The organism is Nocardiopsis sp. KDC1DS13DA1 (assembly GCF_055632325.1).
This window is the reverse complement of the sequence record NZ_JBVMUY010000003.1, coordinates 56422-169830: the sequence shown is the minus strand read 5'-3', so window position 1 is coordinate 169830 and position 113409 is coordinate 56422. Positions and strand designations below refer to the sequence as shown.

The window sequence follows — 113409 nt, the reverse complement described above, 5'->3', positions numbered from 1 at the left end:
GGAGGGTGCCGTCGAGATCGGTCGCGATGACCCGGGGAGAGACCATGCCGTGGATTATCCCCGTCTCCTGTGACCGTTTCGAGTCGTTTCGGCGGGGGTGAGGGGCAGCGGCGCGCGGACGGTCGCGGGAACGCGTTCGATCACTCCGCCCCGGAACACGTCGTACAGGTCGAGGGTCTCCAGGTGCACGTACCCGATGTGGCAGTCGCAGGTGCCCTTCGGGCAGGGGGCGGGACCGAGCCGGGCCGCGAACGAGCCGTCGTAGAGGTTGCCCATCGGTGCGTCCACGAAGTGGCACCGGCGCACGTTCCCCTCCCCGTCCACGGACAGCACACTGTCACCGGTACGGCACGGGAGCCCGAGACTGACGTGGGGTGTGCGGCTGTAGTGGAAGTGCGGATCGATCTCCTGCCACGCGGCGGCCTCGGCGTCGGTGTAGCCGCGCCCCTCGGCCGCGTTCACCCACAGGTACACGTGCCCGGGGAGCTCGGCGCGCATCCGCCGGGCCGCCGCCAGGTGCTCGGGCTCACCGACCACGCCCACGCTGAACCGCACGCCGAGTTCGACCAGGCGGTGCGCCTTGGCCGCGAACCGCTCGTGCGTCACCTGCCCCGGGTGGTAGGTGGTCCACAGGGCGGCGGTGCCCAGGTCGCAGTCGGCCAGCCACTCGACCCGGCCGCTCGCGTTGGTCTGGATCGCCACCCGCTCCACGTGCGGCAGGTGGCTCAGCCGTCGGATGGCCGCGCGGTACCAGGACCGCACCAGCCCCTCACCCCACGGCGTGAACAGGACCCGGATCCGTGTTCCCGGATGCGCGGCGTCGTCCGCCACCCAGTCCGCGAACCGTTCGAGGGCGGCCCGGTCCGCGCGCAGCGCCTCCGGAGTGTCGCGCCGCTTGGCGAAGGGGCAGTAGGGACAGTCGTAGTCGCAGCTGGCCAGCGGGCCGCGGTACAGGAGGGTCAGGTGCGGGGGCGGTGCGGCGGTCCCGGAGCCGTGTGCGCTCACCGGGGTCACCGGGCCTCGTAGTCGGCCATCAGGGCCGCGACGGAGGCGGAGAAGAACAGGGGGCCGATCGCGTCGGAGTGGGCGATCCCCTCCTCGGACAGGCGGACGCGGTCCGCCCCCGGCCCCGAGGCCAGCCAGCCCCGGGCGCCGAGCACGGCGAACTCGGCGGGGAAGTCCGCCTCGGGGCGGGAGCCGAACCGGGCGGTGTAGGCGGCGGCGTCCATCCCCTCCACCCGCGGCAGGGACTGGAGCAGGTGGCGGCGGCGCCGCTCGTCCCCGCCCAGACGGAAGCCCACCTCGGCGTGCGCGAACCCGGCGGTGTCGCGCTCGACGTAGTCGGCGATGATCGACCGCACCTGTCCGATCCCCACCGCGTAGTCGAACGAGTAGTGGGTCGAGGAGGTGTAGGACCGGGCACCGCAGCCCAGCCCCACCATGCCGTCGGTCTGGCAGCAGTAGTCCGGCCCCGTGGCCTCGGGGGCGTCCGCGCGGCGGAACATCCGCATGGACACCTGCTCGTAGCCCCGCTCGCGCAGGTGGTCGCGGCCCTGCCGGTAGAGCGCCAGCCGGTGGTCGTCCCACGCGCGGGCGCGGCGGCCCAGCCCGGTCAGCGGCCGGACGTAGAGCGGGTAGAGGTAGACCTCCTCCGGCTCCCACTCCAGGGCGGTGTCCAGCGAGTACTCCCACGTCCGGGAGGTCTGGCGGTCGATGCCGTAGATGAGGTCCACGTTCAGGCCGGCCGTGGTGGCCGCCCGGATCGCGCGCAGCGCCCGGTCCACCTCGGCGCGCCTCTGCGGACGCCCCGCGGCGTGCGCCTCGGAGTCGACGAAGCTCTGCACCCCCATGCTGATCCGGGTCGCGCCACGCTCGGCGAGCACCGCCAGCCGGTCGGGGGTCGCGGTGGCGGGGGACGTCTCCACGGACACCGGGAGGGCGGACAGGTCCACCCCGAGGGCGCGTTCGGTGAGGTCGTAGACGCGGGTGAGCTCCTCCGCGGTCAGGTAGGTGGGGGTGCCGCCGCCCAGCGCCGCCCGGGCGAAGGAGGCGCCCTCCGGCAGCGCGGCGGCGACCGCGTCGGCCTGCCGTTCCAGGGCCTCCAGGTAGGCGGTGACCTGCTCGGCCGGGGGAGTCGAGCGGGTGAACAGGTTGCAGAACCCGCACCGCATCTCGCAGAAGGGGATGTGCGCGTACAGGGACAGGGCGCGCACGTCCTCGCCGCGCCACAGGTCGGCCAGGAGCGGCCGCTTCCGGAAGGGGCGGTACGCGCTCTTGTGCGGGTAGGCGTACACGTACGACTGGTAGGGGGAGTCCGCGCGCACCGGCTCGGGACGCGGGGTGAGGGAGAGGGTCACGGGTGCGCCTCCTCGGCGTCGACGGTGGTGCCCCGGGGCAGGACGGCGTGGGCGTAGGGGACGGTCCAGACGGTCTCGTGGCCGAGCCGGTGGCCGGTGTAGCCGTCCTCGCCGTAGGCCGTGCCGTGGTCGGAGCACACGATGGCGAAGCAGGGGCGGCGGGCGGTCATCGCCGCGACCAGCGGCGGGAGGTGGCGGTCGACGTACTCCAGGGCGGCGGCGTGGCTCTCCCGGGTGTCACCGTCCTCCGGGGTGGCCCCGGGCAGGTGGAACCAGTTGGGCTGGTGCAGCGCGGCCACGTTGAGCAGGAGGAACAGCGGTTGGGCGGCGGGGCGCCCGGCCGCGGTCCGGACCGCCCGGTCCACCTGGTTCTCGAAGGAGCGGGGGTCGGCGACGCCGAACGACTCCTCCCAGTGGCTCTCCGCGAACAGGTCGGGCAGGACCGACCCCAGCGCCGAGCGGCGGTTGAAGAACCCCGTGCCCCCGATGCACGCCGTGTGGTACCCCGCCTCGGCCAGGCCGCTCGCCAGGTCGGGGGTGTCGAAGGTCCAGGTGCGCGGCGCGGTGGTGGCGCTGCCGGGGAAGGCGGCGGCGAACAGGCGCGGGTGCGGTCCCGGGGCGGCCGGGGTGGGCAGGAATCCGGCGAGCATCGCCAGGTGGGAGGCGTAGGTGAAGCTCGCGGGGGCGTGTCGGCGCTCCCACCGCCCGCCCGGCAGCAGACGCGACAGGTGGGGTGTGCGGCCCGCCTCGGCCAGTTCGGCGGCCACGTCGTGGCGCAGGGTGTCGAGGGTGAGCAGGAGGATGTCGTGCGTGCCCACGACGGCGTTCATGTCCGGGATGCCGGACGGTGTGCTGCTGGTGGTGTTCATGGGGCTTTCGGGGATGTCTCGTCTCGGTGGGCGGCGGACACGGGGTCGGGGACGGGGAACCGGCCGGTGTCCAGGGCGTGCAACTGCTCGCCGTAGGTGTCGCGGCCCTCGTGCAGGACCCCGGGGATGAGGTCGCCGAAGGCGTTGACCTCGCAGACCGTGAACGCGCGCCATCCCGGGGAGACGAGCAGGTCCACCCCGGTGTGCAGGGTACGCGGGAAGGCCGCGGCGGCCCGCTCGGCGGTGGCCGTGGCCGCGCCCCACGCGCCCGGACCGACCGCCTCCCGGAGCGCGTCCAGGTCGCCCCGGGCGTTGCCGAGGTGGAGGTTGGTCATCGGCGAGGTGGACGAGCGCACCACGACGTGGGTGGCCCGACCCGCGACCACCACCACGCGCAGGTCGATGGTGCGCCCCGCGAACCCGGCCTTGGGCACCCAGCGCTCCACGTGCAGGCCGTCGGGGGCGAGGGCGTCCACGACCGCGGCCACCTCCGCCTCCGCGGTGTACGTGCGCAGCCGGAGGCTGTTGAACAGCGCGACCGAACCGTTCTCCGCCCGTTCCAGGTGGGCCGAGGTCACCGCGCGGATCCGGCCGCCGGGTGCGGTGGCCAGGGCGATCACACCGGAGGCGGATGAGCCGTGCCGGGGCTTGACGAACACGCGGTGCCAGCCCGCGTCGGCCATGGCCGCGCGCAGCGACGCGTAGCCGGTGACCGCTCCCGGGAGCGCGGGCGCCACCGGGACACCGTGCCGGTCGAGGCGGGCGTGACAGCGCCGCTTGTCGGACATGACCACCAGGTCCTCGGGCTCCTGCACCAGGTGGGCGCCCGGAGTGTCGGCCACGGCCGCCGCCAGGCGGTCGAGCGCGGCGCGGAACCCCGCGTGGTGGTCGGCGGTGCCCTCGGCACGGTGGGGGTCGGGGTCGCGGGTCCAGCCGCGCAGGAGCCGCTCGGTCGCCGCGTCGCCGCCGGGGGAGTCCACCCGGACCAGGGCGTTCCCGGGCAGGGTGACCGGCCCCGAGGCGAGGTCGCGCCAGGGGACGACCACGGGTGCGGGCAGGCCGGCGGCGCGGGCCGCGGTGAGGAACAGGTCGAGGCGGCGGTTGCCGGGGACTCCGACCACGACGAGCGGACGGTCGTGGAGGCTCACTCGGCGACCGCCGTGTAGTAGTAGACCTCGGTGTCCTCGCCGTCCTCGTCGTCGTACACGTCCGGCTGCCGGGGGCCGGAGAGGTCGGTCTCGACGTCCGCGTCGGTGAGGGCGGCGCGCACGCGCTCGGTGTTGTCCTGCGACAGGTAGTGGTGGTGCAGGTCGAGGCGGTTCAGGTTCCGGAACGCGGGGGCGTCCAGGAGGGCGTCGACGTCCTCGTCGCGCAGGGTGCCCAGGGACAGGTCCAGGGTGTCCAGGCGTGCGGTGACGGGTGCGTCGGCGAGAGCGCGTACCCAGTCGCCGGTGCGGTCGGAGTTGCGCAGGCCCAGGTGGCGTAGGCGGGGGAACGCCTCGCCGGACAGGAGCGGGGCCAGATCGTCGGTGGTGGTCCCGCCTCCGTACTCCTCGTCCCCCAGCCACAGTTCGAGGTGTTCCAGTTCGGGGAGGGAGGAGGCGCACACATCCCGGATCACCTCGGGGCGCAGGCCGCCGCTCTGCACGGTGAGTCGGCGCAGGCGTGTGTGTTCACCGATCCGCAGTTCCAGGTCGCCGCTGCCGCCGCGCACGGTGAACTCGGTGAGCTGGGGGAGGGCGGCCAGGAGCGGGGCCAGGTCGCAGTGGTGGATCCAGGAGATCTCGTTCTCCTCCCGCACGATCTCCCCGAAGAACAGGGCGCGCAGGTCGGTCAGCTTCGGTGCGAGCGCGATCAGGCGGTCGCGGACCTCCTCCGAACGGAATCCGAAGTCGTCGCCGGGAATGTTGCCGACGACGAGCGCGCGTACCGCGGACAGGTCCACCTCCTCGGCGAACCGCTCCAGGTAGCCCGACAGGTCTTCGACGGGCTCCGGACGGATGAGGCGGCCGTCCCGGGAGCTGGAGTACGGCAGCTCCGTCCTCAGACGCCACGCCACCGAGCCGGCGTCGGCGAGGGCGGCCGCCAGTGCGGCGTGCGGCGGGTACGGGTCCGGGACGGGGGTTCCGTCGCGGACCATGCGCTGGTACTCGCGGTCCACGGTGTCCCAACCGGGGAACTCCACGACGGGCAGCCCGGAGAATTCGGTGATGTGGTGGATGTTGGGCATGGGACGGCTCCGGTGGCTCCAGGTCGGGACGGATCGTGTCTACCAGGCTGTGGGGACACGACGTGTGGACGTGACGGGGCGCCTACTCGGTGACGGCGGGGTAGAAGTGGAAGGAGTGGCCGAAGTACTCGTCATCCTCGTCGAAGTCGTCGTCCAACCCCACCTCCCGGCGGTCGCCCACGTCGGTCTCCACACCCGCCGCGGTGAACTCGGCGCGGACCCGTTCCTGGATCTCCTCCGACAGGTAGTGGTGGTGCAGGTCCAGACGCTCAAGGCCCCGGAAGACGGGGGAGTCCAGCAGGACCGACGCGCCCTTGTCGCGCAGGGTTCCCATGGACAGGTCCAGGGTGTGGAGCGTGCGGGTGACGGGCGCGTCGGCGAGGGCGCGCACGAGGGCGTTGGTGTCCTCGGCGTTGCGCAGCCCCAGGTGGCGCAGGCGGGGGAACGCCTCGCCGGACAGGAGCGGGGCCAGGTCCTCCAGGGTGGTGCTGCCGCCGTACATCTCCACGCCCAGCCACAGCTCCAGGTGCTCCAGCGCGGGCAGACCGGAGGCCAGCACGCCGCGGACCGACGCGGCGCCGAGCCCACCGGACCGGAGGGTGAGCGAACGCAGGGACGCGTGCTCGGGGACGTGTGTCGTCGGGTCGCCGCCGCACACAGTGAGTTCGGTGAGGCCCGGGAAGGCCGCCAGGAGCGGGGCGATATCGGTCTGTTCGATCCAGGAGATCTCGGTTCCCTCGGGATAGTCGCCGAAGTAGAGGGAGCGCAGGCGGGGGAGACGGTCGGCGACCTCAAGGACCAGATCCCGGTCGGCCTCGGTGTCCGTCCCCACATCGTTCGTGAGGGCGCCGACGACCAGGGCGGTCACCCACTCCCCGCCGACCGTGTCGAGGAACCGTTCGAGGTAGGACCGGCGGTCCTCCACGCGGGATCTCTCCTCCTTGGTGCACGCGCAGTCGTCCCTCCACCAGAAGCAGAAGCAGTCCACGCCGTACTCCCAGAACCCCAGCCGCCAGGCGACCGACGAGGGGTCGGCGAGGGCGGCGGCCAGGTCCGGGTCGTGCACACTGTCGGGAACCGGGGCACCCTCCTGCCGGGCCCGTCGGCGGGCGGCGGCGAGTCTGCTGGCCTGTTCGGCGAACGAGGGGAACTCGACCACCGGCAGCCCGGCGTACTCGGTGACGTCGTCGGGGAAGCCCATGGGTGTCCGTTCTCCGGATCGGTGTTCTCGGGGTGCGTGCGTCCGGCGGGTCGCGGACCCACCGTTCGCCGCTGGACGGACCGCTACTCGGCGACCGCCGTGAAGTAGTGGGTCTCGTCGTCGTACACGTCCGGCTCCTGCGGGTCGGACAGGTCGACCTCCACACCGGACCCGGCGAACGCGGCGTGCACGCGCTCGGTGTTGTCCTGCGACAGGTAGTGGTGGTGCAGGTCGAGGCGGTTCAGGTTCCGGAACGCGGGGGCGTTCAGCAGGGCGTCGACGTCCTCGTCGCGCAGGGTGCCCAGGGACAGGTCCAGGGTGTCGAGTGTGCCGGTGACGGGTGCGTCGGCGAGCGCGCGTACCCAGTCGCCGGTGCGGTCGGAGTTGCGCAGGCCCAGGTGGCGTAGGCGGGGGAACACCTCGCCGGACAGGAGCGGGGCCAGGTCCTCCGGGGTGGTGCTGCCGCCGTACATCTCCACGCCCAGCCACAGCTCCAGGTGTTCCAGTTCGGGGAGGGAGGAGGCGCACACGTCCCGGACCACCTCGGGGCGCAGGCCGCCGCTCTGCACGGTGAGCTTGCGCAGGGACGGGTGCCCCTCGACGCGCAGTCCGAGCGCCTCGCTGCCCCCGCGCACGGTGAACTCGGTGAGCTGGGGGAGGGCGGCCAGAAGCGGTGCGAGGTCGCAGTGGTCGATCCAGGAGATCTCCTGCTCCTCCTGGAGGATCTCCCCGAAGAACAGGGCGCGCAGGTCGGTCAGCTTCGGCGCGAGCGCGACCAGGCGGTCGCGGACCTCCTCCGACCGGAACTCGTAGTCGTCGCTGGGAATGTTGCCGACGACGAGCGCGCGGACGGACTCCGGCGGCACCAGTTCGGTGAACCGGGCCAGGTAGGCGTCCAGGTCCTCCCGTTCGCCGTCCCCGACGTGGGTGTCGGCCTCCGTCCGCAGCCGCCAGGCCACCGGGCCCGGGGCGGCGATCGCCTCGAAGAGCGGCTGGTAGGACCTCGGCAGGGTCGCGTGCGGCTCGTTCCTGTTGCGGGCCCACCGCATGGCGGTCGTGAACTCGTCGCGGATGACGTCCCAGTGGGCGAACTCGACGACGGGCAGGCCCGCGAACTCGGTGACGTGGTGACTGTTGGGCACGGGTGGCCGCCTTCCGTGGAGATCGTGTCGCCCATGGATAGCAGGTGGAGGGGACACGCCGTCCGCGGCAGGGTGGTTCGGCCCTGGTCGGCGCTGCGCCGGGACAGGACACGCCACTCGGTGTGACAGTGTGTGCATGGCTAGGCACAGCGAACTCCGAGACTTCTGGGAACGCCGACTCGAAGGCGACTGGACCGAGAGCGGGGTCGGGTACCGGGCGCTCGGGCGCCCCTTCAACCGGTGGATGTACCGGGTGCGGGAGGAGGTCTTCCTCCGCGAGGTGGGCCGACTCGCCCCGCGCGGACGCAGCGTCCTCGACGCGGGCAGCGGCACCGGTTTCTACGTGCGCCTCTGGGAGCGCCTCGGGGCGGGGGACGTCACCGGGTGCGACATGACCGACGCAGCCGTGGCGCGGCTGCGCGGGCGCTTCCCCGACCACCGGTTCGTCCGCCAGGACGTGTCCGACCTGGACTCCTTCGACCCGGACTCCTTCGACGCCGTGTCGTGCATGGACGTCCTCTTCCACATCACCGAGGACGACCGCTACGCGAACGCCATGACGGAGTTCGCCCGGGTCCTGCGCCCCGGCGGGTACCTGGTCATCTCCGAGAACTGTCTGCAACGCCCCGAGCAGCGCGGGGAACACCAGGTCAATCGGACGCTGGAGTGGATCGCGGGGACGGCCGACAAGGCCGGGTTCGACATCGTCCGCCGCGTCCCCATGCTCGTGCTCATGAACGCCCAGGTGGACGCCGCGCTGCCGTGGCGCAAGCTGTGGGGCGGCGCCCTGCGCGCCGCGACCGTCACCGCGCCCACCGGCTGGCTGGCGGGCGCGGCCCTGTACCCGGTGGAGCGCCGCATGGTCCTCCGGCGGCGTGAGAGCCCCACCACGGAGCTGCTGGTGTGCCGCCTCCGCGACCGGTGCTGACCGGGGGACACGGGCCCGGGTACGAACTGTCGTGACGTGTACCGGGATACGGTTGACGTCCACCTTGTGTCGGAGGAGGCGGTCCGGGGGGCGGCGCCTCCGGGTCGGCCTGTGACCCGTTCGGGAGGCGACAGTGCGACGCTCGACGCTCGTTTCCGCGCTCAAGTGGGGGTTCGGGGGGATACTGGCGACCCAGGTCGCGGTGGCCGCGACGATCGTCGGGGTCAACCAGTGGCGCAGGCGCGTGCGCCAGCACCGGGCCCGTTTCCCGCGGACCGCGCCGGTGGAGCTGCCGGTCGGGGACACCACGGCGACCGTGTACACCTACGGCGAGGACGTCTACGAGGACATGCTCGCCGCCATCCGGGGTGCGCGGCGGCGGATCCTGTTCGAGTCGTTCATCTTCAAGGACGACCAGGTGGGACGGGAGTTCAAACGGGCCCTCATCGAGGCGGCCGACCGTGGTGTCGAGGTGTTCGTCATCTACGACGGGTTCGCCAACCTCGTCGTGCCGCGCGCCTTCTTCGACTTCCCGCCGGAGGTGCGGGTGCTGCGCTACCCGGCGTTCCGCCCGGAGGTCCTGCTGCTGAACGTGCGCAAGTCGGGCCGTGACCACCGCAAGATCCTCACCGTGGACGGGGAGACCGGCTTCGTCGGCGGCTACAACGTGGGCTCGCTGTACGCGACGGAGTGGCGGGACACGCACCTGAGGGTGTCCGGGCCCGCGACGTGGGAGCTGGAGAACGCCTTCGTCGACTTCTGGAACATGAACCGGGGCGACCGGTATCCGAGGCTGGAGCACCTGGGCGACACCGGGTGGGACGCGCGCCTGCGGGTGCACCGGAACGTCCCCGAGCAGCTCATCTACCCGATCCGGGGGATGCTCCTGGAGGCCATCGACCGGGCCAAGGACCGGGTGCTGTTCACGCAGGCCTACTTCATCCCCGACCGTGAGCTGCTGCGGGTCCTGGTGGACGCCGCGGCGCGGGGCGTGGACGTCAACGTGCTGGTGCCGGAGGACTCCAACCACGTGATGGCCGACTGGATGGCCCGCGGGCAGTACACGGCCCTGCTGCGCGGCGGGGTGCGGCTGTGGCTGTACCAGCACGCCATGGTGCACGCCAAGACGGCGACGGTGGACGGCCGTTGGAGCACGGTCGGCACGGCCAACGTGGACCGCCTGAGCATGACCGGCAACTACGAGATCAACGTCGAGATCTTCGACGAGGGCGTGGCCAAGCACCTGGAGGAGGTCTTCGCCAACGACATCACCAACGCGCGGGAGCTGACGCTGGAGGAGTGGCGGGGCCGCCCGTTCGCCGCGAAGTTCGGCGAGCTGGTCCTGGCCCCGTGGCGTCCGTTCCTGTGAGTCCCGTCGGCCGGGTGCGCCGGGAACCGGGGCCGGGGCGCTCAGGCGGTCGGGCGGGGCGTGTCGGGGCGGGGCAGGTTGAAGAAGGGGTCGCGTTCGGCGCGGCGGGGGCGGGGGCCGCCCCAGTGCTGCGGGCCGGGGTGCGGGTCGCGGTGGAGGGCCTGGGCGATCGCGGACTCCGATCCGCCGCGCTGTCGGGTCCTGCCCCGTCCGTCGTCGTGCGACCGGTCCGCGTTCGGCATGGTGCGCGCGCTCCCCACAAGCTCGTCGGCCGGTCCGCGGACCGGCGGCCGTGATCGTCCTGGTGGCCATGATCGGTGAGGAGGGGCGCGGTGTCATGGCGACACGGTGGGGACGGGTGAAGTCCTTGGCGGAGCGAACGGCCCGGAAGGGGGCGGAGCGCCGTGGACCGCGGTCAGACGCACGGCCAAGGCGCTTCCGCCGACGGTGATCCAGGGAGGTCCTCCCAGGTCACCCGTGGCGGCCCCAGCAGGATTCGAACCTGCGACACCCGCTTTAGGAGAGCGGTGCTCTATCCCCTGAGCTATGGAGCCATGGGCGCGGTACGGAGGTATCGCTTCCCCCGCCGCTGGGCCAAGCCTAACCCAGGATGGGAGTGCGTGGGGTGTCGGTCGGCCTTCCGGGGCCGTGACTCGGGGACTCTGGGCGCAGGGTCGCAGTACGCTGCTCTACGATTGGTTGTCCTGGTGGCGGTGTGATGTTGTTCACGGCGCGTGTCGCGTTTTGAGTTCGTATACCCCCTTCCCGCTTCGGTTGACTGGGAGGGGTATCCCCATGCGCCGCTCTGACCAGGAATAACGACGAACGTCCGTGTGGGTGTCCAGTGGAGGTCGGGGAGACCGGACCCGATGGGTGCCGCTCGGCGTTTCGGTCTCGTGTGTCCGCATGTGGACATGTAGTACGTTGCGATGCGGCCACGTTAGGTGTTCGACGACATGCAGGCGGAGGATCATTCGTGCCGTTCACTTCTGATTCGGCGCGGCGGGGCTCCCGCGCACCGGGGAACGGGATGCCGGCCGGCCTCGCGGAGTCGCACCGTGGTCCGGGCTGGCCGCTGAGGTCTCTCACGCTGCTGGTGGTCACGGCGTTTCTGGCGGTGTCCGGGGTCACCGGTGCGTTGGCTCCCGCGAACGCGCAGGAGAACGATCTGGCGCAGTTGCGCGAGCAGAACGAGGCGGCGGCGGACGCCCTGGAGGCGGCCACCGACGAGTACGTCGAACGCCAGGAGGCGGTGGAGGACGCCCAGGACGAGCTGGTCGAGGTCCTCCACGATCTCCAGCAGACCGAGATCGAGCTGCGCGAGATGCGGGTGCCGCTCGCCCGGCTGGCCAGCACCCTGTACCAGCAGCCCGGCGGCGGTATCCTCGCGACCCTGGCCTCGGGGTCGCTGGACGAGGACCTCCAGATGCAGTCCTACGCGGCCAAGATCGCCGAGGACAACGAGGCGCTCATCGAGGACGCCACCAGCCTGCGCGAGGAGCAGGTCGAGCTGGCGGCCCAGGCGCAGGAGCTCCAGACCACCACGCAGTTGGAGCAGGTGGAACTGGCCACCGAGGTCGACGAACTGCGCGACCAGGCGGAGGAGAGCACCAACGCGCTCATGGAGGAGCTGGAGAACCTCGGACTCGACCCCGGCACCTACATGAACCAGGCCGACTGCGACGCGTCCGCGGCCTCCGACGCCTCCGGTTACCCGAACGGGCAGCTGCCCCAGTCCTCCCTGTGCGCGCTCTACGACGACAAGTTCCTGCGCGCCGACGCCGCCTCCGACTTCTTCGAGCTCAACATGCGGTACGTGGAGGCGTACGGCGAGAACATGTGTCTCACCAGTGCCTACCGTGACCTGCCGAACCAGTACCGCGTGTACCGCGAGGTGCCGCCGGGCTACGCCGCCGTCCCGGGTACGAGTAACCACGGGCTGGGTCAGGCGCTCGACCTCGGCTGCGGTATCCAGAACTACCGCTCCGATCGGTGGAACTGGATGAACGCCAACGGTCCGGACTTCGGTTGGGAGCACCCGGCGTGGGCCAAGTCGAACCCGTTCGAACCCTGGCACTGGGAGTACCAGCGCTGATCGGAGGGGCGGCCCGGTGGGGACGGCGCACGGCCGCCCCCACCGGACGGATCAGACCGTCTCCGGGGTGAGTTCGCTGGTGCACTGGCCGCAGCGGCTGGCCTTCTTGGGGACGTCGCCGAGGCAGTAGGGGCACGACCGGGTGGTGGCCTCCTCCGCCTTCTCGAACCGCTCCAGGAGCTTGCCGACCGGCATCACCACGAAGAAGTACAGGATGGCGGCCGTGATGAGGAACGAGATCAGGGCGTCGACGAACGCGCCGTACATGAACCGGCTGTCGTTGATCTCGAAGTAGAGGTCGCCGAACGTGGGGATCCCGCCGAAGATCCCGATCAGCGGGGTGATGAACCCTTCGGTGAACGCGGTGATGAGGTTGGCGAAGACGGCGCCGATCACGACCGCGACCGCCAGCTGCACCAGGTTCCCCTGAAGCAGGAACTTCTTGAAGCCTTCCATGGAACTGCCCTACGTAACTCGTGTTGTCAGGTGTGGCGCCGGATATGGCGCTTGGTCAGCATTCACCACCCGTGGTCATCGGTCAACCGCGCATGGTGATCGACAGGCGTGAGGCGGCCGCGTGCCCGGCCAGCGCCCGGGCCTCGCCCGGGGTGGCGGCGATGACCAGGAGGGCACCGCCCTCTCCGCCACCGGGGCCCTCGTCCGGTACGGCGAGAACGGGCCGGTCCCCGGCCACCTCCTCCGCCGGCCTCGCGCGCGGTCGGTGCGGATCGCCGTGTCCGGTGGCGGCCAGGACGTCCACCCGGTCGCCCGGTGACAGCAGGCCGACCGCCCCGGGGTCGGCGACCCGGACCGGGACCGCGACCAGGCCGGGTCCGTAGGCGCGGGCGGGGGGATCGGCCAGGCGGGCGTCGGTGATCACCTCACCGCGGCGTACGGGGGCGTTGAGGAGGAGTCCGGCGGTGGCGGTACCGGAGGCGAGGGCGCCGTCGGGGGCCGCGGGGCCGGGCAGGGCGCGGCGGACGAGGTCGCGCTCGGTGAGGGGGTGGGAGGGGTCGAGGTCGCGGGCGGCGACGAGTACCTCGGTGGTGGCTCCCGGCGGGGGGCGGAGCAGCAGGGCCGTGCTGAGCAGCGCGACGGCGGCGAGCAGGGTCGCGATGAGGCGCCGGTGCCGGTCGATCAGGCGGGTGAGGGCGTTGCGGTGGCGGTGGGGCCGGGAGGGAGCGGTGGCCATGACTCCACGCTAGGGCGCCAAGACGCGCCGTGGCGGTTGTCCACAGGCCGGATCCCCGCAGGGGCGGACGGTGCGCCGCCGGAGATCGGCGGCGCGCTGACCGTCAGCGGCCGCGGCGGTTCAGTTGGCCGCGGCGGGGGTACTGGACGCGCTGGACGCGCTGTCCGAGCCGCTCTTGCCGGACGATCCGGAGTCGCCGGAGGAGCTCGCCGGGCTCTTGGCGTCGGAGGAGTCGGACGAGGAGGAGGCCGAGTCGCCGCTCTTGCCCTCACCGGACGTCGAACCGGTGATGGCGGAGCTCTTGGAGGACGTGCCGCTGTCGGTGCGGTAGAAGCCCGAGCCCTTGAACACGATGCCCACGGCGGAGTACACCTTGCGCAGGCGCCCCTCGCACTCGGGGCAGACGGTCAGGGAGTCGTCACTGAAGCTCTGCACGACCTCCATCTGGGCGCCGCACTCGGTGCACGCGTACTGGTACGTAGGCACTGTTCGTGTCCTCCTAAACTGGCACTCTCGCCCGTTGACTGCTAAATAGTAGTCGGTCGCCGACCTGGGCCGCGACAGCACCTCGTGCCGAACGGGCCTCGGAGAGGGCGGAACCGGGACGGCGGCGTCACCGGGCGCGACCGTCAGTCACAACGCTGCGGCGGGGTGGGTTAATCCCCGGTCATCCGCTTCGTCCGTTCCCGCGCGTCGGGCCAGACCGAGGCGCCGGGGTCGAAGGCGCGCAGGCCCCCACCCGGTGTGACCACGGCGTCCACCGGCTGGTCGTGCGGTTCGCCGGGCACCGACGCCACGAACTCCTCGTCGTGCACCACCGCGATCGAGGGCGTGTGCGGGCCCTTGCGGGCCAGCGCACGGTCGTAGCAGCCCGCCCCGCGCCCCAGCCGCATCCCCCCGCGGTCCACGGCCAGCGCCGGGCAGATCACCGCGTCGGCCCGGGCCAGCACCCCGGCCCCGTAGCGGTGGCCGGTGGGTTCGACGAGCCCGTGCCCGGCCGGGGCCAGGCTCTCGGGGCCCTCGAAGGCGGCCCAGTCCAGGTCGCCCCCGGGCAGGAAGACCGGCAGCAGCACGTACGCGCCGCGCTTCCACAGCGCCGTCACGAGCCTGCGGGTGTCCGGTTCACCGCCGACCGAGTAGTAACAGGCGACGGTTCCGCCCATGGCCAGCCACGGGAGTCCCATGAGGGCGTCCCGGACCGCCGCCCCCACCCGGTCGCGCTCGTCGCTCCCGCGCTCCCGGCGCGCGGCCAGGATCCGCCGCCGCAGTGCCCGTTTGTCCGACCGGTCCCCCGGTTCGCCCTCGCCGCTCATGGTCCCAGTCTGGCACCGTCCGTCCCCTCCGGACCCGGGGCCTCCCTGCCGCCCACGGTGAACACCGGGTGGCGGTTTCTGGTCATTGGTCCGAAACCGCCGGGACTTCTCCACCGGTGAAGGCACGAGAAGAGCACGGGCGGCCGGGCGTCTGTCCTAGAGTGCCGACATGAGTGCCGACACCGACCAGACGCGGACCCGACCCGCCGCCACCTCCGTCACGAAGGCGGTCGTGCCCGCGGCGGGCCTGGGCACCCGTTTCCTGCCCGCGACCAAGGCCACTCCCAAGGAGATGCTGCCGATCGTGGACAAGCCCGCGATCCAGTACGTCCTGGAGGAGGCGGTCGCCGCCCGGCTGCGCGACGTCCTGATGATCACCGGGCGCAGCAAGCGTTCGATCGAGGACCACTTCGACCGGGCCTACGAGCTGGAGGAGGCGCTGGCGGCCAAGGGCGACCAGGAGCGCCTCCGGTCGGTGCGCGAGTCCAGCGACCTGGCCCAGGTGCACTACGTCCGCCAGGGTGAGCCCCGGGGACTGGGCCACGCCGTGCTGTGCGCGGAGGCGCACGTCGGCGACAACCCGTTCGCGGTGCTGCTCGGCGACGACCTGATCGACAACTCCGGCCTGCTCAGCCGGATGATCGAGGTACGCGAGCGGCACGGGGGCAGCGTCGTCGCGCTCATGGAGGTCGAGCCCGAACAGGTCTCCCTCTACGGCTGCGCGGGCATCGAGCCCACCGACGAGGAGGACGTCGTCACCGTCACCGACCTCGTCGAGAAACCCGCTCCGGAGCAGGCGCCGAGCCGGTGGGCGATCATCGGCCGCTACGTCTGCGACCCGGCCGTCTTCCCGGTCCTGCACGAGACCCCGCCGGGGCGCGGCGGCGAGATCCAGCTGACCGACGCCCTGCGCGAGCTCGCCCGGCGCAAGCCCGAGGACGGCGGGACCGTGCGCGGCGTCCTGTTCCGGGGCCGCCGCTACGACACCGGCAACAAGGCGGACTACATCCGCACGGTGGTCGACTTCGCCTGCCGACGCCCCGACCTGGCCGCCGAACTGCTGCCCTGGCTGCGGGAGTTCGTCGAACGCCAGGAGAGGTCCGCCCACCCGTCACCCGCCACCGCCCCGGAGGCCGCTCCGCGGTAGGGCGGGGCACCCTCAACGGGCGGCCTTCGGCCGGGGTGTTCTTCTTTCCGTCACCCGCCACCGCCCCGGGGGCCGCTTCGCGGTAGGGCGGGGCACCCTCAACGGGCGGCCTTCGGCCGGGGTGTCCTTCTCCCCGTCACCCGCCACCGCCCCGGGGGCCGCCTCCGGTGCGGTCCTCCTGGCCGGTGCCCGGGTCCGTCGTGGTGACAATGGGACGTGGGCCTCCTACCGAGACGGCTGGGTCGCCCACGTGGACCACGAGCCGGAGGGACCCCCTTGAAGACCGTCGAACAGCACGTCAACGACGTCCTCGGACTGATCACGCCGCCCGAACCGACCGAGGCGGACCTGCTCGGGGCGTACGGGACGGTACTCGCCGAGACCGTCACGTCGCCGGTGTCGCTGCCGGGGTTCGACAACTCGTCGATGGACGGATACGCGGTCCACGCCGCCGACCTGGCCTCCGCCAGCGCCGGAGCCCCGGTGAGCCTTCCGGTGACCGCCGACATCGCCGCCGGTGACGGCGGCCCGGTCGAGGTGCGCCCGGGCGTGTGCGCCCGCATCATGACCGGTGCGCCGCTGCCCGCGGGGGCGGACGCGGTTGTACCGGTCGAGTGGACCGACGGCGGCACGACCACGGTGCGCGTCGACCGGCCGGTCCGGGCGGGCAACGCCGTCCGGCGCGCGGGGGACGACGTCCGGGAGGGCGCCGAGGTGGTGCGGGCGGGGGTCCGGATCGGTGCCGGGGAGACGGGTGTCCTGGCCGCGGTCGGCCGCCGCACCGTCCGGGTGATCCCCCGGCCCCGGGTCGTCGTCCTCTCCACCGGGGAGGAGCTGGTCGAGCCCGGCAGTTCGCTGGGTCCCGGGCAGATCTGGGAGTCGAACAGCTACATGCTCGCGGCGGCCGCCCGCGACGCCGGATGCGACGTCCACCGGCACGGCTTCGTCGGTGACGACGCGGAGACGGTGCTCGGCACCCTGGAGGGGCTGCTGACGCGCGCCGACCTCCTCGTCACCAGCGGAGGGGTGAGCATGGGCGCCTACGACGTCGTCAAGGAGGCGCTCACGCGCCGGGGCACCGTCGAGTTCACCCAGGTCGCGATGCAGCCGGGCAAGCCCCAGGGGTTCGGGACGGTCGGCCCGGACAGGACGCCGATCCTCACCCTGCCCGGCAACCCCGTGAGCGCCTTCGTCTCCTTCCAGGTCTTCGTCCGCCCCGTCCTGCGCAAGCTGCGCGGGCTGGACCCGGACCCGCTGCCGACCACCCGCGCGACCCTGACCTCCCCCGTGACGTCCCCTCCCGGCCGCCGCTCCTTCCTGCGCGGTGTCCTGACCGGGGCCGCGCGCGGGTCGGACGACCGGCCGACGGTGGCGCCCGCGGTCCGGCAGGGCTCCCACCAGCTGTCGGCGCTGGCCGACGCCGACGCGCTCGTGGTGGTGCCCGAGGACGTCACCGAGCTGCCCGCCGGGGCGGTCGTGGAGGTCATGCGCCTGCCGGAGGGATGACGCTCCCCGACCCGGACCCCGGCAGCGGGGCCTTGGGGCCGGACCGGGCGGCGTCACCGGGGACCGTCGGCGTGCCGTACGGTCGTGGTGGACGCGCCGACGCGCGTCCCCGCGGTCTGGCCCGGCCGGGCCGCGCTCGACGTTCGAGTGCTGACGAGGCGACCCATGAGCAACACCCCACGGACGGAGGGGGAGCACCCCTCCGGCTTCACCCACCTGGACGCGTCCGGAGCGGCGCGCATGGTCGACGTCTCCGAGAAGCGGGTGAGTGCGCGTACCGCCACCGCGACCGGGCGGGTCCTGCTCAGCCCGGAGACCGTCGCCGCACTGCGCGGGGGAGAGGTGCCCAAGGGCGACGCGCTGGCGGTCGCCCGGATCGCCGGGATCCAGGGGGCCAAGCGCACGCCGGACCTGGTCCCGCTGTGCCACCCCATCGCCGTGCACGGCGCCGACGTCGACCTGACCGTCGCCGACGACGGCGTGGACATCACCGCCACGGTGCGTACCGCCGACCGCACGGGTGTGGAGATGGAGGCGCTCACCTGCGTCATGACCGCCGCGCTCGGACTGGTCGACATGGTCAAGGCGCTCGACCCCGAGGCCGAGGTGACCCGGGTGCGCGTCGAGGAGAAGACCGGCGGCAAGAAGGGGCACTGGAGGCGCGGTGAGTGAGCGTGCCGACGGCGGCCCGAGGGTCGTCGTCGTCACGGCCTCCAACCGGGCGGCGGCCGGGGTGTACCCGGACCGGTCCGGTCCGGTGATCGCCGAGCGGCTGCGCGCCCTCGGGTGCGCGGTGCTCGGGCCCTGGGTGGTTCCGGACGGGGCTCCCGTGGCGGAGGCCGTCGACCGGGCGCTGGAGGAGCGGGCCGACGCCGTGATCACGACCGGCGGCACCGGTCTCACCCCGCAGGACCGGACCCCCGAGGCGACACGCCCGATGCTCGCCTTCGAGATCCCCGGGATCGCGGAGGCCCTGCGCGCGGAGGGGCGGGCCAAGGGCGTGCCCACCGCGATCCTGTCCCGTGGACTGGCGGGGGTCGCCGAACGCGGCGGCCACCGCATGCTCGTGGTCAACCTGCCCGGATCACGGGGCGGGGTGAAGGACGGTATGGACGTGTTGGAACCGATCTTGTTGCACGCGGTCGACCAGCTGCGCGGCGGTGACCACCCCCGCCCTGAATGAGACGGAAGAATGACCGGAATCACATCCCGGGCATTCCGTCCATGGAGAATTCCTTGACCTTGGTCCGGTTTTCGGCGCGCGACTATCGGAGTTAGGTGGAAACCAGAACTCGGATCATGCGGATGACGCCCGACACGTCGGACCTCCGGGGTGGAATACTGGGAGAGGTCGCCGGCGGTGGGCGCACCGCACGTCCCGAAGGGGGCGTGTCCGTGACCGGTGGCGCCGAGAGGCTCGGAGGGACGGTCGTGTATCGCAGACAAGGGTGGCCCGTCACCCTGGAGGAGGGGGCGGTCGCGCTCCGCCCGCTGCGGCTGCGGGACGCCGTCGCGTTACGCGACACCCGCTCGCGCAACGCCGAGTGGCTGCGCCCCTGGGAGCCGACCTATCCCGAGATGCCGCTGCGCACCACCGGGCTGACCCCCTACCTCGCGATGCTCCAGGCCATCCGCAGGGAGGCCCGTCAGGGGCTGTCCATGCCCTGGGCGATCACCTTCGGGGACGAGTTCGTCGGACAGCTGACGGTCGGCGCCATCGTCTGGGGATCGGCCAGATCGGCGCAGGTCGGGTACTGGATCGACAGCGCCCACGCCGGCCGGGGGATCACACCGACGGCCGTCGCGCTCGCGGTCGACCACTCCTTCTTCCGTGTCGGACTCCACCGGATCGAGGCCAACATCAGGCCGGAGAACAGGGCCAGCAGACGGGTCGTCGCCAAACTCGGCTTCCGTGACGAGGGGGTGCGCAGACGTCAGTTGCACATCGACGGCGCCTGGCGCGACCACATCTGCTACGCGCTCACGGCCGAGGAGGTTCCGCACGGTCTGCTGCGGCGCTGGCGCGACCGTGACCCGTCCGATCCGTTCCCCGAGTCCGGTTCCGACCCCGGTTCCGCTTTGGGGCCGGAAGGCCCGAACGGAACCGGGGATCCGCGCGATCCGGCCAGTCCACGTCCGGGAGCGAACTGAACGGGGCGGCGCCGCGGATGCGTTCGGAGTCCAAACCCCCCTTTACCCAGATCAACTCATTACTTTGCGTTGAATTGACACTACTCTCCGAAGTAACGCGCTGACCTGCACTTCCCCACTCCGGGGTGCGTCGACCGAAACTGAAGGTCCACAATCTTGCGACACTCCGGTCAGAATGTGGCGCATTTATGGACACGGGGTCGTACCGTGCGGAACGTAGACGCATTGACGATGCGGCCAACGCGTGGATATGGCTCACCGGAAACGGCCCCGGCAGGACGGGGGTCGTCGGGGGCGGGCCCCGATGAGGGGGCGTCCCGGGCTCGGGGGGTGCCACGCGGCGCGGTGTCGACGAGGTGTCGAACAACGTTCAGTGGCCGTCATCGTGAGGAGGGGTGATGAGCAGCTCTCCTCTGTACCTGGCCATCGTGGTGGTCTGGCTCATCGTCCTCGTGCCGATGCTGTTGCGCAAGGACTCAGTGGACACCGTCCACGAGGACCAGCGTCGGGGGGACGAGTGGGAGCCGGCCGAGGACCCGGAGGCGTTCGCGTCGGCCGGGGGCGACGAGGCCCGCGCCGAGGGGGACGCGTCTCCGGAGGGCGGCGGGGATCCCGACGCGGAGGAGACCCTGGTCCTGCGGCGTCCCGCCGGTCGGGTGGCCGGCCGCGAGGGGGCACCGGGGGAGGTCCGACCCCGCGGGGGCGCCCGTTCCGGGCCCCGGGGCCACGAGGGGCGGCACCGCACCGCGAGTGCGTCGCGGGCGCGTGTCATCGCCCGCAGGCGTCGCCGCACCACCGGTCTGACGCTGGTGAACGCGGCCACGGTCGTGGCGGTGCTGTTCGGGCTGGGGCCGTGGTGGGTCGTGCTCCCGCCGGTCCTGCTCCTGTCCGGCCACCTGGCCCTGCTCAGGGAGGCCGCCAAGGCCGACGCCGAGCTCCGTGAGGCCCGGCTGAGGGCCCGCCGCCGTGCGGCGCTCAGGGCGCGTCAGGAGGCCGAGGAGGACCAGCGGCGCGAGGCGGAGCGGGAGGCCGAGGTGATCGCGCTGCGCGAGCGCCGCAACCAGGTCTACGACCAGTACGCGGACGCCCACCTGCGGGCGGCCGGGGACTGATCCGGGCGGCGGTGGTCCGCTCGTGTTCTGACCACCGCCGAACTCCTGCTAGTCTTTATCTCGTCTTCGGGGCTATGGCGCAGTCCGGTAGCGCACCTCGTTCGCATCGAGGGGGTCTGGGGTTCAAATCCCCATAGCTCCACCGCAGACACAAGGCCCTGCTTCCCACGGGAAGCGGGGCCTTCGTCGTGCCGCGCGCACGCGCGCACGGCATGGCGCGGGGCCCGTCCCCGGTGGGTCGGGCCCCGCGGTGTCTCCTGGTCCGGGTGCTGTTCCCTCGGTGCGGGCGGTCTCCGGACCGGAGCCCCGAGTGTCACCGGCGAAGTTGCTATCCCCTGCGGTGGGGCGACCGGGCACGGTCCCAGAGTACTCCGCACCCGCTCCCGTGCCCGGCGGGCGTTCCCTGCCCTGCTCTCCGGAGTAGATCTTTACAGTGGCAACTTTCCGCCGTATGGTTCACCGCATGGCAGACGGATACCACCACGGAAACCTGCGTGCCGCCGTCCTGGAGAGGGCGGCGGAGGTCATCGGGAGGGAGGGGCCCCACTCCTTCAGCCTGCGCTCGCTCGCGGCCGACCTCGGGGTCAGCCACACCGCGCCGCGCCACCACTTCGGCTCGCGCGAGGGCGTCCTCAACGCGATCGCGGTCGAGGGGTTCCAGGGGCTGGCGGAACGCCTGCGCGCCAGCCGCGCGGCGGGGGGCGGCCTCCTGGAGGCGGGGGTGGAGTACGTGCGCTTCGCCGTCGATCACCCCGCGCACTTCCAGGTGATGTTCGCGCCCAACCTGCTGAACGAGGACGACGCGGAGCTGGCGGCGGCCCGCTCCGCCGCGTTCGCCGAACTCACGACCGGGGTGGACTCCGTCGACGGCGGAGGCATGCCGGAACGGGACAGGCCCTACGCCGTGGTCGCCGGGTGGTCGATCGTGCACGGCATCGCGACCCTGGCACTGACGGGGAACCTCGACGCCTCCGGCGTGCGGGAGCTGTTCGACGACCCCGACCTGCTCGCCGTCACCCGCCGGAGCGCGGGCCTGCTCTTCGGCCGGCGTTCCCCCGAGGGCTGATCCGGGACGGCCGTGGCGCCGCCCAGTTCACGTACTCGGCGCGGACGGCGCGGACGGCGTGGACGGCGGCCTCGGTACGGGAGTGGACCTGGAGCTTCTGCAGGATGTTGCGCATGTGGTTCTTCACGGTGTTCTCCGTGATGAGGAGCCGCTCGCCGATCTCCCGGTCGTTGAGCGAGTGCGCCAGCAGCTTGAGCACCCCGGTCTCCCGCGGGGTCGGCTACGGCAGTGCCGGGGTCCCGTGCGCAGAGCCCTCCTGTTGGGCGGGCTCGGCGAACTCCCCGATGAGCTTTGGCCGTCGCCGCGTTGGCCAAGGACCGGCCGGAGACGATGGTGCGCACCGCCCGGGGCAGGTCCGTCACCCGCCTCACTGACCACGTCGATGTCCTCCTCCTCGTCCAGGACCGACACCAGGCCGCGGCGGAAGAAGGCGTGGTCGTCCACGACGAGGACACGGATGGGACCGGCGGGTGCGTGGGACTCCTGCGCGGTCCGGACCAGGGGTGGGGCTCGGGGGGTGCGGACTCACGACGGCGGCCTTCCTTGCGCGTGACAGGCGAGAGGTTCCACGTCCCCGCCTCCGTCCGGTTGGCACGGCGCTGGGGGAACGCACCGCCTCAGGAGGGGAGTTTCCACTCTCGGCGGGCTTCCCCCGCCCTACGGCGGAATCGCATGAACCTACCCGGCGGTACCCCGGTCATGTCACCAGAAAGCGGGTCCAAAAGCTCTGTTGCCGCACGGCCGGGCCGTGGTCTTCCAGGGTAGGAAAGTAACTCATTTTTATGCGGTTTTGTGTGCGTCCGAAACAGGGCACCAAGGGTGGTCCTCCGCGGCTGCGTCCGGGGCGTGAGCGGCGGGCGCGACCGTGACGGAACGTGGTTCCGGGATCGGCGGCGGCGGAGGGAGGGGCGCCGGGGAGGGGGCGGTGCGAACGCTCCGACGCCCCGTGCGGACGCACTGGCGCAGGTATTCGTGACACTCTTCCCCGGTGGCGCTCCGAACTTCCGGGAATCCGTTTACCCGGGAACGGGTCGGATCCCGCCGCCGGGCTCTTTCAATTTTACTGAATCGAGGTTCCGTCTTGCCTGGTCAATGGGTGTGCCACGTCCTTGGATGCGGAATGGAAAACGCCCTGATCTGGGATGACACGGAGAGTGTCGACCATTTTCCGGCAGGTGCTGCAACCTTTGGTGGTCTCTCTTCCACGAGAATCCTAATGATCGTTCACAGGACTTGTGTCCGGATGGTTTGATACGCCATCTTGGTCGGTGGGATGGGCTGAGGAACCATACGAAAGGTTGTTGCCATGACCACGCACGCACGGACCGCCCACAACAGTGGGTGGAGCTGGCAGTGACCAGCCCGGTGCGCGGGTTCCGATGAACCCAGGTGGAGGGGCCCGGGCGGGTCCCTCCACCCCGGTGGCGGGATACCGGGGGCGCCGAGCCGACGCGGTGGCTTTGGCCCCCGGCGCCGCCGGGTAGGGACATGGCGACGACCCCGGCCCCGGGCGGGGCCGGACCGATCCGACGCCGAAAGGCCGCAACCCCCGTGTCCGACTCCCCGCACCACAGTGGCGGCTACCAGCAGGACGAGCCCGAGCACGTCGGAGGGTACGAGCCCTCACCCCCGGAGCCGCCCGAGGACCCGCCCCGCACGACGGTGGAACCGCTGGAGGAGACCGAGGAGGGTCCCGGCGGGCCGGTCGCCGCCGAACGCTTCCGCCGCACCACCCCGGCCCGCCGTAGGCCGATCCCCGCCCGCAGGAGCGGAGGGTACTGGCGGCTGGCCTCCGGAACGGCCGCGTACGTGATGGTGGTCGGCGGCATGGCCGACTACGTCGACCCGCGCACGCGCGCTCTGGGGCACCTCGTCTTCTGGGCGCTCATCGGGTTGGCCCTGTTCGTCAGCGTCAGCCGGGAACGCCACCACGGATGGGAGCCCGCGCCGCGCTGGCCCTGGCTGGCCGGGGCGCTGGGCGGAGCCGTCGCCGTCGAGGTCCTGATCGTCGCGTTCGGATCGCCCGCCATCATCGTGGGGTCGCTGATCCTGCTGGGGCTGGCCCTGTTCGTCCTGCTGCTCTTCGGCTGATCGCCCGGACACGGTCCGGAGCGGGGCCGCGGCCCGAGACGGACGGGGTCAGGTGGCCTCGTCGTCGAAGGGCGGGCGCTTGCCGTTGAGCCGGGCGGCGGGACGGCGCTCGCTCCCGTTCCCGTCCTCGCCCTCCTCCCAGAAGTGCTTCTGCACGAAGCGCTTCGGGTTGAGGTCCTGGACGTCGAAGTCCTTGAACTCCGGGCCGAGCCCGTCCTTGATGTCGGCCGTGGCCGAGTTGGCCATCGTCCGGAGCTGGCGGAGCAGCCGGCCCGCCTGCTGGGCCATCCTGGGCAGCTGGTCGGGACCGAAGATCAGCACCGCGAGCAGGAGCAGGACGATGAACTCCGCTCCGCTGATGTTGAACATGCGCGATCCTCGCCCTTCGTGATGCGACCGGCTTCAAGCAGGTTAACCGGTATCCGTCCGCTTGGGTAACCATGCCCCGATGACGACGAGGTGTCCGAAGACCGACCGGCCCCCGCTCGCGGGCGAGCGGGGGCCGGGAAGACGGGTGGCGATCAGATCGCGCGGACGTCAGCCGCCTGCGGGCCCTTGGGGCCCTGGATGATGTCGAACTCGACCTTCTGGTCCTCCTCCAGGTTCCGGAAGCCGGTACCCGCGATCGCCGAGTAGTGGACGAACACGTCGGGCTGACCGCCGCCGACGGCGATGAACCCGAAACCCTTCTCAGAGTTGAACCACTTCACGGTGCCCTGAGCCATGTGCTCTCCCTTGGGGACTACTGCGGGGCCGCACCCTGCTGGCCCCGGGTCGCCGGGCGCCGCATCGGCGAGAACGTCCCCGACAAGCGCCCACGTGCAGTTCCGCGAGGCGCCTCGGGCATCCATGGAAACAACAACAGCAACCAGTCGTTGACGTTACCAGGACGCGTGCTCCGTGCCGAGTGCTTTCCCGCAGAAATCCGTGTTCCCGGGGTGTCCTCTTTCGGCTACTCCAAACTGTTGATTTCCCACGCCGGTGGTACTAAAGGAGACGAACTCCGCGGGCGGAAACACCGACGCCGCCCGACGCGCAACCCCCCACGTCGAGCGGCGTCCCCCCGCTGGTCAGGAGCCTCCGCTGCCGTAGATCCACACGTCGAACCACATCCGTTCCCGCCAGCTCGCCTCGTCGATCGGATAGGCCGACAGGACCGGGTACAGATACGCGAAGTGCGCGATGATCAGCAACATCACGACACCGAAGAGGATTCCGCCCGCGGCCCGCGCATAGGGCGCGAAACGGGGGCTGTCCTCCCCCGCACCCATGGCCAGCCCGAGCATGAGCACGATGGCCAGGACCAGGAACGGCAGGATCGGCAGTGCGTAGAACAGGAACATCGGACGGTCCGGGTAGGCGAACCAGGGCAGCCAGCCCGCGGCCACCGCCAGCACCACCGCTCCGGCACGCCAGTCGCGGAAGGTCACCCACCAGCCGACCATCACCAGGAGCGCGACGATCGCGGTCCACCAGATGACGGGGGTGCCGATGGACACGATCGAGGTCACGCAGTCGCCGGTGCCGCAGCCCACGGCCTCACCGTTGTAGTGGAACATCACCGGGGTGCGCATGACCAGCCACTCCCACGGCGCGGAGATGTAGGCGTGGTCGCTGGTGAGGTTGTTGTGGAAGTGCATCATCCGGGCGTGGTAGTCCCACAGGCTCACCAGCGCCTCGAAGGGTCCGCTCAGCGGCGCGGGCACCCACGCCGGCAGCAGTCCGGCGGCGTGGTCGCGGTTGTAGCCGCCGCTGGTGAACAGCCAGCCGGACCAGGAGGCCAGGTAGACCACCGCGGCCACGACGACCGTCTGCACGAAGGCGGGGACGGCGTCGATCCCCAGCCACCGCCAGAACGGGCGCTGCTGCCCCACGTTGCGCCGCGCACCGTAGTCCCACGCCACGGTGAGCAGGCCGAACGCCGCCACGAAGAACAGTGCCGACCACTTCGTGCCGACCGCCAGACCGAAGCACAGCCCGGCGGCCAACCGCCACCAGCGCGCGCCCAGCCACCACACCCGGGTCACGTCCGCTCCGGACTCGGCGATCCGCGCCAGCCGCTCCCGGGTCGCGTCTCGGTCGATCACCAGGCACGCGAACCCCGCCAGCAGCCACAGCGTGAGGAACATGTCCACCATGGCGACGCGGCTCAGCGTGAAGTGCAGCCCGTCCAGGGCCAGGATCAGCCCCGCGGTGCAGCCCAGCAGCAGCGAACGGGTCATCCGCGTCGCCAGGCGCACCAGGATGAGGACCGTGAACACCCCGGCCAGCGCGGAGGCCATCCGCCAGCCCTCGGGCGTCATGGACGACCCGAAGGGCAGGAGCGACCACAGCCAGTCGCCGAGCGCGATCATCCACTTGCCGACCGGCGGGTGCACGATGAAGTCGCCCGCCCCGGTGAAGATGTCCTGCTGTCCCTGGGCCAGCAGGTCGTCGGCGCGTTCGACCGTCTCGTGCTCGTAGCCGAACTCCTGCAGGCCGTAGGCGTCCTTGGCGTAGTACGTCTCGTCGAAGTAGATCCGCGGGGGCTCGCCGAGGTTGAAGAACCTCAGGGCTCCGGCGAACAGCGCCACGAGCACGGCGCCCGCCCAGCCCAGCCAGGGCGGGCCCAGGCCGGTGGCGGACGCGCCCGGCAGGCCCAGGCGTTGACGGGGTGGATGGGGCGGGTGGGGCGCCGCGGAGGGCGGGGCCTCGGAGGAAGGTGCGGTGGTGGTCATCTCGGCTCGTAGGTTGGGGTTCGGGCGGTCCGTTTGCGGACGGGCCGCGAAACCGGGTTTTCGGTCGGCATGACAGGCCAACCGTAGCGTGACAGGACGGGGATCACAGTGGTTGAGGGTGTGGCTGGTGCACGGCGCGTCGGGACGTTGACGCTCGCCGGGTTGCCCATCGGGAACCTGGAGGACGCGCCGCCCCGGCTGATCGGCGCGTTGGAGGGCGCGCGCGTCATCGCGGCGGAGGACACCCGCAGGCTGCGCCAGTTCGCCGCGCGCGCGGGGGTGCGTCTGGGCGGTGCCGAGGGCGCCCGGATCGTGTCCTACTACGACGCCAACGAGAGCCGCCGGACCGACGAACTCCTCACCGACCTCAGGGGCGGGGTCGACGTACTGGTGGTCACCGACGCGGGGATGCCCGGGGTGTCGGACCCCGGCTACCGCCTGGCCGCGGCCTGCGCGGCGGAGGACATTCCGGTCACCTCCATCCCGGGCCCGTCGGCCGTGACGACCGCGCTCGTGGTCTCCGGCCTGCCCACCGACCGATTCTGCTTCGAGGGCTTTCCACCGCGCAAGGGGCTGGCCGGATACCTGGCGGACCTGGCGGGCGAGCGCCGCACCATGGTCTTCTTCGAGAGCCCCCACCGGATCGCCGCGACCCTGGCCGCGATGGCCGACGCGTTCGGCCCGGACCGCCGGGCCGCCGTGTGCCGCGAGCTGACCAAGACCTACGAGGAGGTGCGCCGGGGCGGCCTCGGTGAACTCGCCGCCTGGGCGGCCGAGGGGGTGCGCGGGGAGATCTCCGTGGTCGTGGAGGGTGCGCGCCCGGGCGGCCGGTCGGCCGTCCCCGCCGACCTCGTCGCGGCCGTGTCCGCCCTGGAGGAGGAGGGCGTGCGCCGCAAGGAGGCGATCGCCCGGGTGGCCAGGGACGCGGGTGTGCCCAAGCGCGAGGTGTACGACCTCGTCCACGGTGTAGGGCAGGATCAGGGGCATGCGTAGCGAACTCTTCCAGCGCGCCCAGGAGAACAACGTCCCGGGTATGTCCCTCCAGAACCACAAGATGCTGCGGATCGGCCTCAACGGCGAGGTGCTCGCGCGGCAGGGCTCGATGGTCGCCTACCAGGGAAACATCGACTTCTCCTACGAGGGCGCCGGCAGTGTCGGCAGGTTCTTCAAGAAGGCCTTCACCGGTGAGGGCATGCCCCTGATGCGGATCACCGGCCAGGGAGACGTCTTCCTGGCCCGCGACGCCTGGGACGTGCACCTCGTCGACCTGGAGGGCGACGCGATCACCGTCAACGGTGACAACGTCCTGGCCTTCGACCCCACGCTGGCCTGGGACATCCGACGCGTCGAGGGCGCGGGGGTCATGTCCGGCGGCCTGTTCAACACGGTGTTCCACGGGCACGGCCGGGTGGCCATCGCCTGCCACGGCGCCCCGGTGCTGCTCAACGTCGACCAGCCGACCTTCGTCGACACCGACGCGGTGGTCGCCTGGTCCAGCTCCCTGCGCTCCGGTGTGCGCCGGACCATGAAGGCGGGCGCGCTGGTCGGCCGGGGCAGCGGCGAGGCCGTCCAGCTGTCCTTCGAGGGGCAGGGCTTCGTGCTCGTCCAGGCGTCCGAGGGCGCTCCGCCCCCCGCCGCCGCGGGCTGACGCGGGGCAGGGCCCGAACACCCAGCACGCGAGCGAGGGGCCCGGGCGCCGTGCCGAAGCACGGTACCCGGGCCCCTCGCGTCAGGCGGGTGCGAGCCCTAGACGACGGCGCCGTCGTCCATCTCGCGGGCCGCCTTGGCGGCGTTGCGCTGCTTGGCTCTGCGCTCCTTGAGCACGTGCGGCGCGGGCGTGTTGTCCCACTTCTGGAAGAAGATGGCCAGCGGGACCGCCACGAACACCGTGGAGACCACACCGGTGCTCAGACCGACCAGCATCGCGATCGAGAAGTCCTGGAGCGAGGACCCACCGAAGAAGGTGAGGAAGCTCAGGATGATCAGCGCGCCCACGGTCGTGTTGACCGTACGCGGCAGCGTGTTGAGCACCGCCCGGTTGGCGATCTCCCCGAACGGGGACCTGTCGTCCCTCGCCCACTCGTCGCGCACGCGGTCGAACACCACGACCGTGTCGTTGACGCTGAAACCGATCACACTGAGGATCGCGGCGAGGAACACACCGTCGATCGGCTTGCCCAGCCAGATGAACAGCCCGATGACCAGGATGATGTTGAACGCCAGCGACAGCATCGTGGACAGGCCGAAGGACCAGCGGAACCGCCAGGCGAGGTAGAGCAGCTGGAGGGCCAGCGCCGCACCCAGGGCGACCAGCGCCCGGTTGCGCAGCTCGTCACCCATGCTCGGGCCGATCAGCTCGTCGCTGAGCAGTTCCACACCGCCGGTCGCCTCGTCCAGGGCCTCCTGGACGGACGCGGCGTCGGTGTCGGAGATGTCCCCGGTACGCACGGCGAGGTCGCCGTCACCGGCCTCCTGCACGACCGCGGTGTCCGAGCCGGGGAAGTCGAGCCCGGCGACGACCTCGCGGGCCTCGTTCACGCTCAGGTCCTGGTCGCCGGTGATCTCGTACTCCAGGACCCGGCCCCCGGTGAACTCCACGCCCAGGTTGGCCTCCCGCACGAACGGCGCGGCGACGGCGATCACGACGATGAGCCCGGCCACGCCCAGGGCGATCCGGCGGAACTTCATCAGGTCCGGGTTCTTGGTGGTCAGCCAGGTGCGCACCGGCCCGATCTTGTTGAGGCCGGTGATCGCCGGGTGCTTGCGCACGATCGCGCGGCGGACCGCCCACTCGACCAGGACGCGGGCGATGACCAGGGCGGAGACCATCGAGGCGATGGTGCCGATGCTCAGGGTCACACCGAAGCCCTGGACGGTGCCGGAGGCGAAGAAGAACAGCAGGGCCGCGGCGATGAGCGTGGTGATGTTGGTGTCGAGCACCGCGCTCCACGCCTTCCGGCTGCCCTCGACGAAGGCCTTCTCCAGGCTCGGCGGGATGGCTCGGCGGCGACGGCGCCGGGCGGCCGCGCCCTTGGTCTCCCCGTCGTCGGAGTCCCGCATGCCGGACGCCCGGTTGGCGTCGTAGACCTGCTGCTGGCGCTGGTACTCCTCGCGTGCCCGCTCGAAGATCAGCACGTTGGCGTCGATGGCCATGCCGATGGCCAGGACGAAGCCCGCCAGACCCGGCAGTGTCAGCGTCGCCCCGATCGCGACCAGCGCACCGTAGGCGATCAGCGTGTAGAACGCCAGCGCCACCGACGCCAGCAGACCGACGAGCCGGTAGACGAGCGTGATGTACAGGGCGGTGAACGCGATACCCAGCACGGCGGCGATCGCGCTGGCCTGGATGGCGGCGGCACCGAGGGTCGGGCCGACGGTCTGGCGCTGGACCTCGGTGACCGGCAGCGGCAGCGAACCGCCCTCGATCAGCACCGCGAGTTCGCCGGCGGTCTCGCTGTTGAACTCGGAGTTGGTGATGGTCGTGACGCCCTCACGGCTCCCGGCGTCGCACACGTAGCTGTTGTTGAGCTCGGGAGCGGAGATGATCTCGTCGTCCAGGACGATCGCGACGCGGCGGCGCGGGTCGCCCACGTCGTAGCAGGCGGCCTCGCCGGTCAGCTCCGCCCACTCGTCACGGCCCTGGCCGCGGAAGTTGACGTCCACGACCCAGGAGGCGCCGGTGGCGTTGTCGAGCCGGGCGGTGGCGCCGGAGATGTGGTCGCCCTGGATGGCGGCCTCGCCGAGCTGGAGGTAGGTCCCGGTGGAGTCCGGGAGCGTCTCGACGACGTCGTCCGGGTTCTCCGCGGGCTGGTCCTGGCCGGCGGTGGGGTCGCCGCCCATGCTGCCGAAGAGCTCGGCCATCTCCTCCTCGGACAGCTCGGAGCCGCCCTCGGTGCCCTCACCGTCACCGGAGGAGCCGTCCCCGTTCTCCTCGGCGTCGGCCGGAGGACGGGCCTCGTCGGCCGTGTCCTGGGGGGCGTTGGCGAAGTCGCCGGGGGTGACCCCCTGGCCGCCCTGGCCGGTGCCCAGGACGGGATGGATGGTCAGCTGCGCGGTCTGGCCGATGACCTGGGCGGCCTCCGCCGGGTCCTGGACGCCGGGCAGCTCGACGATGATCCGGTTGGCGCCGGAGCGCGACATGTTCGCCTCGGCGACGCCGAGGCTGTCGATGCGCTGGCGCAGCACCTCGATGACCATGTCGGTGTTCTCGGCGTTGGCCGGGGTGCCGTCCGGGCCGTCCTGGGTCTCCAGGACGATCTGCGTGCCGCCGCTGAGGTCGAGACCCAGGCGGGGCGGGATGAACCACGCCGCGCCGAACGCGACGAGGATGACGAGGAGGGAGATGAGCGCGCGAATCCAGCGCCCTCCGGCTCCCGTTTGACTGGACAAGGGGTGGAACCTCTCACTGCGGATGGTGGATCGCCGGGCGCGTCCGGTGGGCCGGGCGCGGTCCGACGGGGGTCAGACGGTGGCGGGCGCGGTGAGAGGGGGCGCGCGTGTGGGCGGCAGTTCCCCGGAGGTGACCTGTTCGGGCAGCGGATCGGGGTGCGGGTGGGGGAGCGGCCACCACGGCTGCTCCCACGCCGCCAGCCGCAGCGCGCAGCCGGGTACCGCGTCGGGCAGGTCGCGCGGGGTGGCGCGCTGGTCGCAGGTGACCGGGACCGCCGCGGTCGTCAGGAACGGGCGCTCGCCCGGGCCGGCGTACTCGCGGCCGCCCTCGCCGGTGTCCTCCCCGGTCTCCGTGCCGGTCCCGGCCGCCCGTCCGACGCCGGAGGCGCCGTGCGGGTGGTGGTCGAGCACGTCGGCCATCGCCGCGGCGCCGGAGGCCGCGGGCAGGGAGAGCACGACCATCAGCACCATGCCGGTGATGAGCGCGGTGGTCCGGGCAGGGCGGTGCAGCACACGGGTAACCGTGGTGACCACCGCCTCTGACGCAGGACCGGGTTGACTGTGCAGCCGCCGTGCGCCCCGGTCGCGTTCGGCGGCGTTCAGCAGAGCATACGGGCACGGTCACTCCTCAGGGAATCGTCCCCGGCCCCCTGTGGACAACCGGGGCTCCGAGACCGCGCCGGAGGGCGCGGCCGTGTCCCGACGGCTTTAGTCTTGAGGCATGTCGTCGAATCGCCACATCCTGACCGCGGTCGCCTGGCCCTACGCCAACGGACCGCGCCACATCGGTCACGTGTCCGGCTTCGGAGTCCCCTCCGACGTCTTCTCCCGCTTCCAGCGAATGTCGGGCAACAACGTGCTGATGGTCAGCGGCACCGACGAACACGGCACCCCGATCCAGGTGCTGGCCGACCAGGAGGGCCTGAGCGCCCGGGAGCTGGCGGACCGCTACAACCGGATCATCGCCGAGGACCTGGTCGCCCTCGGCCTCTCCTACGACCTGTTCACCCGTACCTCCACCGGCAACCACTACTCCGTCGCCCAGCAGCTGTTCACCACGCTGTACGAGAACGGCTACGTCTTCACGCACACCACCAAGGGCGCGATCTCGCCGTCCACCGGCCGCACGCTGCCCGACCGCTACATCGAGGGCACCTGCCCGATCTGCGGTTACGACGGCGCGCGCGGGGACCAGTGCGACAACTGCGGCAACCAGCTCGACCCGATCGACCTCATCGGCCCCCGGTCGAGGATCAACGGCGAGGCCCCGGAGTTCGTGGACACCGAGCACTTCATGCTCGACCTGCCCGCCTTCGCCGACATCCTCACCAGGTGGCTGAAGGGCAAGGAGGGCGACTGGCGCCCCAACGTCCTCAAGTTCTCCCTGAACCTGGTGGAGGACCTCCAGCCCCGCGCGGTCACCCGCGACCTCAACTGGGGCGTGCCGATCCCGCTGGAGGGCTGGTCGGACAACGCCAACAAGCGCCTCTACGTGTGGTTCGACGCGGTGATCGGCTACCTCTCCGCGTCCATCGAGTGGTCCCGGCGCGTCGGGGAGCCGGACGCGTGGCGCCGCTGGTGGCAGAACGGGGACGCCCGGTCCTACTACTTCATGGGCAAGGACAACATCGTCTTCCACTCGGTGATCTGGCCCGCCATCCTGCTCGGCGCCAGCGGCGAGGGCGACCGCGGCGGCGACGCGGGCGAGCTGGGCTCCCTCAACCTGCCCACCGAGGTGGTCTCCAGCGAGTTCCTCACCATGGAGGGTCGCAAGTTCTCCTCCTCGCGCCGCGTGGTGATCTACGTGCGCGACTTCCTGGAGCGCTACTCCGCCGACGCCCTGCGCTACTACATCATGGCCGCCGGGCCCGAGACCCAGGACACCGACTTCACCTGGGCCGAGTTCGTGCGCCGCAACAACGACGAGCTGGTCGCGGCCTGGGGCAACCTGGTCAACCGCTCGATCTCCATGGCCGCCAAGAACCTCGGCGAGATCCCCGCGGCGGGCGAACTCGACGACGAGGACCGGCGGGTGCTGGCCGCGTCGCGGGAGGCGTTCGCGGCGGTCGGCGAGCGGCTGGAGCGGTCCCAGTTCAAGGCGGCGCTCCAGGAGGCCATGCGCACCGTCGCCGAGGCGAACAAGTACATCTCCGACCAGGCCCCGTGGGCGCTGAAGAAGACCGACCCGGAGCGGATGGCCACCGTCCTGCACGTGGCGCTCCAGCTGGTCAGCGACGCCAACACGCTGCTCACGCCGTTCCTGCCCGAGTCGGCCAACAAGGTGTACGCGATGCTGGGCGGCACCGGTACCTGGACGGGCATGCCCCGCCTGGAGACCGGCCACGACACCATCGGCGGCTCCGCCGAGGCCGTGGACTACCCGGTGATCACCGGGGACTACGCCGGCGACGAGGCGCGCTGGGAGTCCCGGCCGATCGCGCCCGGCACCCCGCTGAGCCGCCCGCAGCCGCTGTTCGCCAAGCTCGACCCGTCCGTGGTCGACGAGGAGCTGGCCCGCCTGGGCCTGGAGGGCAGCGATGGCCAGGCGTAGCGGCAAGGCGGTCAGGGAGCGCAACAGCCAGACCCCGCCGCCCGTGCCCGAGCCCCTGCGCGTCCCCGTGGCCGACAGCCACACGCACATGGACATGCAGACGCCCGGTGTCGAGGAGATCATCCGGGTGGCCGAGAGCGTCGGCGTGACCCCGCTCATCCAGGTGGGCGTGGACCTGCCGTCGTCGCGCTGGGCCGCCGAGACCGCCGCCGCGCACCCGGGCCGGGTGTGGGCGGCCGTCGCCCTGCACCCCAACGAGGCGCCGCGCGTCGTGCACGGCGACGGTGCCGAGGGCGTGGAGGTCGACGACACCGACTGGGCGGGCAGGACCCGTCCCGGCGGCGGTGCCGAGGGCCTGGCCGAGGAGCTGGCGGGGATCGACGCGCTGGCCGCCCTGCCGCACGTGGTGGCGGTCGGGGAGACCGGGATGGACACCTTCCGCACCGGCCCGGAGGGGGCGCGTGCGCAGGAGGAGTCCTTCCGCCGCCACATCGACATCGCCAAGCGCCACGGCAAGGCGGTGATGATCCACGACCGCGAGGCGCACGAGGACGTCCTGCGGATCCTGGCGGAGGAGGGCGCGCCCGAGCGCGTCGTCTTCCACTGCTTCTCCGGTGACGCCGACATGGCCAAGGTCTGCGCGGAGCGGGGCTACTTCATGAGCTTCGCGGGCAACGTGACCTTCGCCAGCGCCGAGCCGTTGCGCGAGGCGGCCCGGGTGGCGCCCCCGGAGCTGGTGCTCGTGGAGACCGACGCGCCCTTCCTGACGCCCAAGCCTTACCGGGGACGGCCCAACGCCCCGTACCTCATCCCGCACACGCTGCGTGCCCTGGCCCGGACCAAGGGGATGGACGAGGACGAGCTGGCCGCGGCCGTCGCCGACAACGCGCGGCGCGCCTTCGGTATCTGAGCCGCCCGCGGCGGCCGAACCGGCGGACGCCCGGCTCCCCGAGGGGGCCGGGCGTCCGCGCGTGCGGGTGGACCCGCGCGCGACCGTGCGGCCGCCGGAACGGTCGGCGGTCAGAAGGCGTGGCCGCGTTTGCGGCGCTGGGCGTCCCTGGCGGCCTTGTCGAGGGTCTTCCCGCGCCGCTTCTCCTCGACCCGCAACCGCCGGTCGGTCCTGGACCGGTTCCGCTCGGCCTCGCGCCGGAGCTTGTTCCAGCGCTCCAGCCGCCGGGTGTCCAGCTCGCCCTCGTCGACGGCGGCGACGACCGCGCAACCGGGCTCGGGGCCGTGCGAGCAGTCCGCGAACCGGCACCGCTCGGCGAACTCCCGGATGTCGTCGAAGGTGCGGTCCACTCCGGTCGGATCCCCCGGGACGTCGATCCGGCGCACGCCGGGGATGTCCAGGACCAGGGCCCCTCCGGGCAGGCCCAGGAGCTGGCGGTGGGTGGTCGTGTGCCGTCCGCGCCTGTCCTGGCGGATCTGGCCGGTGTCCATCAGGTCGCGTCCGGCGACCGCGTTGACCAGGCTGGACTTGCCGGCGCCGGAGGTGCCCAGAAGAACCCAGGTGCTGCCGGGCAGCAGACGCGCCGACAGCTCCTCCAGTCCGGCCCCGGTGTGGGCGCTGACGGTGTACACGTCGGCGCCGCCGGCGACGGACTCGACGAGTTCGACCACCTCCGGGAGGCGGTCCCCGGCCAGTTCGGCCTTGGTGACCGCGACCAGCGGGGTGGCCCCGCTGGCCCAGGCCAGGCTCAGGAAGCGCTCCAGGCGGCCCACGTTGGGCCCCTGGTCGGCGGCCTCGCAGATGAGGACGGAGTCGACGTTGGCGGCCAGGACCTGGTCGTGGGAGTCGGTGGCCACGCCCTGCCGGACGAGGGTCGAGGCGCGCTCCAGGACGGCCTCGACCAGCCAGGTGCCACCGGAGCGGCGTACCGCCACCCAGTCGCCGCTGGTCGGGGCGCTGGCGGGGTCGGTACGGGCGGCCCGGCGCACGGCGGGGGAGTGCTCGGCGGTCTCGGCCTGGGGCAGGAGGACCTGCGCACCGCCGCGGCGCGCGGCGCTGACGCGGGCGGGCAGGAGGACGTGCTGGCTGGTCAGGGCGACGGCGTCGAAGGCGGCCTCGACACGGGGGGTCCAGCCGAACGGGGCCAGGGGGTGCGACGCGGCGGCGTCGGCGGAGTGGTCGTGAGTACTCACGTCGGGCTCTCTGTGACGGCGAGCCCCGGTGGGGAGGGTGTCCCTCTAGGGCTCGCGGACGATCGTGCTGGCGGGCTGGGGGTGGAACGTGAACTCAGCCATGGCGTCGTCCTCTCCGTCGTCGGTCGGCCCCGTGGTACGCGGCGCGTACGGGCCCGGCCGATTCTAGGTCGGCCGGGCCCGGGGGAGCCAGTGGTTTTTCCGGGCGTCGGGGCGGCCCCCGCCGGGGTCAGCGCCCGCGGGGCGTCCACACGTCGTCGCCGGGCGCGGACGCGGGGCCGCGCGCGGAGTGCCGGGGCCGGTAGGGGAGGGCGCCGGTGTCGTCGGGCCCGACCCCGACCCCGACCCCGGGGCCGGGGGCGGCCGGCGCCCTCGGGGCGGTCCCGCGGCGGGCGTCGCGGTCGTCGGCCGCGAGCATGAGGACGAGGCTGCAGATGAGCAGGAACACGAACAGGCCCACGATCATCGGCAGCAGCAGGTCGGGGGCGCTGGACCCCGGCGGGGTGGAACGCCGCGGCCCGGTGGCGGCGGGGGTGATGCTGACCCCGGCCATCGCGGTGTAGTGCATGGCGGTCACGGCGGCGGCCATCACCAGGGAGGCGGCGACGACCACGGGCGAGCCGCGCAGCCGGGAGGCGCACCACAGGGCGGCGGTGGCCGCCACCAGGGCGATCGCCGCGGCCGCGGCCACGTGGACGTGGTCGTGGTGCATGCTCCCGACGAAGTTCATCGAGGCCATGCCCATGTAGTGCATGGAGACGATCCCGATCCCGGAGATGAGACCGCCCAGGAGCAGGCGGGCGTTGGTCGGCCGGGTGACCGTCAGCGCCAGGGCGACGGCCATGACCGCCACGGAGAGGGCGCCGCTGGCCACGGTGAGGACGGGGTCGTAGCGGATGAGGACGTCCGGTACGGAGTAGCCCATCATCGCGATGAAGTGCATGGACCACACGGCGGTGCCGCCCAGGGAGAGGGCGGCCAGGGCCAGCCACACCCAGCGGGCCGCGCTGGCGGTGAGCCGGGCGCGCGCGGCGAAGGCGAGGCCGAGCAGCGAGCCGATGACGGAGACGGTGTAGGCGATTGAGGGGATGAGGGCGTTCTGCGCGAGGTACTGGACCACTGGTGCGACGCTCCGGGCCGACTGGTTGGGGGGAGGTCCATGCTACAAATCCGATGATTTGTGACACGAGTGGTTAGGGCAACGTAAAGTGACCGGTTCCGGTCACATGGTTTCCGTGTGGGAGGGCCTCCGCCCACCCGTGGCCCGCCACCCCCGCGGACGACGCCCGCGGCGCGGTCCTTACCTGACGCCGTCGGACCGCATCCCCTGGAAGGCGATGCGGGACAGGGAGTCGGCCAGCTCGTCGGCGTCCAGGCCGCGGTCGGGCTTGTACCACTCCACGATCGAGTTGACCATGCCGAACAGCAGCCGGGAGGCGACCGCCGGGTCCACGTCGTCGCGGATCCCACCGGCGGCGATGCCCTCGCGCACGAGGTCGGCGACCAGGTGGTCGAACTCGCGGCGCCGGGCCAGCGCGTGCTTCTCCACCTCGGTGTTGCCCCGCACCCGCAGCAGGAGGGTCACGTGCGGCAGCTCCTCCACCAGGACGCGGACGCTGCCGCGCAGGACGTTCTCCAGCCGGTCGATCGCCGGACCTGTGGTCGAGGCCTCCTCCCGGGTGACGGCGAAGAGCGCGTCGAGGGCGAGGTCGAGTGAGCGGCGCAGCAGCTCGGCCTTGCCGCTGACGTGGTGGTAGATGGCCGACTTGGTCACGCCGAGGGCGCGGGCCAGATCCTCCATGCTCGTGCCGTCGTACCCGCGCTCGTTGAACACACGCGCCGCGACACGCAGGACGGAGTCGGCGTCGTGGCCGGGGCGGCCGGAACGGCGGCGCGCGGCCTCGCCGCGCGAGGGCGCTGGTTCGGCTGGGGAAGTTCGGGACACGGCTGTCGAATCTACCTCCTGTCGGGCCCGCGTGCGCTGGGCGGATGGGTCCACGACCGTGTCGGCGGCCCCACGTGGGAACCGGAACCTAACGAACGGTCGGTAGGCATTCCCATGGTAGGGGAGGCCGTCGGCGCCGCGCGGCCGGTTCCCGGCGCGGCGGGGCGGGACGGGCGCGGGCACTGTGTTGGGTCGCACATCCGAACGGCGTTAGGGAACCGTCAAACCGATGGTGTCCGAATGGTCGCGAAGAGTAGGTTCTGTCGCGTCCATGAGACCCACAGTAGTTTGACTACATACGTGAGGATTCGTACCCCCATGGCCCTCTCACGCCGCGGCGCCCTGCGCGCCTCCCTCCTCGGCGGCGCCGGTGCCGCCGCCGCGACCGCGGTACCGGCCGCGGCCCTCGCCGAACCCGTCCCCACCGTCTCCCCCGGCTCCGTGGACGCCCACGGCGCCCTGCGCCTGCTCCGGCGCGGCAACCGCCGCTGGCGCCGCTACGACTCCCGCCATCCGCACGAGGGCAGAGCCCGCAGAGCCGAGCTCGTCGACGGCCAGTACCCCTTCGCCACGGTCCTGGGCTGCGCGGACTCGCGCGTCCCCCCGGAGCTGCTCTTCGACCACGGCCTCGGCGACCTGTTCACGATCCGCTCGGCGGGCGAGGTGCTCGACGAGTCCGTCCTCGGCAGCCTCAGCTACGCCGCCGAACACCTGGAGGTGCCGCTCATCGTCGTCCTGGGGCACTCCTCGTGCGGCGCGGTCACGGCCGCGGTCGAGGCGTACCGGAGCGGCGAGGTCCCGCAGGGCCACATCGGCTACCTGGTCGAGCGGATCCTCCCCGTCGTCGAGTCCACGCCCGACGACGGCGACGACTTCGTCGACGACTGCATCCGCGCCAACGCGCGGCACGTCGCCCGGACGCTGAGGGAGGACCCCGACCTGCGGGACCGGGTCGACTCCGGGCTCCTGGACGTCGTGGCCGCGCGCTACGACCTGGGGGACTCGCGGGTCACCTGGCTCTGACGCACGGGTGCCCGGGACGGGCGGAACGGACGCCGGGCGCGTTCCGGCCGAACGCGTACCGCCCGCACCCGGGCACTTCACAGCATCGGCGGTGATGGGGGAGAATGCGCTCAGAGCCCCCCGAGACCGCAGGGAGACCGGTATGTTCCGGATCGCCATCAGCCGCCTCGCCGCCGACGGGTGGCGCATCGTCCCGGAGCGGCGGGAGACCGCCCTGACCGTCGACGAGGCGCTGCGCGCGGTGGAGAAGTACCTCCCCACGGTCGATACCGCCGGGATGGACGGCAGCGTGGTGCAGCGGTCCGTCAACCGCGTCAACGACTTCCGCCGCGACGTGTCCACCGGGGACGGCGAGCGCTACCGGGTGGTCATCGCCCCCATGATGTGAGGCCCGAAGGCGGGCGCGCGCCGTCGGCAGCCGCCCCGCCGGGCGGGCTCAGCGGAAGCGGGCGACGAAGCGCCGCTGCCACGGGGTCTCCACGACACGGGTCGAGTAGTGCCGCCGCACCCAGGCGAGCGCCTCCCCGCCCGGCACGCCGTCCAGGACGGCGAGGCAGGCCAGGGCCGTTCCGGTGCGTCCGCTGCCCATCGTGCAGGCGACCTCGACGCGCTCGGCGGCCGAGCGCTCCCACGCCTCCCGCAGCGCCTCCCGCGCGGCGGCGCGGTCGCTCGGGAGGCTGAAGTCGGGCCAGCGGACCCAGCGGGACTCCCAGCGCACGGGCGGCGGCTCCCTGCCCAGCAGGTACAGCCCGAACGTGGGCTCCGGTCCCCCGGGGAGGGCCCGTGCGAGGCCGCGTCCCCGTACGAGCCGTCCCGACGGCAGCCGCACCACACCCCTGGCCGCGGGGTTCCACGGTTCGATCACCACTCGCCTCCCGGTACACCCCTCACACGTCCCGCGCCCCCTCCCGGCCCCGTGCCCCGGGCACGGCGAGGGGGCGGGGCCCCTCGGCCCCGCCCCCATGGCTGTCCCTGTCCGCCCTTCGCGTCACAGCCGCCGCGTGTCCCCCCGGTAGTCGGACCGGTCCACGTCCGGCAGGATGCCCTCGTGCCGTAACACCGGGCGCGACCTCCTCCCGGACCGGACGACGGCGGTCCCCGCGACACCGCTCAACAGCGTCGCGATCGCCACTCCGGCGACGAGGTTGATGGCCGCCGTGGCGATCTGGCTGGCCGGTTCGGCGCCCTGGAGGAACGGTGTGACCGCGGCGACCGCCGTGACCAGACCGATGATCCAGCCGAAGAACGCGCGCGGTCGCGGCGCCGCCAGCAGCAGCACGTGCAGCAGGCCGGTGGCCAGCAGCGCGGCCGCGGCCGCCATCGACGCGTAGGCGGCGGTCCCGGAGTCACCCAGGTCACCGGCCTCCTCCGGGGCGAGCACCGGAATCCCCAGAACCCCCCGGATGATCAGAGTGCCGACCAGGACGACCAGCGCCGCCACCACGGCCGTGGCCAGTCCCCCGGACCACAGCCGTACCGCGTCGACCGGACGCTCACTTCCGAACTCGCTCATGCCGATCCCCCCAGAAACGGCCTCGAACTCGGTCGTAGCCCACATACCCGCAGCTCCCGAGCGGTAACCCACACATGGAAGACTGGGGACATGGCTCACTTCGCGCACGCCCGCGTCGACCTGGACGCGATCGCCGACAACGCCCAGCTGCTCCGCGAGCACGCCGGCGGCACCCCTTTCATGGGTGTGGTGAAGGCCGACGGCTACGGCCACGGCATGCTTCCGGCGGCCCGCGCGCTCCTCGCGGGCGGCGCCACGTGGCTCGGTACCGCCTTCATCCACGAGGCCCTCGCCCTGCGCGCGGCCGGGATCACCGCGCCCGTGCTCGCCTGGATCATCCCGCCGGGCGAACCCGTCGCGGAGGCCGTCGCGGCCGGGGTCGACCTCGGGGTCAGCGACCGGGCGGTCCTGGACACCGTCGTCGCGGCGGCGCGCGAACTCGGCCGAACGGCGCGCGTCCAGCTGAAGATCGACACCGGGCTCAACCGCGGCGGCGTCAGCGCCACCGACTGGCCCGCCCTGGTGGAGGCCGCCGCCCGTGCCGAGGACGCCGGTGACCTGCGCGTCAGCGGCGTGTGGTCGCACTTCGCGTGCGCGGACGAGCCCGGCCACCCGTCGATCGCGCTCCAGCTCTCCCACTTCCACGAGGCCCTGGAGACGGCCGACAAGATCGGCCTCACCCCCGAGGTGCGGCACATCGCCAACTCGGCGGCCCTGCTCACCCTCCCCGAGGCCCGCTTCGACCTGGTGCGCGGGGGCATCGCCAGTTACGGACTGATGCCGATCCCCGGTTTCGACGTGCCCGGATTGCGGCCCGCGATGACCCTCCGTTCCCGGGTCGCCCTCACCAAGCGTGTCGGCCCCGGCAGCGGCGTCTCCTACGGCCACCGCTACGTCACCGAACGCGACACCACCCTGGCACTGGTGCCCCTCGGATACGCGGACGGCGTCCCGCGGCACGCCACCAACAGGGGTCCCGTGCTGCTCGGGGGACGCACCCACGTCATCTCGGGAACAGTCTGCATGGACCAGTTCGTTGTGGATGTAGGCGATGGGCCGGTGGAGGCGGGGGAGTACGCGGTACTGTTCGGCGATCCGACCGACCACCCCGCGACCCCGACCGCCGGGGACTGGGCCGAGGTCCTGGACACCATCCCGTACGAGATCGTCACGCGGGTGGGCGCGCGGGTTCCCCGGGAGTACACCGGCGGCGCCTGAGCCGGACGCCGCGAAAGCGGCCCAGCCGCCTCCGCACCCCGTCTAGCCTGGGTGGGGAGGTCTCCTCCGGCACGTCGGCAGCGGCGTGCCCGGTCGCCACCCGACCCACTACCGAAACAAGCTGCGAGCCAGATGACAGACGTAACAGCCACCGCCACGGGCGCGCCCGCCGTCCACGAGGTCACGGCCGCCACCGACGGCGCCATGCGCGCCCTGGGCCGGGACCTGGCCGCCCTCACCCGCCCCGGCGACCTCCTGATCCTGTCCGGGCCCCTCGGCGCGGGCAAGACCACGTTCACCCAGGGCCTGGGCGAGGGCCTGCGCATACGCGGGTCGGTCACCTCGCCGACCTTCGTCATCTCCCGGATCCACCCGTCCCTGGCCGGCGGTCCCAGCCTCGTGCACGTGGACGCCTACCGGCTCGGCGGGCCGGACGAGATCGACGACATCGACCTCGACATGACCCTCCCCGACTCGGTCACCGTGGTGGAGTGGGGCGAGGGCGTCGCCGAGGGGCTGAGCGACGACCGGCTGGAGATCCGGATCGAGCGCCACCCCGACGACACCAGAACCGTCCACCTGATCCCCGTCGGGGACCGGTGGTCCGACGTCGACCTGCCCGGCATCGCCGCCGGGCGCGGATGAGGCGGTCGCCCGTGCTGCTCCTGGCCTTCGACACCGCCACCCCGGCGGTCACCGCCGCCATCGGTGAGAGCTCCGCCGACGGCGCCTTCACCCTGCGCGCGAGCGCCTCCTCGGTGGACGCCCGCCGCCACGGCGAACTGCTCAGCCCGGCCATCCGCCGCCTCACCGAGGAGGCGGGGGTCGGACTCGGCGACCTGGACGGCGTCGCCGTCGGGATCGGCCCCGGCCCCTACACCGGGCTGCGGGTCGGCCTGGCCACCGCCCACGCCCTGTCCGACGCCCTGGGCGTGCCCTGCCACGGCGTCACCACCCTGGACGCGCTCGCGTTCGCGACGGGGCGCGGGGAGCCCTTCGTCGCGATGACGGACGCCCGGCGCAAGGAGGTGTTCTGGGCCCGCTACGACGACCACCTCACCCGGGTGGGCGAGGTGCGCGTGGACCGGCCCGCCGAGACCGACACCGGGGGCCTGCCCCTGGTCGGGAACGGCGCCGCCCTGTACGCCGACGTCCTCGGTGAGGCGGCCGCGACCCCGCAACCGCTGCACCCCGACGCCGCCGCCATGGCCGAACTGGCGCTGCTGCGCCTGCACCGGGGCGAGGCGCTGCCCGAACCCAACCCGCTCTACCTGCGGCGCCCCGACGCCGTGGCACCCGGCGCGCCGAAGAAGGTCCGGCAGTGGGTGAAGTGAGCGAGGCGACCGACGCGGGCGGCGCGGTGCGACTGCGCCCGATGACCGTCGAGGACCTCCCCGAGGCCCTGGACCTGGAGCACGCGCTGTTCCCCGCGGACGCCTGGACCGAGGGCATGTTCCGCGACGAACTCACCCAGCCCTCGCGCCACTACGTCGTGGCCGAGTCCGGCGACCGGGTCGTGGGCTACGCGGGCCTGCGCTCGGTGCCGCCGGAGGGCGACGTCCAGACCATGGCCGTGGCCCAGCCGGTGTGGGGGCGCGGCATCGGCCGGGCGCTGCTCACCGCGCTGCTCGACCGGGCCGAACACGAGGGCGTCGTCCACGTCTTCCTTGAGGTGCGCGACGACAACCCGCGCGCGCAGAAGCTGTACGCCGACTTCGGCTTCACCCGGATCGGCGTCCGGCGCGGCTACTACAACGGGGCCGACGCGATCGTCATGCGCCGCACGGCCCGGCCCGGACAGGCGTCCGGTGGGGAGGGGAACCCGTGAGCGACCATCCGCTGATCCTGGGGATCGAGACGTCGTGCGACGAGACCGGCGTCGGTCTCGTGCGCGGCTGTGAGCTGCTCGGCGACGAGGTGGCCTCCAGCGTCGACCAGCACGCGCGCTTCGGCGGCGTGGTCCCCGAGGTGGCCAGCCGCGCGCACCTGGAGGCGATGACCCCGACCGTCCGGCGCGCCCTGGACTCCGCGGGCGTGAAGCTGTCCGACGTGGACGCGATCGCGGTCACCGCCGGTCCCGGCCTGGCCGGTGCGCTGCTGGTGGGCGTGTCCGCCGCCAAGGCCTACGCGATGGCCCTGGACAAGCCGCTGTACGGGGTCAACCACCTGGTCGGCCACGTGGCGGTCGACCAACTGGAGCACGGGCCGCTGCCCAAGCCCGCCGTGGCGCTGCTGGTGTCGGGCGGGCACACGTCACTGCTGCTGGTCAACGACCTGGCCACCGACGTGGTCTCGCTCGGGGACACCGTGGACGACGCCGCCGGCGAGGCCTACGACAAGGTGGCGCGGCTGCTGGAGCTGCCCTACCCGGGCGGGCCGCCGATCGACAGGGCCGCCCGGACCGGCAACCCGAGGGGTATCCGCTTCCCGCGCGGCAAGTGGGGCGACGGGACCTACGACTTCTCCTTCTCCGGCCTCAAGACGGCCGTGGCCCGGCACGTGGAGGACGCCGAGCGCGCCGGTCAGCCGCTGGTGGTCGCCGACATCGCCGCCGCCTTCCAGGAGTCGGTGGTGGACGTGCTCACCCGCAAGGCCGTGGACGCGTGCGTGGAGCACGGCGTGAGCACCCTCGTGATCAGCGGGGGCGTGGCGGCCAACTCGGCGCTGCGCGCCCTGGCCGAGGAGCGCTGCCGGGAGGCCGGGATCGAGCTGCGCGTGCCGCGCCCGCGCCTGTGCACCGACAACGGCGCGATGATCGCGGCGCTGGGGGCCGAGGTGGTGGCGGCCGGGCTGCCCGCCTCCACGCTGGAGCTGGGCACGGACACGTCGCTGCCGGTGGAGTCCCCGCTGGCCGTGTGAGCCGCCCGCCGACCGCTGTCGACGCCCCCGCCGGAACCGTCCGGCGGGGGCGTCGACGTGTGGCGGCCGGAAAGCCGGGGTGCGGCCCGGGGGCGGCGCCCCGCGGCCCGGGGCGGTGGCCGCGGTGGCGCGACGCGGTGGCCGCGCCACCCGCACGGTTCGCGGACCGCACGGATGCGTGAGCCGTGCCGTCCGTGCATTCTGTCATTCTGTGCCCGATATGCAACATAAGTATTTATTTTTGATAGATGCGGCTTCGGGGTGGTGTCTTTGGTCCCCAAGTCCGCACTTGGGAAGAAACCGGCTCTTCGGTCCGGTGGGCGCGTCGTGGACACTTCCGGCAGGTCAGGAGTTAATCTGCCGTTGACCGCCTTGAAGGTCCCGGGATTTCGCTCATGTTCTCTTTTCGGATGGTCGGTTTCCATCGTTTTCCGGACATGGTGCCCCGGGGGCTGGAGGCGATATCGGGTCGATGATGCGGAGGAGTCCATGAGACGGGAAAAGCGCAAGCGGGGAGCGTTCCTCACCAGAGCGGCGGCGGTCACCCTGTCCGCGGTCGTGGTCCTGGGCGGCCAGGTCATCGTCAGCCCTGCGGCATACGCGCAGGACCACCCCGGCTGGGTGCCCGGTCACGGCGGGCACCCGCCGAGGCCGGTACAGCCCGGGCCGTCCGGCGGCGGGCAGACACCCCCGCTCGCGGGGATGCCCGAGCACCCGGCGTTCGTGGACCTCTCGCAGGAGGCCCCGGAGATGAAGGGGGCTCCGATCCCGGGGGCGATCAACCTCAAGGACCAGGAGTCGTTCGAGGTCGACGGCCTGCTGGGCGACCTCTGCAGGCAGGGCCCCAACCGGCGGGTCCAGGGCGCGTTCAACAACGAGACCGGTCAGTTCCTGCCCAAGCGGCAGTACGTCAACAGGCTGGGCGACTTCCAGCCGCACGGTCCCTGGGAGACCCTCCGCGGGGAGTGCCACTTCCCGGTGCTCGGCGCCTGGGACCACCCGGGGCAGGGCCGACGGATCACCGCCGTGCACCGCAACCTGGGCACGGGTGACGACTACTACGAGCTGACCATCGACTACGCCACGTCCTTCGACGTGAGCGTCAGCAACGGGCACAGCATCTCCAAGACGGTGGCCGACGACATCTTCAGCACCACGAAGACCAGGAGCCGGGACCACTCGTGGTCCTGGGGCACCGCCCGGGCCGTCAGCAGGCTCCGGGGCCTGATCATCGAGCCCTGCACCGAGGTGTGGCTGGACGCGGTCCCCACCCGGCGGACGGTGCGCGTCCAGCCGGTGTTCGAGCTCTTCGACCACCGCTTCGAGCGGCAGGAGCAGCGGATGAGCCAGGACAACTGGCGCGTCGCGCCGGGGCCGAGGATGTTCTTCTCACCCGGATTCCACATCGACGGCTCGGCCGACCGCCTGCTGCGTGACGGGACCCCCGACCTGGCCATCACCAAGCACCAGAACAACCTGGACGACGACATCTGCGCGTAGTGCGCGGCGGGCCGGACGCTACGCGATCCGCGTGACCGCCTCTGACGACCGCCCCGCTTTTCGGACCTGCTCCCGAAAAGCGGGGCGGCGTCGTGCCGCCACCCGCCGGTGCCGTCCGGCGCCGTCAGCGGCCGGTGCCAGTCGGCGGTGTCAGTCGGCGGTGAAGACGAAGGGGCGCAGACCGGGCGGTACGGCGGCCGGGTCGACGGCGAACTCCGCCCACACGTTGGTGCCCAGGTCGCCCCAGGGCCCGAGCGGGAGGTGCCCCCAGGCCGTGGACAGGTTCTCGACCAGGAGGAGCCCGCGCTGGCCCTCCGACCAGTCCCACTCGTGGCGGCTGCGTTCGGCGGGGATGCGCGGGACGCCCCCGCCGCCGCCGGAGTCGCTGACCGAGAGGCGGAGGGTGGCGCGGTCCGGCATGGACAGGGCGCGGATGACCTCGCCCTGCGCCGTGCCGGAGTCGGTGTACTTGAGGGTGTTGGCGAACAGCTCGGACAGGCAGAGCTGGAGGGTGTCGACCAGGTCGGGGTCGAAGCCGTCCAGGTCGCGGGCGAGGTCGGCGCGGACCAGGGCGAGTTCGCCGAACCCGCCGGTGTAGACGCGGTGCTCCCAGAAGACGTGCGGCGTGGTCATGCCACCGTCACCCCCTCGTGCTGTTCCTGTCGTTGCTGCCAGGTGCGGACGAGGGCGGCGAGTTCGTCGAACTCACCGGGGGAGGGCGACGGCGGCGCCAGGAGGTCGCCCTCGGGGACGCGCGGCCGGGGGAGACGGGGCGCGGGGTGTCCGGTGGTGCGGGCGCTGCTCCGTGCGCGGTCCCGCTCGTGGGCGGCGTAGTAGGGGCGCATGAGGGCGACGTCGTCGGCGGGGACGTGCTGCGACGGGGGAGCGAGGTGCGGCGCCGGGGCGGTGGCGCGCTGCGATCGGGGTGCGGCGGGAGCGCTGGTCGGAACGGGTTCCGTGGCGGGAGCGGGCGCCGGGGGCGGTGCGTAGCGGCGGATGCGGGTGGAACGTCGGCGGCGCGCCGCGTGGCGGCCGCGCGGGGAGGCGAAGAGCGCCGTCACTGAGCCCACGACAGGGGCCAGGAGGGCAGCGATAAGATGGAGCACGCTGGCAATCCTTGGTCTAAAAGGTTTGAGTTGCTGGCCACGACCCCGGGCGTTGAGTAAACGTCGCGGGGTCTTCGTATGCGGTTGTCGGGAACGAGATTAGGCGATGGGGTGGGGTTGTGGGCGGGCTACGGGGAAGTAAGGAAGAAAAAATTCGGGAAGTCGGCGTTGTTCGAGGTCGGATGCGGTGTGCGGGGCAAAAGCCGCATGAGGGAATTATGTGTTGAATCAGTCAGGAGACACGGAAGGACCCCCGTTCCGGCGGTGGAACGGGGGTCCTCGGTGTGGGGTCAGCGGTTGCTCTTGATGGCGGAGAGGAAGCCGGTCCAGACGGGGTTGCTGAAGCCGAGGTGCCCGTGCTCGCGGTGCCGGGTGTCCCGCACCAGGGTCTGGGCCGCGCCCTCGGCGACCTCCACGCAGTTCTGGTGCGAGCCCCCGCTGTAGGTGCTCTTGTGCCACTGGGGGTCACTCATGACGGAATCCCTCAATCGTCTTCTCGATCAGCCGCAGCGACTGGCTCGGTGGCATCGCTGCCGCTTGCAGCCGGTGGAACCGCATCTTGAACTCTGCCACGGCGGAGGGATCGTCGATGAACTGGCCCTTGTGGGCCGACTCCACGTAGACGATCTCCCGCTCCGGTGCCGGATCAAGCACCGAGAAGGGTCCCACCAGCCCCGGGTTCAGGGGCTCGTTGGTGATCTGCAAGGTTATCCGCTCACCCGCCGCGAGAGAGTGGATGCGCTCCAGCTGCTCGCGCATGATCGGCCCCTCGTCGATCGGGTCCAGCAGGACCGCGCGGCCGATCACCACCATCATCACCGGGGTCTGCGCGTCCTGGAAGCGCTCGCCGCGAGCGATGCGGTCGCGCACCCGGGAGTCGGTCGTGGCGCGCGGCTCCCAGGGGGTGACCGCGCGCATCACCGCGGTCGCGTAGGCGGCGGTCTGGAGCAGGGACGGCACCAGGAAGGGGTGGCAGTCCAGGATGGAGGCGGCCTTCTTCTCCAGCTCCTCCATCTGACCCAGCCAGGGGATCTTGCCCTCCTTGACGAGGTCGTCCCACAGTCGCGTGAGCTCGTCGCCGGTCCCGAGCACCCCGTCCAGCGTCGCCAGGACGTCCGCCGTGGGCGAGGTGCGCCCGCGTTCGAGGTTGGACACGGCCGTTCCCTTGACACCGAGCGCTCTGCCGAGCTTCTCCTGCGTCATGCCCCGGGCCTCGCGCCGCTGCTGGAGGACGCCGCCCCACCGTTCCCGGATGTCCGTGCTCACCTTGGCCATGCCCGATGCTTGCATATCGGAAAAGGACAAAGGGGGCCTACCATTCTCATTCCTCACCCGATGGAGTTTCGCAAAAACTCCATCGGCGTGCGTGGACTTTCGCGAAAACTCCATGCGGGGAGGCCAAGTCCGCGGCCCGTTGGGAGCCTGATCCCGGACGGTGAGGAACGGGCCGAAGGGGAGTAGGCGATGGGGGAGCCGGGCGAGGTGCGGGGGATCGACGGGCTGCCGAGGCGGATCCCGCCGGGGCGGCCGGGCGTGCGCAGGGCGAGCTTCGGGCCGCTGCCGGGGCAGGTGGCGACCGCCCGGCAGTGGTGCTGGCACGGGTCGGGGCTGAGCTACGACCGGGCGTACCCGCTGCTGGTGGTGGAGTCGGAGCTGCACACGAACGCGCTGCGGCACACGGCGTCGGGTCGGCCGTTCGGGCGGGTCCGGGTGGAGATGGAGCGGTGCGGGGGCCTGTTCCGGATCGCGGTGACCGACGACGGGGCGGTGGGCGGCGGGAAGTCGGGTGGTGGGGAGCGGTCGGTGCCGTGCGTGGGCGGGGGATGCGGACTGCGCCTGGTGGAGGAGCTGTCGTGGGCGTGGGGGTGGTTCGGGCGGCCGGGGAGCCCGCTCACGGTGTGGGCGGTGGTGGACCCGCGTGGGCAGGGGACGCGTGGGCGGGTGCCGCGGCCGAGGAGGGCTGTCTGAGGCAGGAAAGGCGGACGGGCCGGGGCGTGGGAGGGGGCGCCCCAGCCCGAGAGTTCTCGCCCCTCTCTGGTGACTGGCCAGGTTCGGTCACGGAATGCGTGCCTGCGAAAGTTTTCGCAGGTGAGAGGACTCTCGGCCATGACTGCATCCGATGTCACTGATCAAGCTCCCTCAGACACATCTGAGACCGACGGTCACAGGTGCTAACTTGCAGGCACGAATCGGTCTGTGTCAGACGCACCCACACCCCATGCAGAGAGTGAGTCCCCCATGTCCGAGGCAGGCGGTAACCCGATCGAGGGAATGCAGGGTGGCGAACTGGCGGAAACACTGGCCTCCGCGATGGCGGGGATCGCCGACATGTTCGACCTGCTAACCGAAGATGCCGCTAACTCAGCTGGCCATGACGACGTCAGCGCCGGTTACCGAGCTTTCAAAGACCGGCATTCGCAGGACTTCATCGACGTCCAGGCGCACGGCATTCAGCTGGCCAACAACATCCAGGCGGGTGCAGGGGAGGTGGCACTGAACGACGTGGAAAGCGCCGAAAGCTACCCGACTCCCTGGGATTTCCCTCGGAACATCAACTCCTAGTTAAATTAATCAACCCCGAACAAACTGAACGGTAATGATATGGCATCGTTTCAGCTTTTCTTTTCTCCGCGATCGATATCCGCTTTCGAAAGCCAGATTCGCCCCAATGCCGAAGAATTTGAGATTCTGAAGAAGCGTCTGCTGGGGCGAGCTGACGACCTGGGGACGAGCTTTGATTCTGCCGGAAAGCACTTCACGGATCAGATCGGTTGGAACATCGACATCAGAGGAGAGGAGGACTACCAGCACTGGGTCGATGCGTCGGTTGCTTTGGAGTACGCAATAGACACCACTGAGATGTGGGCTGACTACGTCAAGGAGTTCAATGACAAGAAAAACGAACTCTGGGATGAGTGGGACGCGGCTGTCGCAGCGAAAGTGACAGAGGTTCCAGAAGAGTACCAGGGGCAGACGATCACCTCTGACTATCCGGTACGGGAAGGATGGATCGCCAGCATCGGTGGCAGTGATGCGAACAAGTGCCGGGATCTATACGACGAACTTCTAACAAAACTTAATGATATCAATGAGCGTGCCCAGGCGAACTACGATAACTATCAGGAAAATGCCGCAGAGATCGGGGAGATGCTTGAGCAGGGCGCCACTGATGTCAATGTCCAGAAACTGATTGACGGTGGGTACTCAAACTGGGCCTACGCGAACACCGACCCGGAGCGTTACCTGGAACTCGAATCTGACTTTGAAATCACCCCGGAGTCTGGTCGAAGTGTGGCCGAAGAGCTTGACCCCTATTTCTCTGGTGAGAAGCCGCTAGACGACCGTTACCACGAGTTGATGCTTGTCCTGGCGATGGTCGGAACCAATGCCAGAAACGCTCAACACGACGGAGAGGAACTCGATGAGAACGAGGTGGACTTTCTTCGCGAGTTCAATGCTTCTCTGGAAGAAACCAACCCGCGCGGTGTTGTAGGAATCCCAGAGATGTTGGGAGATAGCCTTACTGAAGAAGAGCGTTCTCGTGCTCTCGGTGTAATTGGAGATGGGCTACTGGCTCTTTCGGACCATCGACTCGGCGGCGGATATGAGGAGCTACCCGAGAGTGTGAGGCGTACTGCTCAGGGCCCCTTCGTTGATGAAGAGGGCCAGGAAACCCCCTACTTCATGCCCACGTATGCAGAAGATGCTCGGGGGCTGTCCGAGATATTCGGTAATGCAAGTGAAGAAATTGAAGGCGGGAACACTCTCTCGACCAATCTACTTCTGTCTTCAGGGGCCTACTACAATTACTGGGCAAGCGAAGGAGACGGCGGGTGGCTCACGCTTGACGAGATGGGCACTCTCTTTGATGTGGGGGTCCGGAATGAGGATGCAAATCACTTTATTCTCACGGGAGATTTGTATAATCCAGAGTCAGAAGATGTAGAGTTCAGAGATCAAGACAGACTCACGGCTCTTGAGGGGCTTTTCGCAAATAATTGGGAGGACGACGGGGCGAGAGTCCGGCAGTTGACCGATTGGATCTCCCGTGACGGAGGCAGTGAAGATCCAGAAATAAAGGCGAGGGCAGATTCTGCACTCGCCGGCTACATCGAAACTTTGGCACGCCCGGACGTTCAAGAGTTCCTATTGAGTACAGAACATAGCATTGAAGAGGAAGTTCAAGTTACCAACGACGACGGAACTCAAGATACGGAGGACTTCGAGTGGTTTGATGTTCCCATGGGACAGCTTAATCCTGAACTCGCAGACAGCATGGTGAACATTTTCGAAGCGTATATTGATGCATTCAGTGATTCTTCTGTTTGGACGGGAGATGAAATGGTTGCCAACCTGGAAACGGACTTCGATGAAGATGACGGCCTTCTGATATCAATGGAAGATCGGAGAATGTTTTTCCAGTACCTGTCTGGTGACGCCGAATCCACTGAAAGGGCGATGACTGCTGCCGAGGAGTTCTCCAGAGAGCAAGTTAGTGAGTATTTCGAAAATGCGGAAAACGAGGAGTCTTCAAAAGAAATCGCGCAGGAAACCGGCCTTCTTTGGAGTGCGTTGAGCCACGGTATTTCTGATGCGTTTGACCAGCAGTATCAAAATCATTCAGACGAGCTTGGGCAGAGAAAGAAGGGAATGGAATTTGTAGTCGATCTCACTGCGACGAGATTCGATAACCCGCTTCTGGCTGAGACGTACAAGTATCTCGCAAAGGACTATGTTGCTGACTATGTCGATGACAATACAGGAGAGCGGGTGGAGGTGCGCGTAGTCGATGAGATCATTCCCGTTCTTCGAGGGCAATTTCAAGAAGGGGGTATTGCTTATCATGCCGATCAGAACTCGGAAACTTGGGGAAGTGAGCCATGGGCGGAGGGAGGAGGCCCATTCCCGAGGGGAATGTATGATAACGATGGCGTCTTTAAACCCAATCCAGATGACTGGCACCCCACTGCGGAAAACTATGATGACGACGGTGACCATGACTTTCGGGCCCGCAGGAATTCTTGGGAAGAAGAGGCGGCGAGAAATGATATGAGAGACGACGCTTGGCGTCCCATTCTTAATCAGCCTGTGCCGGGCGATCCATATGCTCAAAACTATTCGGAGCATGAGCAAGTTTACATGGATGCCGTCACAGATATTATGAATGTGCCTATCTGATTGATCTCACGGGAGGATTCAAGTTTCATGAAAGCAGTCAAAATCTTGGGTGGCCAAATGTTTGATTCTCCACTCCATCGTAGATGTGCCTATGCTCTAGTTCCAGTACTTTTGCTAGCTGGCACTTCCTGCACAACAGAAGATGCTGGAGAGCAGGCACATGCGGTGGATCATGTCGTCGCAAACGAACCCCGCCAGAATCCAGAAGGCGTCCCTGACTCAATCTCCGGAATAGGTTGGGACTGGGAGGCGCCCGAAGGTGTGGAGATCACCGCGGTCGATTCTATTCCTGCTGGGGTCGTCGTATCACTTTCTGACGGTGCTATCGCCCTTCATGGGGATTCTGGTGAGGAACTTTGGCGCTATCGACGTACCGGTGAAAGAATGTCCGGGCACGGAGTAACACCTGATTCCTCGCTGGTGGCGCTCTCCTACTCAACAAGCAGTGAGCCTGCATCTGATACAGCAGAACATGAAATCGTTCTTTTGGACTCTGCTACGGGCGAGATTGAAAACGCGCATTCCACGATGTTTACTCTGACAGATTCGATCTCTGACGGCGTTCTGCTGCTTGATCCAATGCCGGAACGACTCGGTCTCATCACGAACAGTTCCCGCCTTGTATTTAATCCATTGGAAGACGACGGCTGGGAACTTCGGTCTATTAATCTGGCCAGTGGTGAGGAAGATTGGAGCAAATCTGATTTCAGGCCCGAAAGTGAGGTCGGTTCATATTTTCAGCCTGGACAGATCGATGTGTTCGGTGAGACAATTGTTTACACGGGAGTTTTCATGCTTCCCGTCAATGGTGATCTAGATTATGATCAGGTTCAGGAACACACGTGGGTGGTTGCTGGCCTTGACTCAGAAACTGGTGATGAAATCTGGCGCACCGAACAAGTAATGAATGAGCCGGTTACGCCTCGCGGCATCTCTCTGAGTTCTTCCTCGGAAGATGAAATCGTTGGCGCTGTACTTCGAGGGAGGCAACTTCGGCAATGGTTCTTGGATACGAGAAGCGGTCGACCTGTTACGAGCGAAGAAGTCTTCGATGACGCGGGCGATGTCGGGGTTTTCTCTGTCCGCCCAGATGGTTATTCAGTTGTGCGATCCGATTTTGAAAGTGAGGTGGAGACCATCTCTCGAATTAGTTTCTCTGGCGATGTGCTCGACTCTCTCACGTTTGAGGAATCGGATGTAGTGGGGCCAGAGAATTTCATCTTTGAATTGAGTGATGAATTTGTCAGGGTGCAGGCTGGTCGTGACGGGCCCGGTTGGCAGCCAGCTTCACTCGAGATTACGAGTTGGGATGAGTCAAGTCCCACCCGTACGATTGATATCGGCGTGGATATCCACCGTGATCCTTGGGAAGTGGATTCTCTCGAGTCTCCGTACCAGGTTAGTCTGCCAGACTATGCGACACTTGCTCCTGGGGCTGTTGTGATCAGCGAGGTGACTACTGATAACACTCTGGATGAGTCGGGTACGGAGTCGCGTCGTATCGTTGGCCTTCAGTGAGTGCTCTTTTCCGGCTTCGCGGAGTTGAAGTACGAGCACAGCTCGGGTCAGCTCTCTGGCCTGGTGCGGATGGCCGCGTAACCGGTGTAGGACGTTCCAGTTCTTGATTTAGGTGATGGTCTGGTCACCAGATGAGCAGAGCTTGGTTTGGTCGGATTTGGCATCCTTTTTTCGCTGCGGCCTGCCTTGCCCCTTGATCGAGTAGAACACCATCTCTGATAGGCCGACGTACCTTTTTCGAGCTGGCTGAGCAAGCCCGAGACCTTGATGCACTCGGCGATCCTTCGTATTGGTACTCCCCCGCAACGCCGGAGGGCGCCGGACCGCGTGCGGTCCGGCGCCCTCCCGTGGGTCAGCGTGCGGGGATGTTCTCCCCCGGCTCCCTACTCGTCGTCCTCGTCGTCGTCGCGGCGGCGCTTCTTCTTGCCGTCGCGGCCCGGGCGCAGCAGCGCCTCGGCCAGGGCGAGCATCGTCTCCTCCAGGGAGGCGAGGCGCTTGGTCATGTCGTCGTGCGAGTTCTCCACCGCCTCGGTGACGGTCTCCTCGAACTCGTGCCGGTCCGGGCGCTGCTTGAGCTCGCGCAGCACCGGCTCGACGGCGGAGGTGACGTGCGAGTCGATCTCCTCCAGCTTGTCGGTGTGGTCCACCTGCGGCCGGTCGACCAGCTCGGTCAGGCGGCGGTGCAGCTCGCTGACCTCCATGGACTGCGGCAACTGGTTGAGCCGCTGGTTGAGCGCCTCCAGGCGGTCGTCGATGGCCTCCATCCGGCCGTCGACCCCCTCGAAGTGCCCGCTGACGCCCTCGAACTGGCCCTCGACGCCGTTCACCCGGCCGTCCAGGCCGTCCAGGCGGCCGTTCAGACCGTCGATGCGCCCATCGATGCCATCGATCTTGCCCTCGATGCCCTCGAAGCTCCCCTCGAAGTGCCCCTCGAAGGTGTCGAAGCGGTCGGTGAGGCGGCCGAGTTCGTGGTCGACCTTGCCAGTGATCTGCGACAGGTGGTTGTCCACCTTGCCGGTGAGGGCCTCGCGCTGGCGCTCCAGCTTCTCGTCGAGCGCCGTGCGGTGCTCCTGGGACTGCTCGGTGAGCGTGTCGGAGAGGGTCTGGTGCCGCTCGGTGCTCTCGGCGGCGGCCCTGGCCGTCGACTCCTCGACGAACGTCCGCAGCTCGGCCAGGTCGGCGGCGACCTTCTCGGCGTCCTCGGCGACCTGGGCCCTCAGGGCGTCGGTGCGCTCGCTGACGGACTCGCGCAGCGCCTCGGCGGCGGCCTCGTCCCGCTCGCGGTCCTCGGTGCGGCCCAGCTCCAGCTGCTCGTTGAGCTCGGTGAGGCGCTGGCGCAGGTGTGTGCGCAGCTCGGTGAGGGAGGACTCGTGGTTCTCCCGCAGCTTGGCCACGGCCCCGGTCACGTCCGCGATGGCGGCGTTGGCCTCGGCGTGGTTCTCCTCGGCCTGGGTGCTCAGGTAGCCGATGCTCTCGGTGACCTTGGCGGTGAGGGCCTCGTGCCGCTCCTTGGCGGAGCCCGCCAGGGCGGTCAGCTCCTCGGCCAGGGAGGTGGTGCGCTCGCCGAGTTCGCCGGTGTTCTCCTGGAGCCTGCCGAGCAGCTCCTCGTTCTTCTCGGTGAACGCCGAACGCAGCTCCTCGGCGGACTCGTTCACCTTGGCCGTGAGCTTCTCGCCGAGCTCGGTGTCCGCCTTGGCCTGGGCCTCGCGGGCCTCGGCGACGGCGGCGGCGAGCGCCTCGCGGCCGGAGGCGACCGCCTCGGACAGCTCGGTGCGGCTGGCGGCGACCGCCTCGGTGATCTCCGTACGGCCGGACGCGAGGGCCTCGGCGATCTCGGTGCGGCCCTCGGCCAGGGTCGCGGTCAGCGCCTCGTGCCGCTCGGCGAGGGTCGACTCGAAGCTCTCCTGGCGCTCGGCCAGGGTCGAGTCCAGCGTGCTGAGCGAGGCCTCCACGGCCTCGGTCCGCTCCGCGAGCGAGGCCAGCGCGGTGTCCAGGGCGTCCAGGCGGGCCTCGACCTTCTCGGTGAGGCCGGTGAGCCGCTCACCGAGGTCGTCGACCTTCTCCGCGGTGCGGTTGCCGGTCTCGGCCATCCGCTGGAGGCGGGTGAGCGCGGTGTCCATGTGCCCGGCGAGGCGGTGGGTGTCGGCGCGCAGCGACGGCATGTCGGCCAGCGGCTTGACCTGCTGACCGACCAGCTCGATGTGCTCGGCGAGGGTCTCGGCCCACTCCGGCGGACGCTCCAGGAAGCCGTCGATCCGACCGTTGACCGCGGTGACCGCCTCGGAGAGGCCGGTGAGTTCCTGCTCGCGCAGTTCGCGCAGGAGCCACTCCATGCCCTCCAGCCGCTGGCGCATCTCCTCGCTCACCGCGCCCTGGCTCTTCTGCTCGGAGACGTGCTCCTGGGCGGCCTGGGAGAGCAGGTCACGCATCCGGTCGGAGATCCCGGCCTGGCTCCCTCCGGTGAGGAAGTTGTGATTGGTCTGTTCCACCGAGGTGCTCCTTTTGGTTCTGGCGCTCCCGTCCGGGCCCGGAGGAAGGGACGGTGGTTCCGGGCGGTCGGGTTCTCGATGGTCCCCGGGCGCGCGGCGCCCCGCGGCGATAACGCCTTAACGTGACGAAGTCGTGACTGAGCGTATATGCGCGAGGCATGGGGGACCGGCTGCTCGAACCGCGTGCGGATCAATCAACCGGGGGCCTTCCGGGGGAGTCCATGAGAAGGGAAAGCAATCAGCGGTCGACAGTCTAACGACCGGCGCCCCGGGTACCCCAGGGGTCGGCCGAAGATCTGCGCGCGGAAGGTAACGATATGGTCCGCGCACCGTGACCGGACCACGCCTCCGGGACCGCTCAGGCGTTCTCCGGACGCGCGACCTCCCTGCACAGCAGGCTGTACGGGCGCTCCCCGATCCTGGTCAGCACCACCGTGACCGCCTCGGACCCGGAGGCGCGCAGGTCCCTGCGCAGCTTCTCGGTGTCGACCGCCGAACCGCGTTTCTTGATCGTTACCGTCCCCGCGCCGCGTGCGCGCAGCGCGGAGCGCAGCCTCTTCAGGGAGAACGGCAGGACGTCGGTGATCTCCAGGACCCGCCAGAGCGGTGAGGCCACCGCCCGGTCGGAGGTGAGGTAGGCGATCCGCTCGTCGAGCAGCGCGCCGTCCACGAGGGCGGCGGCCTCGGCCACCAGGTGCGAGCGCACCACGGCGGGGTCGGGGTCGTACAGGTAGCGCCGCGCGGGCGCCACGGGCGCGGGGCCGAGACCGGGGGCCTCGTCCAGGTGCGCCACCGCCCCCTCGGCGGCGAGCAGCCCGGGCCGCTCGTGCAGGACCGTCGCACGGCGCCGGGGGCCGTCGGCGAGGGCCCCGAACCACAGCGCCGCCTCCTTCAGCTCGCCGTCCACGGAGATCCACTCCGCGGCGGCGTCGGCGGGGAGTACCTCGTGCGGGATGCCGGGCGCCGCCTTGAGGCACGCGGCGGCCGAGCCCCGGGCCAGGTCGGTCGCCACGTCCCACGGCGGCGAGTAGGCCGCCGGGTCGAACACCCGGCCCCGGCCGCCGCGCCGCGCGGGGTCGCAGAACAGCAGCGGGTGGGCGCCGGGGGCGGTCCCGGTCACGTCGCCCTCGCGCACCCGGGCGCGGTCCGCCAGCCCGAGCGCGGCGATGTTGGCGCGGGCCACGGCGACGGTCAGCGGGTCGGCGTCCACGCCCTCGACCGGTACGCCCCGTTCGGCCAGGGCGAGCAGGTCCGCCCCGATCCCGCAGCACAGGTCGCCCGCGCGGCCCTCGTCCAGGACGGCGGCGGCCACGGCGGCGGTCCGCTCGGCTCGGTGGTCGGCCACCACCCGGCGGGTGGACTGTTCCAGACCGTGGGGCGTGAAGTACATCTCCCGGGCCCGGTCGCCGAACTTGGCCCTGCCGCGCTCGCGCAGCCCCACCTGGGTGAGGACCGCGTTGACCAGGTCGGATACGGGAAGATCGGGGGCGAGGGCGGCCACCCGGGGATCGCCGCGCAGCCGGGAGGCGGCCGCGAGCCCGTCGGCGGCGGCCTCCTGGGGGTCCACGCCCGCGAGCACCTCCCGGCCCTCGTCGGTGAGCAGAGCCGAGAAGGCTGGCTCGCGCATGGATCCTCCCTCGTTGGACGGTGTGGACGGCGCGGATCCGGGCACACTCCCGGGGCACCCCCGATCGCGGGTCCGCCGTGCTCCCGGCGTCGCTCCGCCGCGTCCCCGGCCGTGCCCCGCTCCGTGCGTTCCGGCGGCGGGTCCGCTGACCAGCGGCCCTCGCCACATTTCCATTCTGGCACTCGCAGGGGTAGAGTGCTAACCGCGACGAGGCCGGTCTGGCACCCGCGACGACAGGCCGCCGCGGTCGCCCCTTTTTTCGTAGCCGGTCCGTGCTCGCGCGCGGGCCGATGTCAGGACACCGAAACCTAGAAGGGGGAGGTCACACCGTGTCGACCGCCACCAAGACCGTGCTGAAGCCGCTTGAGGACCGCGTCGTGGTCAAGACCCTGGAGGCCGAGCAGACCACCGCCTCCGGCCTGGTCATCCCGGACACCGCCAAGGAGAAGCCGCAGGAGGGCGAGATCCTGGCCGTGGGCCCCGGCCGCCTCGACGACAAGGGCAACCGCGTCGCCATGGACGTCAGCGTCGGCGACGTCGTCCTCTACAGCAAGTACGGCGGCACCGAGGTCAAGTACGACGGTGACGAGTACCTGGTCCTGTCCGCCCGCGACATCCTCGCGGTCGTCGAGAAGTAGGTCTCGACCGGGGGCTCGCTCCGAGCCCCCGGCCAGCCAGTTCTCCGCATCCCGCACCGGTCGGCGCCTCGCCGGGCGGGCGGGATGTTCCTTTGCGACCACAGGAGGAAGTACTCACCATGCCGAAGATCCTGGAGTTCGAGGACGACGCCCGCCGCGCCCTCGAGCGGGGCGTCGACAGCCTCGCCAACGCCGTCAAGGTGACGCTCGGCCCGCGCGGCCGCAACGTCGTCATCGACAAGAAGTTCGGTGCGCCGACCATCACCAACGACGGTGTCACCGTCGCCCGTGAGGTCGAGCTGGACGACCCCTACGAGAACCTGGGCGCCCAGCTCGTCAAGGAGGTCGCCACCAAGACCAACGACGCCGCCGGCGACGGCACCACCACCGCCACCGTGCTCGCCCAGGCGCTCGTCCGCGAGGGTCTGCGCAGCGTCACGGCCGGCGCCTCCCCGATGTCCCTGAAGAAGGGCATCGACGCCGCCGCGGAGAAGGTGTCGGAGATCCTCGTCGAGCGGGCCCGCCCGGTCGAGGAGCGCGCCGACATCGCCTACGTCGCCACCAACTCCGCCCAGGACGCGCAGATCGGCGACCTCATCGCCGAGGCGTTCGACAAGGTCGGCAAGGACGGCGTCATCACGGTGGAGGAGGCCCCGACCTTCGGTCTGGACCTCGACTTCACCGAGGGCCTGCAGTTCGACAAGGGCTACGTCTCGCCCTACTTCGTCACCGACGGCGACCGCCAGGAGGCGGTGCTGGAGGACGTCCGGATCCTCATCAACCAGGGCAAGATCAGCAACCTCAACGATCTGCTGCCGCTCCTGGAGAAGGTCGTCCAGGACAAGAAGCCGCTGCTCATCATCGCCGAGGACATCGAGGGCGACGCCCTGGGCGCCCTGGTGCTGAACAAGATGCGCGGCATGCTCAACGTCGCCGCCGTCAAGGCGCCCGGCTTCGGCGAGCGCCGCAAGGCCATGCTCCAGGACATCGCCGTCCTGACCGGCGGCCAGGTCATCGCCGAGGAGGTCGGCCTGACCCTGGAGAACGCCGACCTGGACGCCCTGGGCACCGCCCGCCGCGTCACCGTCACCAAGGACGCCACCACGATCGTGGACGGCGCCGGCGAGCAGGCCGAGGTCGAGGACCGCGTCCGCCAGATCCGCAAGGAGATCGAGGCCAGCGACTCCGACTGGGACCGCGAGAAGCTCCAGGAGCGCCTGGCCAAGCTCGCGGGCGGCGTCTCGGTCCTGCGCGTCGGCGCGGCCACCGAGGTCGAGCTCAAGGAGAAGAAGCACCGCCTGGAGGACGCCATCTCGGCGACCCGCGCGGCCATCGAGGAGGGCATCGTCGCCGGTGGCGGCGCCTCCCTGGTGCACGCGGCCAAGGCCCTGGACGACCTGGGCCTGACCGGTGACGAGGCCACCGGCGTGGGGATCGTCCGCCGCGCCCTGGTCGAGCCCGCCCGGTGGATCGCGGAGAACGCGGGCGCCGAGGGCTACGTGGTCACGCACCGCGTCTCCGAGCTGGAGGTCGGCCACGGCTTCAACGCCGCCACCGGCGCCTACGGCGACCTGACCGCCGAGGGCATCATCGACCCGGTCAAGGTCTCCCGCTCCGCCGTCCAGAACGCCGCGTCCATCGCGGGCATGCTCCTGACCACCGAGGCGCTGGTCGTGGACAAGCCCGAGGAGGAGGCCGAGGACGGCCACGGCCACGGGCACGGCCACTAGGAGCCGGCCACCGGGGCGGCGGCCCCGGGCACGTCGTTCGGGGGTGGGGCGCGTCGTCGCTCCACCCCCGTCCACTACCACGGTATTCCCGGCACATCCTCCAAAAAGTGTGGTGTTTTCGGGCGTTTTTCCCAAAACGTGACCATTCCGTAGTTGTCGATTGGAGCGGTTGGGTCCCGCGTTGGGGGCATCATTCGTTACGTGACGGATGCAGGCGCCCGGGGGGGCGTTACCGCGCGGCCGGGAACGCACCGGGATGGAACGCACCAGGATGCGGACCAGGCGACGCGCGACACGGGTTTGAACCATCTGGGGTCACTCGCGGTCCAGGGGGACGACGGGGCCATGGACTCGCTGTTGCGCGAGGTCCGGCCCATGGTGGTCCGGTACTGTCGTGCCCGCCTGGCGAGGGTCTCCGGCCTGGCCCACGACTCCGACGACGTGGCGCAGGAGGTGTGCATCGCCCTGCTCACGGCCATCCCCCGCTACCAGGACCGGGGACGCCCCTTCGCCGCCCTGGTGTTCGGCATCGCCGCGCACAAGGTGGCCGACACCCTGCGGGTCGCGGGCCGGGTGGAGCTGGTGTCCACGGACGCCGTTCCGGAGCCGCCCGACGACGGGCCGGGCCCCGAGGAGGCGGCGGTCCGGGTGATCGAGGCCCAGCGGGCGCGGGAGCTCCTGGACGAGCTTCCGGAGAGACAACGGAAATTGCTGGTCATGCGAGTGATCGCCGGTCTGACGGCGGATGAGACGGGACATGTACTTGGAATGTCGGCGGGAGCGGTACGGGTTGCCCAGCACCGAGCTATTGCTCGGCTTCGGCAGGTGGCCCTGGCGAACAGACTCCTCCCGTGAGCACGGCCGCAGGCGACGCAACCGTCCCGTCTGCCCCCGCCTCCCCGTCGCACCGCACGGTTACTGCGCCTATCCGGTGACCCGGCGCGGGCGTCTGCGCTGACCCCGGCCGACGCCGGTCCGGACGCGTCCGCGCGCCCTCGCGGGTGTGACCGAGGGTGATGTCCGCCCCGATCTCAAACGGTGAGACTGGTCACTTTCCGACCGCTGTTGCGGGCCAAACGCTCCTTTCCTCGTGAGGCGCACGCGGCCACGGCCTAGGATGAGGTGACACGCGGGGGCGAATCCGCGCAGGTGTGCCGGGATTGCGGAGGTTGTGTCATGAGCGACGAGTACAGCGGCTACGGGGACAAACTGCTGCCCCCGGGGCTGACCTACGACGACGTGCTCCTGGTCCCGGCCTACTCCGACCTGCAGCCCGGCGATGTGGACACCACCACCCGGCTCTCCCGCAACATCGAGCTGAGCATCCCGCTGCTGTCGGCCGCGATGGACACCGTCACCGAGGCGCGCATGGCCGTGGCCATGGCCCGTCAGGGCGGCGCCGGAGTCCTGCACCGCAACCTGTCGGCACAGGACCAGGCCAGCCAGGTCGACCTGGTCAAGCGCTCCGAGGCGGGCATGGTCACCGACCCGGTCACGTGCCACCCCGACGACACCCTCGCCGAGGTCGAGCGCCTGTGCGCCCACTACCGGATCTCCGGCGTCCCGGTCACCGACCCCGACGGCTCCCTCGTCGGCATCGTCACCAACCGGGACATGCGCTTCGAGAGCGACCGCTCCCGCCTGGTCCGCGACGTGATGACCACGGGCGACCTGGTCACCGCCCCCGTCGGCGTCTCCCGTGAGCAGGCCTTCGACCTCCTGCGCAGGCACAAGGTGGAGAAGCTGCCGCTCGTCGACGGCCGGAACCGCCTGCGCGGCCTGATCACCGTCAAGGACTTCATCAAGAGCGAGCAGTTCCCCAACGCCACCAAGGACGCCGACGGCCGCCTCGTCGTCGGCGGCGCCGTCGGCGTGGGCGCCGAGGCCGAGGAGCGCGCGAAGCTGCTCGTGGAGGCCGGGGTCGACTTCGTCGTCGTCGACACCGCGCACGGCCACTCCTCGGGCCTGGCCGACATGGTCGCCAAGCTCAAGGCCAACTCCCGCGCCGACGTCGTGGCGGGCAACGTCGCCACCCGCGCCGGGGCCCAGCTGCTCGTGGACGCGGGCGCCGACGCCGTCAAGGTCGGTGTCGGACCCGGCTCCATCTGCACCACCCGCGTGGTCGCCGGTGTGGGCGCACCGCAGCTCACCGCCATCCTGGAGGCCGCCCAGGCGTGCGGTCCGGCCGACGTCCCGCTCATCGCCGACGGCGGGCTCCAGTACTCCGGCGAGATCGCCAAGGCGATCGTGGCCGGGGCCAGCACGGTCATGCTGGGCAGCCTCCTGGCCGGTGTCGAGGAGAGCCCGGGCGAGCTGATCTTCATCAACGGCAAGCAGTTCAAGGCCTACCGGGGCATGGGCTCCCTGGGCGCCATGCGCGGGCGCTCCTTCTCCAAGGACCGCTACGCGCAGGCCGAGGTCGCCGCCGAGGACAAGCTCATCCCCGAGGGCATCGAGGGCCAGGTGCCCTTCCGCGGCCCGCTCCAGGCGGTCGCGCACCAGCTCGTCGGCGGTCTGCACCAGTCCATGTGGTACGCGGGCAGCCGGACCGTCGCCGAACTGCGCGAGCGCGGCCAGCTGATGCGCATCACCAGCGCCGGTCTGCGGGAGAGCCACCCGCACGACATCAAGATGACCGTCGAGGCGCCCAACTACAACGCGCGCTGACCCCAACGACCCCCGCGCCCGGCGACACGTGTCGCCGGGCGCCGCCGTGTCCGGGGCGGTTCCCGGCCCGCGCCCCGGCCGCCGACCGGCCCCGGCTCACACGGCCATCACCCCGCGCGCCGCGACCTCAGGCCCTCCGGAGGCGTCGTAGTGCGCCCAGGCGGCGGCGATCCGCCGGACCGCGACGGAGAGCGTGGGCCCGGGGGCGAGGAACGGCAGCCGGAGCCACGACGAGGGTTCGTCGCCGGGCGAGAGCGTGGCGCCCGGGAGCAGCGCGACCCCGTGCCGGAGCGCCACCTGCGCGAACGACGCCGAGTCGCCGTGCGGCATCCGGGTCCACAGGGTCTGGCCGCCGACCGCGGGCAGGTACCGCCAGCCCGGCAGGTGCCGGTCGATCTCACCGGTCAGCCGCGCGTGGCGGTCGCGGAGTTCGGCCCTCCGCCGCGCGATGAGCGGCTCCGCGTCGCGCAGCAGCGCCGCCGCGGCCAACTGCGAGGCGACGTCGCCGCCCACGTCGGCCAGGGTCTTGGCGCGGCGGAGCCGCTCCATCACCGGGGGCCGGGCGCGGATCCAGCCCACGCGCAGCCCGCCCCAGGCCAGTTTGCTCAGGGACCCGACCGTGACGACCTGCTCCCCGCCGGGCAGGGCCGCCAGGGGCGGCGGGGGACCGGCGGCGAAGCCCAGGTCCGCCAGCGTCTCGTCGTCGACGACGAGCAGCCCGTGCTCAGCCGCGGCGGCGGCGACCCGCCGCCGGTCCATCGCGTCCATCAGCGTGCCCGTCGGGTTGTGGAAGGACGGGACGAGGTAGGTGAGCGCGGGGCGGTCGGCCATGCCCTCCAGCAGGTCCTCGGTGTCCACGCCGCCCGGACCCACGCCGACCGGCCGCAGCCGCGCCCCGGCCTCGGCGAACAGGGCCAGCGCCCCCGGATAGGTCGGCCGCTCCGTGAGCACGGTGTCCCCGGGCGCGACGCGGCAGCGCACCAGCAGGTCCAGCGCCTGCTGGGCGCCGTTGGTGACCAGGATGTCGTCGGGCCCGGTGGGCAGGCCGCGGCGGGTGAACCGGTCGGCCACGGCGGCGCGCAGCTCCGGGTGGCCGGTGGGGTGGTAGCCGATGTCGTCGGCGAACCCGGCCAGCCGTTCCACCGCCTCCCGGTAGGCGGCGAGCAGCTCCGGGGGCGGGGAGTCGGGGGCAGCGCAGGTCATGACCAGGGAGGCGGCGGGCGGCTCGAACAGGCTGAGGAACGCCGAGCCCTCGTTGGGGCCGGCGCCCCCGGCGGACGGGGCGGGTCCGGGGCCGTGCGCCACCCGGGTGCCGCTGCCCCTGCGGCGGGTCAGGAGTCCCTCGTCGCGCAGCAGGTCGTAGGCGGCGACCACGGTGCCGCGGCCGACGTTGAGCCGGACCGCCAGGCGGCGTTCGGCGGGCAGCCACGTCCCGTCCGGGAGGGCGCCCTCCTCGACCAGACCGCGCAGCCGGTCCGCCAGCGACCGGTACAGCGGGCCGCGCCCGGCCGCCCACCGGCCGAGCAGGAGGGTGAGGTCGTCGGCGGTGATTGGCTCGCTCATACGGCCAATTGTCCCGGATTGGCTCTGCCGCGGGCACGGCGTCCCCGGAAGGCTGGTGGGCATGACACACCACGCCGAGACCAGGACCGTCCACCAGCCCGCACCCGCCGTCGGGGGCAGCACGCCGCTGGGCGTGCCCATCTACCAGGCGCACACCTTCGCCTTCCCCGACACCGAGAGCATGGCCGCGTCGTTCCAGGGGGCGGGCGCCCCCTTCCTCTACGCCCGCTACGGGAACCCGACGGTGGCCGCGTTGGAGGACGCCGTCGCCGACCTGGAGGGCGGGGCGGGCGCCATCGCCTCCGGTTCGGGGATGGGCGCGATCACCGCCACCCTGTGGGCGCTGCTCGGCACGGGCGGCCACGTGGTCGCCCAGGACCGGGTGTACGGGGGGACGCAGGCCCTGCTGACCTCACTGGAGGAGCGCTGGGGCGTCCAGGTCACGAGGGTGGACGCGGCCGACCACGCGGCGGTGGGCGCGGCGCTGCGCCCGGACACCCGGGTGCTGCTGCTGGAGACGATCGCCAACCCGACCGGCCAGGTGGCCGACCTGCCCGCGCTGACCGCGCTCGCCCGCCGGCACGGGGCGACGGTGATCGTGGACAACACCTTCGCGACGCCGCTGCTGTGCCGTCCGATCGAGCACGGCGCCGACATCGTCGTGCACTCCGCCACCAAGTACATGGGCGGCCACTCCGACACGATCGGCGGCGTCGCGGTGTTCGCCGACACCGGGACGCTGACCCGGGTCCGGGAGCGCACCAACGAGTTCGGCGCCGTCATGGAACCGTTCGCGGCGTGGCTGATCAACCGGGGACTGAGCACGCTCGGCGTGCGGATGCGGCGGCACTGCGCCAACGCGGAGGAGCTGGCGCGGCGCCTGGAGCGGCACCCGGAGGTCACCCGGGTCCACTACGCGGGCCTGCCCGACCACCCGGGCCACGCGACCGCCCGCAGGCTCCTCGACGGGGGCTTCGGCGGGGTGCTCGCCTTCGAGCTGGCGGGCGGCCTGGCGGCCGGGCGCTCCTTCGCCGAACGGGTGCGGCTCGCGGTGCTCGCGCCGTCGCTGGGAGACGTGCGCACGCTGGTCATGCACCCCGCGACCACGTCGCACCGGATGCTCGACGCCCGGGGCCTGGCCCGGGCGGGCATCTCCGAGGGGCTGATCCGGCTCAGCGTGGGGATCGAGGACGTCGAGGACCTGTGGGCCGACCTGGAACAGGCACTGGCCTAGCCCCTACACTCCGCCCCGGTGGGCGCGGCACGGCGCCCGACGCGTACGGAAGCGGTGTTCGGATGAGACGTGTGCCCGGGGCGGTCGTCCCGATACTGGTCCTCCTGCCGGCGGTGGCCTCCTGCGCCGCCGCCGGGGCGGAGCCGTGGGACGTGGCGGTGACGGTGGACGGGCTGCCGTCGGCGCCCCTGGCCCCCCGGGAGGACCACGGCCTGGTGTGGTCGGGGGAGGAGCTGCTGGTCTGGGGCGGGCACGCGCGGGGGCAGCACGACTCGTTCGCCGACGGCGCCGCCTACTCCCCGGAGACCGGATCCTGGCGGGCCCTGGCCGACGTCGGCCTGGAGCCGAGAACCCGGCACACCACCGTCATGGCGGGTGACCGGATGCTGGTCTGGGGCGGGTTCACACCGACCCACGCCGGGGACGGGGACGCGCACCTGGCCCGGGACGGCGCCCTCTACGACCCGGGAAGCGACTCCTGGGAGCCGATCGCGGACGCGCCGGAGGCCCGCTCCCTGGCCCGGGGCGTGGTCGTCGGCGAGCACGTGGTGTTCGGCGGCGGTGACGGCGGACGGGGGCCGACAGGGCAGGAGTTCCTCGTGTACTCGCTGGCGGAGGACGCCTGGAGCACCGTCACCCTGCCCTCCGACGGCGCACCGGGCGCCACGGTCCACGACCTGGCGGTGGTCGGCGACACCGTGGTGGCGGTCGGGAGCACGGGGCGGGAGGTCTTCACCGCGACGTTCCGCGTGGGGGACGGGGCCGCCGCGGTCCGGGTGGTCCCCGAGGCCGGAGGGACGGCCGCCGAGGTCGGGCTGGCGGCCGGCCCGGACGGCACGGCCCTGCTCGCGCTGCGGGGCGGCCAGACCGTGGGACTGTACGAGGTCGGCGCCGACGGGCGGGCGGAGCCGGTGGACGAGGCCGACCACGCCGCCTTCCGTCCCGCCGTCTCGGTGCGAACCGCCCTCCTGCTGTCGGGGGACATGGCCGCTCTGGGCGGGTCGACGCTGCTCGCGACGGCGCCCGGCGAGTTCAGCCTGTGGGACACCGACGACGGACGGACACACCGGACGCAGGCCGGGGAGCTGGCCGACTACTGCGGCCCCCTCGTCCCCGTCGCCGAGGACGCGCTGCTGGGCTGGGGCGGGCTGGGCTGCGGATCCACCGGTGTCGGTGTCGGCGTCCGCGTCTGACGGCGGCACCGGGTCACGGTGGTGGGGGCGCGGAAGGGCGCCCCGGGGGCGGATAGACTCTCCGCGGCAGTAAACGCGCCGGTCCAGGATCCGGCGCAGCACATCCGAGGGGGATCAAGCGTTGGCTCAGGTGGAGATCGGGCTGGGGAAGAACGGGCGCCGAGCCTACGAGCTCGACGAGATCGGGATCGTGCCCGCCCGGCGCACGCGTGACCCCGAGGAGGTGTCCATCGCGTGGCAGATCGACGCCTACCGGTTCGAGACGCCGCTGATGGTCAGCCCCATGGACAGTGTCGCCTCCCCCAAGACCGTCGTGGCCATCGGTCGGCTGGGCGGGCTCGGCGTTCTGGACCTGGAGGGTCTGTGGACCCGCTACGAGGACCCCGAGCCGCTCCTTGAGGAGATCCGCGAGCTGGACGACGTCGCCGCTACCCGGCGCCTCCAGGAGATCTACGCCGCACCGATCCGCGAGGAGCTGATCGGCCGCCGGATCGAGGAGATCCGGGACGCGGGCGTGGTCACCGCCGCGCGCCTGTCGCCGCAGCGCACCGCCCAGTACCACAAGGCGGTCGTCGACGCCGGGGTCGACCTCTTCGTCATCCGCGGCACCACGGTCTCCGCCGAGCACGTCTCCGGCCGCGCCGAGCCGCTCAACCTCAAGCAGTTCATCTACGACCTCGACGTGCCGGTCGTGGTCGGCGGCTGCGCCACCTACACCGCCGCCCTGCACCTGATGCGGACCGGTGCGGCCGGCGTCCTGGTCGGCTTCGGCGGCGGTTCCGGGCACACCACCCGCTCCGTCCTGGGCGTGGCGGTCCCGATGGCCAGCGCCGTCGGCGACGTGGCCGCCGCCCGCCGCGACTACCTCGACGAGTCCGGCGGCCGGTACGTGCACGTCATCGCGGACGGCGGCATGACCGGCAGCGGTGACATCGCCAAGGCCCTGGCCTGCGGAGCGGACGCCGTCATGGTCGGCTCCCCGCTGGCGCGCGCGGCCGAGGCCCCCGGCGGCGGCTACCACTGGGGCAGTGAGGCGCACCACGAGGAGCTGCCGCGCGGCGAGCGGCTCAAGGTCGGCACGATCGGCGACCTGCGCTCGATCCTGCACGGCCCGGCCTCCACGAGCGACGGCTCCATGAACCTCATGGGGGCGCTGCGCCGCACGATGGCCACCGCCGGGTACACCGACCTCAAGGAGTTCCAGCGGGTCGAGGTCGTGGTGAACCCGCACCGCTGACCGGTCACGAGGGCTTCTTCCGGGGGCGGTCCGCCAGTGGGCGGGCCGCCCCCGCCGTCCTGTCGCCACCCGGGAGCCGCCGTGCGGTGCCCCCTCCGCGCACGCCCCCCGTGACGGGACGGCGGCCGTATGCGACCATGGTCCGGATTTTGGCGTCGTATGACCCGACGTTGACCTGACCCTGGAGGACCGCATGGCTCGCCGCGAACGCCGTGGTGCCCGGTGGAACGGCCCCCTCGCCGCCGTCTGCGCGGCCCTCGCCGTGTGCCTGCTGCTGACGGGCGGCATCGTCTACGCGGTCGGCCGGATCTCGACGGCGATGGACGGGTGGGAGGGCCCCGCGGACCTCGCCGACGGCAGCATCCAGACACCGCCCGTCGCGGACCTGACCGGGCCGCCCGCGCGGGCGGACGTGATCACCGAGGACGGGACGCCGGAGGGGTCGGCGGCCGGGCCGGACGGCGCGCAGGACGCGGCGCCGGGCGCGGACGAGCAGCAGAGCCCCGAGGCTGGGGCGCGCCGTCCCACGGCGGCGTGGCTCGACGAGGTGTCGGAGGCCACGCAGATCCCGCGCCGCGCGTTGGAGGGGTACGCCAGCGCCCAGCTCGCGATGGCCGAGCGGCAGCCGTCGTGTCAGCTGTCGTGGCCGACGCTGGCGGGGATCGGGTACGTCGAGTCGCGCCACGGCACGTACGCGGGGGGCGAGATCGGCCCGGACGGCACCACCACCGTGGACGTCGTCGGCATCCCGCTCAACGGCGACAACGACACCCGGGCGATCGCGGACACCGACGGCGGTGAACTGGACGGGGACGAGCGGTGGGACCGCGCGGTCGGCCCGATGCAGTTCATCCCCGGCACCTGGGACCTGTGGGGGACGGCGCTGGAGGGCGGCAGGCCCGACCCGCACAACATCGACGACGCCGCGCTGTCCGCCGCGCGCTACCTGTGCGCGCAGGGCCGCGACCTGACGGCGGCGGCGGACTGGGAGGGCGCGATCCTGGAGTACAACCGCTCCAGGCAGTACGTCGACGACGTGCTGGCCTACGCGCACGCCTACGCCGACGCGTCCTGACCGCCCCCGGGTCCCGCTGCCCCGTTGCCCGGGGCCGCCGGGGCGGCCCGCGGGGGCGGGTCTAGAGTCCGGGGCGTGGACACACGTACGGTTCTGCTGCGCCGCATCCGGATCTGGATGGTTCTCTTCATCGTGGGCCTGGTGGTCAGCGGGGTGACGGCCTTCCCCCTGCCCGCCGAGGTGCGCCTGCTCGAATCGCTCCTCCGGGGGCCGTTCGCCCCGGTCGCGGAGGCCTTCCCGGGGTTGGCCGACTGGGTGGCCCGGGTCCGCGAGGGGCTGGACACCGTCGAGGGCGAGTACCCGTTCGTGCTCTACGGGACCGACTGGCTGGCCTTCGCGCACCTGGTGATCGCGGTGGCCTTCTACGGCCCGCTCCGCGACCCGGTGCGCAACGTGTGGGTGGTCCAGTTCGGCATGGTCGCCTGTGCCATGGTGGTGCCGCTGGCGCTGGTCTGCGGGCCGATCCGGGGGATCCCGTTCTTCTGGCAGCTGATCGACATGTCCTTCGGGGTGTTCGGGATCATCCCGCTGCTCGTCGTCTACCGGATGATCCGCCGCCTGGAGGCGCTCGGGACGCAAGCCGCGGAGGGGACGGTCCCGGTCGGCCCCGTTCCAGGTGCGTGACCAGCGTCCGGCTGATGTCCAGGAGCCGTGCGCGCTGCGCGGGGCGGGCGCGTCGGACGGCTCTCACGCCTACACCGCTCCCCGCACGTCCTCGCGCGGGGAGCGGACCATGCGTCGGACCACGACGCCGAGGATCCGGTGTTCGGGACAGGGGCCGTGGTGGCGGGAGTCGATGCTCCCGATGTTGTCGCCGAGCAGTGCCACGTGCGCGGGAGGGACGTTCCCGTCGAGGCCGACCTCGTCGGGGTAGCGGTCACCCGCCTCGGCGGCGACGCGCTTGATGTACCACCCCTCCTCGGGCACGTCCGCCCCCAACGGCGCCGAACCGCGCCACCCGGTGTCGGCGGAGGGCCGCCCCACGACCACCACGGCGCCTCGGGCCACCCCCTTCAGGCCCCGCCGTACCAGCACCCGGTCGCGGGGGGAGAACGCGGGCGCCATGCTCTCCCCGTCCACCGTGACGACGACGTAGCCGCGGCGGAGCTTCCACGCCGCGACGGCCACCGCGGCGAGTACGGCGGCGAGCCCGGTGAGGACCCACACGAGCACGCTCACACGACCACCTCCGCCGTAGGGCCGGACTCCCCCTCGGTGTATCCCTCGGCCTGGAGGGTGAACAGCCGGGCGTACTCACCGCCCAGTTCCATGAGGTCCCGGTGCCGCCCGGACTCGGTGACCGCCCCGTCCTGGAGCACCGCGATCCGATCCGCCTCGCGTACCGATCCCAACCGGTGGGAGACCATGACGGTCGCCGTTCCGCGGCGCAGGGTCCGCAGCCGGTCCTGGACCTCCCGCTCGGCCTGCGGGTCCAGGCCGGAGGTCGGCTCGTCCACGATCAGCAGGTCCCGTCCCTCGCGCATGAGCGACCGCGCGATCGCCAACCGCTGCCACTGCCCTCCGGAGAGGGTGACGCCGGACTCCTCGTCGTCCTGCTCCTGGTAGAACACCCGGGAGAGCATCGTGTCGTATCCGTGCGGCAGGCCCTCGACGAAGGCGTCCGCGCCCGCGGCACGCGCCGCGGCGCGGACCCTGGAGCCGTCGTCGGCGGCCTCCGGGGCGCCCAGGGCGATGTTCTCCCGCACGGGCAGGTCGTAGGACATGAAGTCCTGGAACACCGCGCTCATGCGCGCGCGCAGTTCGGCGACGTCCATCCGCCGCAGGTCCACGCCGTCCCACAGCACCCGGCCCCGGGTGGGGTCGTACATCCGGCACAGCAGCTTGACGAGGGTGCTCTTGCCCGCGCCGTTGAGCCCCACCAGCGCCAGTGACCCGCCGGCCGGAACGGTGAGGCAGACCCCCCTGAGCACCCAGGGGCCGTCGTCGGTGTAGCGGAACCACACGTCCTCCAGCCGGACCTCCCCGCGCAGCGGCTCCACGGCGACGGGGTCGAGGGGGGCGGGCAGGTCCGTGGGGGTGGCGACCACGTCGTCGTAGTGGCCCATCAACAGCAGGGACTGGTACGCGCGGGAGAGGGTCTCGACCATGCCGACCAGGGCTCCCTGCACCCCCGCAACCGCGGCGACGAAGGCGGACACGTCGCCGATCGTGAACTCGCCCCGCACCGCCGCGGCCACCATCCAGACCAGTCCCCCGGCGGAGACCAGCGCGCCCAGCAGGGCCAGCGGGGCGTGGGTGGCCACCACTGTGCGGTCCACCCGCTCCTCGGCCCGGTTGACCTGGAGGGTCTCCTCCCTCATCCGGCCGAGCAGGAAGTCCCCGGCCCCGAACAGGCGGGCCTCCTTGATCGCCGCGACGTTGAGCATGAGCGCCCGGTAGAACACCTGACGTCGCAGGCGCGGACTCATCCGCCACATCATCCCCGCCCGCCGGCGGTTCAGCGCGAGCTGGACGACCAGGGAGGGGAGGACCGCAAGCACGGTGATCGCGGTGACGACGGGACTGACGGTCAGCAGGATCCCGAGGAAGCTGGTGATCATCAACGAGGTGGTCACCGTCCCGAACAGGGCACCGATGATCTCCTCGGGGGCGGTGGACGCCGAGGTCTGCGCCAGACGCAGCCGGTCCAGGAACGCGGGGTCCTCGAAGCGGCGCAGCCCGTCGATCCGGTTGACCGCCCCGTACAGCCGCTGTTCCACCAGCAGGGCCACCCCCCGTCGGACCCTGGAGCCCAGGTAGGTGGACACGTGGTCCGCCAGGGCGCTGACGAGGGTGCACACGCCCAGCAGGGCGACGAGGAGGATCGGCGCGCCCGCCAGGAGACCGGGGACACCGGGGGCGGGGCCGCCGAACTGGAGGGTGTCCAACAGCCACTTGGTGAGCAGGGCGGCGGCCGCGGGGAGCAGTCCGGTGACCACGGTCAGCACACCGTGGGCGGCCAGTGACCAGGGCGCGGCACGCCACGCGATCTCCACCGAGCGCAGGGCCCGCGAGCACGCGGCGCGCGGGCCCAGGCGTCCTCCGGCCGGCCCTTCGGCGGGGGAGGGGCCCATCACACGCCCACGGGAGCGGTGTCGAGACTCTCGACCGTCACCCCGGAGCGGACCACCACGCCCCGGGCGTCCGCCAGGACGAAGGCCGGGATCCCGGTGAGCGAGAACGCCTCGCCGACCTGGTCGTGGACGGCCTGCATGACCACGGTCACGTGCCCGTCCAACACGGAGGTGTACGACTCGGCCTCGCCGAGGGGGTCGCCGATGAAGGCGATCACCTGGTCAGGGGACAGACCCGTGCGGCGGGCGTAGTCCACCAGCGGCCGGAGCTGCTTCTTGCACGTGCCGCACGCGGTGTCGAAGAACGCGTACAGGGCCGTGTCCCCGCGCCGGTCGGCGGAGGAGAGGGCGGCCCCGCCGGTGCTGTGCGCGGTGAACTCCGGGACCGGCGTCCCGGCGGGGACGTCGTCCAGGTCCGGTGAGGGGGGTGACATGTCGCTCCGGGCCGGTGTCTCCAGCTGCCGCAGGCGTCGGACGAGCGCCATGGTCAGCAGGAGGTTGAACAGCGTCAGGGCGGTCAGCAGCACGACCGCCGCGATGAGGATTCCCACGGTGTTCTCCAAACTCACGGACGGGGGAGCCGCGCGGCCGGCCGTCCGCCCGCGCTGGAGCCGAAGAGGTCGACGAGGTCGTCGAAGTAGAAGGTCACGGCCGTGACCGCGACGGCGGCGCCGACGGCCAGGCCGATCGCCCCCACCGAGGAGGGCAGCGCCGGACCGGCGGCCAGGGCGCAGGCCAGACCGGCCGCGGCCACGCATGTCAGGGCGAGGTTGCGCCACACGTGCGGCCAGCCCAGGGTCGAGCGGGAGGTGCCGAAACAGGAGCAGGGGACGGCGTCGTCGGCACGTGCGGAGTACAGGGCCAGCAGGGTGAACGCGGCGAACAAGGCGGTGGCCGCCGCGAGCGCGGGCACCCGTGCCCAGGAACCCGCGAGCAGGGCGAGCCCGACCACCAGCTCGGCCGCGGTGTGCGCCGCGGAGGCGGCCCGGACCGGGAGGCGGACCACGGGAAGACGCGCGGCCAGGACCGACCACGTCTCCTCGTTGCCCCCGCCGCGGACCTTGGCGAGCCCGGAGGCGAGGAACACCCCGGCGACGGTCAGTTGCAGGAGGAGGGCGGTGAGCGAGAGCAAGGAACCTGTGCCTCACGGGTGGGGGGCGGGGCCGGCGGCGGCCCGGCCAGGACGGGCCGCCGCCGGAGGGAGGGTCAGTAACAGCAGCCGAAGCCGCTGTCCCAGCGGTAGCTGCCGTCACTGCACTGGTACTTGAGCTGCTTGCTCAGGCGGAAGGAGCTACCGCCGCAGTACGGGAAGTAGCACCGGGACTCGGTGTAGCTGCACTCGAACTGGTCGGCCTTGGCGGTGGCCTTGGGGGCGAGGCGCTCCAGGATCCGGTCGCCGAGGCGGGCGAGGGGGGTCGCCGTCATCATGCGCATCTCCTTGTGTCGTGGATCACTCCTGTGTGGGAGTGGTGTCACACTAGGGGCGCGGGTGTGTTTTTCGAATACGTCCGCGGACGGGTTGAGCAAGATTTGAGCTTTGGAAGAAAACAGTTTCCCTGGAAACCACTCTGTTCACTTTCTCCCCACAGTGATTTCCTACGCGACATGCCGTGAAGTGCGAATACGCGGATGGCCGGGGTGCGCCCGATTAACCTGGAACTCCTGGGCGGTCCGATGGACAGGGGCTCCCGCCGGGTATCTGCCTGGGAGGAGAACCATCGAGACGGAGGACGACGGATGGCGACCACGTGGTTGGGACCTGACGCGCGCGCCGAGGCGCTGGCGTCCATGGCCGACGAGGAACTCGACGTCCTCGTCGTCGGAGGGGGCATCGTCGGTGCGGGCATCGCGCTGGACGCGGTGTCGCGCGGACTGTCCACCGGGCTGATCGAGGCGCGTGACTTCGCCTCCGGAACCTCCAGCAGATCCAGCAAGCTCATCCACGGCGGACTCCGCTACCTGGAGCAGTTGGACTTCGAACTGGTCCGTGAGGCGCTCGTCGAACGCGGACTCCTGCTCACGACGATCGCACCGCACCTGGTCCGCCCGGTTCCCTTTCTCTTCCCTTTCTCCCATCACTGGGAGAGGTTCTACATCGGCGCCGGAGTCACCCTTTATGACGCTCTCGCCCTGACGTCGGGAAACAGTCGGAAACTGCCCGCGCACCGGCACCTGACCAGATCCGGCGCGCTGCGGATCTTCCCCGCGCTCAAAAGGGACGCCCTGGCCGGGGCCGTCCAGTACTGGGACGCCCAGGTCGACGACGCCCGCCTGGTCACCGCCGTGCTGCGCACCGCGGCCGGACTCGGCGCGCGGATCGCCTCGCGCGTCCAGGCGGTCGGCTTCCTGCGGGAGGGGGAGCACGTGGTCGGTGCCCGTGCGGCCGACCTGGAGACGGGGGAGGAGGTCCGCGTCCGCGCCCGACAGGTGGTCAACGCCACCGGGGTGTGGACCGACGACATCCAGGAGATGGTCGGCGGCCGGGGCCAGATCCACGTCCGCGCCTCCAAGGGCGTGCACCTGGTCGTGCCGCGCGACCGCGTCCAGGCCTCCTCGGGGATGATCCTGCGCACCGAGAAGAGCGTCCTGTTCGTCATCCCGTGGGGGCGGCACTGGATCATCGGCACCACCGACACCGACTGGGACCTGGACAAGGAGAACCCGGCGGCCAGCCGCACCGACATCGACTACGTCCTCGACCACGTCAACCAGGTACTGCGCACGCCGCTGGGCAGGGACGACGTCGAGGGGGTCTACGCGGGGCTGCGCCCGCTGCTGTCCGGGGAGTCCGAGGAGAGTTCCAAGCTGTCCCGCGAGCACACGGTCGCCCACCCGGTGCCCGGCCTGGTCCTCATCGCGGGCGGCAAGTACACCACCTACCGGGTGATGGCCAAGGACGCGGTGGACGCCGTCGCGCACGGGCTCGGCGGCGGGGTACCGGCCTCGGTGACCGACCGCCTGCCGCTGGTCGGCGCGGACGGGTACGCGGCCCTGTACAACCAGCGCCACGTGCTCGCCCGGAACTCGGGGCTGCACGTCTCCCGCGTCACCCACCTGCTGCGCCGCTACGGATCCGCCGTCCACGACCTGCTGACGATGGTCCGGGACCGTCCCGAACTCGGCCGGCCGCTCACCGGGGCCGAGGACTACCTGCGCGCGGAGATCCGCTACGCGGCCGTCGCCGAGGGCGCCCGCCACCTGGAGGACGTCCTGTACCGCCGCACCAGGATCTCCTTCGAGACCTGGGACCGGGGGATCGCCGCCGCCGAGGAGGCCGCGGAGCTGCTCGCCGAGCCCCTGGGATGGAACGAGGAGCAGGTCAAGCGCGAGGTCGAGTACTACCGCAAGGGGATCGAGGCCGAGCGCGCGGCCCAGGAGAAGGACACCGACCAGGAGGCCGACGCCATCCAGCACGGGGCGCCGGAGATCGTCCCGGAGGCCGGGGCCGGGAGGTCCGGCGGGGCCTGACCCCGGTCGGCCGAGGACGTCCGCGGCGGCGGTTCCCGGGGGCCGCCGCCGTCTTCGGTGTGGTATGGAGCACACGGTTGGCGCTAGTGTGCGTTACGGGCACGTGTCCGGCGCACGCGTCCCGTCCCCCGACCACCCCGCGAAGGACCCTCATGATCACGGTGCTCCTCGTCGAGGACGACGTCCGCCTCGCCGACGCCCTGGCCGGCGCCCTGGAGGGCCACGGATACGCGGTCGAGCAGGCACGCACCGCCGAGGCCGCGCTCGCCGCGCCGCCCGTCGACGTCGTCCTGCTGGACCTCGGCCTGCCCGACATGGACGGCGTCGAGCTCTGCCGCCGTCTGCGCGGGCGCCCCGACGGCGGCGAGACCGCCGTCATCATGGTCACCGCCAGGGGGGACCGCCACGATCGGGTCCGCGGCCTGCGCTCCGGCGCCGACGACTACGTGGTCAAACCCCTGGCCCTGGAGGAGCTGTGCGCCCGGATGGAGGCGGTACTGCGGCGCACGAACCGCCGGGCCGGGTCCGCCCTCACCGCGGGAGCGGTGACCGTCGACCCGGCCAGGCGCACCGCCGTGTGCGCCGGAGTCCCGCTCGACCTGACCCGCAAGGAGTTCGACCTGCTCACCGTCCTCGTCCGGGAGGCGGGAACGGTCGTGCCCCGGGAGCAGCTGCTGCTGCGGGTGTGGCAGACGGCCTGGCAGGGAACCCGGCGCACCCTGGAGGTCCACGTGGGGACCCTGCGCTCCAAGCTCGGTGTTCCCGGCATGATCGAGACCGTGCGCGGTGTCGGGTACCGCCTGGTCCCGGACGCGCGGCCCGTGGAGGCCGACCACCCCGCGCCGCCGGCCCGCGGGGCGGCGGCCGAACCCTCCGCGGCCGTGTCCGCGGCCGCGCCGACCGCGCGTCCGTGAACCCGCCCCGCCCGCCGGGGGCGTGACCCGTGCGCCGCCGCGTCGCGATCGTGTACGTCACTTTGCTGGTCGCCGGATGCCTGGGACTGGCCCTGCCGCTGTGCGGGAGCATCGCCGCGCGCGGGACCTCCGCCATGCTTCTCGACCGGATCAACGACACCGCGCGTTTCGCCGGTCTGGCCGAGCCCGCCGTGATCACGGGGTCGACCGGGAGCCTGGGCGGCGAGCTGGCCGCCTACGACCGGCTGTACGGGATCAGGGCGATCGTCGTCGACCGGGACGGCGCGGTCGTCGCCGCCTCCCGGGAGGGCCTCGCGCTCTCCGACCTCGACTCCGCCGGGGACGGGGGCGGGGGCGGGGGCGGGGGCGCGTTCCCGCCGGAGGTGCGCGCCGCACTGGCGGGCAACCGCATGGGCGCCGACACCGTCGTCTGGCCCTGGCAGGAGGAACCGCTGATCGTCGCCGAACCGATCGGCGGCGCGGGCGAGGTCGTCGGAACGGCGGTGACCGCCTCGCCGACCGGTGCGCTGCGCCGGACGACGCTCGTCCTGTGGGGGGAGGCCCTGTCGGCGGTCGCCGTGCTGATGGTCGCGGGCATCGCCGCCGCCGGTCCGCTCACCCGCTGGGTGGTGCGCCCCATCGACGACCTGGACGAGGCGACCCGGGCGGTGAGCGAGGGCAGCCTGGACACCCGGGTGCGGACGGTGGCCGGCCCGCCCGAGCTGCGCAGGTTGGCGGAGTCCTTCAACCAGATGGCCGACACCGTCACGGTGATGATCGAGCGGCAGCGCATGTTCGTGGCCTACGCCGGGCACCAGGTGCGCAATCCGCTCGCCGCGCTGCGGCTGCGGGTGGACTCCCTGGCCCGGCACCTGCCCGCGGAGGGGCGCCAGGGCCACCGGCTGGCCCTGGACGAGGTGGACCGGCTGGCCCGGGTGTGCGACAGCCTGCTCACCCTGGCCAGGACCGAGGACGCCGAGCACTCGACGGTCTGGGAGGACGTCTTCGCGGTCGCCGAGGACCGGGTGGCGGCGTGGTCGCCCATCGCCGAGCGGGCGGGGGCGGAGCTGGTCGTGGAGGGCGGGGCCGGGGTGCGGGTCAGGTGCGTGGAGGGCACCCTGGACCAGACGTTGGACGCGCTGATCGACAACGCTCTGAAGTTCGGCGGGCAGGGTGTGCGGATCTCGGTGCGGGTGCGGGGCCCGTTCCCGGACGGCGCGGGCGCGGGCCACGTGGACGTGCACGTGGTCGACGACGGCCCCGGCCTGTCCGAGGAGCAGTTGGCCAGGGCCGTCCGCCCGTTCTGGCGGGACGGACACGACGGGGTCGGCGGCAGCGGGCTCGGGTTGTCGGTCGTCGTCACGCTGTTGGAGCTGCAGGGCGCGCGGCTCACCCTCCGGCCGCGCCGCCCCTGCGGGATCGACGCCCGGGTCCGCCTCCCGGTCGACGGGACCGCCGACCGCAACGGGGGTGCCGATGCCGGGGAGCCGGAGCCCGCATCCCCGGGGTCGGCGGGTCAGGTGCCCGACGCGTCGTAGGCGTACTTGATCGAGCGGAAGTACCGGGACGCTCCCGGATGCAGCGGCACCGGCAGCGTCGCGATCGCCGAACGCGGGTTGAGGTGCAGCGCGACCGGGTGGACCCCGATCAGTTCGGGGCGCGACTCGAACAGGAGCCGCGTCAGCTCGCCGGCCACGTCGTCCGGCATCCGGTCGTTGACCACGAGCAGGCTCGGCACGCCGATCGTGCGTACGGCGGGCACGTCCTGGTACGTTCCGGCCGGGACGGGCATCTCCGAGAAGAACTCGCCGTACTCCTCCACCAGCGGGGACACGAACTCCGCCAGATCGATCAGGCGGATCGGCGTCCGTGCGGCGAGCTCGGCGACGGCCCGGGTGGGCAGGCCGCCCGACCAGAAGAACGCGTCCACCCGCTCCTCCTCCAGGGCGCGTGCGGCCTCACCGATGGGCAGGCGGGTCGGGACCACGCCGACGGCCCCGGACGCCCGTTCCTCCTCGGTGATCTGGTCCAGACCCGCCTGCGCCAGCAACCGCTCGGCCATCATCTCGGTACCGGAGCCGCTCGCGCCCAGGGACACGGTGCCTCCCGCGAGGTCGGCGATCTCCGTGTGGTGCGACTCGGCCCGCACGACCAGGTGCGTGTGGTTGTCGTACAGGCGCGCGATCGCCGAGACGGGCAGCGGTTCGTCGAACGGGGGCTCTCCGGCGACGGCCAGCGCCGCCACGTCGGCGAGGGTGAAGGCGGCGTCCACGGCCCCGGAGGCCACCAACCGGTTGTTCTCCACACTCGCCGCGGTGGGGATCGCGACGATCTCGGTGTCGTCGGGGCCGGTGACCGCGATGCTCGCCAGCCCGGAGCCGTACTCGAAGTAGACCCCGCCCTCACCGCCGGTACCGACCGTCAGACGTAGCGGAGTTTCGTGTGGCGGAAGTGAGGCCGTCATGAGCGCAGCGGCGAGCACGACCGCCGTACCGGCTCGCATAATCGACCACGAATTGTGACATCCCGCCCACGCCATGGTCAGACGATAGCAACACGGACGGAACCTCAGGTGAGCCTCAAAACCCGGAGCGGGCACTGTCCGCGACCGATCGGTTCCCGCTAGGTTTCTCCGTGGAGCGCTTCCCACCGGAAGCGGCCCCGAACCCTCGGGCGATCCCCGAAGGGTCCCTCCCGGCGCTGTCTGCTCCGCACCCCCCGAACACCCCCCAACGCCCTTCCGAGAGGACTCGACCATGCGACGCGCCGTACCGTCCCTGGCCGCCCTGCCCGCCAGTGTTCTGCTGTTGACGAGCTGCGCCCAGCCCGCCGACCAGGCCGCCGAGGAGGAGGCGGGGATCGGCCAGGGCGCCGTCCGGGAACAACTCAGCATCGCCACCGGCGGTTCCACCGGTGTGTACTTCCCCCTGGGCGGCGCACTCGCCACCGTCATCGAGGAGAACATCGAGGGACAGAGCGGGTCCGCGGAGACCACCGGCGCCTCGGTGGAGAATCTCCGGCTCATCGGCAACGGTGACGCCGACCTCGCCATCGTCCAGGGCGACGCCGCGGGCCAGGCCTTCGAGGGCACCGCCGAGTTCGAGGGAAGCTCGGTCGAGTCCTACACGCTCGCCGTGCTCTACCCCAACGTCTTCCACACGGTGACCCTGGAGGCCACCGCCGAGGAGGAGGGCCTGGAGTGCTTCCGCGACGTGCTCGGCACCCGCTACTCGGTCGGCGCCCCCGGCAGCGGCAACCACGCCACCACCACCGCGGTCTTCGAGGCCCTGGAGATGTCCATGGGCGACATCGACATCCAGAACCTCGGGTACGCCGAGACCGACACCGCGCTGCGCAACGACCAGCTCGACGCCGGTTCGTGGGTGGTCGGCCAGGGGCACGGCGGGCTGACCGAGCTCGCCACCACCGAGGACGTGTACCTCATCAACATGTGCGAGGACGAGCGCCAGGCCATCACCGCCGGAACCAGCAGCTACACCGAGCACACCATCCCGGGCGGCACGTACCCGGGCGTCGACGAGGACACCGAGACCGTCGCGGTGTGGAACTCGCTGGTGGTCTCCGGTGACTTCAACGAGGAGCAGGCCTACCAGATCACGGCCGCCATGTTCGACAACGTCGACACCCTCCTCGCCGCGCACGCCCCGGCCGAGGAGTACCTGGTCCCCGAGACCATCCTGAACAGCCCCGTCCCGGTGCACCCCGGTGCCGCCCGCTTCTACGAGGAACAGGGCGTCGAGCTGCCCGAGGAGCTCGTCGCCCAGACGGAGGGCTAGGCCGTCGCCGTGGCCGTTCGATCCGAACCGACCGACCGGCCGTCCGCGGGCGCCGACCGCCGTCGGCGCCCGCGGGCCGCGGCGCTGTGGGGCGCGGCCCTCGCCCTCGCCGCGGTGGCCGCCGCACTGCTGGCCCCCGTCTGGCCGGCGCTCCGCCTCACCGACGAGGGAACACCCCTGGGCAGCGTCCCGCTCGCGGAGGGCGAGACCTTCACCATCGCCTACGTCCACTCCATCGACGGGCTGCCGATCGAGGAGGACCTCACCGTGAGCGAGGGCCGAATCGTCGCCGAGGCCACCCGCTTCGTCCAGTACGGCGCGGGCATGGGCCGGGTCGCCGGGGTGGGCGAGGCCCACGCCGACGGCGAGTGGTGGGTGGTCGAGGACATGGGCCGCGAGGTCGGCGCCGAACTGGTGCTGCGCCCCGGCTCCGCGGCGGTCGACCACCGCCTGCGCACCGCCGACACCGAGGTACGGCTCTCCCCGTGCCTGACCTCGCACCGCGTGGTCATCGCCCCCGGGCGGGCCTCCACGCTCCGACTGCTGCTCGGCCGCCCTCCGCGGCCCGAGTGCTGACATCCCCCGCTCTGCGCATGAGAACCCGAGGAAAGACCATGGCTGACACTCCACCGCAGGCGCCGCCGGAGGACGCCGCCCCCGACACCGCCGAGGGCGGGATCGGGTTCGGGACCCGGACGGGCAGAACCGGGACCTCGGCGGACGTCCTCCCCGACGTCGACGGACGCGACGGGGGCGACGGCCCGCTGTGGAGGCGGGTCGCCGCGGAGCGGTGGGGCGAGGGCCGGGCGGCCTCCGCGGTCGGCGCGCTGGTGGTCGTGCTCGCCGTCGCGCTGACCGCCTTCCAGATCTACGTCGCGCTCCTGGCCGGGCTGGACGCGCGGCAGCAGCGGATCATCCACCTGCTGTTCGTGATGGTCCTGGTCTTCCTCCTGATGCGCCCCTTCGACCTGGGCAGGGTGTCCGGCCTCTCGGCGCTCACCGCGGTCCGCGCGCTGATCCCCCGGCGGGGACGGGCGGCGCAGGGGGCCGAGGACGGCGGGGACCCGCGCGACGCCGCCGCACGGCGCGTCCTGACCGGTGTCGGGTGGGGCCTGGACCTGGTGCTGGTCACCGCGGCCGTCGTCGTGAGCCTCTACCAGCTCTGGAACCAGGACGAGCTGGCCGCGCGCGCCGGGGCCTACACCGAGGTGGACTGGCTCCTGGGACTGACCCTCATGGTCGTGCTGCTGGAGGCCACACGCCGCGCGGTCGGGATGATCATGGTCGTGCTGGTCGTCGCGTTCGTCTACTACGCGTGGGTCGGCCCGCTCATCCCCGGCCAGTTCGGCCACACCGGCGCGACCATCCAGCGCATCTCCACGCACGTCTACCTGGGTGACGGCGTCTACGGTCTGACCCTGGGCGTGGTCGTCACCTTCGTGTTCGTCTTCATCCTCTTCGGCGCCCTGCTCAACAAGACGGGCGGCGGCAACTTCTTCGTCGGGCTGGCCTACGTGGTGACCGGGCGGATGGTCGGCGGCCCCGCCAAGGGCGCGGTCCTCGGCAGCGCCATGATGGGCTCGGTGTCCGGGAGCGCCATCGCCAACGTCGTCACCTCCGGACCCTTCACCATCCCCCTGATGCGCAAGGTCGGCTACCGCAGGGAGGACGCGGCGGGTGTCGAGGCCGCGGCGTCGACCGGCGGCCAGATCCTGCCGCCGATCATGGGTGCGGGCGCGTTCATCATGGCCGAGCGGACCGGAATCGCCTACGCCGACATCGTCAAGGTCGCCATCATCCCGGCGCTCATGTACTTCGGCGTGATGTTCCTGTTCGTGGACATCCTGGCGCGCAAGCACGGCATCGGCGTCGCGAAGAACGAGGACCTGCCGAAGCTGCGCCTGGTGATGGCCGCGGGCTGGCACTTCCTCCTGCCCCTGTTCCTGCTCATCGTCCTGCTGCTCCAGTACGTGCCGCCCACGCAGGCGGGTCTGTACGCGTGCGGCGCGCTGCTGGCCGTGGCGATGCTGCGGGCGGGCAGCCGCCTGTCGGTGAGCGACTTCGTGGACGTGTTCGTCATGGCCGCCCGCAACACGCTCCCGGTGTCGGTGGCGTGCGCGGTGGCGGGGATCATCGTCGGGATGGTCGGGCTCACCGGGCTCGGCCTGACGCTGTCCAACGTCCTGGTCACGGTGTTCGCCGGGAACCTGCTGCTCACCCTGGTGATGGTGGCCGTGGCGTCCCTGATCATGGGCTTCGGGCTGCCGGTGACCGCCTCCTACGTGGTCATCTCGGTCCTCGCGGTGCCCGCACTGGGCGAGCTCGGGCTGACCGTGCTCGTCGCGCACATGATCGTGTACTGGTACAGCCAGGACTCCAATGTGACGCCCCCGGTGGCGCTGGCCGCGTTCGCGGCGGCGGGGATCGCGGGCGCCAAGCCGATGCGGGCCGGGGCGGCGGCGTGGAAGTTCGCCAAGGGCCTCTACCTGATCCCGATCATGATGGCCTACTCCGCGCTGCTGGCGGTGGACGGCCCCGTGCTGGACCTGGTGCTCGCGGTGGTGAGCGGGTGCGTGGCGCTCGCGGCCGCGGCGATCGCGATCGAGGGGCACTTCCTGCGGCGCACGACGGTGGGGGAGCGGCTCGGTCTGATCCTGTCCGCGGCCCTGGTCATGGTCGGCCCCGAGTGGGCCGCACTCGCCGAGCGGGTGCTGTCGGCCGCGGTGGCCCCGCACTGGTTCGCTCTGGCCGGTTCGGTCCTGGGCGCGGTGCTCATCGCCCTCCAGGCGGTCGGCCACCGCCGGTCCCGGAACACCGGGGGCACCGCGCCCGGGGACGCGGACGCGGTCCGGGAGAGCCGCGACGACGGAATCCGGGCGGAGGCGTAGGCCGCGCCGTTCCGGCTTCGGCCGACCCGCCCCTAGGATCAACACACATGTGGCGATTCCGACGGACTCCTGGACGGGTGCCGACCGGCACGGGCATCGAGACGGCCCTGGTGTCGGCCGCGTTCGGCACCGACCCCGTCCTGCGGTCCGCGTGCGAGGTGGTGCGCGAGGGCGGCGTCGCGGCGGGGCTGGCCCTGCTCGGCGAGGCGCGCGACGACGCGGAGGTCCGCGTCCACCGGGCCGAGGCGCTCGGCCGCGCCGCCGCCGACCGGGTCGCCGAGGTCGCCTCCCTGGCCGAGGGCGACGCCGACGAGGCCGACGTCCTGCTCTGGCTCGGGCACGTCCTGCTCGCGCGCGCCGCCGCCCGGCCCGCCGGGGGAGCGGCCACGGGCCGGGCCGACCGCAAGGCGCTGGAGGCGGCGCTCGTCGAGGCCCGCGCCCCGCTGGAGGCCGCCGCGCACCTGCGCCCCGACGACGCCGCGCCCTGGTCCGCCCTCCAGACGGTCGCCATGGGACTGGGCGCGGAGCGGGAGGAGAAGGACCGGGTCTGGAACGAGGTGACCGCACGGGCACCGCACCTGTTCCCCGCGCACCTGACCCGGGTCCGCTCCGTGTCCCCCACCCGGGGCGGCTCGGCCGAGGAGATGTTCGCGGTCGCGGGCGCGGCGGCGGACGGCGCCCCCGAGGGGCACCCCCTGCCCGCCGCCCTCGCCCTGGCCCACGCCGAGTACCTGCGGGCCGAACGCAGGCGGCTGGTCGCCGAGGGCTCCTCCGACCACATCGCGAGCATGGCCCTGGGCCGCCTGCACGGCGAGGCCGTCGGCGAGCTGTTCGGGGCGGCCCGGGACTGGGCGGCGGCCGCGGTACCGCACGAACGCGACGTCCAGGCCCACCACCTGTTCGGCTGGGCCTTCCACCGGGCCGACGTCGCCGACGCGGCGCGGTGGCACCTGGGTTCGGTCGGCCGCTACTACTGCGATCTGCCGTGGTCCTTCTTCGGCGACCCCCGGGCCGGGGTCGCGTACGCGATGGCGCGGGTCGGGGTGGACCCGCGCGCCCGGCCGGAGGGCGGTCAGGCCTGACCCCCCCGGGGCTCCGACACCCGTCCGGGACCGGCCCCCGAGGGCCGCCATCCGGGAAAAACGGTGGTCCGCGCGGTGGTGCCTCGTCCACAATGCATGGGTGCTACTGACGATCACGACCACGGCCACGCCCGCGACGGACCTCGGACACCTGCTGCACAAGCATCCGGACAAGGCGCAGAGCTTCGAGCAGTCCTTCGGCACGGCGCACGTCTTCTACCCCGAGGCGACCGACGAACGGTGCACCGCGGCGCTCATGCTGGAGGTGGACCCCCAGTCGCTGCTGCGCACGCGCACGTCGGTGAGCACCCCCGACTTCGCGCTCGCGCAGTACGTCAACGACCGTCCGTTCGCGACGTCGTCGCTGTTCACCGTGGCACTCGGCCGGGTCTTCGGCAGCGCGCTCAAGGGCCGGTGCGACGCCCGTCCGGAACTGGCGCGCACGCCCATCCCCCTCACGCTCGGTCTGCCCGCCGTGCCCTGCCGGGGCGGGGCCGACCGCGCCCGCGCCCTCCTCGAACCCCTGGGCTGGCGGGTCGCTGCCGAACCCGTACCGCTCGACCCCGGCCTGCCCGGATGGGGCGACTCGCACTACCTGTCGCTCACCCTGACCGGGACGATGCCGCTGTCCGAGGCGCTCAGCCACCTGTACGTGCTGCTGCCCGCGATGGACGGCGCCAAGCACTACTGGGTGGACGAGTCCGAGGTCGACAAGCTCCTGCGGGCGGGCGGCGCCACCGGCGAGGACGGCGACGACGGCCCCGGGTGGCTGGCCGCGCACCCCGAGCGGGGCTGGATCACCCGCCGCTACCTCAACCGGCGCGACCGGTACGTGCGCACCGCGCTGGAGCGGCTCGCCGAGGCCGACGACCGCGCAGGTGCGGAGGGGGCCGACGACCCGTCGGTCGAGGACGCCGCGGCGGTCGCGGACCGGGAGGAGCGCGGCCCGTCCCTGGCCGAGCAGCGCGCGGGCGCCGTCCTGGCGGTGCTGTCGGCCGAGCGCGCCACCAGCGTCATCGACCTGGGGTGCGGGGCCGGCAGGCTGCTCGAACGCCTGGTCGGGGACCGTGCCCTGGACCGGATCACCGGGGTGGACGTGAGCACCGTCGGCCTGGAGCGGGCCCACCGCAGGCTGTGCCGGGGCTGCCACCCGGACGGGCGCGGCCGCCACCGCGACCTGTTCGCCGACGCGGCCGGGGGCCGGGAGGAGGGCAACGGCGGCCGGCGCCCCCGGCCCGAGCTGCTGGTGGGCTCGGTCGTGTACCGGGACGCCCGGTTCGCGGGCCACGACGCCGCCGTCCTGATGGAGGTGGTCGAACACCTCGACCCCTCGCGCCTGCCCGCGATGGAGGAGAGCGTGTTCGGGGCGGCCCGGCCCCGGGTCGTGGTGGTCACCACGCCCAACGCCGAGTACAACAGGCACTACGAGGGTCTGCCCGAGGGCGCCCTCCGCCACGACGACCACCGCTTCGAGTGGACCCGGGCCGAGTTCACCGCCTGGGCCGGGGGCGTGGCGGAACGGAACGGCTACGAGGTCCGCTTCCTGCCGGTGGGCCCGGAACACCCGGAAACCGGCGCCCCGACCCAGATGGGAGTCTTCACCCGATGAGCGAGATCGAGACCGCCGAGCCCGCGGAGCCGCGGGTGCTCAGTGTGCCCAGGATGGGGCTGGTCGTGCTCGTCGGGGTGTCCGGGGCGGGCAAGTCGACCTTCGCGGCGCGCCACTTCCTGCCGACGCAGGTGGTCAGCTCCGACCACTGCCGCGGTGTGGTCAGCGACGACCCGAACGACCAGGCCGCCAGCGCCGACGCGTTCACGCTGCTGCACACCATCGTGGACATCCGGCTGCGCCGGGGCCTGCTGACCGTCGTGGACGCGACCAACGTCCAGTCCCGCGCCCGGGCACAGCTCGTGCGCATCGCCAAGGACAACGACGTGCTGTCCACGGCGATCGTGCTCGACGTGACCGAGTCGGTGGCGGTCGGCCGCAACCGGGAGCGCCCGGACCGCGACTTCGGCGACCACGTCGTCCGGCGGCAGCGCCGCGACCTGAAGTCGGGTCTTCGGCGGCTGTCCCGCGAGGGCTTCCGCAAGGTGCACGTGCTGCGCGGCCCGGAGGAGATCGACGCGGCCACCGTCGAACTGGAACGCGCCTGGCCGGACCGCACGGAGCTGACCGGGCCGTTCGACGTCATCGGTGACGTGCACGGCTGCCGCGCCGAGCTGGAGGAGCTGCTCGGCGACCTCGGCTACGCGCTCACCCGCGACGACGGGGGCCGACCGGTCGGCGCCCGCCACCCCGGGGGCCGCACCGCCGTGTTCGTGGGCGACCTGGTCGACCGGGGCCCCGACAGCCCGGGTGTGCTGCGGCTGGTCATGGGCATGGTCGCCGACGGCGACGCCCTGTGCGTGCCGGGCAACCACGAGAACAAGCTCGTGCGCGTGCTCGGGGGCGCCAAGGCGCGGCTCACGCACGGCCTCGCCGAGACCGTGGAGCAGCTCGGCCGGGAGAGCGAGGAGTTCCGCGCTCGGGTGCTGGAGTTCTGCGACGGGCTGGTCAGCCACCTCGTCCTCGACGGGGGCAGGCTGGTCGTCGCGCACGCCGGGCTGAAGGAGGAGTACCACGGCCGCGCCTCCGGGCGGGTGCGCTCGTTCGCCCTGTACGGCGACACGACCGGCGAGACCGACGAGTACGGCCTCCCGGTCCGCCTGCCGTGGGCGCGCGACTACCGGGGCCGGGCCGCCGTGGTGTACGGGCACGTGCCCACGCACAAGGCGGAGTGGCTCAACAACACGATCTGCCTGGACACCGGATGCGTGTTCGGCGGCCGGCTCACCGCGCTGCGCTACCCCGAGCGCGAGCTGGTCGACGTGGCGGCGCACCGCACCTGGTACGAGCCGGCCAGGCCGCTCACCCCGCGGGCGCCCGGCGGCGGGGAGGACGGGGGCCGGTCGAAGCACACCCTGGACATCACCGACGTGGGCGTCGGCGACTTCCGCCCCGGAACGCGCGTGGACACCGACCACGGCGCGGTGCGCGCCGACGGCGGCAGCACCCTCGCGGCGCTGGAGGTGATGAGCCGGTTCGCGGTCGACCCGCGCTGGCTGCTGTACCTGCCGCCGACCATGGCCCCGGCGCCCACGGCGACCGAGCCCGGACTGCTGGAGCACCCGGCGGAGGCGTTCGCCTCCTACCGGGGCTCGGGGATCGGCCAGGTCGTGTGCGAGGAGAAGCACATGGGCTCGCGCGCGGTCGCGGTGCTGTGCCGGGACGAGGCGGCGGCCGAACGCCGGTTCGTGCCCGGGCAGCTGGGAACCGTGTACACCCGGACCGGGCGCCCCTTCTTCGCCGACCCCGCGCTCCAGGCGGAGGTGGTCGACCAGCTGCGCGAGGCGGTCACCGCGGCCGGACTGTGGGACCGGCTCGGCACGGACTGGGTGGCCCTGGACGGGGAGATGCTGCCGTGGTCGGCCAAGGCCCGGTCGCTGATCCGCGAGCAGTACGCGTCGGTGGGCGCCGCGGCGCGCGCCGCCCTGCCCGCCGCCGGAGCGGCGCTGGCCGCGGCGGCCGGGCGCGGTGTGGACGTGGGCGGCCTGGCCGCGACCGTGGAACGCAGGACGGGGCAGATGGAGGAGTTCAGCCGGGTGTACCGGCGCTACTCCTGGGACACCGACGGCGCCGCGGGGCTCCAGTACGCGCCGTTCATGGTGCTGGCCTCCGAGGGGCGGGAGTACACCGACGCCGACCACCTGTGGCACATGGGGATCGCCGAACGGCTCGCGGAGGCGAGCGGTCTGGTGCGTTCCACCCGCTACCTGGTCGTGGACACCACGGACCCGCAGGTGTGCGCCGCGGCCGCCGGGTGGTGGCGGGACCTCGTGTCGGCGGGCGGTGAGGGCATGGTGGTCAAGCCGGCGCTCGGTGCCCGGGCGGAGGCGCGCAGGGGCCTGGCCCAGCCGGGGCTGAAGGTGCGCGGGCCCGACTACCTGCGGATCATCTACGGCCCCGACTACACCGAGCCGGAGCGGCTGGCGGTGCTCCGGGAGCGCCGTTCGCTGGGCCGCAAGGCGGGGCTGGCGATGCGCGAGCACAAGCTGGGGCTGGAGGCACTGGCGAGGCACGCTCGGGGCGAACCGCTGTGGCGGGTGCACGAGGCGGTGTTCGCGGTACTGGCCCTGGAGTCGGAGCCCGTCGACCCCCGGCTGTAGCGTCGCCCGGGCCCGCGGGACAGAGAATGCGCCGACCTTTTCCGAGTATGGGGAAGCCGATTCGATCATAGGGTCGGCCGTGGATTTCCGTCCACGGTCGGCCTGGTTATTTGAGCAACAATTGAGCTTGGTTGTTCGTGTGGCGCACGGTGTCCCTTCCGTGGCGTGGCGGCGTCTTTGCTGGTGGGGATTCACCGCGGTTCCGGGGTTTTTGTTTGTGCAGCTCATGTGTGGTGCCGTGGGTCCGCGTCGGGATGCCGGTCTCTCCTGGAGTGGCAGTTCGGGTAAAGCCGCAGGTGGCTCAGGTCGGCTCGCGTCCGTTGGGGGCGTGTGGGGCGCGCGTCCGCCGCGCGGGTGCGGGGCGAGGTGGGCGAGCAAATTGTTGTCTCGCATTCGCTCTTTTTCCGTGTGCGGGGGTCTTGATTTTCCTGTGGCCCTCTGATTCCATGACTCTGTTCTCCGGGGGACTTGTTTTCCAGGTTTTTCGGATTCCGCGTTCCGCGGTTTCCTGTCATGGCGAGAGGATATGGAATGCAGAAGATGCTCAAGAGGTTCGGCGTCCTCGCGGCGGCCGGTGCCGTCATCGCGACCCTGGTGCCCGCGCCCGCCTACGCCTACGTCTACGGCTACCCGATCACGACGGCACCCGTGCGCGTCGAGCCGTACGGGAGCTCGCACGCGGTCGACACGGTCGATCCGGGTGAGTACGTCCTCCTCGAATGCTCCCTGATCAACAGCTACGGGAACCACTGGTACCGCACCCGCGGGGGCCGCTACTACACCTATGCGGGGCACTACCCCTCGTACAACCTCCCCAACTGCTACTAGGGGCGCGTGTCGGGCCGTGCCCGATGAGCACCGCGCCCTCCGGCGCGGGCGACCCGTCGGGGGTACGGTGCCCGGAAGCCGCGGCCGCGCCGCGTGGGCGCGGCTGACCCCAAGCGGTGCCGCAGGCGGGCGGCCGGGGACCTCGGGCCCCGGCCGCGTGCCCGCCGGGGCGGTGTGTCAGACCACGGCGAGCCGGTCCACCAGCAGTGCCACCCTCCGCTCGGTGTCCTCCGACGGCAGCCGTCCCGCCCGGGTCAAGGTCGCCAGCCCGTGCAGGGCCGCCCAGAACACCTCGGTGAACAGCCCCGGGTGGACGCCGTCGCCGGCGACCTGGCCGAGGCTCTCCAACAGGGCGGCGAAACCGTCCTTCAGGGGCTCCGGGGTGCCCTCGTCCGCGAACACCAGGCCGCCGTCGAGCTGGAACATGGCGTCGTAGACCGCCGGGTTGCGTGCGGCGAAGTCCAGGTAGGCGCGGGCGAGGGCGGTGACCCTGGTGCGCGGGCCGTCCGCGGCGGAGGTCGCCGCCCGCAGCGCCGCCGCCATCTCGGCGGCGCCCTGGAGGGCGACGGCTCCGATGATCTCGCGCTTGCCGCGGAAGTGGCTGTAGAGGACGGGCTGGCTGTATTCGATGCGTTCGGCGAGGCGGCGGGTGGTGACCGCGTCCCAGCCCTGCCGCTCGGCGAGCTCGCGGGCCGTCGCCACGATGAGGTGTTCGCGCTCCGCCCGTTCGCGCTGCTTGCGTTCCTGTACCGACATGATCTGATTCTAGCACTGCTAGACAATCGAGCGTCAGTAGTACTAGCGTTGACCCATCATCTATCGATGCTAGATTTCTGGAAGGGGTCACCATGCTCAACGCGCTCGAGATCGTCACCACCGTGATCGTCGGCCTGATGGTGGGGGTGGAGCTCTCCGTCTCCCTCGTCCTCAACCCGATCCTCGACGCGCTCCCCGAAGACAGCGGTCAACGGGGTCGAAGCCACGGCGGCCGGATGCTCGGCGCCCTCATGCCGGTCTGGTGCATCGGCTCGCTCGTCCTGGTCGCGGTCTGGGCCGTCGCCGGTTGGCCCCGCGACGGCTCCGACCTGGTCGTCATCGCCGGTGCGCTGCTGATCGTCAGCGTGGTCATGTCGCTCCTGCTGCTCGTCCCGATCAACAACCGGGGCAAGACATGGACCCCCGAGAACCGGCCCGCCGACTGGAAGCAGCAGATGCGGCGATGGGACCGCTTCCACTACCTCCGCGTGGCCGTCATCATCGCCGCCTTCGTCCTGTTGGTCGCCGCCCTCGCCTGAACCCGCGGGCCGTCGCCGAGGCGGTACCGGGCGCGGCCCGGCGGGCTCCCCTTCCACGCCGGTCGGGCGCGTGGGTGCCGGGCGAGGCGGTCCACCGGGCCGAAGACCGGGGTGAGGGGAGGAGCCCGCCCCCGGATCACGACCCGACACGCACCCCCGGGGCACCCGCGCGAGGCGTCGCCCCGGCCCCGGCCCGATCCGTGGGGCGGGGCCTTCGCGTGCCGGAGGCCGGGGTCCGCCGGATTCGGAGGATCCTACGATGCTCGGCGGGGTGGTTTGTCGTTCTATCCCACCAAACCGGGCCGTGCGTCGCCTCCTTTTCACGTCCGCTCTTCCGGGCGGTCATGCGAGGGGGTGATGATGTGCACGCCCACAAGGCCGACAAACCTCGAACACCCCCTGAAACCCCCACACACCGGAATACGGAGAAGGCGTGTCCCCAACCCCTTCCAGAACGCCGTCCGGACGCACGCTCGCGTCGACCTCCGCCACGGCGGCCCTGATCCTGACCGCCACCCTCGCGACGGCCTCCCCCGCCGCCGCCGAGCCGTCCGCCCCCGTCATCAGCGAGGTCTACGGCGGTGGCGGCAACAGCGGTGCCGAACTGCGCCACGACTTCGTCGAACTGGGCAACCCCACCGACGCCGCGGTCACCCTCGACGGCTGGAGCGTGCAGTACCTCCCCGCCTCGCCGAGCTCCGGCACCCGTGTCCAGGTCACCGACCTGGGCGGCACCATCGGTGCCGGGGAGCACTACCTCGTCCGGCAGGGGCAGGGGTCGGGCGGCAGCGTCGACCTGCCCACCCCCGACGCGGCCGGCGGCACCGCCATGTCCGCGCGCTCGGGGGCGGTCCTCCTCGTCCGGGGCACCGACCCCGTCACCTGCCGCACCGCGGCCGGGTGCGCCGAGGAGGAGGGGGTCGTCGACGTCGTCGGCTACGGCGACGCCGCCGTCTTCGAGGGCGCCCCCGCCGCACGGCTGAGCAACACCACCTCCGCCGCCCGCGACGACGCCCTCACCGACACCGGCAACAACGCCGTCGACCTCACCGCGGGTCCCCCCACCCCCACCAACGCGGCCGGGGAGGCCCCGGGCGACGGCGGCGGCGAACCCGACCCGGGCCAACCCGGTGACCTGCGCGTCCACGACATCCAGGGGACCACCCGCACCTCCCCGTACGAGGGGCGGCCGGTCAGCGGCGTCCCGGGCGTCGTCACCGCGGCCAACCGCTTCGGCTCCGCGCGGGGCTTCTGGTTCCAGGACCCCGAGGAAGACGACGACCCGCGCACCAGCGAGGCGCTCTTCGTCTTCACCGGCTCCACCACCCCCGACGTGGCCGTCGGCGACGAGGTGCTGGTCGCGGGCCGCGTCAGCGAGTACCGGCCCGGCGACGGCACCCACACCGTCACCCAGCTCACCGGAGCGAGCTGGACCACCGTGTCCTCCGGCGCCGACCTGCCCGGATCGGTGCTCCTCGACGCCGACGCGGTCCCCGACGGGTACGCCCCCGACCACGGCGGCGACATCTCCGACCTCGACCTGAGCCCGGGCACCTACGCCCTCGACTTCTGGGCCGCCCACGAGCACATGCTCGTCCGGGTGGAGGACGCCCCCGTCATCGACGCGACCGACCCCTACTCGGCGCTGTGGGTGACCACCGACCCCGACGGCCGCGACGCCACGGTCAACGGCGGGACGCTCTACGACTCCTACGACGAGCCCAACTCCGACCGGATCAAGATCGAGTCGCTGCTCGACCGCGACACCCACCCCTTCCCGAACGCCGACGTGGGCGACACGCTCACCGGCGTCACCGAGGGACCGCTCTACTACAGCCGGTTCGGCGGCTTCCTCATCCGCGCCACCACGCTGGGCGAGATCGCCGAGGGCGACCTGGAGCGCGTGCCCGCCCGGGCGGCCGCCCCCTACGAGAACACCGTCGCCACCTACAACGTCGAGAACCTCGACGGCGCGGACGACCAGGCCACGTTCGACGAGCTCGCCCGGGGCATCGTCGACTACCTGGGCTCCCCGGACATCATCGGCCTGGAGGAGATCCAGGACGACAACGGCCCGGTCAACGACGGCACCGTGGACGCCGACCTCACACTCCGCCGCCTGACGCGCGCCATCCACGCGCAGGGCGGACCCCGCTACGCCTGGCGCCAGATCAGCCCCGAGGACGGCCAGGACGGCGGTCAGCCGGGCGGCAACATCCGCAACGTCTTCCTCTTCGACCCCCAGCACGTCCGCTTCGTCGACGCCGGAGAGCCCGACGCCACCACCGGCGCCGAGGTCCTGGAGGGGCCGCGCGGACCCGAGCTCAGCGTGTCCCCGGGCCGCATCGCCCCCGAGGACGAGGCGTGGGACTCCAGCCGCAAGCCGCTCGTGGGCCACTTCCGCGTGCGCGGCCGGGACCTGTTCGTGGTGACCAACCACTTCAACTCCAAGGGCGGCGACCAGTCCCTGCACGGGGTCGTCCAGCCGCCCGAGCGGTCGAGCGAGGTCCAGCGCAACGCGCAGGCGCGCCTGGTCAGGGAGTTCACCGACGAGCTGTTCGCCGTGGACCCGGACGCCGCCGTCGTGGTCATGGGCGACCTGAACGACTTCCCGTTCTCCCCGACCCTGGACATCCTCACCGGGGACGGGCCGCTCACCAACCCGATGTCGGACCTGCCCGGGAACGAGCGGTACAACTACGTCTTCGACGGCAACTCCCAGGCGCTCGACCACATCCTGTTCAACGCCGCGCTGGCGGGCCGGACGGACTACGAGGTCGTGCGGATCAACTCCGAGTTCCACGACCAGGTCAGCGACCACGACCCGCAGGTGCTGTACCTCGACATGCGCGGGGGCCGCGGGTAGCGGCGGCACGGCGCGCCGACGCGGGCGCGCCACCCGGCCACCGGGGGAGGGAGCCGGCGCGGTCCCTCCCCCGAGCCGTGCCCCGGGGCGCCCGGAGCGCGTCTGAACGGCGCCTATCCTGGGTGCGTCCGCGAAGCCGCGGACGCACCTCGACCCTGGGGAAGCGACAGATGAACGTACTCCTCACCGGCGGCGCCGGATACATCGGCACCCACACCGCCGTCGAACTCCTCGACGACGGACACGAGGTCGTGGTCCTCGACTCCCTGGTCAACAGCCACGAGGAGGCCCTGCGCCGGGTCGAGCGGATCACCGGCCGCGCCGTCACGTTCCACCGCGCCGACTGCACCGACCCGGCCGCCCTGCGCCGCGTCCTGGGCGAACACGACGTCGACGCCGTCATCCACCTCGCCGGGCTCAAGGCCGTCGGCGAGTCCGTCGAGCAGCCGCTGCGCTACTACCGCAACAACCTGGACGCCCTGCTCACCCTGGCCGAGGCGATGGACGAGCACGGCGTCCGCGACCTGGTGTTCAGCTCCTCCGCCACGGTCTACGGCGACCCCGAGCAGACCCCGGTCGCCGAGGACGGCGAGCTCGACGTCACCAACCCCTACGGCGCCACCAAGCTCTTCGCCGAGCGGATCCTGCGCGACCTGGCCGCCGCCGACCCCCGCTGGCGGATCACCGCGCTGCGGTACTTCAACCCCGTCGGCGCGCACCCCAGCGGCCTGATCGGTGAGGACCCCCAGGGCGTGCCCAACAACCTGTTCCCGTACATCGCGCAGGTCGCCGCCGGTCGGCGCGAGCGCCTCCAGGTCTTCGGCGACGACTACGACACCCCCGACGGCACCGGTGTGCGCGACTACCTGCACGTCGTGGACCTGGCGCGCGGCCACCTCGCCGCCCTCGCCCATCTGGCCGACGCCCCGGGGTGGCGCACGTACAACCTGGGCACCGGACAGGGGACGTCGGTCCTGGAGAGCATCCGCTCCTTCGAGGGGGCGACCGGCGCCACGGTCCCCTACGAGGTGGTCGACCGCCGTCCCGGCGACATCGCCGTCTGCTGCGCCGACCCGTCGGCCGCCGCGCGCGACCTGGCCTGGAAGGCGACGCACACCGTCGACGACGCCTGCGCGGACGCGTGGCGGTGGCAGAGCGCCAACCCGCGGGGCTTCGCGGGTTGAGCGTGTTCATGCGCGCTCGCGGGCTCGGCCGGGGCTTGGGGCGCGGGGTACCGGGGTGTTCGTCCTCGGCTGCGCCTGTCGCTCGTTCCTCGCTCGCGGCTCGCCTCGTCCTGCACACCCCGGTGCGCCCCTCGCTGTGTTCATGCGGCCTCGCGGGCCCGCGAGGCCGCGCCGCCGTGTGGGGGAGCACAGCCGGTTGGCGCTTTCGACCAAGCCGAACGCACGGAACACGCCCTAGACTGGGCGTATATCCCTGTACTTCTGCGGAAGGTCCTCCGTCGTGTCCGTTGGTGCTGACAGCACGTTCGACACCGTCCTCGTCGTGGACTTCGGCGCGCAGTACGCGCAGCTGATCGCACGGCGTGTGCGGGAATGCCACGTGCACAGCGAGATCGTTCCCTCGACCATGCCGGTCGAGGAGATGCTCGCGAAGAACCCCAAGGCCATCATCCTGTCCGGTGGCCCCTCCTCGGTCTACGCGGAGGGTGCCCCCAACGTGGGTGCCGAACTCTTCGAGACCGGGGTGCCCACCTTCGGTATCTGCTACGGCTTCCAGGCCATGACCCGCGCCCTGGGCGGCACGGTCGACCGGACCGACCTGAGCGAGTTCGGTCGCACCGAGCTGTCCGCCGCAACGGACTCCCTCCTCTTCGAGGGCGTGCCCGAGGACCTCCTGGTGTGGATGTCGCACGGTGACTCCGTCGTCCGCGCCCCCGAGGGTTTCCGGACCACCGCGAGCACGGCCGGAGCCCCGGTCGCCGCCTTCGAGGACACCGAGCGCCGCCTCTTCGGCGTGCAGTTCCACCCCGAGGTCATGCACACCGAGCACGGCCAGGACGTCCTGCGCCGGTTCCTGTACGAGGGCGCGGGCTGCCGTCCCACGTGGACGATGTTCAACATCGTCGAGGAGCAGCTGGAGCGCATCCGCGAGGAGATCGGCGACAAGCGCGTCATCTGCGGGCTGAGCGGCGGCGTGGACTCCGCCGTGGCCGGCGCCCTGGTCCAGCGCGCCGTCGGTGACCAGCTCACCTGTGTGTTCGTCGACCACGGCCTGCTGCGCAAGGGCGAGGCCGAGCAGGTCGAGAAGGACTTCGTCGCGGTCACCGGCGTGAGCCTGAAGGTCGTCGACGCCGAGGAGCGGTTCCTCACGGCGCTGTCCGGGGTCACCGACCCGGAGGAGAAGCGCAAGATCATCGGGCGCGAGTTCATCCGCGTGTTCGAGCAGGCGGCCCGGGAGGTCGTCGCCGAGTCCGGAGAGCACGGCACCGAGGTCGAGTTCCTCGTCCAGGGCACGCTCTACCCGGACGTCGTGGAGTCCGGTGGCGGCACCGGTACCGCCAACATCAAGTCGCACCACAACGTCGGCGGACTGCCCGACGACCTCCAGTTCACCCTGGTCGAGCCGCTCCGCGAGCTGTTCAAGGACGAGGTGCGCAAGGTCGGCGAGGAGCTGGGCCTGCCCGCCGAGATGGTGTGGCGCCAGCCGTTCCCGGGCCCCGGCCTCGGCATCCGGATCATCGGCGAGGTGACCCGCGACCGCCTGGAGGTCCTGCGTGAGGCCGACGCCATCGCCCGCGAGGAGCTCACCCGCGCCGGACTGGACCGCGACATCTGGCAGTGCCCGGTCGTGCTCCTGGCCGACGTCCGCTCGGTCGGTGTCCAGGGCGACGGCCGCACCTACGGCCACCCCGTGGTGCTGCGCCCGGTCAGCAGCGAGGACGCGATGACCGCCGACTGGTCGCGTGTGCCCTACGACGTCCTCGCCCGCATCTCCAACCGGATCACCAACGAGGTGCGCGAGATCAACCGCGTGACGCTGGACGTGACCAGCAAGCCCCCGGGCACCATCGAGTGGGAGTAGTCCCCCCGGGGTGGTCGACCGGGGGCTCGTCCCCGGGAACGGCCACCCCAGGGTTCGTCGTTCGGGCGTCGGCAGGCTTCGTGCGGACAGGGCCGCGCCGTGGGCGTCTCACTCCACCAGGTGTTCGATCGAGATCTGCGTGCGGTCCAGACCGGGCTGGTGCGTCAACTGCACGCTGGCCGGCCGTTCGCCCTCCTCGATGATGAAGGCCAGCTCACCGCCGACGGTGTCGTTGGGCGTGATCCCCTCCGGGTCCCACAGGCTGACCGTGTCGCTCTCGATGTTGGTCGGGCGCTCCGCCGTGTAGGGGCCGCCGCCGGTCTCGACCAGCAGGAACTGCTCACGGAAGTCGAAACGCAGCCGCTCGACGCCGAGGTTGGTCATCTCCAACTGCACGAAGCAGTACCGGCCGCCCTCGACCGGTTCGGAGCGGGGGAGGTACTCCGCACGTGCCCGGTTGCAGTCGACCTCCCCGATCTCGTACTCGACCATGCCGTCGGCGGACCGGACCGGACCGTCGCCGGGTGCGCCGTCCGCGGAGGTGTCCTCCCTGCCCTGCGCGTCCTCCGACTTGTCCTCGTCGTCCTCCTCGGGCTGCTGGGCGCCGGGCTGCTCCTGGTCGGAACCCTCCCCGGTGTCCGCCCACGGCGCGCTCCCGTTCACCGTGGACACGACCGCCAGCAGGACCGCGACGGCGATGAGGACGGCGGCCACGGCCGCCGCCAGGCCCAGGAGGAGGCCCCTGCGCCGGTTGGGCGCGGCGGGCCGGTGCGGGGGCGGCGGGACCGGCGGGACGTAGGGCTGCGGTCCGGGGCGCGCGCCCTGCTGCTCGGTGGCCTGCACCATCGGGATCGGGCCGGTCGAGGCCGGGTGCGGTTGCGCGGGCGCGGGGTGGCGCGGGGCGTTCTGGTTGCCCTGGTGCGGACCCGCCGGGGGCACCCCGGCGGGGCGGGCGGCCGGGGGCGGCGCCTGCGGCCGGGGGAAGTTGCCGGTCTGGTGCGCCGGGGGAGGCATCGGGCCGGCCTGGTACGCGCCGGGCGGGGGATGCGGGGGCCGCATCCCGGTCATGGTCTGCCGGGCGGGGTGCATCCCCGGCTGCGGGCCGCCGGGCGGCATGGGGGGCAGGTTCGGCCGCCACGACTGGTGCAGGGCGTGGGAGACCATGTCGTTGGGGTTGCTGTTGTCCTCGCCGCCGGCCAGCTCCAGGAGCAGGTCCTGGGCGGTCGGGCGGCGGCCCGGCTCCTTGGCCAGGGCACGCAGGACGAGCCGGTCCAGCGGGCTGTCCAGGTTTCCGATCTGCGGTTCGGCGAAGAGCACGCGCTTGCCCAGGGTCATGGCGTCGCCGTTGCCGAACGGGTGGGTCCCGTTGCCCGCGAAGGCCACCAGGCAGCCCCAGGCGAAGATGTCCGCCGAGGTGGTGACCTGTTCCTCCAGCAGCTGTTCGGGCGCCATCCAGCCGGGGCTGCCCATGACGATGCCGGTCTGGGTGTGGTTGGTCGCGGTGTTCATCGCCCGGGCGATGCCGAAGTCGATCACACGCGGCCCGGAGAGCGACAGCAGCACGTTCGCGGGCTTGAGGTCGCGGTGGACGAGCCCGGTGCGGTGGATGGCAGCCAGCGCCGCGGCCACGCCCAGGGCGAACCCGTGCAGGGTCGAGGAGTCCAGCGGCCCGTTCTCGGCGATGTGCTCGGCCAGCGCGGTCCCGGCGATGTACTCGGTGACCATGTAGGGACGGTTCTCGAACGTCCCGTGGTCGAGGACCTTGGCCGTGCAGAAGGAGGCGACCTTGCGGGCGTTCTCCATCTCGTCGCGGAACCGCGCCCGGGTCGCCTCGTCGAAGGCGAGTTCCGGGCGGATGACCTTGATCGCTACCTGGTTGTTCCTCTCCGCGGTACTGCCCAGGTAGACGGTGCCCATACCGCCGCTACCCAGCTTCCCGGACAGCACGTAGGGGCCGATGGTGGCCGGATCTCCGGCTGCCAGCGGTTCCAGGTTCTTCGGGAGCCCATCCGACGGCAAGCGACCCTCCCCGACGGTGTCCAAACTCCGCCTTGCCCCAAGGTAGCGGTGTTTGTGCCCTGATTCCCACTCGCGCGCCGTTTCGGATCGTTCGGGGGAAGGGCGGTATCTGACATGACAGTGATGACTGATCCCCGATCAGGGACCCCGGTTCGCGCCGACGGGTGTGATCCCGTCGGCGACGGGTGCGAGACACATCGGTTCCCCGGCCGGGGCATGTGTTCACGCAAGGTAGGGGGTTCCTTTACGATTGGGGACTCGTGACCTTTAGTACCACCGTAACCGTGCGGGTCCCCGCGAAGGTGAACCTCCAGTTGGCGGTGGGGCCCAGACGTGAGGACGGGTTCCACGCCCTCGTCAACGTGTTCCACGCCGTCTCGTTGTTCGACGAGGTTACCGTCAAGGAGGCCCCTCCGCGCCAGGAGGCCGGACTCGTGACGCTCACGGCGTCCGGTGGGACGCGCGTGGACCTGGACGGGGTTCCGCTCGACGCCACGAATCTCGCGGCGCGGGCCGCCGCCCTCCTGGCCGAGGAGACCGGCAAGGGGTCCCCCGTGCAGATCCACCTCGACAAGCGGATCCCGGTGGCCGGTGGGATGGCGGGCGGCAGCGCCGACGCCGCCGCGGCCCTGGTGGCCTGCGACCGGCTGTGGGGTTGCCGACTGCCCCAGTCGGACCTGCTGGACCTGGCCGCCAGGCTGGGCAGCGACGTGCCCTTTCCACTGGTCGGCGGTACCGCCGTGGGAACGGGCCGGGGCGAGGTCCTGGCGCCCCTGGCGGCGCCCGGCCGGTACCGGTGGGTGTTCGCGCTCTCCGCGCGGGGCCTGTCCACGGCCCGGGTGTTCGGGGAGTACGACCGGCTGCGACCCGACGCGCCCGCGCCGCTGCCCTCGCCCGTGATGGAGGAGGCGCTCGGGTCCGGGGACGCCGCGTCGCTGGGCGCCGCGCTCACCAACGACCTGGAGCGGGCCGCACTGTCGCTGCGGCCGGATCTGGCGCGCGTCCTGGCCGCGGGCCGGGAGGCGGGCGCGCTGGGCGCCCTGGTGTCCGGTTCCGGACCGACCTGCGCCTTCCTGGTGGGTGACGAGGGCTCCCCGGAGGCGAGTGCGGTCGAGGGCCGGGTGACGCGTGCCCTGGAGGGGGCCGGGGTGGACTCGTGCGTCCCGGCCGGATCGGGGGACGTTCCCGGTGCGACCGTAGTGTGATCCGCATCACACGATGAATCGTGGCTCCGGGGCGCCCTCCGTTCTTGACCTCAACCCTTGTTGAGGTCGAAGACTGGGGCGCATGACGACCGCAGCCACCCTCTCGCGCTACGCCGACCTGCCCGCGCTCATCGGCCTCATGGAGGGCGACGAGAAGCACCGGGGCGCCGCCCACTCCACCATCGACGTCCTGTGGGTGCTCTACGACCGCGTCCTGGCCGTCACCCCGGAAACCGCCGACCACCCCGCCAGGGACCGCTTCCTGCTGTCCAAGGGGCACGGGCCGGTCGCCTTCTACGCCGTCCTCGCCGCCCGGGGCTTCCTCGACGTGCCCACCCTGCGCGGTTGGACGTCCTTCGACTCGCCGCTGGGCCACCACCCCGACCGGGTGCTCGTGCCCGGGGCAGAGATCGGCAGCGGCTCGCTCGGACACGGCCTGCCGCTCGCGCTGGGCACCGCCCTGGGACTGCGCTCCCAGGACGTGCGCCGCCCCGACGGCACGGTGCCCCGGACGGTCGCGCTCGTCGGCGACGGGGAACTCGACGAGGGCAGCAACCACGAGGCGATCGCCGTGGCCGGGCGGCTGCGGGTCGAGGGGCTCACCGTGGTGGTGGTGGACAACCGCTCCAGCGCCCACGGCTGGCCGGGCGGGATCGGCGCCCGGTTCGAGACCGAGGGGTGGATTTCCCGCGAGGTCGACGGGCACCACCACGACGCCCTGTACACGGCGCTCACCGCGCCCCATCCGGACCGCCCGCTGGCCGTTATCGCCCGCGTCCGCCGCAAGCACTAGGACACCGCCATGCGTGAAACCTTCGTCGCCACCGTCAACGCCGCTCTCGACGAGGACCCCCGCACCGCCGTGGTCCTCGCCGAGATCTCCATGGACGGGTTCCGTCGGGCGGCCGCCCGGCACCCCGGCCGCGTGATCAACGTCGGCATCCGGGAACAGGCCATGATCGGCGTCGCGGGCGGCCTGGCCCTGACCGGCATGCGCCCGATCGCGCACAGCTACGCGCCCTTCCTCGTCGAGCGGCCGTTCGAGCAGATCAAGCTGGACTTCGGACACCAGGGGACCGGCGCGGTCCTGGTGAGCATCGGCGGCTCCTACGACGGCTCCGCCGAGGGCCGCACCCACCAGGCGCCCGGCGACGTGGCGCTCCTGGACACCCTGCCGGGGTGGACGGTGTACGTCCCCGGGCACCCGGACGAGGTCCGCGACGCGCTCAGGGCGGCGATCCCCGGGGACGAGCGGGTGTACGTGCGGCTGTCCGGGACCGCCAACCGGTCGCCGCTGCCCGTGTCGGCCGGGCTGGCCGTCCTGCGCACCGGGTCGCCCCGCTCGGCCGGGGTGGTCCTGGCGGTCGGTCCGATGCTCGACCGGGTCCTGGCGGCCACCGCCGGCCTGGACGTCACCGTCGCCTACACCGCCACCGTGCGGCCCTTCGACCGCGAGGGGCTGAGCGCCCTGGCCGGTGCGGCGGGCAACGCGGACGTGCTGGTGGTCGAGCCCTACCTGAGCGGCACCTCCGCCCACGAGGTCGCCACCGCCCTCGCGGACCGCCGACACCGACAGCTGGGCCTGGGTGTGACGCGCGACGCGGAGCTGCGCGCCTACGGCACACCGGAGGAGCACGCGCGCGCCCACGGCCTCGACGCCGAGGGTATCGCGAAGGCCGCCAGGGAGTTCTTCCTCGTGTGAGGCCCCGAAACGGCCCGGTCCGGCGCCTGGCGTGGTGGCGCGCCGGACCGGGCCCCGCCCACGGACCCGGGGCGGACTCCGCCGCCCCCACGCCGCACGACCCGACCACACCCCGCCGGCCTGCGCGCGGCGAGGCAGCCGCGACCAGGGAAAACGAGTGGCGTTCCTGCCCCGCGGCAGTCACCATGGCCCCATGGCAACGAACTTCGACGACCTCCTGGCCGAGGCCGCCGCCGTGTCGGTGGACGGATGGGACTTCTCCTGGCTGGAGGGCAGGGCCACCGAGGAACGCCCCTCCTGGGGGTACCAGGGACGACTCGGCGAGCGTCTGGCCGACCCCTCGGTCAGCGCGGCCCTGGACGTGCAGACCGGAGGGGGCGAGGTGCTGGCGGGGGTTCCCGCGTTCCCGCCCGCCATGGCCGCCACGGAGTCCTGGCCGCCCAACGCCGCCCGCGCCACCGAACTGCTCCACCCCCGCGGCGCGGTCGTGGTCGCCACCCCGGACGAACCCCCGCTGCCCTTCGCCGACGCCGCCTTCGACCTGGTCACCAGCCGCCACCCGGCGACCGTGCACTGGGGCGAGATCGCCCGTGTGCTCCGCCCCGGCGGGACCTACTTCGCCCAGCACGTGGGACCGGAGACCGTGTTCGAGCTCTCCGAGTTCTTCCTCGGCCCGATCCCGGAGGAGTACCGGCGCAGACGGCACCCCGACGAGGAGACCGCGCAGGCCCGGTCCGCGGGCCTGGAGGCCGTGGACGTGCGCACCGAACGCCTGCGCGTGGAGTTCCTCGACGTCGGCGCCGTGGTCTACTTCCTGCGCAAGGTGATCTGGACCGTCCCCGGGTTCACCGTCGAGCGGTACCGCGACCGCCTGCGCGCGCTGCACGAGCGCATCCGGGCCGAGGGGCCGTTCGTCGCCCACTCGGCCCGGACCCTCGTGGAGATGCGCAGGCCCGGGTGAGGCGACCGCCCGGGAACAGGCCGGGGGCGGCGCGGGTTGTTGGGTGCGGGCCGGGCACCGGCCCCGTCCCACGGGTCCGTGACAGGGCCTAGTGTGGGCCGTCGGGGTGTACCGGTGGTCCGCGCGCACCGTGCCGGGACCGGCACGGCGTCGGCGCGCTCCCGGGAGCGACCGCGGGCGGCCGGGTTCCGCCGCGGGCCCCGAAGCAGTGTTCCCGCAGTACGGAGAGGAAGTCGGACCAGGTGAGCATCAATGTGCCAGGGCGTGTGCCGGGGCGTCGCGCAGCAGGGTGTGTGTCCGCGGCACACGTCCTGGGGACGGCGGGCCGTTGACGAATCTGGTCAATCTCCAGGACGTGTCCCTGGCCTACGGGCCGCTCGTACTCCTCGACAAGGTGTCCCTCGGCGTGGACGAGGGCGAACGCATCGGCGTCGTCGGCCGCAACGGCGGCGGGAAGTCCACGCTGATCTCGGTGCTGTCCGGGCGCACCGAACCCGACTCCGGCCGTGTCGTGCACAACCGCGGCCTCAGGGTCGGGTACCTGCACCAGCGGGACGCCTTCCCCGACACCACGGTCGGCGCCTTCGTCCTGGGCGACCGGGCCGAACACGAGTGGGCCGGCGACGCCCGCATCCGCGACATCCTGCGCGGCCTGCTCGGCGGCTGGGACCTGGACACCGAGATGTCCGGCCTGTCCGGCGGCGAGCGCCGTCGGACCGCGCTGGCGCGCCTGCTCGTGGGCGACCACGACCTCATCGCCCTGGACGAGCCCACCAACCACCTGGACATCGAGGGCATCGCCTGGCTCGCCCAACACCTCAACGGTCGTCCGGAGTCGCTCGTGGTCGTCACCCACGACCGCTGGTTCCTCGACGCCGTCACCACCCGCACGTGGGAGGTCGGGCGCGGCGCGGTCGAGCGCTACGAGGGCGGGTACGCCGCCTACGTCCTGGCCAAGGCCGAACGCGACCGCATGGCCGCCGCCGCGGAGGAGCGCCGCCAGAACCTCATGCGCAAGGAGCTCGCCTGGCTGCGCCGGGGCGCCCCCGCGCGCACGTCCAAGCCCAAGTTCCGGATCGAGGCGGCCAACCAGCTCATCGCCGACGAGCCGCCGGTCCGCGACACCGTCGAACTCGTCCGGTTCGCCAGCTCCCGGCTGGGCAAGACCGTCGTCGACCTCAAGGGCGTGTCGGCCTCCGTGCCCGACCGCGTCCTGCTGGACGACCTGACCTGGCAGCTCGGCCCCGGCGACCGGGTCGGCCTGGTCGGCGTCAACGGTGCGGGCAAGTCGACCCTGCTCCGGATCCTGGGGGGTGAACGCGCCCCCGACTCCGGGTCGGTGCGCACCGGCAAGACGGTCCGGCTCGCCCACCTGTCCCAGAACGTCACCGAACTCGACCCCGAGGTGCGCCCGCTCCAGGCCGTCATGGACGTGCGCGAACACGTCACCATCGGCAGGCGCGACTACACCGCCAGCCAGATGCTGGAGCGCTTCGGGTTCCGCGGCGAGCGCCAGTGGACCCCGATCGGCGACCTGTCCGGCGGTGAGCGGCGCCGCCTCCAGCTGCTGCGCCTGCTCATGGACGAGCCCAACGTGCTCCTGCTGGACGAGCCCACCAACGACCTGGACATCGAGACCCTCACCGAGTTGGAGGACCTCCTCGACGGCTGGCCCGGCTCCCTGGTACTGGTCAGCCACGACCGGTACTTCCTGGAGCGGATCACCGACCGCGTGCTGGCTCTCATGGGCGACGGCACCCTCGCCTTCCTGCCCCGCGGCGTCGACGAGTACCTGGAGCGCCGCGCGGCCACCGCCGGCTCCGCCACCGTGCCGACCGGTGCCTCCGAGGGGGCCGCGGCCCCCAGGGAGGAGCCCGCCGTCTCCCCGGCCGAGCGCCGCGCGGCCCAGAAGGAGATGCAGCGCGTCGAGCGGCGGATGGACCGGATCGGCAGGCGGGAGGCCGAGCTGCACGAGCTGATGGCCGCCGCAGCGGAGGACTACACCCGGCTGGCCGAGCTGGACGCCGAGGCCAAGGCCCTGGCGGCCGAGCGCGACGAGCTGGAGGAGGTCTGGCTGGTCCAGGCCGAGCTGGTCGGCGACTGACCGGGGCCCACGGCGCCCGGCGGGACACCGCCGGGCCGGTCGTGCGCGTGCTCCCGCTCAGTTCCAGGCGGTGCCCGCGGGCTCCCGGACGGTGACGTTGATCCTGTTGAACATGTTGGTCAGACCGATCACGAGGATGAGGGCGGACAGCTCCTTCTCGTCGAAGCGGTCGGCGGCGTCCTCCCAGACCTCGTCCGGCACCCGGTCGCGGCTCTGGTCGGCGATCCGGGTGGCGTACTCCGACAGGGCCAGCGCCGCCCGTTCGGCGTCGGTGTAGAACGGGGCCTCGCGCCAGGCCACCGCCGCCGCGATCCGCTCCTCGGACTCACCGGCCCCGCGCAGGTTCACGACATGCGCGTGGACGCAGGCGGCGCACCCGTTGATCTGGCTCACCCGCAGCGCCACCAGCTCCCGCAGGCCGTGGTCGAGGCCGCCCTCACCGATCGCCTTCATCAGGCTCCCGATCCCCTTCGTCGCGGTGGGCAGGACGAAGGCGGGGTTCTTCATGCGAGCGTTCATGGCGGGTTCTCCTTCGCGTGGTCTCCGGCGCCGCCGTTCACGGCCCCGGCTCGTTCGCTCCGACACCCCCATGACGGATGGCGCCGGGCGGATGTGACCGCCGACGAGGAGACCGCTGCCCCGGAGGGTCCGCGCGGTCGCGTTCGCCGCACCGTGCGAGCCAGCGGCGGGGACGCACCCGGGGAAGGGTCCGACCGTGACCGAACACGGGCGCCCGGCCCGCGGCCTCCAGGAGAGCGCGGGGCGTCCGGGGGTGCGCCCGACCCGGCCCGGCGGAGTTCCGGCCCCGACCCGCGTCGCCCGTACGGGGGCGGGGCGCGCGGCCCCGCCCCCGGCGCGTCACCCGACCAGCGCGCCGAAGGCGGTGGCGATCTCCTGGGCGCCCGCCCGGTTGGTGTGGATGTCCGGCCCCCGGTCGAGGTCGCACATCCAGGTCAGGTCGCAGATCCGCTGCACGTTCGCGGGCATGCCGGTCGTGCTGTCCGCGGGCACCGCGAAGTCCGAGGACTCGAAGACCCGCTCCACGTCGGCGACGTCGATCCCGGCGTCGTCGTAGGCGGCGCGCAGGGACGCGTTCATCCGCTCCAGGACGTCGGCCGCGTAGGCGACCAGGTCGTCCTCGGGGTCGACGGGGGCGTCCCCCTCCTCCGGGTCCGCGCCGGGCTCCCCGTCGACACCGGCCTCCCCGGGATCCGCCGACGGGGAGGCCTCGGCGTCCTCCTCTTGGCCGTCCTCCAGCAGCAGGGCGGCCAGGAACGGGTTGTAGTAGGTCATCGCGATGATCTGGGTGTCCGGCCCCGCCGCGTCACGCAGGCGGTCGGCGATCTCGGGGACCTCGGTCCCGATCCGCTCCAGTCCGTCGTCCACGCAGGCCGTGTCGATCGACGGGCCCCCGGGGTCGTCCAGGCCGCCCACACAGCCGGTGAAGTTGTTGCCCCCGATGGTGAGGGTGACCAGCTCGACCTCCCCCCGGTGGTCGGCGAGGAGCTCCTCCGCGACCTCCAACTGGGAGCGGCCGTCGTACTGTTCCTCGCACCGGGGCAGGCCGCCCGCGATGAAGGTCGTGGTGTCCTCGCCGCCGCACCCCTTCCGCTCGTGGACCAGCGTCGAGTCCGCGTCGTACAGGTCGCGGTACAGCACGTCGGCGTACCCGTCGGAGGTCTCCCCGGGGATGCCGTTCTCGTCGGGCTGCACCCCCACGGTCAGGGAGTCCCCCAGGGACAGGTAGTAGCGGTGCTCCACGCCCGCCGCCCCGTCCCCGCCAGCGCCGCAGCCCGTGGCGGCCACGGCCGCGGCGGCCGTGGCCGCGATCCACCGGAATCTCACTTGGCTCTCTCCAACCCATGCCCGGAATGTGGTGCGCGCCCAGACAGCGGTGTCCCGGTGAGAGACGAATACCGCCCGGTAACTAGCCTTGCGGACCGGAGGGTTCCCTGTCGAGGGGCGCGAGCAGGCTTCTCAGTAACGATGCGAGCCGGGCCCGGTCCTCGGAGGGCATCGGTTCCAGGAGGGACTCCTCGTACCGGACGAGCGAGGCCAGGGCGGCGTCGATGCGCTCGGTGCCCCTCTCCGTGAGGCGGACCAGCACACCGCGCTTGTCGGCGGGGTCGGGCCTGCGGCGGACCAGGCCCGCGGCGGCCAGGCGGTCGACCCGGTTGGTCATGGTCCCGGAGGTCACGAGGGTGGCGCGGAGCAGGCGCCCGGGGCTGAGCTCGTAGGGCGGTCCGGAACGGCGCAGCTCGGCGAGGACGTCGAACTCCCACGTCTCCAGCGAGTGCTCGGTGAAGACGGTGCGCCGTGCGCGGTCCAGGTGGCGTGCGAGCCGGGAGACCCGGCTGAACACCTCCAGCGGCGTCACGTCCACGTCCGGGCGTTCGGCACGCCACGCCTCGATCAGCCCATCCACCTCATCGCGCATGGGACCAGCATATCTCTTGACATCAAGATAGTGGGCGGGTAAAGGGTCCACCCCTCCGCCCGCCCCGTCGCCCGCCGTCGCCCGGGGGCCGTCGGGCGGCGGGGCGGGACGCCCTCGACGGGCAGTCCCACCCCGCCCCACCTGGTGTCGGTGCCGTCAGCCCGATCGGCGTCCGCGCGTGTTCAGCCCCGGCCTGGACTCCAGCCGGGCGAGCCCGTTCCAGGCCAGGTTGACCAGGTGCGCCGCGACCACCTCGCGCTTGGGTTTGCGCACCTCCAGCCACCACTGCCCGGTCAGGGCCCACATGCCCACCAGGGCCTGCGCGTACATGGGGGCGAGTGCCGGGTCGTAACCGCGTTCGGCGAACTCGTCGGCCATGATGTGCTCGACCTGGCTGGCGATGTCGTTGATCAGGCTGGCGAAGCTGCCCGTCCCGGAGGCCACGTGCGAGTCCCGGGTCAGGACCCGGAAGCCCACGGTGTTCTCCTCCACGTAGCGCAGCAGCGCCAGCGCCGCACGCTCGATCTTGTCGCGCGCGTGGTCGGCGGTGAGGGCCTCGCCCATCATGTCCAGGAGGGCCCGCATCTCCCGGTCGACGACGACCGCGTAGATGCCCTCCTTGCCGCCGAAGTGCTCATAGACCACGGGCTTGGACACACCGGCCCGCGCGGCGATCTCCTCGACGGAGGTCGCGTCGAACCCCCGCTCGGCGAACAGCTCCCGGCCGATCTCCACAAGCTGTTGCCGACGCTCCTTGCCCGTCATGCGCTTGCGGCGCACGCGGGTCCCCTGCTGGCTGTCGGCTGCTCCCATGATGGCTACTGATCCTAGATGCTGACCCGCTTGGCGGCGAGTCGTTCCGCGTTCGGCCAGCGGACCTTGGTCGCCCAGCCGAACCGCTCGAAGATCCAGATGATCCGGGCGGAGATGTCGATCTGCCCCTTGAGCACGCCGTGGCGGGCGCAGGTGGGGTCGGCGTGGTGCAGGTTGTGCCACGACTCGCCGAAGGACGGGATGGCCAGCCACCACACGTTGCGGGAGCGGTCGCGGACCTCGAAGTTCTCCTCGCCGATGGTGTGGCAGATGGAGTTGATCGACCAGGTGACGTGGTGCAGCAGGGCGACACGCACCAGGCTCGCCCAGAAGAAGGCGGTGACCGCGCCCCACCAGGACATGGTGACCAGGCCGCCGATGAGCGCCGGGGCGGCCAGGGAGAAGAGGACGATCGGGACGAAGAGCTTGTCGACGAGGACGACGTCCTTGTCCTTGAGCAGGTCGGGGGTGAAGCGGCGGGGCGAGGTCTTCTTCTCGTCCAGGTACATCCACGCCATGTGCGCGTAGTACAGGCCCTTGGCGACGGACTTCCAGTCGTCGCCGAAGCGCCACGGGGAGTGCGGGTCGCCCTCGGCGTCCGCGTACTTGTGGTGGCGGCGGTGGTCGGCCACCCACTTGATGACGCTGCCCTCGATCGCCATGCTGCCCGCGACCGCCAGCGCGATGCGCAGGGGGCGGTTGGCCCGGAACGAGCCGTGCGTGAAGTGGCGGTGGAAGCCGACCGTGATCCCCAACCCGCTGATCACGTAGAAGACCGCGCCGATCGCGATGTCGGTGAGGGACAGGCCCCAGCCCCAGAAGAACGGCACGGCGGCCAGCAGGGCGATCAGCGGGATGAACACGAAGGCGAAGACGGTGTAGCGCTCGGCCTTGCCGCGCGGTTCCGGTTCGTACTCGGGGATCGCCTCACGTTTGGGGGCGCTGGTCGGTGCCTCTGGCGCTGCGGTCATGTCTGCACACCTCGTCAAGGGAGTGTCGTCGAAGTCGGGGCGGTGTCCGAGAGGCACGAGGCACCCCCGCTGACGGCCCAACCTATTCCTACGTAACCGTAACCTACGAGCCCGTAGGTTTGGCAAGCCCCCCGACGGAGGCGCTATGTTGGTGCCGAGCGTCTGGGTGTGCAGGGATCACGCCCGGTGCGTTCCCGGATGATGTAATCGGCAGCATGTGGGGTTTTGGTCCCCATCGTCCAGGTTCGAGCCCTGGTCCGGGAGCAGTCCGTCCCAAGCCCGGCCGAGCGCCGCGCGCCCCTCGGGAGCGCGCCCCGGCGACCCCCGGGCGCCAGCGCGTCCGCGCGGATCGCGCAGCTCCTCGTGCCACGCCCCCGTGAGGCGGCCGTGACGCGCATGTATCCTTCCCATGTCGGCCGCTGGATCATCCGACGGCCGCCCGTGCGGCACGCGGGTCGGGCCGCCGAGGGGTGAGCCGACAGTTCAACCGCCAGCTATTCACGAGGGGTCTCCTTCAGTGAGCGTGAACCGCCCGGCTGCCGTCATCGTCCTCGCGGCGGGCGAGGGCACCCGAATGAAGTCCAAACTTCCCAAGGTTCTGCACGAGATCAGCGGCCGCAGCATGCTCGGACACGTGCTCGCCGCCGCCCGCGACCTCGCCCCGGAGCACACCGTGGTCGTCGTCGGTCACGCGCGGGAGCGGGTCGCCCAACACCTGGAGCAGGTCGCCCCCGAGGCCACCACCGCCGTCCAGGAGCAGCAGAACGGCACCGGACACGCCGTGCGCATGGCGGTCGAGGACCTCGCGGGCCGGGGCGTCACGCTCACCGGCACGGTCGTCCTCACCTGCGGTGACACGCCCCTGCTGCGCGGATCGACCCTCGTCGAGTTGGTCGCCGCGCACGAGAAGGAGGGCAACGCCGTCACCGCGCTCTCCGCGCGCGTCCCCGACCCCCACGGGTACGGGCGCATCGTCCGCGCCGCCGACGGCGCGTTCACGGGGATCGTCGAGCACGCCGACGCCACCCCCGAGCAGCACGCGATCGACGAGATCAACTCCGGGATGTACGCCTTCGACGGCGCCCTGCTGTCCACCGTCGTCCAACGCCTGTCCACGGACAACGCCAAGGGCGAGGAGTACGTCACCGACGCCGTCGCCCTGCTGCGCGGGGACGGGCACCGGGTCGGTGCCTGGACCGCCGGCGACTGGCACGAGGTCCAGGGCGTCAACGACCGGGTCCAGCTGTCCGAGGCGCGCCGCATCCTCAACGGCCGTCTGGTCGAGGAGCACATGCGTTCCGGCGTGACGGTCGTCGACCCCGCCTCCACCTGGGTCGACGCCCAGGTCCGGATCGGCCGCGACGCCGTGCTGGAGCCGAACACGCGGCTGCGCGGCGCGACCGTCGTCGGCGAGGACGCCGTGGTCGGCCCCGGCGCGACGCTGACGGACACCGTCGTCGGCGAGGGCGCGGCCGTGCGCGAGACCACCGCGGACCGGGCCGAGATCGGCTCCGGGGCCGACGTCGGCCCCTACACCTACCTCCGGCCGGGCACCCGCCTGGCCGAGCGGACCAAGGTCGGTGCCTTCGTCGAGGTCAAGAACTCGACGGTCGGCACCGGCACCAAGGTCCCGCACCTGACCTACGTCGGAGACGCCGACATCGGCGAGGGCAGCAACATCGGCTGCTCCACCGTGTTCGTCAACTACGACGGGGTCAACAAGTCCCGGAGCACCATCGGCGACCACGTGCGCATCGGCAGCGACAACACCATCGTCGCTCCCGTGAACGTGGGCGACGGCGCCTACTCCGGGGCCGGGGCCGTGGTCCGGGACGACGTTCCGCCGGGTGCCCTGGCGGTCTCCGAGGGGCACCGCCAGCGCAACGTCGAGGGGTGGACCCAGCGCAAGCGCCCGGGTACCGCGTCCGCGGAGGCCGCGGAGCGCGCCCGTCAGCGCAGAGCAGACAATTCCGATAAGCAGTAACCGTGGGGGAGAAGTACGTGAGCGGGATGAAGGCCACCGGGCAGAAACAGCTGATGCTCTTCTCGGGGCGGACCCACCCCGAACTGGCGCAGGAGGTCGCGAAGGAACTGGGGATCGACGTGGTCCCCACCCGGTTCGACACCTTCGCCAACAGTGAGATCTTCGTCCGCTACCTCGAGTCCGTCCGCGGCTGTGACGCGTTCGTCCTCCAGTGCCACTCGGCGCCGGTCAACGAGTCGATCATGGAGCAGCTGATCATGGTGGACGCGCTCAAGCGCGCGTCCGCCAAGCGGATCACCGTGGTCACGCCGTTCCTCGGGTACGCCCGCCAGGACAAGAAGCACCGGGGCCGCGAGCCCATCTCGGCCCGCCTGATGACGGACCTGTTCCGCACCGCGGGCGCCAACCGCATGATGGCGGTCGACCTGCACACCGACCAGATCCAGGGCTTCTTCGACGGTCCGGTGGACCACCTGTTCGCCCTGCCGATCCTGGCCGACTACGTGGGCGACAAGGTCGAGTCCTCCGAGATCACGGTGGTCTCGCCCGACGCGGGCCGGGTCCGCACCGCCGACCGCTGGGCCGACCGCCTGGGCGCGCCGCTGGCGATCATCCACAAGCGCCGCGACCCGGACGTCGCCAACCAGGTGCGCGTCCACGAGGTCGTCGGTCAGGTCGAGGGCCGCACGTGCGTGCTGGTCGACGACATGATCGACACCGGCGGCACCATCGTGAAGGCCTCCGAGGCCCTGTTCGAGAACGGTGCGGAGAAGGTCATCGTGGCCGCCACGCACGGTGTGCTGTCCGGTCCGGCGGCCGAGCGCCTCCAGAACTCGCGGATCTCCGAGGTGATCATCACCAACTCGCTTCCGGTTCCGGAGGAGCGCTCGTTCGACAAGCTCACCCAGCTGTCGATCGCGCCGCTGATCGCCCGCGCCATCAGCGAGGTGTTCACCGACGGTTCGGTGACGAGCCTGTTCGAGTAGCCCGGGCGCGGGGCCCTCGGCCGAGGCCGTCGCCGCCCGCCGCCCGGGGCGGAGAGCCTCCGGCTCCCGCCGCCGTTACCGACCGCTGGCCTTCCCCGGCTCCTCTGCTGGCGGGCACCCGTGAATGCGGGGTGTCCGCCAGCGGGCCGTGTACGGAGTCGTCGGTGAAGCCAGTAGACTTGACCGAGTGTCCCCGTGCCCAGGCGGAGCCCCTTCGGCTGCGCAGGATCGCGCGGGCAGGGGTGTGCGACGAGTGTTCCCGGGCCGGGCGGGTCCGGTGGCAGCTCGCCGGGCACGCCTGGAACCACGGCGGCCGTGTCCCCACGTGGGTGACCCCGCCGCTTTCCCCGCTCAGTGCGGGAATCGTCGTACTACTGGAGTCGTGTTCCCCGTGCTGCGGGGTTGAACCCGAGGAGTTTTGTCGTGTCCGAGGTACGAATCGCTGCCGAGCCCCGCACGGAATTCGGCAAGGGCGCCGCTCGGCGCGCCCGCCGCGCGGGTAAGGTGCCGGCCGTCCTCTACGGCCACGGCACCGAGCCCCGCCACCTCAACCTGCCGGGCCACGAGCTCATGCTCGCCCTGAAGACCCCCAACGTCCTGATCCGTCTCGACGGCCTGGACCAGGACAACCTCGCCCTCCCCAAGAGCGTCCAGCGCGACGCCATCAAGGGCTTCCTGGAGCACGTCGACCTGCTGGTCGTCGCCAAGGGCGAGAAGGTCGAGGTCGCCATCCACGTCGAGCTCACCGGTGAGGTCAAGGCCCCGGGCGTGCTCAACCAGGAGCTCGTCGAGGTGACGGTCGAGGCCGAGGCCACCCACATCCCCGAGGGCGTCACCTTCGACGTCGAGGGCCTGGAGATCGGCGCCACGCCGACCGCCGCCGACCTCAAGCTGCCCGCGGGCACCACCCTGGTCACCGACCCCGAGTCCATCCTGCTCACCGTCTCCGCCCCGCGGGTGGAGGAGGGGGCCGGAGCCGAGGCCGGGGAAGGCGCCGAGGAGGCCGCCGCCGAGTAGGCGGTCCACCGCACAGTCATCGCGTCCGAACGCGCGGTTCCCCGGCGGGGGGCCGCGCGTTCGGCGTACGGATAGGGTCGTGCCCCATGGTGGACCTGTTGGGCATGCTGGGTATCAGGAAGAACGAGGACATGGCTGAGGCTGAGCGCTGGCTGGTCGTCGGGCTGGGCAACCCCGGCCCCAAGTACGCGGCCAACCGCCACAACGCCGGTTTCATGGTGGTGGACGCGCTCGCGGCCGCCGAGAACGAGCGCTGGAAGGCGCACAAGGCGCACGCCGAGGTCGTGGAGACCAGGCTGGAGGGCGCCCCGGTGGTGCTGGCCAAGCCGCGGTCCTTCATGAACCTCTCCGGCGGACCGGTCGCCGGACTGGTGAAGTTCTACAAGGTGCCCATGGAGCGCGTCGTCGTCGTGCACGACGAACTGGACATCGACTTCTGCGCGCTCAAGCTCAAGCGGGGCGGCGGCTCGGGCGGCCACAACGGCCTGAAGTCGATCACGGCCTCCCTGTCCGGTCCCGACTACGTCCGGGTCCGCTTCGGCGTGGGCCGCCCGCCCGGCCGGATGGACGCCGCGTCCTACGTCCTGCGCGACTTCTCCTCCACCGAACGGGGAGAGCTCGACCTCAACGTCGAGCGCGCCGCCGACGCCGTCCGGACGATCATCAGGGACGGCCTGGAACGGGCGCAGAACATCTTCCACACGGCGGTCTGAGCCCGCCCGGGCGTCGACGGGTTCCCGGCGGCGGCCGGGAACCGGCCGCGCCGGAGGCGCCGGGCGACCCGCTCAGCCGCGCAGCAGCCGCCACGTGGCACCCGCGGTCGCCTCGGCTCCCCTCCCGTCCGCCGGAGCCGCCGCGTCCGC

104 protein-coding genes and 2 tRNA genes (2 of these 106 cut by a window edge) are annotated in these 113409 nt (G+C 71.8%); 60 read left to right on the top strand and 46 right to left on the bottom strand.

From position 1 onward, the window contains the following. The 8 genes from ACTVAJ_RS01765 to ACTVAJ_RS01730 form a co-directional block, all read right to left on the bottom strand. A protein-coding gene (locus tag ACTVAJ_RS01765) for an HAD family hydrolase (protein ID WP_470386225.1) crosses the window boundary here: on the bottom strand, positions 1 to 46 show its 5' end (the start). 767 nt of this gene lie to the left of the window's left edge; the window shows 46 of its 813 coding nt (coding positions 1-46); it begins with the start codon at positions 44 to 46; its stop codon lies off the left edge, out of view. 8 nt (positions 47 to 54) lie between these two features. Next, positions 55 to 1014 carry an STM4011 family radical SAM protein gene (locus ACTVAJ_RS01760; protein WP_470386224.1) on the bottom strand — a complete coding sequence of 320 codons (960 nt, stop codon included), beginning with the start codon at positions 1012 to 1014 and terminating at the stop codon, positions 55 to 57. Next, entirely contained in the window at positions 1011 to 2357 is a 1347-nt protein-coding gene (locus ACTVAJ_RS01755) for an STM4012 family radical SAM protein (RefSeq protein WP_470386223.1), read from the bottom strand. The genes ACTVAJ_RS01760 and ACTVAJ_RS01755 overlap by 4 nt, the downstream gene beginning before the upstream one ends. Continuing rightward, a complete protein-coding gene (locus ACTVAJ_RS01750) occupies positions 2354 to 3226 on the bottom strand; it encodes an STM4013/SEN3800 family hydrolase (RefSeq protein WP_470386222.1) in 873 nt (290 codons plus the stop codon). The genes ACTVAJ_RS01755 and ACTVAJ_RS01750 overlap by 4 nt, the downstream gene beginning before the upstream one ends. Further along, positions 3223 to 4374: an STM4014 family protein gene (locus tag ACTVAJ_RS01745; protein ID WP_470386221.1), complete on the bottom strand. Its 1152-nt coding sequence runs from the start codon at positions 4372 to 4374 to the stop codon at positions 3223 to 3225. The genes ACTVAJ_RS01750 and ACTVAJ_RS01745 overlap by 4 nt, the downstream gene beginning before the upstream one ends. After that, positions 4371 to 5456, bottom strand: a complete 1086-nt coding sequence (locus tag ACTVAJ_RS01740) for an STM4015 family protein (RefSeq protein ID WP_470386220.1) — start codon at positions 5454 to 5456, stop codon at positions 4371 to 4373. The genes ACTVAJ_RS01745 and ACTVAJ_RS01740 overlap by 4 nt, the downstream gene beginning before the upstream one ends. A gap of 82 nt (positions 5457 to 5538) precedes the next feature. Continuing rightward, positions 5539 to 6657, bottom strand: coding sequence for an STM4015 family protein (locus ACTVAJ_RS01735; RefSeq protein WP_470386219.1), 1119 nt, complete (start codon positions 6655 to 6657; stop codon positions 5539 to 5541). Positions 6658 to 6740: 83 nt separating this feature from the next. Next, positions 6741 to 7799: an STM4015 family protein gene (locus tag ACTVAJ_RS01730; protein ID WP_470386218.1), complete on the bottom strand. Its 1059-nt coding sequence runs from the start codon at positions 7797 to 7799 to the stop codon at positions 6741 to 6743. A 136-nt stretch (positions 7800 to 7935) separates the two neighbouring features. Here ACTVAJ_RS01730 and ACTVAJ_RS01725 point away from each other — a divergent pair, with 136 nt between their 5' ends. Together ACTVAJ_RS01725 and ACTVAJ_RS01720 are read left to right on the top strand one after the other, a co-directional pair. Then, entirely contained in the window at positions 7936 to 8727 is a 792-nt protein-coding gene (locus ACTVAJ_RS01725; RefSeq protein ID WP_470386217.1) for a class I SAM-dependent methyltransferase, read from the top strand. 133 nt (positions 8728 to 8860) lie between these two features. After that, positions 8861 to 10096: a phospholipase D-like domain-containing protein gene (locus ACTVAJ_RS01720; RefSeq protein ID WP_470386215.1), complete on the top strand. Its 1236-nt coding sequence runs from the start codon at positions 8861 to 8863 to the stop codon at positions 10094 to 10096. 41 nt (positions 10097 to 10137) lie between these two features. Here ACTVAJ_RS01720 and ACTVAJ_RS01715 read toward each other — a convergent pair whose 3' ends face one another. Both ACTVAJ_RS01715 and ACTVAJ_RS01710 read right to left on the bottom strand, forming a co-directional pair. Further along, the gene (locus ACTVAJ_RS01715; RefSeq protein WP_470386214.1) at positions 10138 to 10338 is read right to left on the bottom strand and encodes a calcium-binding protein; all 201 of its coding nucleotides are present in this window, start codon (positions 10336 to 10338) and stop codon (positions 10138 to 10140) included. 236 nt (positions 10339 to 10574) lie between these two features. Further along, a tRNA-Arg gene (locus tag ACTVAJ_RS01710) sits at positions 10575 to 10650 on the bottom strand. 476 nt (positions 10651 to 11126) lie between these two features. Here ACTVAJ_RS01710 and ACTVAJ_RS01705 point away from each other — a divergent pair. Then, positions 11127 to 12191, top strand: a complete 1065-nt coding sequence (locus tag ACTVAJ_RS01705) for a D-alanyl-D-alanine carboxypeptidase family protein (protein WP_470386213.1) — start codon at positions 11127 to 11129, stop codon at positions 12189 to 12191. Between the two features lie 51 nt (positions 12192 to 12242). Here the strand turns inward: ACTVAJ_RS01705 and mscL are convergent, their stop codons facing one another. The 4 genes from mscL to ACTVAJ_RS01685 all read right to left on the bottom strand — a co-directional run bounded on the left by mscL (position 12243) and on the right by ACTVAJ_RS01685 (position 14696). Beyond that, positions 12243 to 12647: a large conductance mechanosensitive channel protein MscL gene (mscL, locus tag ACTVAJ_RS01700; RefSeq protein WP_470386212.1), complete on the bottom strand. Its 405-nt coding sequence runs from the start codon at positions 12645 to 12647 to the stop codon at positions 12243 to 12245. Between the two features lie 82 nt (positions 12648 to 12729). Further along, a complete protein-coding gene (locus ACTVAJ_RS01695; RefSeq protein ID WP_470386211.1) occupies positions 12730 to 13383 on the bottom strand; it encodes a CpaB family protein in 654 nt (217 codons plus the stop codon). 120 nt (positions 13384 to 13503) lie between these two features. Further along, entirely contained in the window at positions 13504 to 13869 is a 366-nt protein-coding gene (locus tag ACTVAJ_RS01690; RefSeq protein ID WP_470386210.1) for an FmdB family zinc ribbon protein, read from the bottom strand. 170 nt (positions 13870 to 14039) lie between these two features. Then, the gene (locus tag ACTVAJ_RS01685; RefSeq protein ID WP_470386209.1) at positions 14040 to 14696 is read right to left on the bottom strand and encodes a 5-formyltetrahydrofolate cyclo-ligase; all 657 of its coding nucleotides are present in this window, start codon (positions 14694 to 14696) and stop codon (positions 14040 to 14042) included. A gap of 169 nt (positions 14697 to 14865) precedes the next feature. On the opposite strand from ACTVAJ_RS01685, the gene galU reads away from it, so the two are divergent. The 8 genes from galU (at position 14866) to ACTVAJ_RS01645 (ending at position 21678) form a co-directional block, all read left to right on the top strand. Continuing rightward, positions 14866 to 15843, top strand: coding sequence for a UTP--glucose-1-phosphate uridylyltransferase GalU (galU, locus tag ACTVAJ_RS01680; RefSeq protein WP_470386208.1), 978 nt, complete (start codon positions 14866 to 14868; stop codon positions 15841 to 15843). A 276-nt stretch (positions 15844 to 16119) separates the two neighbouring features. Next, positions 16120 to 17349 carry a molybdotransferase-like divisome protein Glp gene (glp, locus tag ACTVAJ_RS01675; RefSeq protein ID WP_470386207.1) on the top strand — a complete coding sequence of 410 codons (1230 nt, stop codon included), beginning with the start codon at positions 16120 to 16122 and terminating at the stop codon, positions 17347 to 17349. A 165-nt stretch (positions 17350 to 17514) separates the two neighbouring features. Continuing rightward, a complete protein-coding gene (moaC, locus tag ACTVAJ_RS01670) occupies positions 17515 to 18021 on the top strand; it encodes a cyclic pyranopterin monophosphate synthase MoaC (RefSeq protein WP_470386206.1) in 507 nt (168 codons plus the stop codon). Then, entirely contained in the window at positions 18014 to 18532 is a 519-nt protein-coding gene (locus ACTVAJ_RS01665) for a MogA/MoaB family molybdenum cofactor biosynthesis protein (RefSeq protein ID WP_470386205.1), read from the top strand. Before moaC ends, ACTVAJ_RS01665 begins: the two co-directional genes overlap by 8 nt. 248 nt (positions 18533 to 18780) lie before the next feature. After that, positions 18781 to 19500: a GNAT family N-acetyltransferase gene (locus ACTVAJ_RS01660; RefSeq protein ID WP_470386204.1), complete on the top strand. Its 720-nt coding sequence runs from the start codon at positions 18781 to 18783 to the stop codon at positions 19498 to 19500. A gap of 398 nt (positions 19501 to 19898) precedes the next feature. After that, the gene (gene sepX, locus ACTVAJ_RS01655; protein WP_470386203.1) at positions 19899 to 20612 is read left to right on the top strand and encodes a divisome protein SepX/GlpR; all 714 of its coding nucleotides are present in this window, start codon (positions 19899 to 19901) and stop codon (positions 20610 to 20612) included. Between the two features lie 68 nt (positions 20613 to 20680). Beyond that, positions 20681 to 20754 (top strand) — tRNA-Ala (locus tag ACTVAJ_RS01650). A gap of 321 nt (positions 20755 to 21075) precedes the next feature. Beyond that, positions 21076 to 21678: a TetR/AcrR family transcriptional regulator gene (locus ACTVAJ_RS01645; RefSeq protein ID WP_470386202.1), complete on the top strand. Its 603-nt coding sequence runs from the start codon at positions 21076 to 21078 to the stop codon at positions 21676 to 21678. Here the strand turns inward: ACTVAJ_RS01645 and ACTVAJ_RS01640 are convergent. Next, positions 21626 to 21877: a response regulator transcription factor gene (locus ACTVAJ_RS01640; RefSeq protein WP_470386201.1), complete on the bottom strand. Its 252-nt coding sequence runs from the start codon at positions 21875 to 21877 to the stop codon at positions 21626 to 21628. The two genes, ACTVAJ_RS01645 and ACTVAJ_RS01640, sit on opposite strands and share 53 nt — an antisense overlap. 1352 nt (positions 21878 to 23229) lie before the next feature. Between ACTVAJ_RS01640 and ACTVAJ_RS01635 the strand changes: the two genes are divergently transcribed. Then, a complete protein-coding gene (locus ACTVAJ_RS01635) occupies positions 23230 to 23769 on the top strand; it encodes a hypothetical protein (RefSeq protein ID WP_470386200.1) in 540 nt (179 codons plus the stop codon). A gap of 48 nt (positions 23770 to 23817) precedes the next feature. Here ACTVAJ_RS01635 and ACTVAJ_RS01630 read toward each other — a convergent pair whose 3' ends face one another. The 3 genes from ACTVAJ_RS01630 to ACTVAJ_RS01620 form a co-directional block, all read right to left on the bottom strand. Then, positions 23818 to 24138 (bottom strand): sec-independent translocase, encoded by a 321-nt coding sequence (locus tag ACTVAJ_RS01630; RefSeq protein WP_470386199.1) that lies wholly within the window; start codon positions 24136 to 24138, stop codon positions 23818 to 23820. 152 nt (positions 24139 to 24290) lie between these two features. Beyond that, the gene (locus ACTVAJ_RS01625; protein ID WP_470386198.1) at positions 24291 to 24494 is read right to left on the bottom strand and encodes a cold-shock protein; all 204 of its coding nucleotides are present in this window, start codon (positions 24492 to 24494) and stop codon (positions 24291 to 24293) included. Positions 24495 to 24839: 345 nt separating this feature from the next. Then, positions 24840 to 26486: a dolichyl-phosphate-mannose--protein mannosyltransferase gene (locus ACTVAJ_RS01620; RefSeq protein ID WP_470386197.1), complete on the bottom strand. Its 1647-nt coding sequence runs from the start codon at positions 26484 to 26486 to the stop codon at positions 24840 to 24842. 108 nt (positions 26487 to 26594) lie between these two features. On the opposite strand from ACTVAJ_RS01620, the gene rsmI reads away from it, so the two are divergent. Both rsmI and ACTVAJ_RS01610 read left to right on the top strand, forming a co-directional pair. Further along, on the top strand, positions 26595 to 27479 hold the full coding sequence (gene rsmI, locus ACTVAJ_RS01615) for a 16S rRNA (cytidine(1402)-2'-O)-methyltransferase (RefSeq protein WP_470386196.1): 885 nt from the start codon (positions 26595 to 26597) through the stop codon (positions 27477 to 27479). Beyond that, complete coding sequence (locus tag ACTVAJ_RS01610) at positions 27472 to 28134, top strand: AIM24 family protein (RefSeq protein WP_470386195.1); 663 nt, start codon at positions 27472 to 27474, stop codon at positions 28132 to 28134. Before rsmI ends, ACTVAJ_RS01610 begins: the two co-directional genes overlap by 8 nt. 98 nt (positions 28135 to 28232) lie before the next feature. Here the strand turns inward: ACTVAJ_RS01610 and secD are convergent, their stop codons facing one another. Together secD and ACTVAJ_RS01600 are read right to left on the bottom strand one after the other, a co-directional pair. Further along, on the bottom strand, positions 28233 to 30875 hold the full coding sequence (gene secD / locus ACTVAJ_RS01605; protein WP_470386194.1) for a protein translocase subunit SecD: 2643 nt from the start codon (positions 30873 to 30875) through the stop codon (positions 28233 to 28235). A gap of 72 nt (positions 30876 to 30947) precedes the next feature. Further along, a complete protein-coding gene (locus tag ACTVAJ_RS01600; protein WP_470386193.1) occupies positions 30948 to 31388 on the bottom strand; it encodes a hypothetical protein in 441 nt (146 codons plus the stop codon). A gap of 208 nt (positions 31389 to 31596) precedes the next feature. On the opposite strand from ACTVAJ_RS01600, the gene metG reads away from it, so the two are divergent. Both metG and ACTVAJ_RS01590 read left to right on the top strand, forming a co-directional pair. Continuing rightward, on the top strand, positions 31597 to 33426 hold the full coding sequence (metG, locus tag ACTVAJ_RS01595) for a methionine--tRNA ligase (RefSeq protein WP_470386192.1): 1830 nt from the start codon (positions 31597 to 31599) through the stop codon (positions 33424 to 33426). Further along, positions 33413 to 34336 (top strand): TatD family hydrolase, encoded by a 924-nt coding sequence (locus ACTVAJ_RS01590; RefSeq protein ID WP_470386191.1) that lies wholly within the window; start codon positions 33413 to 33415, stop codon positions 34334 to 34336. Before metG ends, ACTVAJ_RS01590 begins: the two co-directional genes overlap by 14 nt. A 110-nt stretch (positions 34337 to 34446) precedes the next feature. On the opposite strand, the gene rsgA is transcribed toward ACTVAJ_RS01590, so the two are convergent. From rsgA to ACTVAJ_RS01575, 3 genes are all read right to left on the bottom strand, one after another. Continuing rightward, entirely contained in the window at positions 34447 to 35568 is a 1122-nt protein-coding gene (rsgA, locus tag ACTVAJ_RS01585) for a ribosome small subunit-dependent GTPase A (protein ID WP_470386190.1), read from the bottom strand. A 229-nt stretch (positions 35569 to 35797) separates the two neighbouring features. Further along, entirely contained in the window at positions 35798 to 36688 is an 891-nt protein-coding gene (locus tag ACTVAJ_RS01580) for an MHYT domain-containing protein (RefSeq protein ID WP_470386189.1), read from the bottom strand. A gap of 180 nt (positions 36689 to 36868) precedes the next feature. Further along, positions 36869 to 37513: a TetR/AcrR family transcriptional regulator gene (locus tag ACTVAJ_RS01575; protein WP_470386188.1), complete on the bottom strand. Its 645-nt coding sequence runs from the start codon at positions 37511 to 37513 to the stop codon at positions 36869 to 36871. Between the two features lie 318 nt (positions 37514 to 37831). On the opposite strand from ACTVAJ_RS01575, the gene ACTVAJ_RS01570 reads away from it, so the two are divergent. Next, positions 37832 to 38536 (top strand): carbonic anhydrase, encoded by a 705-nt coding sequence (locus tag ACTVAJ_RS01570; protein ID WP_470386187.1) that lies wholly within the window; start codon positions 37832 to 37834, stop codon positions 38534 to 38536. 142 nt (positions 38537 to 38678) lie between these two features. Then, positions 38679 to 38924, top strand: a complete 246-nt coding sequence (locus tag ACTVAJ_RS01565) for a hypothetical protein (protein ID WP_470386186.1) — start codon at positions 38679 to 38681, stop codon at positions 38922 to 38924. Between the two features lie 48 nt (positions 38925 to 38972). On the opposite strand, the gene ACTVAJ_RS01560 is transcribed toward ACTVAJ_RS01565, so the two are convergent. Both ACTVAJ_RS01560 and ACTVAJ_RS01555 read right to left on the bottom strand, forming a co-directional pair. Next, the gene (locus tag ACTVAJ_RS01560) at positions 38973 to 39401 is read right to left on the bottom strand and encodes a protein-tyrosine phosphatase family protein (RefSeq protein WP_470386185.1); all 429 of its coding nucleotides are present in this window, start codon (positions 39399 to 39401) and stop codon (positions 38973 to 38975) included. Positions 39402 to 39524: 123 nt separating this feature from the next. After that, on the bottom strand, positions 39525 to 40049 hold the full coding sequence (locus ACTVAJ_RS01555) for a DUF6069 family protein (protein WP_470386184.1): 525 nt from the start codon (positions 40047 to 40049) through the stop codon (positions 39525 to 39527). Positions 40050 to 40139: 90 nt separating this feature from the next. Between ACTVAJ_RS01555 and alr the strand changes: the two genes are divergently transcribed. The 6 genes from alr to ACTVAJ_RS01525 all read left to right on the top strand — a co-directional run bounded on the left by alr (position 40140) and on the right by ACTVAJ_RS01525 (position 45626). Further along, positions 40140 to 41267: an alanine racemase gene (alr, locus tag ACTVAJ_RS01550; protein ID WP_470386183.1), complete on the top strand. Its 1128-nt coding sequence runs from the start codon at positions 40140 to 40142 to the stop codon at positions 41265 to 41267. A gap of 132 nt (positions 41268 to 41399) precedes the next feature. Further along, on the top strand, positions 41400 to 41912 hold the full coding sequence (tsaE, locus tag ACTVAJ_RS01545) for a tRNA (adenosine(37)-N6)-threonylcarbamoyltransferase complex ATPase subunit type 1 TsaE (protein ID WP_470386182.1): 513 nt from the start codon (positions 41400 to 41402) through the stop codon (positions 41910 to 41912). Between the two features lie 11 nt (positions 41913 to 41923). After that, positions 41924 to 42601, top strand: a complete 678-nt coding sequence (gene tsaB, locus ACTVAJ_RS01540; protein ID WP_470386245.1) for a tRNA (adenosine(37)-N6)-threonylcarbamoyltransferase complex dimerization subunit type 1 TsaB — start codon at positions 41924 to 41926, stop codon at positions 42599 to 42601. Positions 42602 to 42642: 41 nt separating this feature from the next. Continuing rightward, positions 42643 to 43095: a ribosomal protein S18-alanine N-acetyltransferase gene (gene rimI, locus ACTVAJ_RS01535; RefSeq protein WP_470386244.1), complete on the top strand. Its 453-nt coding sequence runs from the start codon at positions 42643 to 42645 to the stop codon at positions 43093 to 43095. Beyond that, complete coding sequence (gene tsaD, locus ACTVAJ_RS01530) at positions 43092 to 44126, top strand: tRNA (adenosine(37)-N6)-threonylcarbamoyltransferase complex transferase subunit TsaD (RefSeq protein WP_470386181.1); 1035 nt, start codon at positions 43092 to 43094, stop codon at positions 44124 to 44126. Before rimI ends, tsaD begins: the two co-directional genes overlap by 4 nt. A 489-nt stretch (positions 44127 to 44615) precedes the next feature. Further along, entirely contained in the window at positions 44616 to 45626 is a 1011-nt protein-coding gene (locus tag ACTVAJ_RS01525; protein WP_470386180.1) for a hypothetical protein, read from the top strand. 150 nt (positions 45627 to 45776) lie between these two features. Here the strand turns inward: ACTVAJ_RS01525 and ACTVAJ_RS01520 are convergent, their stop codons facing one another. From ACTVAJ_RS01520 to ACTVAJ_RS01505, 4 genes are all read right to left on the bottom strand, one after another. Continuing rightward, positions 45777 to 46259, bottom strand: a complete 483-nt coding sequence (locus ACTVAJ_RS01520; RefSeq protein WP_470386179.1) for an ATP-binding protein — start codon at positions 46257 to 46259, stop codon at positions 45777 to 45779. Beyond that, positions 46256 to 46732 carry a hypothetical protein gene (locus tag ACTVAJ_RS01515; RefSeq protein ID WP_470386178.1) on the bottom strand — a complete coding sequence of 159 codons (477 nt, stop codon included), beginning with the start codon at positions 46730 to 46732 and terminating at the stop codon, positions 46256 to 46258. Before ACTVAJ_RS01515 ends, ACTVAJ_RS01520 begins: the two co-directional genes overlap by 4 nt. A 290-nt stretch (positions 46733 to 47022) precedes the next feature. After that, positions 47023 to 47205, bottom strand: a complete 183-nt coding sequence (locus ACTVAJ_RS01510) for a DUF397 domain-containing protein (protein WP_470386177.1) — start codon at positions 47203 to 47205, stop codon at positions 47023 to 47025. Next, the gene (locus ACTVAJ_RS01505) at positions 47198 to 48007 is read right to left on the bottom strand and encodes a helix-turn-helix domain-containing protein (protein WP_470386176.1); all 810 of its coding nucleotides are present in this window, start codon (positions 48005 to 48007) and stop codon (positions 47198 to 47200) included. The genes ACTVAJ_RS01510 and ACTVAJ_RS01505 overlap by 8 nt, the downstream gene beginning before the upstream one ends. A 189-nt stretch (positions 48008 to 48196) precedes the next feature. On the opposite strand from ACTVAJ_RS01505, the gene ACTVAJ_RS01500 reads away from it, so the two are divergent. From ACTVAJ_RS01500 to ACTVAJ_RS01485, 4 genes are all read left to right on the top strand, one after another. Continuing rightward, positions 48197 to 48700: an ATP-binding protein gene (locus ACTVAJ_RS01500; protein WP_470386175.1), complete on the top strand. Its 504-nt coding sequence runs from the start codon at positions 48197 to 48199 to the stop codon at positions 48698 to 48700. 270 nt (positions 48701 to 48970) lie between these two features. Continuing rightward, positions 48971 to 49294 (top strand): hypothetical protein, encoded by a 324-nt coding sequence (locus ACTVAJ_RS01495; RefSeq protein WP_470386174.1) that lies wholly within the window; start codon positions 48971 to 48973, stop codon positions 49292 to 49294. A 39-nt stretch (positions 49295 to 49333) separates the two neighbouring features. Further along, the gene (locus ACTVAJ_RS01490; RefSeq protein ID WP_470386173.1) at positions 49334 to 51910 is read left to right on the top strand and encodes a TPR repeat domain-containing protein; all 2577 of its coding nucleotides are present in this window, start codon (positions 49334 to 49336) and stop codon (positions 51908 to 51910) included. 27 nt (positions 51911 to 51937) lie between these two features. After that, positions 51938 to 53428 carry a hypothetical protein gene (locus ACTVAJ_RS01485; RefSeq protein ID WP_470386172.1) on the top strand — a complete coding sequence of 497 codons (1491 nt, stop codon included), beginning with the start codon at positions 51938 to 51940 and terminating at the stop codon, positions 53426 to 53428. A gap of 383 nt (positions 53429 to 53811) precedes the next feature. On the opposite strand, the gene ACTVAJ_RS01480 is transcribed toward ACTVAJ_RS01485, so the two are convergent. Together ACTVAJ_RS01480 and ACTVAJ_RS01475 are read right to left on the bottom strand one after the other, a co-directional pair. After that, on the bottom strand, positions 53812 to 55917 hold the full coding sequence (locus tag ACTVAJ_RS01480) for a coiled-coil domain-containing protein (RefSeq protein WP_470386171.1): 2106 nt from the start codon (positions 55915 to 55917) through the stop codon (positions 53812 to 53814). 358 nt (positions 55918 to 56275) lie between these two features. Continuing rightward, positions 56276 to 57544, bottom strand: coding sequence for a THUMP-like domain-containing protein (locus tag ACTVAJ_RS01475; RefSeq protein ID WP_470386170.1), 1269 nt, complete (start codon positions 57542 to 57544; stop codon positions 56276 to 56278). A gap of 329 nt (positions 57545 to 57873) precedes the next feature. Here ACTVAJ_RS01475 and groES point away from each other — a divergent pair, with 329 nt between their 5' ends. From groES to guaB, 4 genes are all read left to right on the top strand, one after another. Continuing rightward, the gene (gene groES, locus ACTVAJ_RS01470; RefSeq protein ID WP_470386169.1) at positions 57874 to 58182 is read left to right on the top strand and encodes a co-chaperone GroES; all 309 of its coding nucleotides are present in this window, start codon (positions 57874 to 57876) and stop codon (positions 58180 to 58182) included. A gap of 119 nt (positions 58183 to 58301) precedes the next feature. Continuing rightward, positions 58302 to 59912, top strand: coding sequence for a chaperonin GroEL (groL, locus tag ACTVAJ_RS01465; RefSeq protein WP_470386168.1), 1611 nt, complete (start codon positions 58302 to 58304; stop codon positions 59910 to 59912). A 201-nt stretch (positions 59913 to 60113) separates the two neighbouring features. After that, positions 60114 to 60767 (top strand): RNA polymerase sigma factor ShbA, encoded by a 654-nt coding sequence (gene shbA / locus ACTVAJ_RS01460; RefSeq protein WP_470386167.1) that lies wholly within the window; start codon positions 60114 to 60116, stop codon positions 60765 to 60767. Between the two features lie 321 nt (positions 60768 to 61088). Next, positions 61089 to 62579: an IMP dehydrogenase gene (guaB, locus tag ACTVAJ_RS01455; RefSeq protein WP_470386166.1), complete on the top strand. Its 1491-nt coding sequence runs from the start codon at positions 61089 to 61091 to the stop codon at positions 62577 to 62579. Between the two features lie 96 nt (positions 62580 to 62675). Here guaB and ACTVAJ_RS01450 read toward each other — a convergent pair whose 3' ends face one another. Beyond that, positions 62676 to 64142 (bottom strand): aminotransferase-like domain-containing protein, encoded by a 1467-nt coding sequence (locus ACTVAJ_RS01450; RefSeq protein WP_470386165.1) that lies wholly within the window; start codon positions 64140 to 64142, stop codon positions 62676 to 62678. A 61-nt stretch (positions 64143 to 64203) separates the two neighbouring features. Between ACTVAJ_RS01450 and ACTVAJ_RS01445 the strand changes: the two genes are divergently transcribed. From ACTVAJ_RS01445 to ACTVAJ_RS01425, 5 genes are all read left to right on the top strand, one after another. Beyond that, positions 64204 to 65376, top strand: a complete 1173-nt coding sequence (locus ACTVAJ_RS01445; RefSeq protein WP_470386164.1) for a trans-sulfuration enzyme family protein — start codon at positions 64204 to 64206, stop codon at positions 65374 to 65376. Between the two features lie 62 nt (positions 65377 to 65438). Next, entirely contained in the window at positions 65439 to 66569 is a 1131-nt protein-coding gene (locus ACTVAJ_RS01440; protein WP_470386163.1) for a Kelch repeat-containing protein, read from the top strand. Between the two features lie 130 nt (positions 66570 to 66699). Further along, the gene (locus ACTVAJ_RS01435; protein ID WP_470386243.1) at positions 66700 to 67806 is read left to right on the top strand and encodes a GuaB3 family IMP dehydrogenase-related protein; all 1107 of its coding nucleotides are present in this window, start codon (positions 66700 to 66702) and stop codon (positions 67804 to 67806) included. Positions 67807 to 67999: 193 nt separating this feature from the next. Next, positions 68000 to 68881 (top strand): lytic transglycosylase domain-containing protein, encoded by an 882-nt coding sequence (locus ACTVAJ_RS01430; protein WP_470386162.1) that lies wholly within the window; start codon positions 68000 to 68002, stop codon positions 68879 to 68881. A 75-nt stretch (positions 68882 to 68956) separates the two neighbouring features. Then, complete coding sequence (locus ACTVAJ_RS01425) at positions 68957 to 69505, top strand: hypothetical protein (RefSeq protein ID WP_470386161.1); 549 nt, start codon at positions 68957 to 68959, stop codon at positions 69503 to 69505. 69 nt (positions 69506 to 69574) lie between these two features. Here ACTVAJ_RS01425 and ACTVAJ_RS01420 read toward each other — a convergent pair whose 3' ends face one another. The 5 genes from ACTVAJ_RS01420 to ACTVAJ_RS01400 form a co-directional block, all read right to left on the bottom strand. Next, entirely contained in the window at positions 69575 to 70060 is a 486-nt protein-coding gene (locus tag ACTVAJ_RS01420) for a S26 family signal peptidase (protein ID WP_470386160.1), read from the bottom strand. Further along, positions 70057 to 71955 (bottom strand): ABC transporter ATP-binding protein, encoded by a 1899-nt coding sequence (locus tag ACTVAJ_RS01415; protein ID WP_470386242.1) that lies wholly within the window; start codon positions 71953 to 71955, stop codon positions 70057 to 70059. The genes ACTVAJ_RS01420 and ACTVAJ_RS01415 overlap by 4 nt, the downstream gene beginning before the upstream one ends. Beyond that, positions 71955 to 72506, bottom strand: coding sequence for a TlpA family protein disulfide reductase (locus ACTVAJ_RS01410; RefSeq protein ID WP_470386159.1), 552 nt, complete (start codon positions 72504 to 72506; stop codon positions 71955 to 71957). Before ACTVAJ_RS01410 ends, ACTVAJ_RS01415 begins: the two co-directional genes overlap by 1 nt. 14 nt (positions 72507 to 72520) lie before the next feature. Then, positions 72521 to 73087 carry a MauE/DoxX family redox-associated membrane protein gene (locus tag ACTVAJ_RS01405; RefSeq protein ID WP_470386158.1) on the bottom strand — a complete coding sequence of 189 codons (567 nt, stop codon included), beginning with the start codon at positions 73085 to 73087 and terminating at the stop codon, positions 72521 to 72523. 74 nt (positions 73088 to 73161) lie between these two features. After that, positions 73162 to 73383 carry a hypothetical protein gene (locus tag ACTVAJ_RS01400; protein ID WP_470386157.1) on the bottom strand — a complete coding sequence of 74 codons (222 nt, stop codon included), beginning with the start codon at positions 73381 to 73383 and terminating at the stop codon, positions 73162 to 73164. A 309-nt stretch (positions 73384 to 73692) separates the two neighbouring features. Between ACTVAJ_RS01400 and glpD the strand changes: the two genes are divergently transcribed. The 3 genes from glpD to ACTVAJ_RS01385 all read left to right on the top strand — a co-directional run bounded on the left by glpD (position 73693) and on the right by ACTVAJ_RS01385 (position 77875). Next, positions 73693 to 75423 carry a glycerol-3-phosphate dehydrogenase gene (gene glpD / locus ACTVAJ_RS01395; protein ID WP_470386156.1) on the top strand — a complete coding sequence of 577 codons (1731 nt, stop codon included), beginning with the start codon at positions 73693 to 73695 and terminating at the stop codon, positions 75421 to 75423. Positions 75424 to 75575: 152 nt separating this feature from the next. Beyond that, a complete protein-coding gene (locus tag ACTVAJ_RS01390; protein WP_470386155.1) occupies positions 75576 to 76337 on the top strand; it encodes a response regulator transcription factor in 762 nt (253 codons plus the stop codon). Between the two features lie 29 nt (positions 76338 to 76366). Further along, entirely contained in the window at positions 76367 to 77875 is a 1509-nt protein-coding gene (locus ACTVAJ_RS01385) for a sensor histidine kinase (protein WP_470386154.1), read from the top strand. On the opposite strand, the gene ACTVAJ_RS01380 is transcribed toward ACTVAJ_RS01385, so the two are convergent. Next, complete coding sequence (locus ACTVAJ_RS01380) at positions 77854 to 78840, bottom strand: TAXI family TRAP transporter solute-binding subunit (RefSeq protein WP_470386153.1); 987 nt, start codon at positions 78838 to 78840, stop codon at positions 77854 to 77856. The two genes, ACTVAJ_RS01385 and ACTVAJ_RS01380, sit on opposite strands and share 22 nt — an antisense overlap. A gap of 253 nt (positions 78841 to 79093) precedes the next feature. Here ACTVAJ_RS01380 and ACTVAJ_RS01375 point away from each other — a divergent pair, with 253 nt between their 5' ends. The 7 genes from ACTVAJ_RS01375 to ACTVAJ_RS01345 all read left to right on the top strand — a co-directional run bounded on the left by ACTVAJ_RS01375 (position 79094) and on the right by ACTVAJ_RS01345 (position 89141). Continuing rightward, positions 79094 to 80134, top strand: a complete 1041-nt coding sequence (locus tag ACTVAJ_RS01375) for a TAXI family TRAP transporter solute-binding subunit (protein WP_470386152.1) — start codon at positions 79094 to 79096, stop codon at positions 80132 to 80134. A 9-nt stretch (positions 80135 to 80143) separates the two neighbouring features. Then, positions 80144 to 80710 (top strand): DUF1850 domain-containing protein, encoded by a 567-nt coding sequence (locus tag ACTVAJ_RS01370; protein WP_470386151.1) that lies wholly within the window; start codon positions 80144 to 80146, stop codon positions 80708 to 80710. A gap of 38 nt (positions 80711 to 80748) precedes the next feature. Then, positions 80749 to 83022, top strand: coding sequence for a TRAP transporter permease (locus ACTVAJ_RS01365; protein WP_470386150.1), 2274 nt, complete (start codon positions 80749 to 80751; stop codon positions 83020 to 83022). A 47-nt stretch (positions 83023 to 83069) separates the two neighbouring features. Continuing rightward, on the top strand, positions 83070 to 84104 hold the full coding sequence (locus tag ACTVAJ_RS01360) for a hypothetical protein (protein WP_470386149.1): 1035 nt from the start codon (positions 83070 to 83072) through the stop codon (positions 84102 to 84104). 100 nt (positions 84105 to 84204) lie between these two features. Next, positions 84205 to 85713, top strand: coding sequence for a 3' terminal RNA ribose 2'-O-methyltransferase Hen1 (locus ACTVAJ_RS01355; RefSeq protein WP_470386148.1), 1509 nt, complete (start codon positions 84205 to 84207; stop codon positions 85711 to 85713). After that, positions 85710 to 88313 carry a polynucleotide kinase-phosphatase gene (locus tag ACTVAJ_RS01350; protein ID WP_470386147.1) on the top strand — a complete coding sequence of 868 codons (2604 nt, stop codon included), beginning with the start codon at positions 85710 to 85712 and terminating at the stop codon, positions 88311 to 88313. Before ACTVAJ_RS01355 ends, ACTVAJ_RS01350 begins: the two co-directional genes overlap by 4 nt. A 531-nt stretch (positions 88314 to 88844) precedes the next feature. Beyond that, complete coding sequence (locus ACTVAJ_RS01345) at positions 88845 to 89141, top strand: hypothetical protein (protein ID WP_470386146.1); 297 nt, start codon at positions 88845 to 88847, stop codon at positions 89139 to 89141. 177 nt (positions 89142 to 89318) lie between these two features. Here the strand turns inward: ACTVAJ_RS01345 and ACTVAJ_RS01340 are convergent, their stop codons facing one another. Next, positions 89319 to 89897 (bottom strand): TetR/AcrR family transcriptional regulator, encoded by a 579-nt coding sequence (locus tag ACTVAJ_RS01340; RefSeq protein WP_470386145.1) that lies wholly within the window; start codon positions 89895 to 89897, stop codon positions 89319 to 89321. 92 nt (positions 89898 to 89989) lie between these two features. Here ACTVAJ_RS01340 and ACTVAJ_RS01335 point away from each other — a divergent pair, with 92 nt between their 5' ends. The 4 genes from ACTVAJ_RS01335 to guaA all read left to right on the top strand — a co-directional run bounded on the left by ACTVAJ_RS01335 (position 89990) and on the right by guaA (position 96347). Beyond that, positions 89990 to 90436 (top strand): anthrone oxygenase family protein, encoded by a 447-nt coding sequence (locus ACTVAJ_RS01335; protein ID WP_470386144.1) that lies wholly within the window; start codon positions 89990 to 89992, stop codon positions 90434 to 90436. 433 nt (positions 90437 to 90869) lie between these two features. Further along, positions 90870 to 93302 (top strand): endonuclease/exonuclease/phosphatase family protein, encoded by a 2433-nt coding sequence (locus ACTVAJ_RS01330; protein ID WP_470386143.1) that lies wholly within the window; start codon positions 90870 to 90872, stop codon positions 93300 to 93302. A 170-nt stretch (positions 93303 to 93472) separates the two neighbouring features. After that, positions 93473 to 94486, top strand: a complete 1014-nt coding sequence (gene galE / locus ACTVAJ_RS01325; protein ID WP_470386142.1) for a UDP-glucose 4-epimerase GalE — start codon at positions 93473 to 93475, stop codon at positions 94484 to 94486. 280 nt (positions 94487 to 94766) lie between these two features. Further along, complete coding sequence (gene guaA / locus ACTVAJ_RS01320) at positions 94767 to 96347, top strand: glutamine-hydrolyzing GMP synthase (protein ID WP_470386141.1); 1581 nt, start codon at positions 94767 to 94769, stop codon at positions 96345 to 96347. Positions 96348 to 96455: 108 nt separating this feature from the next. Here the strand turns inward: guaA and ACTVAJ_RS01315 are convergent, their stop codons facing one another. Then, positions 96456 to 98366: a serine/threonine-protein kinase gene (locus ACTVAJ_RS01315; RefSeq protein ID WP_470386140.1), complete on the bottom strand. Its 1911-nt coding sequence runs from the start codon at positions 98364 to 98366 to the stop codon at positions 96456 to 96458. A 284-nt stretch (positions 98367 to 98650) separates the two neighbouring features. Here ACTVAJ_RS01315 and ACTVAJ_RS01310 point away from each other — a divergent pair, with 284 nt between their 5' ends. The 5 genes from ACTVAJ_RS01310 to ACTVAJ_RS01290 all read left to right on the top strand — a co-directional run bounded on the left by ACTVAJ_RS01310 (position 98651) and on the right by ACTVAJ_RS01290 (position 104338). Then, on the top strand, positions 98651 to 99571 hold the full coding sequence (locus tag ACTVAJ_RS01310; protein ID WP_470386139.1) for a 4-(cytidine 5'-diphospho)-2-C-methyl-D-erythritol kinase: 921 nt from the start codon (positions 98651 to 98653) through the stop codon (positions 99569 to 99571). A gap of 82 nt (positions 99572 to 99653) precedes the next feature. Next, the gene (locus ACTVAJ_RS01305; RefSeq protein ID WP_470386138.1) at positions 99654 to 100364 is read left to right on the top strand and encodes a thiamine pyrophosphate-dependent enzyme; all 711 of its coding nucleotides are present in this window, start codon (positions 99654 to 99656) and stop codon (positions 100362 to 100364) included. A gap of 9 nt (positions 100365 to 100373) precedes the next feature. Next, positions 100374 to 101273, top strand: coding sequence for a transketolase family protein (locus ACTVAJ_RS01300; protein WP_470386137.1), 900 nt, complete (start codon positions 100374 to 100376; stop codon positions 101271 to 101273). Positions 101274 to 101466: 193 nt separating this feature from the next. Next, on the top strand, positions 101467 to 102234 hold the full coding sequence (locus ACTVAJ_RS01295; RefSeq protein WP_470386136.1) for a class I SAM-dependent methyltransferase: 768 nt from the start codon (positions 101467 to 101469) through the stop codon (positions 102232 to 102234). A gap of 328 nt (positions 102235 to 102562) precedes the next feature. Further along, the gene (locus tag ACTVAJ_RS01290; protein WP_470386135.1) at positions 102563 to 104338 is read left to right on the top strand and encodes an ABC-F family ATP-binding cassette domain-containing protein; all 1776 of its coding nucleotides are present in this window, start codon (positions 102563 to 102565) and stop codon (positions 104336 to 104338) included. A gap of 57 nt (positions 104339 to 104395) precedes the next feature. Here the strand turns inward: ACTVAJ_RS01290 and ACTVAJ_RS01285 are convergent, their stop codons facing one another. The 5 genes from ACTVAJ_RS01285 to ACTVAJ_RS01265 form a co-directional block, all read right to left on the bottom strand. Continuing rightward, the gene (locus tag ACTVAJ_RS01285) at positions 104396 to 104857 is read right to left on the bottom strand and encodes a carboxymuconolactone decarboxylase family protein (RefSeq protein WP_470386134.1); all 462 of its coding nucleotides are present in this window, start codon (positions 104855 to 104857) and stop codon (positions 104396 to 104398) included. A 339-nt stretch (positions 104858 to 105196) separates the two neighbouring features. Beyond that, a complete protein-coding gene (locus ACTVAJ_RS01280; RefSeq protein WP_470386133.1) occupies positions 105197 to 106183 on the bottom strand; it encodes a GDSL-type esterase/lipase family protein in 987 nt (328 codons plus the stop codon). 82 nt (positions 106184 to 106265) lie between these two features. Continuing rightward, positions 106266 to 106775, bottom strand: coding sequence for a MarR family winged helix-turn-helix transcriptional regulator (locus ACTVAJ_RS01275; RefSeq protein ID WP_470386132.1), 510 nt, complete (start codon positions 106773 to 106775; stop codon positions 106266 to 106268). A 156-nt stretch (positions 106776 to 106931) separates the two neighbouring features. Beyond that, the gene (locus ACTVAJ_RS01270) at positions 106932 to 107588 is read right to left on the bottom strand and encodes a TetR family transcriptional regulator (RefSeq protein WP_470386131.1); all 657 of its coding nucleotides are present in this window, start codon (positions 107586 to 107588) and stop codon (positions 106932 to 106934) included. A gap of 14 nt (positions 107589 to 107602) precedes the next feature. Beyond that, positions 107603 to 108559 (bottom strand): acyl-CoA desaturase, encoded by a 957-nt coding sequence (locus ACTVAJ_RS01265; RefSeq protein WP_470386130.1) that lies wholly within the window; start codon positions 108557 to 108559, stop codon positions 107603 to 107605. 517 nt (positions 108560 to 109076) lie between these two features. On the opposite strand from ACTVAJ_RS01265, the gene glmU reads away from it, so the two are divergent. From glmU to pth, 4 genes are all read left to right on the top strand, one after another. Beyond that, the gene (gene glmU, locus ACTVAJ_RS01260) at positions 109077 to 110543 is read left to right on the top strand and encodes a bifunctional UDP-N-acetylglucosamine diphosphorylase/glucosamine-1-phosphate N-acetyltransferase GlmU (protein ID WP_470386129.1); all 1467 of its coding nucleotides are present in this window, start codon (positions 109077 to 109079) and stop codon (positions 110541 to 110543) included. 17 nt (positions 110544 to 110560) lie between these two features. Then, complete coding sequence (locus tag ACTVAJ_RS01255; protein WP_470386128.1) at positions 110561 to 111529, top strand: ribose-phosphate diphosphokinase; 969 nt, start codon at positions 110561 to 110563, stop codon at positions 111527 to 111529. A gap of 423 nt (positions 111530 to 111952) precedes the next feature. Continuing rightward, the gene (locus ACTVAJ_RS01250) at positions 111953 to 112546 is read left to right on the top strand and encodes a 50S ribosomal protein L25/general stress protein Ctc (protein WP_470386127.1); all 594 of its coding nucleotides are present in this window, start codon (positions 111953 to 111955) and stop codon (positions 112544 to 112546) included. Positions 112547 to 112632: 86 nt separating this feature from the next. After that, positions 112633 to 113259, top strand: a complete 627-nt coding sequence (pth, locus tag ACTVAJ_RS01245) for an aminoacyl-tRNA hydrolase (protein ID WP_470386126.1) — start codon at positions 112633 to 112635, stop codon at positions 113257 to 113259. 72 nt (positions 113260 to 113331) lie between these two features. Here the strand turns inward: pth and ACTVAJ_RS01240 are convergent, their stop codons facing one another. Beyond that, positions 113332 to 113409: the final stretch of a TetR/AcrR family transcriptional regulator gene (locus tag ACTVAJ_RS01240; protein WP_470386125.1), read on the bottom strand. Its footprint extends 480 nt past the window's final position; the window shows 78 of its 558 coding nt (coding positions 481-558); the start codon falls outside the window, past its right edge — the gene reads right to left on this strand; its stop codon occupies positions 113332 to 113334.

Coding starts and splice junctions, on each gene's coding strand:
- ACTVAJ_RS01750 (WP_470386222.1), bottom strand. CDS start 3,226: ATGAACACCACCAGCAGCACACCGTCCGGCATCCCGGACATGAACGCC.
- ACTVAJ_RS01740 (WP_470386220.1), bottom strand. CDS start 5,456: ATGCCCAACATCCACCACATCACCGAATTCTCCGGGCTGCCCGTCGTG.
- ACTVAJ_RS01735 (WP_470386219.1), bottom strand. CDS start 6,657: ATGGGCTTCCCCGACGACGTCACCGAGTACGCCGGGCTGCCGGTGGTC.
- ACTVAJ_RS01725 (WP_470386217.1), top strand. CDS start 7,936: ATGGCTAGGCACAGCGAACTCCGAGACTTCTGGGAACGCCGACTCGAA.
- ACTVAJ_RS01715 (WP_470386214.1), bottom strand. CDS start 10,338: ATGCCGAACGCGGACCGGTCGCACGACGACGGACGGGGCAGGACCCGA.
- ACTVAJ_RS01705 (WP_470386213.1), top strand. CDS start 11,127: ATGCCGGCCGGCCTCGCGGAGTCGCACCGTGGTCCGGGCTGGCCGCTG.
- mscL (WP_470386212.1), bottom strand. CDS start 12,647: ATGGAAGGCTTCAAGAAGTTCCTGCTTCAGGGGAACCTGGTGCAGCTG.
- ACTVAJ_RS01695 (WP_470386211.1), bottom strand. CDS start 13,383: ATGGCCACCGCTCCCTCCCGGCCCCACCGCCACCGCAACGCCCTCACC.
- ACTVAJ_RS01685 (WP_470386209.1), bottom strand. CDS start 14,696: ATGAGCGGCGAGGGCGAACCGGGGGACCGGTCGGACAAACGGGCACTG.
- galU (WP_470386208.1), top strand. CDS start 14,866: ATGAGTGCCGACACCGACCAGACGCGGACCCGACCCGCCGCCACCTCC.
- moaC (WP_470386206.1), top strand. CDS start 17,515: ATGAGCAACACCCCACGGACGGAGGGGGAGCACCCCTCCGGCTTCACC.
- sepX (WP_470386203.1), top strand. CDS start 19,899: ATGAGCAGCTCTCCTCTGTACCTGGCCATCGTGGTGGTCTGGCTCATC.
- ACTVAJ_RS01645 (WP_470386202.1), top strand. CDS start 21,076: ATGGCAGACGGATACCACCACGGAAACCTGCGTGCCGCCGTCCTGGAG.
- ACTVAJ_RS01630 (WP_470386199.1), bottom strand. CDS start 24,138: ATGTTCAACATCAGCGGAGCGGAGTTCATCGTCCTGCTCCTGCTCGCG.
- ACTVAJ_RS01625 (WP_470386198.1), bottom strand. CDS start 24,494: ATGGCTCAGGGCACCGTGAAGTGGTTCAACTCTGAGAAGGGTTTCGGG.
- ACTVAJ_RS01620 (WP_470386197.1), bottom strand. CDS start 26,486: ATGACCACCACCGCACCTTCCTCCGAGGCCCCGCCCTCCGCGGCGCCC.
- ACTVAJ_RS01610 (WP_470386195.1), top strand. CDS start 27,472: ATGCGTAGCGAACTCTTCCAGCGCGCCCAGGAGAACAACGTCCCGGGT.
- metG (WP_470386192.1), top strand. CDS start 31,597: ATGTCGTCGAATCGCCACATCCTGACCGCGGTCGCCTGGCCCTACGCC.
- ACTVAJ_RS01590 (WP_470386191.1), top strand. CDS start 33,413: ATGGCCAGGCGTAGCGGCAAGGCGGTCAGGGAGCGCAACAGCCAGACC.
- ACTVAJ_RS01570 (WP_470386187.1), top strand. CDS start 37,832: ATGGCCCTCTCACGCCGCGGCGCCCTGCGCGCCTCCCTCCTCGGCGGC.
- ACTVAJ_RS01565 (WP_470386186.1), top strand. CDS start 38,679: ATGTTCCGGATCGCCATCAGCCGCCTCGCCGCCGACGGGTGGCGCATC.
- ACTVAJ_RS01555 (WP_470386184.1), bottom strand. CDS start 40,049: ATGAGCGAGTTCGGAAGTGAGCGTCCGGTCGACGCGGTACGGCTGTGG.
- alr (WP_470386183.1), top strand. CDS start 40,140: ATGGCTCACTTCGCGCACGCCCGCGTCGACCTGGACGCGATCGCCGAC.
- tsaE (WP_470386182.1), top strand. CDS start 41,400: ATGACAGACGTAACAGCCACCGCCACGGGCGCGCCCGCCGTCCACGAG.
- rimI (WP_470386244.1), top strand. CDS start 42,643: ATGACCGTCGAGGACCTCCCCGAGGCCCTGGACCTGGAGCACGCGCTG.
- ACTVAJ_RS01525 (WP_470386180.1), top strand. CDS start 44,616: ATGAGACGGGAAAAGCGCAAGCGGGGAGCGTTCCTCACCAGAGCGGCG.
- ACTVAJ_RS01520 (WP_470386179.1), bottom strand. CDS start 46,259: ATGACCACGCCGCACGTCTTCTGGGAGCACCGCGTCTACACCGGCGGG.
- ACTVAJ_RS01510 (WP_470386177.1), bottom strand. CDS start 47,205: ATGAGTGACCCCCAGTGGCACAAGAGCACCTACAGCGGGGGCTCGCAC.
- ACTVAJ_RS01505 (WP_470386176.1), bottom strand. CDS start 48,007: ATGGCCAAGGTGAGCACGGACATCCGGGAACGGTGGGGCGGCGTCCTC.
- ACTVAJ_RS01500 (WP_470386175.1), top strand. CDS start 48,197: ATGGGGGAGCCGGGCGAGGTGCGGGGGATCGACGGGCTGCCGAGGCGG.
- ACTVAJ_RS01495 (WP_470386174.1), top strand. CDS start 48,971: ATGTCCGAGGCAGGCGGTAACCCGATCGAGGGAATGCAGGGTGGCGAA.
- ACTVAJ_RS01490 (WP_470386173.1), top strand. CDS start 49,334: ATGGCATCGTTTCAGCTTTTCTTTTCTCCGCGATCGATATCCGCTTTC.
- ACTVAJ_RS01485 (WP_470386172.1), top strand. CDS start 51,938: ATGAAAGCAGTCAAAATCTTGGGTGGCCAAATGTTTGATTCTCCACTC.
- ACTVAJ_RS01475 (WP_470386170.1), bottom strand. CDS start 57,544: ATGCGCGAGCCAGCCTTCTCGGCTCTGCTCACCGACGAGGGCCGGGAG.
- groL (WP_470386168.1), top strand. CDS start 58,302: ATGCCGAAGATCCTGGAGTTCGAGGACGACGCCCGCCGCGCCCTCGAG.
- guaB (WP_470386166.1), top strand. CDS start 61,089: ATGAGCGACGAGTACAGCGGCTACGGGGACAAACTGCTGCCCCCGGGG.
- ACTVAJ_RS01450 (WP_470386165.1), bottom strand. CDS start 64,142: ATGAGCGAGCCAATCACCGCCGACGACCTCACCCTCCTGCTCGGCCGG.
- ACTVAJ_RS01445 (WP_470386164.1), top strand. CDS start 64,204: ATGACACACCACGCCGAGACCAGGACCGTCCACCAGCCCGCACCCGCC.
- ACTVAJ_RS01440 (WP_470386163.1), top strand. CDS start 65,439: ATGAGACGTGTGCCCGGGGCGGTCGTCCCGATACTGGTCCTCCTGCCG.
- ACTVAJ_RS01430 (WP_470386162.1), top strand. CDS start 68,000: ATGGCTCGCCGCGAACGCCGTGGTGCCCGGTGGAACGGCCCCCTCGCC.
- ACTVAJ_RS01415 (WP_470386242.1), bottom strand. CDS start 71,955: ATGGGCCCCTCCCCCGCCGAAGGGCCGGCCGGAGGACGCCTGGGCCCG.
- ACTVAJ_RS01400 (WP_470386157.1), bottom strand. CDS start 73,383: ATGATGACGGCGACCCCCCTCGCCCGCCTCGGCGACCGGATCCTGGAG.
- glpD (WP_470386156.1), top strand. CDS start 73,693: ATGGCGACCACGTGGTTGGGACCTGACGCGCGCGCCGAGGCGCTGGCG.
- ACTVAJ_RS01390 (WP_470386155.1), top strand. CDS start 75,576: ATGATCACGGTGCTCCTCGTCGAGGACGACGTCCGCCTCGCCGACGCC.
- ACTVAJ_RS01380 (WP_470386153.1), bottom strand. CDS start 78,840: ATGCGAGCCGGTACGGCGGTCGTGCTCGCCGCTGCGCTCATGACGGCC.
- ACTVAJ_RS01375 (WP_470386152.1), top strand. CDS start 79,094: ATGCGACGCGCCGTACCGTCCCTGGCCGCCCTGCCCGCCAGTGTTCTG.
- ACTVAJ_RS01365 (WP_470386150.1), top strand. CDS start 80,749: ATGGCTGACACTCCACCGCAGGCGCCGCCGGAGGACGCCGCCCCCGAC.
- ACTVAJ_RS01360 (WP_470386149.1), top strand. CDS start 83,070: ATGTGGCGATTCCGACGGACTCCTGGACGGGTGCCGACCGGCACGGGC.
- ACTVAJ_RS01350 (WP_470386147.1), top strand. CDS start 85,710: ATGAGCGAGATCGAGACCGCCGAGCCCGCGGAGCCGCGGGTGCTCAGT.
- ACTVAJ_RS01345 (WP_470386146.1), top strand. CDS start 88,845: ATGCAGAAGATGCTCAAGAGGTTCGGCGTCCTCGCGGCGGCCGGTGCC.
- ACTVAJ_RS01340 (WP_470386145.1), bottom strand. CDS start 89,897: ATGTCGGTACAGGAACGCAAGCAGCGCGAACGGGCGGAGCGCGAACAC.
- ACTVAJ_RS01335 (WP_470386144.1), top strand. CDS start 89,990: ATGCTCAACGCGCTCGAGATCGTCACCACCGTGATCGTCGGCCTGATG.
- galE (WP_470386142.1), top strand. CDS start 93,473: ATGAACGTACTCCTCACCGGCGGCGCCGGATACATCGGCACCCACACC.
- ACTVAJ_RS01305 (WP_470386138.1), top strand. CDS start 99,654: ATGACGACCGCAGCCACCCTCTCGCGCTACGCCGACCTGCCCGCGCTC.
- ACTVAJ_RS01300 (WP_470386137.1), top strand. CDS start 100,374: ATGCGTGAAACCTTCGTCGCCACCGTCAACGCCGCTCTCGACGAGGAC.
- ACTVAJ_RS01295 (WP_470386136.1), top strand. CDS start 101,467: ATGGCAACGAACTTCGACGACCTCCTGGCCGAGGCCGCCGCCGTGTCG.
- ACTVAJ_RS01285 (WP_470386134.1), bottom strand. CDS start 104,857: ATGAACGCTCGCATGAAGAACCCCGCCTTCGTCCTGCCCACCGCGACG.
- ACTVAJ_RS01275 (WP_470386132.1), bottom strand. CDS start 106,775: ATGCGCGATGAGGTGGATGGGCTGATCGAGGCGTGGCGTGCCGAACGC.
- ACTVAJ_RS01270 (WP_470386131.1), bottom strand. CDS start 107,588: ATGGGAGCAGCCGACAGCCAGCAGGGGACCCGCGTGCGCCGCAAGCGC.
- ACTVAJ_RS01265 (WP_470386130.1), bottom strand. CDS start 108,559: ATGACCGCAGCGCCAGAGGCACCGACCAGCGCCCCCAAACGTGAGGCG.
- pth (WP_470386126.1), top strand. CDS start 112,633: ATGGTGGACCTGTTGGGCATGCTGGGTATCAGGAAGAACGAGGACATG.